General features: G+C 71.3%; 111 protein-coding genes, 3 tRNA genes, 2 pseudogenes and 1 riboswitch. Of the genes and pseudogenes, 67 read left to right on the forward strand and 49 right to left on the reverse strand.

Features of this window, described 5'->3' with window-relative positions; genetic code table 11:
• Positions 1–8: 8 nt before the first annotated feature.
• The 5 genes from HHX33_RS01870 (at position 9) to HHX33_RS01890 (ending at position 7730) form a co-directional block, all read left to right on the forward strand.
• Positions 9–1154: an ROK family transcriptional regulator gene (locus HHX33_RS01870; RefSeq protein ID WP_244301667.1), complete on the forward strand. Its 1146-nt coding sequence runs from the start codon at positions 9–11 to the stop codon at positions 1152–1154.
• 39 nt (positions 1155–1193) lie between these two features.
• A complete protein-coding gene (locus HHX33_RS01875; RefSeq protein WP_111700334.1) occupies positions 1194–1697 on the forward strand; it encodes a VOC family protein in 504 nt (167 codons plus the stop codon).
• A gap of 176 nt (positions 1698–1873) precedes the next feature.
• Complete coding sequence (locus tag HHX33_RS01880) at positions 1874–2713, forward strand: SAM-dependent methyltransferase (RefSeq protein WP_182873014.1); 840 nt, start codon at positions 1874–1876, stop codon at positions 2711–2713.
• A gap of 199 nt (positions 2714–2912) precedes the next feature.
• Complete coding sequence (locus HHX33_RS01885) at positions 2913–3260, forward strand: STAS domain-containing protein (protein ID WP_182873015.1); 348 nt, start codon at positions 2913–2915, stop codon at positions 3258–3260.
• Positions 3261–3398: 138 nt separating this feature from the next.
• On the forward strand, positions 3399–7730 hold the full coding sequence (locus tag HHX33_RS01890; protein WP_182873016.1) for a cation-translocating P-type ATPase: 4332 nt from the start codon (positions 3399–3401) through the stop codon (positions 7728–7730).
• On the opposite strand, the gene HHX33_RS01895 is transcribed toward HHX33_RS01890, so the two are convergent.
• Positions 7731–9830: an MMPL family transporter gene (locus HHX33_RS01895; protein ID WP_182873017.1), complete on the reverse strand. Its 2100-nt coding sequence runs from the start codon at positions 9828–9830 to the stop codon at positions 7731–7733. It abuts the gene before it with no gap.
• Positions 9831–9934: 104 nt separating this feature from the next.
• Here HHX33_RS01895 and HHX33_RS01900 point away from each other — a divergent pair, with 104 nt between their 5' ends.
• On the forward strand, positions 9935–10417 hold the full coding sequence (locus tag HHX33_RS01900; protein ID WP_220501374.1) for a MarR family winged helix-turn-helix transcriptional regulator: 483 nt from the start codon (positions 9935–9937) through the stop codon (positions 10415–10417).
• Positions 10418–10445: 28 nt separating this feature from the next.
• Here HHX33_RS01900 and HHX33_RS01905 read toward each other — a convergent pair whose 3' ends face one another.
• From HHX33_RS01905 to HHX33_RS01920, 4 genes are all read right to left on the reverse strand, one after another.
• Positions 10446–10988 (reverse strand): hypothetical protein, encoded by a 543-nt coding sequence (locus HHX33_RS01905; RefSeq protein ID WP_182873018.1) that lies wholly within the window; start codon positions 10986–10988, stop codon positions 10446–10448.
• A 133-nt stretch (positions 10989–11121) separates the two neighbouring features.
• Positions 11122–11808 carry a siderophore-interacting protein gene (locus HHX33_RS01910; protein ID WP_182873019.1) on the reverse strand — a complete coding sequence of 229 codons (687 nt, stop codon included), beginning with the start codon at positions 11806–11808 and terminating at the stop codon, positions 11122–11124.
• Between the two features lie 94 nt (positions 11809–11902).
• Positions 11903–13333, reverse strand: a complete 1431-nt coding sequence (locus HHX33_RS01915) for an aldehyde dehydrogenase family protein (protein ID WP_220499367.1) — start codon at positions 13331–13333, stop codon at positions 11903–11905.
• Between the two features lie 84 nt (positions 13334–13417).
• Positions 13418–14032 carry a pentapeptide repeat-containing protein gene (locus tag HHX33_RS01920; RefSeq protein ID WP_182873020.1) on the reverse strand — a complete coding sequence of 205 codons (615 nt, stop codon included), beginning with the start codon at positions 14030–14032 and terminating at the stop codon, positions 13418–13420.
• Between the two features lie 159 nt (positions 14033–14191).
• Here HHX33_RS01920 and HHX33_RS01925 point away from each other — a divergent pair, with 159 nt between their 5' ends.
• The 11 genes from HHX33_RS01925 (at position 14192) to HHX33_RS01975 (ending at position 23601) form a co-directional block, all read left to right on the forward strand.
• Complete coding sequence (locus tag HHX33_RS01925) at positions 14192–15280, forward strand: L,D-transpeptidase (RefSeq protein ID WP_182873021.1); 1089 nt, start codon at positions 14192–14194, stop codon at positions 15278–15280.
• 65 nt (positions 15281–15345) lie between these two features.
• Positions 15346–15960: a trimeric intracellular cation channel family protein gene (locus HHX33_RS37005; protein WP_138459579.1), complete on the forward strand. Its 615-nt coding sequence runs from the start codon at positions 15346–15348 to the stop codon at positions 15958–15960.
• Positions 15961–16289: 329 nt separating this feature from the next.
• On the forward strand, positions 16290–17168 hold the full coding sequence (locus HHX33_RS01935) for a CDP-alcohol phosphatidyltransferase family protein (protein WP_182873022.1): 879 nt from the start codon (positions 16290–16292) through the stop codon (positions 17166–17168).
• 75 nt (positions 17169–17243) lie between these two features.
• Entirely contained in the window at positions 17244–17702 is a 459-nt protein-coding gene (locus HHX33_RS01940; protein ID WP_117409234.1) for a hypothetical protein, read from the forward strand.
• Between the two features lie 91 nt (positions 17703–17793).
• Positions 17794–18279 carry a DUF1992 domain-containing protein gene (locus HHX33_RS01945; protein ID WP_182873023.1) on the forward strand — a complete coding sequence of 162 codons (486 nt, stop codon included), beginning with the start codon at positions 17794–17796 and terminating at the stop codon, positions 18277–18279.
• A gap of 110 nt (positions 18280–18389) precedes the next feature.
• Entirely contained in the window at positions 18390–19898 is a 1509-nt protein-coding gene (locus tag HHX33_RS01950) for a serine hydrolase domain-containing protein (protein ID WP_182873024.1), read from the forward strand.
• A 22-nt stretch (positions 19899–19920) separates the two neighbouring features.
• Positions 19921–20604, forward strand: coding sequence for a response regulator (locus tag HHX33_RS01955; RefSeq protein WP_182873302.1), 684 nt, complete (start codon positions 19921–19923; stop codon positions 20602–20604).
• Between the two features lie 3 nt (positions 20605–20607).
• Positions 20608–22155, forward strand: a complete 1548-nt coding sequence (locus HHX33_RS01960; protein ID WP_182873025.1) for a sensor histidine kinase — start codon at positions 20608–20610, stop codon at positions 22153–22155.
• A gap of 78 nt (positions 22156–22233) precedes the next feature.
• Complete coding sequence (locus HHX33_RS01965; RefSeq protein WP_182873026.1) at positions 22234–22389, forward strand: hypothetical protein; 156 nt, start codon at positions 22234–22236, stop codon at positions 22387–22389.
• Complete coding sequence (locus tag HHX33_RS01970) at positions 22386–22907, forward strand: hypothetical protein (RefSeq protein WP_182873027.1); 522 nt, start codon at positions 22386–22388, stop codon at positions 22905–22907. The genes HHX33_RS01965 and HHX33_RS01970 overlap by 4 nt, the downstream gene beginning before the upstream one ends.
• Positions 22908–23031: 124 nt before the next feature.
• Positions 23032–23601, forward strand: coding sequence for a GNAT family N-acetyltransferase (locus HHX33_RS01975; RefSeq protein ID WP_182873028.1), 570 nt, complete (start codon positions 23032–23034; stop codon positions 23599–23601).
• A 28-nt stretch (positions 23602–23629) separates the two neighbouring features.
• On the opposite strand, the gene HHX33_RS01980 is transcribed toward HHX33_RS01975, so the two are convergent.
• Complete coding sequence (locus HHX33_RS01980) at positions 23630–24649, reverse strand: NADPH:quinone reductase (RefSeq protein WP_182873029.1); 1020 nt, start codon at positions 24647–24649, stop codon at positions 23630–23632.
• A 10-nt stretch (positions 24650–24659) separates the two neighbouring features.
• Positions 24660–25553, reverse strand: a complete 894-nt coding sequence (locus tag HHX33_RS01985; RefSeq protein WP_182873030.1) for an aldo/keto reductase — start codon at positions 25551–25553, stop codon at positions 24660–24662.
• Between the two features lie 137 nt (positions 25554–25690).
• Between HHX33_RS01985 and HHX33_RS01990 the strand changes: the two genes are divergently transcribed.
• Positions 25691–26278 (forward strand): TetR family transcriptional regulator, encoded by a 588-nt coding sequence (locus HHX33_RS01990; RefSeq protein WP_182873031.1) that lies wholly within the window; start codon positions 25691–25693, stop codon positions 26276–26278.
• An 11-nt stretch (positions 26279–26289) separates the two neighbouring features.
• Here the strand turns inward: HHX33_RS01990 and HHX33_RS37010 are convergent, their stop codons facing one another.
• A complete protein-coding gene (locus HHX33_RS37010; protein WP_182873032.1) occupies positions 26290–26643 on the reverse strand; it encodes a winged helix-turn-helix transcriptional regulator in 354 nt (117 codons plus the stop codon).
• Between the two features lie 91 nt (positions 26644–26734).
• Between HHX33_RS37010 and HHX33_RS02000 the strand changes: the two genes are divergently transcribed.
• Both HHX33_RS02000 and HHX33_RS02005 read left to right on the forward strand, forming a co-directional pair.
• Entirely contained in the window at positions 26735–27391 is a 657-nt protein-coding gene (locus HHX33_RS02000) for an NADPH-dependent F420 reductase (RefSeq protein WP_220501376.1), read from the forward strand.
• A gap of 61 nt (positions 27392–27452) precedes the next feature.
• On the forward strand, positions 27453–28403 hold the full coding sequence (locus HHX33_RS02005; protein ID WP_259402092.1) for an NBR1-Ig-like domain-containing protein: 951 nt from the start codon (positions 27453–27455) through the stop codon (positions 28401–28403).
• Between the two features lie 59 nt (positions 28404–28462).
• On the opposite strand, the gene HHX33_RS02010 is transcribed toward HHX33_RS02005, so the two are convergent.
• The 4 genes from HHX33_RS02010 to HHX33_RS02025 all read right to left on the reverse strand — a co-directional run bounded on the left by HHX33_RS02010 (position 28463) and on the right by HHX33_RS02025 (position 32364).
• Complete coding sequence (locus HHX33_RS02010) at positions 28463–29410, reverse strand: SpoIID/LytB domain-containing protein (RefSeq protein WP_220501377.1); 948 nt, start codon at positions 29408–29410, stop codon at positions 28463–28465.
• A gap of 53 nt (positions 29411–29463) precedes the next feature.
• Positions 29464–30360, reverse strand: coding sequence for a peptidase inhibitor family I36 protein (locus HHX33_RS02015; protein ID WP_182873035.1), 897 nt, complete (start codon positions 30358–30360; stop codon positions 29464–29466).
• Positions 30361–30402: 42 nt separating this feature from the next.
• Positions 30403–31242, reverse strand: a complete 840-nt coding sequence (locus HHX33_RS02020) for a peptidoglycan-binding protein (protein WP_182873036.1) — start codon at positions 31240–31242, stop codon at positions 30403–30405.
• Between the two features lie 303 nt (positions 31243–31545).
• The gene (locus tag HHX33_RS02025; protein ID WP_182873037.1) at positions 31546–32364 is read right to left on the reverse strand and encodes a glycoside hydrolase family 16 protein; all 819 of its coding nucleotides are present in this window, start codon (positions 32362–32364) and stop codon (positions 31546–31548) included.
• Between the two features lie 520 nt (positions 32365–32884).
• On the opposite strand from HHX33_RS02025, the gene HHX33_RS02030 reads away from it, so the two are divergent.
• Positions 32885–33313, forward strand: a complete 429-nt coding sequence (locus HHX33_RS02030; RefSeq protein ID WP_182873038.1) for a hypothetical protein — start codon at positions 32885–32887, stop codon at positions 33311–33313.
• Positions 33314–33376: 63 nt separating this feature from the next.
• Positions 33377–33685: pseudogene (locus tag HHX33_RS37620) on the forward strand (substrate-binding domain-containing protein); the annotation flags it as partial.
• Here the strand turns inward: HHX33_RS37620 and HHX33_RS02040 are convergent.
• Positions 33597–34307 carry a class I SAM-dependent methyltransferase gene (locus tag HHX33_RS02040; protein ID WP_182873040.1) on the reverse strand — a complete coding sequence of 237 codons (711 nt, stop codon included), beginning with the start codon at positions 34305–34307 and terminating at the stop codon, positions 33597–33599. The pseudogene HHX33_RS37620 and the gene HHX33_RS02040 overlap by 89 nt on opposite strands.
• A gap of 467 nt (positions 34308–34774) precedes the next feature.
• Between HHX33_RS02040 and HHX33_RS37625 the strand changes: the two genes are divergently transcribed.
• Complete coding sequence (locus tag HHX33_RS37625) at positions 34775–35089, forward strand: tyrosine-type recombinase/integrase (RefSeq protein WP_396784043.1); 315 nt, start codon at positions 34775–34777, stop codon at positions 35087–35089.
• Between the two features lie 165 nt (positions 35090–35254).
• Positions 35255–36040, forward strand: coding sequence for a hypothetical protein (locus HHX33_RS02050; RefSeq protein WP_182873041.1), 786 nt, complete (start codon positions 35255–35257; stop codon positions 36038–36040).
• 209 nt (positions 36041–36249) lie between these two features.
• Here the strand turns inward: HHX33_RS02050 and HHX33_RS02055 are convergent.
• Positions 36250–36322 (reverse strand) — tRNA-Arg (locus tag HHX33_RS02055).
• Between the two features lie 335 nt (positions 36323–36657).
• On the opposite strand from HHX33_RS02055, the gene HHX33_RS35505 reads away from it, so the two are divergent.
• A complete protein-coding gene (locus HHX33_RS35505) occupies positions 36658–36780 on the forward strand; it encodes a hypothetical protein (protein WP_259402020.1) in 123 nt (40 codons plus the stop codon).
• Positions 36781–36862: 82 nt separating this feature from the next.
• On the opposite strand, the gene HHX33_RS02060 is transcribed toward HHX33_RS35505, so the two are convergent.
• Complete coding sequence (locus tag HHX33_RS02060) at positions 36863–37378, reverse strand: DUF4142 domain-containing protein (RefSeq protein ID WP_182873042.1); 516 nt, start codon at positions 37376–37378, stop codon at positions 36863–36865.
• A 230-nt stretch (positions 37379–37608) separates the two neighbouring features.
• On the opposite strand from HHX33_RS02060, the gene HHX33_RS02065 reads away from it, so the two are divergent.
• From HHX33_RS02065 to HHX33_RS02075, 3 genes are read left to right on the forward strand one after another with little or no spacing between them, the layout of a single operon-like run.
• Positions 37609–38022 carry a ribonuclease domain-containing protein gene (locus tag HHX33_RS02065; RefSeq protein ID WP_220501378.1) on the forward strand — a complete coding sequence of 138 codons (414 nt, stop codon included), beginning with the start codon at positions 37609–37611 and terminating at the stop codon, positions 38020–38022.
• A gap of 9 nt (positions 38023–38031) precedes the next feature.
• Positions 38032–38400, forward strand: a complete 369-nt coding sequence (locus HHX33_RS02070; protein ID WP_182873043.1) for a barstar family protein — start codon at positions 38032–38034, stop codon at positions 38398–38400.
• 45 nt (positions 38401–38445) lie between these two features.
• Positions 38446–38985 (forward strand): GNAT family N-acetyltransferase, encoded by a 540-nt coding sequence (locus HHX33_RS02075; protein ID WP_182873044.1) that lies wholly within the window; start codon positions 38446–38448, stop codon positions 38983–38985.
• Position 38986: 1 nt separating this feature from the next.
• On the opposite strand, the gene HHX33_RS02080 is transcribed toward HHX33_RS02075, so the two are convergent.
• Both HHX33_RS02080 and HHX33_RS02085 read right to left on the reverse strand, forming a co-directional pair.
• Positions 38987–39760, reverse strand: a complete 774-nt coding sequence (locus HHX33_RS02080) for an SDR family NAD(P)-dependent oxidoreductase (protein WP_182873045.1) — start codon at positions 39758–39760, stop codon at positions 38987–38989.
• A 255-nt stretch (positions 39761–40015) separates the two neighbouring features.
• A complete protein-coding gene (locus HHX33_RS02085) occupies positions 40016–40378 on the reverse strand; it encodes a nuclear transport factor 2 family protein (RefSeq protein ID WP_182873046.1) in 363 nt (120 codons plus the stop codon).
• 314 nt (positions 40379–40692) lie between these two features.
• Between HHX33_RS02085 and HHX33_RS02090 the strand changes: the two genes are divergently transcribed.
• Positions 40693–41061 (forward strand): bleomycin resistance protein, encoded by a 369-nt coding sequence (locus tag HHX33_RS02090; RefSeq protein WP_182873047.1) that lies wholly within the window; start codon positions 40693–40695, stop codon positions 41059–41061.
• Between the two features lie 749 nt (positions 41062–41810).
• Positions 41811–42053: a hypothetical protein gene (locus HHX33_RS02095; protein ID WP_182873048.1), complete on the forward strand. Its 243-nt coding sequence runs from the start codon at positions 41811–41813 to the stop codon at positions 42051–42053.
• Between the two features lie 293 nt (positions 42054–42346).
• On the opposite strand, the gene HHX33_RS02100 is transcribed toward HHX33_RS02095, so the two are convergent.
• The gene (locus tag HHX33_RS02100) at positions 42347–42673 is read right to left on the reverse strand and encodes a hypothetical protein (RefSeq protein ID WP_182873049.1); all 327 of its coding nucleotides are present in this window, start codon (positions 42671–42673) and stop codon (positions 42347–42349) included.
• Positions 42674–42694: 21 nt separating this feature from the next.
• Between HHX33_RS02100 and HHX33_RS02105 the strand changes: the two genes are divergently transcribed.
• Complete coding sequence (locus tag HHX33_RS02105) at positions 42695–44611, forward strand: hypothetical protein (protein ID WP_182873050.1); 1917 nt, start codon at positions 42695–42697, stop codon at positions 44609–44611.
• Between the two features lie 7 nt (positions 44612–44618).
• Positions 44619–45044: a tyrosine-type recombinase/integrase gene (locus HHX33_RS02110; RefSeq protein WP_310741169.1), complete on the forward strand. Its 426-nt coding sequence runs from the start codon at positions 44619–44621 to the stop codon at positions 45042–45044.
• 82 nt (positions 45045–45126) lie between these two features.
• On the opposite strand, the gene HHX33_RS02115 is transcribed toward HHX33_RS02110, so the two are convergent.
• Positions 45127–45216: transfer RNA gene (locus tag HHX33_RS02115), tRNA-Ser, on the reverse strand.
• 311 nt (positions 45217–45527) lie between these two features.
• Positions 45528–46091 carry a YceI family protein gene (locus HHX33_RS02120; protein ID WP_182873052.1) on the reverse strand — a complete coding sequence of 188 codons (564 nt, stop codon included), beginning with the start codon at positions 46089–46091 and terminating at the stop codon, positions 45528–45530.
• 97 nt (positions 46092–46188) lie between these two features.
• Between HHX33_RS02120 and HHX33_RS02125 the strand changes: the two genes are divergently transcribed.
• Positions 46189–46686 (forward strand): MarR family winged helix-turn-helix transcriptional regulator, encoded by a 498-nt coding sequence (locus HHX33_RS02125; RefSeq protein ID WP_117408899.1) that lies wholly within the window; start codon positions 46189–46191, stop codon positions 46684–46686.
• A 135-nt stretch (positions 46687–46821) separates the two neighbouring features.
• The gene (locus HHX33_RS34845; protein WP_220501379.1) at positions 46822–47823 is read left to right on the forward strand and encodes a thermonuclease family protein; all 1002 of its coding nucleotides are present in this window, start codon (positions 46822–46824) and stop codon (positions 47821–47823) included.
• Positions 47824–47865: 42 nt separating this feature from the next.
• Here the strand turns inward: HHX33_RS34845 and HHX33_RS02135 are convergent, their stop codons facing one another.
• The gene (locus HHX33_RS02135) at positions 47866–48405 is read right to left on the reverse strand and encodes a SigE family RNA polymerase sigma factor (protein WP_310741194.1); all 540 of its coding nucleotides are present in this window, start codon (positions 48403–48405) and stop codon (positions 47866–47868) included.
• A 234-nt stretch (positions 48406–48639) separates the two neighbouring features.
• Here HHX33_RS02135 and HHX33_RS02140 point away from each other — a divergent pair, with 234 nt between their 5' ends.
• Positions 48640–49590, forward strand: coding sequence for a hypothetical protein (locus tag HHX33_RS02140; protein WP_310740242.1), 951 nt, complete (start codon positions 48640–48642; stop codon positions 49588–49590).
• Positions 49591–49593: 3 nt separating this feature from the next.
• Positions 49594–50448, forward strand: a complete 855-nt coding sequence (locus tag HHX33_RS02145; RefSeq protein WP_182873053.1) for a MauE/DoxX family redox-associated membrane protein — start codon at positions 49594–49596, stop codon at positions 50446–50448.
• A 105-nt stretch (positions 50449–50553) separates the two neighbouring features.
• On the opposite strand, the gene HHX33_RS02150 is transcribed toward HHX33_RS02145, so the two are convergent.
• Both HHX33_RS02150 and HHX33_RS02155 read right to left on the reverse strand, forming a co-directional pair.
• Positions 50554–51735, reverse strand: a complete 1182-nt coding sequence (locus HHX33_RS02150; RefSeq protein WP_117408895.1) for an ATP-binding protein — start codon at positions 51733–51735, stop codon at positions 50554–50556.
• Between the two features lie 384 nt (positions 51736–52119).
• A complete protein-coding gene (locus HHX33_RS02155) occupies positions 52120–52995 on the reverse strand; it encodes an aldo/keto reductase (RefSeq protein WP_220501380.1) in 876 nt (291 codons plus the stop codon).
• Positions 52996–53087: 92 nt separating this feature from the next.
• Between HHX33_RS02155 and HHX33_RS02160 the strand changes: the two genes are divergently transcribed.
• Positions 53088–53753: a DNA-binding response regulator gene (locus tag HHX33_RS02160; RefSeq protein ID WP_182873054.1), complete on the forward strand. Its 666-nt coding sequence runs from the start codon at positions 53088–53090 to the stop codon at positions 53751–53753.
• Positions 53754–53783: 30 nt separating this feature from the next.
• Here HHX33_RS02160 and HHX33_RS35510 read toward each other — a convergent pair whose 3' ends face one another.
• The 4 genes from HHX33_RS35510 to HHX33_RS02180 are packed head-to-tail and all read right to left on the reverse strand — an operon-like array spanning position 53784 to position 57238.
• A complete protein-coding gene (locus tag HHX33_RS35510) occupies positions 53784–54170 on the reverse strand; it encodes a hypothetical protein (protein ID WP_259402022.1) in 387 nt (128 codons plus the stop codon).
• 22 nt (positions 54171–54192) lie between these two features.
• Positions 54193–55755, reverse strand: a complete 1563-nt coding sequence (locus tag HHX33_RS02170) for a radical SAM protein (RefSeq protein ID WP_259402023.1) — start codon at positions 55753–55755, stop codon at positions 54193–54195.
• Positions 55756–55757: 2 nt separating this feature from the next.
• Positions 55758–56414 carry a hypothetical protein gene (locus tag HHX33_RS37020; RefSeq protein ID WP_182873055.1) on the reverse strand — a complete coding sequence of 219 codons (657 nt, stop codon included), beginning with the start codon at positions 56412–56414 and terminating at the stop codon, positions 55758–55760.
• Positions 56411–57238, reverse strand: coding sequence for a prolipoprotein diacylglyceryl transferase (locus HHX33_RS02180; RefSeq protein ID WP_182873311.1), 828 nt, complete (start codon positions 57236–57238; stop codon positions 56411–56413). The genes HHX33_RS37020 and HHX33_RS02180 overlap by 4 nt, the downstream gene beginning before the upstream one ends.
• Before the next feature lie 239 nt (positions 57239–57477).
• Here HHX33_RS02180 and HHX33_RS02185 point away from each other — a divergent pair, with 239 nt between their 5' ends.
• From HHX33_RS02185 to HHX33_RS02205, 5 genes are all read left to right on the forward strand, one after another.
• On the forward strand, positions 57478–58266 hold the full coding sequence (locus HHX33_RS02185) for a M15 family metallopeptidase (protein WP_259402024.1): 789 nt from the start codon (positions 57478–57480) through the stop codon (positions 58264–58266).
• A 377-nt stretch (positions 58267–58643) separates the two neighbouring features.
• A complete protein-coding gene (locus tag HHX33_RS02190; protein WP_117410251.1) occupies positions 58644–58868 on the forward strand; it encodes a hypothetical protein in 225 nt (74 codons plus the stop codon).
• Between the two features lie 70 nt (positions 58869–58938).
• Entirely contained in the window at positions 58939–59814 is an 876-nt protein-coding gene (locus HHX33_RS02195) for an NUDIX hydrolase (RefSeq protein WP_138459607.1), read from the forward strand.
• Positions 59815–59975: 161 nt separating this feature from the next.
• A complete protein-coding gene (locus HHX33_RS02200; RefSeq protein WP_182873057.1) occupies positions 59976–61109 on the forward strand; it encodes a calcium:proton antiporter in 1134 nt (377 codons plus the stop codon).
• A 154-nt stretch (positions 61110–61263) separates the two neighbouring features.
• Positions 61264–62343, forward strand: a complete 1080-nt coding sequence (locus HHX33_RS02205; RefSeq protein WP_182873058.1) for an MFS transporter — start codon at positions 61264–61266, stop codon at positions 62341–62343.
• 10 nt (positions 62344–62353) lie between these two features.
• On the opposite strand, the gene HHX33_RS02210 is transcribed toward HHX33_RS02205, so the two are convergent.
• Positions 62354–63223: an MBL fold metallo-hydrolase gene (locus HHX33_RS02210; protein ID WP_182873059.1), complete on the reverse strand. Its 870-nt coding sequence runs from the start codon at positions 63221–63223 to the stop codon at positions 62354–62356.
• Between the two features lie 328 nt (positions 63224–63551).
• Here HHX33_RS02210 and HHX33_RS02215 point away from each other — a divergent pair, with 328 nt between their 5' ends.
• The 4 genes from HHX33_RS02215 (at position 63552) to HHX33_RS02230 (ending at position 69567) form a co-directional block, all read left to right on the forward strand.
• Complete coding sequence (locus HHX33_RS02215) at positions 63552–64793, forward strand: MFS transporter (RefSeq protein WP_220501381.1); 1242 nt, start codon at positions 63552–63554, stop codon at positions 64791–64793.
• 40 nt (positions 64794–64833) lie between these two features.
• On the forward strand, positions 64834–65649 hold the full coding sequence (locus HHX33_RS02220) for a PIG-L family deacetylase (protein WP_182873060.1): 816 nt from the start codon (positions 64834–64836) through the stop codon (positions 65647–65649).
• Between the two features lie 155 nt (positions 65650–65804).
• Entirely contained in the window at positions 65805–68981 is a 3177-nt protein-coding gene (locus tag HHX33_RS02225) for an amidohydrolase family protein (RefSeq protein ID WP_182873313.1), read from the forward strand.
• Between the two features lie 340 nt (positions 68982–69321).
• Positions 69322–69567: a hypothetical protein gene (locus HHX33_RS02230; protein ID WP_182873061.1), complete on the forward strand. Its 246-nt coding sequence runs from the start codon at positions 69322–69324 to the stop codon at positions 69565–69567.
• Positions 69568–69692: 125 nt separating this feature from the next.
• Here the strand turns inward: HHX33_RS02230 and HHX33_RS02235 are convergent, their stop codons facing one another.
• Together HHX33_RS02235 and HHX33_RS02240 are read right to left on the reverse strand one after the other, a co-directional pair.
• A complete protein-coding gene (locus HHX33_RS02235; RefSeq protein WP_182873062.1) occupies positions 69693–71573 on the reverse strand; it encodes an adenylyl cyclase in 1881 nt (626 codons plus the stop codon).
• A 385-nt stretch (positions 71574–71958) separates the two neighbouring features.
• Positions 71959–72864, reverse strand: coding sequence for a helix-turn-helix domain-containing protein (locus tag HHX33_RS02240; protein WP_182873063.1), 906 nt, complete (start codon positions 72862–72864; stop codon positions 71959–71961).
• Between the two features lie 835 nt (positions 72865–73699).
• Here HHX33_RS02240 and HHX33_RS02245 point away from each other — a divergent pair.
• Positions 73700–73915 carry a hypothetical protein gene (locus tag HHX33_RS02245; protein ID WP_182873064.1) on the forward strand — a complete coding sequence of 72 codons (216 nt, stop codon included), beginning with the start codon at positions 73700–73702 and terminating at the stop codon, positions 73913–73915.
• Between the two features lie 128 nt (positions 73916–74043).
• On the opposite strand, the gene HHX33_RS02250 is transcribed toward HHX33_RS02245, so the two are convergent.
• On the reverse strand, positions 74044–74361 hold the full coding sequence (locus HHX33_RS02250; RefSeq protein ID WP_182873065.1) for a hypothetical protein: 318 nt from the start codon (positions 74359–74361) through the stop codon (positions 74044–74046).
• Between the two features lie 166 nt (positions 74362–74527).
• Complete coding sequence (locus HHX33_RS02255; protein WP_182873066.1) at positions 74528–74926, reverse strand: VOC family protein; 399 nt, start codon at positions 74924–74926, stop codon at positions 74528–74530.
• 92 nt (positions 74927–75018) lie between these two features.
• On the opposite strand from HHX33_RS02255, the gene HHX33_RS02260 reads away from it, so the two are divergent.
• Positions 75019–76014, forward strand: coding sequence for a helix-turn-helix transcriptional regulator (locus HHX33_RS02260; protein ID WP_182873067.1), 996 nt, complete (start codon positions 75019–75021; stop codon positions 76012–76014).
• Between the two features lie 65 nt (positions 76015–76079).
• Here HHX33_RS02260 and HHX33_RS02265 read toward each other — a convergent pair whose 3' ends face one another.
• Positions 76080–77504: an MDR family MFS transporter gene (locus HHX33_RS02265; RefSeq protein WP_310738209.1), complete on the reverse strand. Its 1425-nt coding sequence runs from the start codon at positions 77502–77504 to the stop codon at positions 76080–76082.
• 193 nt (positions 77505–77697) lie between these two features.
• On the opposite strand from HHX33_RS02265, the gene HHX33_RS02270 reads away from it, so the two are divergent.
• From HHX33_RS02270 to HHX33_RS02285, 4 genes are all read left to right on the forward strand, one after another.
• A complete protein-coding gene (locus HHX33_RS02270) occupies positions 77698–78114 on the forward strand; it encodes a lamin tail domain-containing protein (RefSeq protein WP_396783937.1) in 417 nt (138 codons plus the stop codon).
• Positions 78115–78877: 763 nt separating this feature from the next.
• Positions 78878–80047: an endo-1,4-beta-xylanase gene (locus HHX33_RS02275; RefSeq protein WP_182873070.1), complete on the forward strand. Its 1170-nt coding sequence runs from the start codon at positions 78878–78880 to the stop codon at positions 80045–80047.
• Between the two features lie 94 nt (positions 80048–80141).
• On the forward strand, positions 80142–80477 hold the full coding sequence (locus HHX33_RS02280; protein ID WP_182873071.1) for a PadR family transcriptional regulator: 336 nt from the start codon (positions 80142–80144) through the stop codon (positions 80475–80477).
• The gene (locus HHX33_RS02285; protein ID WP_182873072.1) at positions 80474–81643 is read left to right on the forward strand and encodes a hypothetical protein; all 1170 of its coding nucleotides are present in this window, start codon (positions 80474–80476) and stop codon (positions 81641–81643) included. Before HHX33_RS02280 ends, HHX33_RS02285 begins: the two co-directional genes overlap by 4 nt.
• Positions 81644–81709: 66 nt before the next feature.
• On the opposite strand, the gene cphA is transcribed toward HHX33_RS02285, so the two are convergent.
• Complete coding sequence (cphA, locus tag HHX33_RS02290; RefSeq protein WP_182873073.1) at positions 81710–84475, reverse strand: cyanophycin synthetase; 2766 nt, start codon at positions 84473–84475, stop codon at positions 81710–81712.
• Positions 84476–84518: 43 nt separating this feature from the next.
• Positions 84519–85346: a cyanophycinase gene (locus tag HHX33_RS02295; RefSeq protein ID WP_220501383.1), complete on the reverse strand. Its 828-nt coding sequence runs from the start codon at positions 85344–85346 to the stop codon at positions 84519–84521.
• A gap of 679 nt (positions 85347–86025) precedes the next feature.
• Here HHX33_RS02295 and HHX33_RS02300 point away from each other — a divergent pair.
• Both HHX33_RS02300 and HHX33_RS02305 read left to right on the forward strand, forming a co-directional pair.
• A complete protein-coding gene (locus HHX33_RS02300; protein WP_220501384.1) occupies positions 86026–86751 on the forward strand; it encodes an SDR family NAD(P)-dependent oxidoreductase in 726 nt (241 codons plus the stop codon).
• A gap of 154 nt (positions 86752–86905) precedes the next feature.
• A complete protein-coding gene (locus HHX33_RS02305; RefSeq protein WP_182873075.1) occupies positions 86906–87784 on the forward strand; it encodes an ABC transporter substrate-binding protein in 879 nt (292 codons plus the stop codon).
• Positions 87785–88197: 413 nt separating this feature from the next.
• On the opposite strand, the gene HHX33_RS02310 is transcribed toward HHX33_RS02305, so the two are convergent.
• Positions 88198–88286 (reverse strand) — tRNA-Ser (locus HHX33_RS02310).
• A 93-nt stretch (positions 88287–88379) separates the two neighbouring features.
• A complete protein-coding gene (locus HHX33_RS02315; protein WP_310741170.1) occupies positions 88380–90809 on the reverse strand; it encodes an AAA family ATPase in 2430 nt (809 codons plus the stop codon).
• A 115-nt stretch (positions 90810–90924) separates the two neighbouring features.
• Between HHX33_RS02315 and HHX33_RS02320 the strand changes: the two genes are divergently transcribed.
• Both HHX33_RS02320 and HHX33_RS02325 read left to right on the forward strand, forming a co-directional pair.
• Positions 90925–91887, forward strand: a complete 963-nt coding sequence (locus HHX33_RS02320; RefSeq protein WP_182873076.1) for an NAD(P)H-quinone oxidoreductase — start codon at positions 90925–90927, stop codon at positions 91885–91887.
• Positions 91888–91952: 65 nt separating this feature from the next.
• On the forward strand, positions 91953–92477 hold the full coding sequence (locus HHX33_RS02325; protein WP_117409853.1) for a bacterial proteasome activator family protein: 525 nt from the start codon (positions 91953–91955) through the stop codon (positions 92475–92477).
• On the opposite strand, the gene HHX33_RS02330 is transcribed toward HHX33_RS02325, so the two are convergent.
• On the reverse strand, positions 92468–93283 hold the full coding sequence (locus HHX33_RS02330; RefSeq protein WP_182873077.1) for an HAD family hydrolase: 816 nt from the start codon (positions 93281–93283) through the stop codon (positions 92468–92470). The two genes, HHX33_RS02325 and HHX33_RS02330, sit on opposite strands and share 10 nt — an antisense overlap.
• Before the next feature lie 239 nt (positions 93284–93522).
• Between HHX33_RS02330 and HHX33_RS02335 the strand changes: the two genes are divergently transcribed.
• Positions 93523–93726 carry a cold-shock protein gene (locus tag HHX33_RS02335; RefSeq protein WP_041952879.1) on the forward strand — a complete coding sequence of 68 codons (204 nt, stop codon included), beginning with the start codon at positions 93523–93525 and terminating at the stop codon, positions 93724–93726.
• A gap of 261 nt (positions 93727–93987) precedes the next feature.
• Here the strand turns inward: HHX33_RS02335 and serS are convergent, their stop codons facing one another.
• The 3 genes from serS to HHX33_RS02350 all read right to left on the reverse strand — a co-directional run bounded on the left by serS (position 93988) and on the right by HHX33_RS02350 (position 97682).
• On the reverse strand, positions 93988–95253 hold the full coding sequence (gene serS / locus HHX33_RS02340) for a serine--tRNA ligase (protein WP_182873078.1): 1266 nt from the start codon (positions 95251–95253) through the stop codon (positions 93988–93990).
• A gap of 38 nt (positions 95254–95291) precedes the next feature.
• Positions 95292–96212, reverse strand: coding sequence for a prephenate dehydratase (gene pheA, locus HHX33_RS02345; protein WP_117409856.1), 921 nt, complete (start codon positions 96210–96212; stop codon positions 95292–95294).
• 135 nt (positions 96213–96347) lie between these two features.
• A complete protein-coding gene (locus HHX33_RS02350) occupies positions 96348–97682 on the reverse strand; it encodes a glycosyltransferase 87 family protein (RefSeq protein ID WP_310741171.1) in 1335 nt (444 codons plus the stop codon).
• A gap of 161 nt (positions 97683–97843) precedes the next feature.
• Between HHX33_RS02350 and HHX33_RS37630 the strand changes: the two genes are divergently transcribed.
• Entirely contained in the window at positions 97844–100216 is a 2373-nt protein-coding gene (locus tag HHX33_RS37630) for a hypothetical protein (RefSeq protein WP_396783945.1), read from the forward strand.
• Positions 100217–100784: 568 nt separating this feature from the next.
• On the opposite strand, the pseudogene mptB reads toward HHX33_RS37630, so the two are convergent.
• The 3 genes and pseudogenes from mptB to HHX33_RS02365 all read right to left on the reverse strand — a co-directional run.
• A pseudogene (gene mptB / locus HHX33_RS37635) lies at positions 100785–101468 on the reverse strand (polyprenol phosphomannose-dependent alpha 1,6 mannosyltransferase MptB); the annotation flags it as partial.
• A 146-nt stretch (positions 101469–101614) separates the two neighbouring features.
• The gene (locus HHX33_RS02360) at positions 101615–102352 is read right to left on the reverse strand and encodes a glycosyltransferase family 2 protein (protein ID WP_182873080.1); all 738 of its coding nucleotides are present in this window, start codon (positions 102350–102352) and stop codon (positions 101615–101617) included.
• Positions 102353–102365: 13 nt separating this feature from the next.
• Positions 102366–102716 (reverse strand): STAS domain-containing protein, encoded by a 351-nt coding sequence (locus HHX33_RS02365; protein ID WP_117409882.1) that lies wholly within the window; start codon positions 102714–102716, stop codon positions 102366–102368.
• A gap of 277 nt (positions 102717–102993) precedes the next feature.
• Between HHX33_RS02365 and HHX33_RS02370 the strand changes: the two genes are divergently transcribed.
• The 4 genes from HHX33_RS02370 (at position 102994) to HHX33_RS02385 (ending at position 104703) form a co-directional block, all read left to right on the forward strand.
• Positions 102994–103440 carry a hypothetical protein gene (locus HHX33_RS02370; protein WP_259402026.1) on the forward strand — a complete coding sequence of 149 codons (447 nt, stop codon included), beginning with the start codon at positions 102994–102996 and terminating at the stop codon, positions 103438–103440.
• A 129-nt stretch (positions 103441–103569) separates the two neighbouring features.
• Positions 103570–104061, forward strand: coding sequence for a DUF2975 domain-containing protein (locus HHX33_RS02375; protein WP_182873081.1), 492 nt, complete (start codon positions 103570–103572; stop codon positions 104059–104061).
• Complete coding sequence (locus HHX33_RS02380) at positions 104061–104285, forward strand: helix-turn-helix domain-containing protein (protein WP_138459643.1); 225 nt, start codon at positions 104061–104063, stop codon at positions 104283–104285. The genes HHX33_RS02375 and HHX33_RS02380 overlap by 1 nt, the downstream gene beginning before the upstream one ends.
• 259 nt (positions 104286–104544) lie before the next feature.
• Positions 104545–104703: a hypothetical protein gene (locus HHX33_RS02385; RefSeq protein ID WP_165900884.1), complete on the forward strand. Its 159-nt coding sequence runs from the start codon at positions 104545–104547 to the stop codon at positions 104701–104703.
• 129 nt (positions 104704–104832) lie between these two features.
• Here the strand turns inward: HHX33_RS02385 and HHX33_RS02390 are convergent, their stop codons facing one another.
• Positions 104833–105954 carry a sensor histidine kinase gene (locus HHX33_RS02390; protein WP_310740238.1) on the reverse strand — a complete coding sequence of 374 codons (1122 nt, stop codon included), beginning with the start codon at positions 105952–105954 and terminating at the stop codon, positions 104833–104835.
• Positions 105951–106652, reverse strand: a complete 702-nt coding sequence (locus HHX33_RS02395; protein WP_138459644.1) for a response regulator transcription factor — start codon at positions 106650–106652, stop codon at positions 105951–105953. The genes HHX33_RS02390 and HHX33_RS02395 overlap by 4 nt, the downstream gene beginning before the upstream one ends.
• A gap of 248 nt (positions 106653–106900) precedes the next feature.
• On the opposite strand from HHX33_RS02395, the gene HHX33_RS02400 reads away from it, so the two are divergent.
• From HHX33_RS02400 to HHX33_RS02415, 4 genes are read left to right on the forward strand one after another with little or no spacing between them, the layout of a single operon-like run.
• Complete coding sequence (locus tag HHX33_RS02400) at positions 106901–107068, forward strand: hypothetical protein (protein ID WP_182873082.1); 168 nt, start codon at positions 106901–106903, stop codon at positions 107066–107068.
• Position 107069: 1 nt separating this feature from the next.
• Positions 107070–107363, forward strand: a complete 294-nt coding sequence (locus HHX33_RS37025; protein WP_182873083.1) for a DUF6412 domain-containing protein — start codon at positions 107070–107072, stop codon at positions 107361–107363.
• Between the two features lie 59 nt (positions 107364–107422).
• Positions 107423–108085, forward strand: coding sequence for a YidC/Oxa1 family membrane protein insertase (locus tag HHX33_RS02410; protein ID WP_182873084.1), 663 nt, complete (start codon positions 107423–107425; stop codon positions 108083–108085).
• Positions 108086–108138: 53 nt separating this feature from the next.
• Positions 108139–108654 (forward strand): GNAT family N-acetyltransferase, encoded by a 516-nt coding sequence (locus HHX33_RS02415; protein WP_310741173.1) that lies wholly within the window; start codon positions 108139–108141, stop codon positions 108652–108654.
• Between the two features lie 43 nt (positions 108655–108697).
• On the opposite strand, the gene HHX33_RS02420 is transcribed toward HHX33_RS02415, so the two are convergent.
• A complete protein-coding gene (locus tag HHX33_RS02420) occupies positions 108698–109150 on the reverse strand; it encodes an ATP-binding protein (RefSeq protein WP_310741174.1) in 453 nt (150 codons plus the stop codon).
• Between the two features lie 300 nt (positions 109151–109450).
• On the opposite strand from HHX33_RS02420, the gene HHX33_RS02425 reads away from it, so the two are divergent.
• Positions 109451–110014 (forward strand): methylated-DNA--[protein]-cysteine S-methyltransferase, encoded by a 564-nt coding sequence (locus tag HHX33_RS02425; RefSeq protein WP_117409866.1) that lies wholly within the window; start codon positions 109451–109453, stop codon positions 110012–110014.
• 45 nt (positions 110015–110059) lie between these two features.
• On the opposite strand, the gene HHX33_RS02430 is transcribed toward HHX33_RS02425, so the two are convergent.
• Together HHX33_RS02430 and HHX33_RS02435 are read right to left on the reverse strand one after the other, a co-directional pair.
• On the reverse strand, positions 110060–111397 hold the full coding sequence (locus tag HHX33_RS02430; RefSeq protein ID WP_182873085.1) for a purine-cytosine permease family protein: 1338 nt from the start codon (positions 111395–111397) through the stop codon (positions 110060–110062).
• A riboswitch (TPP riboswitch) is annotated at positions 111388–111498 on the reverse strand. It overlaps the preceding gene by 10 nt.
• A 259-nt stretch (positions 111499–111757) precedes the next feature.
• On the reverse strand, positions 111758–112003 hold the full coding sequence (locus HHX33_RS02435; RefSeq protein WP_182873086.1) for a hypothetical protein: 246 nt from the start codon (positions 112001–112003) through the stop codon (positions 111758–111760).
• Positions 112004–112087: the final 84 nt, after the last annotated feature.

Raw genomic sequence — 112087 nt, forward strand, 5'->3', positions numbered from 1 at the left:
ACGACGCGATGCGCGCCCGGAATCTGGCGCTCGTACTGGGTGAGGTCGGCGCACGCGGCGCGGTGACGCGCGCCGCTCTCGCCGAGATAACGGGCCTCACCAAGACGACCGTCTCCAAGCTGGTCGGAGACCTCATCGAGGGCGGGCTGGTGGTGGAGACCGGCGCCGTCCGGGACGGCGAGCGGGGCAGGCCCGGCGTCGAGATCCGGATCAGCGGGCGCCACGTGGCCGCCCTCGGCCTGGAGGTCAACGTCGACTACCTGGCCGTGTGCGTGGTCGACCTCGCCCGGACCGTGCGGCTGCGCCGTACACAGGCTGTGGACAACCGCGCCGCACTCCCTGTGGACAGCATCGCGCGACTTGGGGATCTGGCCGCGAACGTTGTGGACGAGGCTGTGGAGAAGGGCCTCCGGGTGGTCGGCGGGGTGCTGGCCGTGCCCGGCCCTGTGGACAGGGCCACCGGCGACGTCCGGAACGCTCCCAACCTGGGCTGGCGCGACGTCCCGCTGGCGTCGCTCCTCCAGCACTTCCCCTTCCCCGTACGCGTCGAGAACGAGGCGAACCTGGCCGCGCTCGGTGAACTGTGGTTCGGATCGGGACTGCCCGATTTCCTGCACGTTTCAGGGGAGATCGGCATCGGCGCCGGACTCGTCGTCCGCGGCCGGCTCTTCCGGGGGGCGCACGGCTTCGCCGGCGAGCTCGGGCATGTCGTGGTCGCGCCCGACGGGCCGCAGTGCCGCTGTGGCGGCCGGGGATGCCTCGAACAGTACGCCGGGCAGGACGCGCTGCTGGCCGCCGCCGGGGGCGTCCGCGGCCAGCTGGGCGTCGCGCAGGTGGCCCAGCGCCTGCGGGAGGGCGACGAGAGGGCGCGGGCGGCCTGCGAGCGGGCGGCGTGGGCGCTCGGGGTGGCCCTGTCGTCGGCGATCAACCTCGTGGACCCCGGCGCCATCGTCCTCGGCGGGATCTACGCGCCGCTCTTCCGCTGGATCGGCGACGTGGTCGGGGACACGCTGCGGGCCCGCCTCGGCCAGATGCGCGGCACCGTGCCACCGGTGATCGTGTCGCGGCTCGGCGCGGAGGCGGCCGCCCTCGGCGCGGCCGGCCAGGTGATCGAGCAGGTCATGGCCGACCCCGCCGCTCTTTTACACACCTGAGCTAGACTTACTTGAGAGCTCAAGTAACGGGAGGGCGTCATGCCGGTCCAGCGACTCAACCACGCGGTTCTCTATGTGCGGGACGTCGACCGCAGTGTGGCCTTCTACCGGGAGGCTCTGGGCTTCCGCGTCGTCAACGCGCTTCCCGGGGCGGCGTTCCTGCAGGCCGAGGGGTCGTCGAACGACCACGACCTCGGGCTCTTCCAGATCGGCGCGCAGGCGGGGCCGTCGTCGGCGGGCCGGGCGACGGTGGGGCTCTACCACCTCGCGTGGGAGGTCGACACGCTCGCCGAACTCGACCGCGTCGCGACCCGGCTGGCGGCGATGGACGCCCTGGTCGGCGCGTCCGACCACGCCACCACCAAGGCCCTCTACGCGAAGGACCCCGACGGACTGGAGTTCGAGGTCTCCTGGCTCGTGCCCGCCGACCTGATCACCGACGAACTCCTGGCCGGACGCACCACGATCAGGCCGCTCGACCTGGCCGCGGAGCTGGAGCGATACGGTGCGCACACGCGCGGCGGGGTCGGCGTCAGCGTCTGACCCGGAACCTGACCGAAACGCCTACATTCGGCAGGCCAAAAGGGCTAAATGTAACGGGTTTGTCTTCATTGACCGACCTATCCATACCACTTATCGCGAATCCCCTCCCTCACCCCCTCGTCCGGCTCTAGCATGATCGCGGTCTGCACCGGTACGGCGAGGGGACAGGACGAGTCGTGGACGACGAGGCCCAGCGCGAGGCCGCCGCGAGAGCGGCCCGAATCGACACGAGCAAGCCGAGCATCGCCCGTGTCTACGACTTCTTCCTCGGCGGCAAGGACAACTTCGCCATCGACCGCCAGATCGGGGAGGCGACCCTGAAGATCGCGCCGGACGCCCCCGCGGCCGGCCGGTCGAACCGGGCCTTCCTCCGGCGCGTCGTCCACCATCTGGCTGCCGAGGCGGGCATCCGGCAGTTCCTCGACATCGGCTCCGGCCTGCCCACCCAGGGCAACGTGCACCAGGTCGCCCAGGCGGCCGCTCCCGAGTCGCGGGTCGTCTACGTCGACAACGACCCCATCGTGCTCGTCCACGGCCGGGCGCTGCTCGCCACGAACGGGAGCACCACGGTCATCGAGGCCGACATCCGCGACCCGGAGTCGATCCTGAACCACCCCGGGGTGCGCGACCTCATCGACTTCACGCAGCCGGTGGCCCTGCTGCTGTTCGCGATCCTGCACCACCTCAACGACGACGAGGACCCCCACGCGATCGCCGCCCGCTTCCGGGACGTCCTGCCGTCCGGCAGCTATATGGCGCTGTCCCACTTCCACAACCCGGGCCCGTCCATGCCCGAGGTCTCGGCCCAGGCGACCACCGCCGAGAAGCTGTTCAACGAGAACCTCGGCACCGGCCGGTGGCGCACGCACGACGAGATCGTCGCGTACTTCGGCGACATGGAACTCCTGGAGCCCGGCGTGGTCCCGCTCGCGGAGTGGCGGCCGGACCCCGGCGAGCCGGTGGACCGCGGAATCACCTATCACACGTTCGTCGGTGGCCTGGCCCGCAAGCACTGAGATCGTCCCGGCCGAATAAACGTGAGTTAGGTCACTGTCCCCGCGCCGGGCCGTACGGGTATCAGTGCAGGCGGCGTCACGTCCGGCGACGGACGGGCGGCCGCCCTGGTCCCCGTACGGCCGGCGGCTCGGTTGACACCGGTCGGTGGGGACGGTGATGCTCGGAGGTGGCTGCCCCTCTACAGGAAGGCGGCACCGCATGATGACCGTCAATGGGTCGTTCGAATCCACTCGCAACAAGAATCTGCTCTACACGGACTCGCAAATCAGCATCCGCACCTCCGTGGACGGGTCCGTCCGCCTGATCGGCCAGATCGATCTCACCAACGGCGACGCCATCGCCGGCGCTCTCAACAAGGCCTGGACGAAGTCCGACGCGCAGGGCGTGGACGTCGCCGAACTGAGGTTCATCGACCTCTACGGCCTGCGCGCCCTGGCCGTGCTGTCCGACTCGCCGGTCGGCCACCCCATCCAGCTCAACAACGTGCGGCCCGCGCTGCGCAAGCTGCTGCTCATGCTGGACTGGCCCGCCTTCACGATGGCCTGAGCCGGTCGGCCCCTGCCCCTCTGCGCGTTTCCGCCTGCGCGTTTCCGCCGTCGCCGATGGAGGAAAGTAACGGAGGACGGTCGTCCGGCCGTTTTGCCGTCATTCGTGAGTTGCCCCCGACTCTCGCGAGGAGGGGTGATGATCCTCACTCAGGGGCTCACGACATCGGTGGCCCTCTTGCGGAGCGTGCTGCCCGAACCACTCCGCGAACTGCTGCCGTGCACCCGTGAGGTGCGCCTCTGCCCGGGAGGGCTGCGCATCGGCCTGCACGGCATCGGCCGGCCGGGCTCCGAGGAGGCCGCCACGCGGCTGGAGACGCGGCTGGGCGAGGTCGCGGGCGTGGAACGGGCGGAGGTCAACGGCCGCATCTCCTGCGTCTTCGTCGCCTGCGACCCCGAGCTGACCGACCGGGACGAGCTCCTGAGGCTCACCGCCGAACTCGACTCGCTGGAGGAGCACGCCCGCGAGACCCCCGTCCACCTCGCCCACGAGCACCTGCGGGCGACCGTACGGCTGGGCGCGGGCCTGGCCGGGATCGGGTGGGTCTTCCTCGCCAGGGCGGTGCGGGTGCCCCGGCTCCCCGCCGCCGTGCCCTCGCTGGTGCAGCTCGTCAACGCGACGCCCGCGCTCCGCGAGGAGCTCGACCGGCGCCTCGGCCGGCGTCCCGCCGATGTCCTGTTCACGACGGCCAACCTGGTCACCCAGACGCTCACGCTCCGCCCGGCGGGACTGCTGGTGCACGCGGCGGCCTCGTTCGGCCGCTACGTGGAGACCAAGGCGGGCCGGTACGCCTGGAAGGACCTGGAGGAACGGCTGGCCGAGCGGCCGGGCGCCTACCACCACGTCAGGGCGGGGTCGCGGCCCCGGCCCTGCCCTCTCCCGCACGGCCCGATCGAGCGGTACGCCGACGTGGTCGGCCCGATCAGCGCCGCGGGCTACACGGCGGCCCGGTTCCTCACGCGGGGCGAGCGGGCGGTGTCCGTGCTCGTCTCGGCCACCCCGCGGGCCGCCGACCTCGGCCGGGAGGCGTTCTCCGGCGCCGTCCTCCGCGCGCTCGGCAAACACGACACCGTCGTCTTCGACGCCGACTCCCTGCGCAGGATGGACCGCGTCGACACCGTGATCCTCGACGCCGCCGCCCTCACGACCGGCTCGTGGACGATCGACCGGGTCGAGCCTCTGGTGGACGGACTCGACACCGACGAGCTGTACTCCCGGCTCTACTCCCTCATCGACTTCGCCGACCCCGGGCACATACGGAACGGGGACGGGTGGTCCGCGCGGCCGCTGCCGGACCCCGCGGGGCTCGTTCCCGGCGGCGACGGCTGGCGGAGCCGGGGACTGCGGGCCGTGGAGGTGGCCAGGGACGGCGCCCGGGTCGCCGTCGCCGGTCTCGCCCCGGAGATCGACGCCCTGGCCGTGCCTGTCGTCAGCGCGGCCAAGGGGGCCGGCACCGTCTTCCTCGCGGGCGGCGACGAGGGCCTGGCACGGCGTCTCGCCATCTCCCGGATGCTGCCCGGCGGCGCCGAGCTCGCCGGGCGCGTCTACGAGCTTCAGGCGGAGGGCCACTGCGTGGTCGTCGTGTCCGGGGGCGCCCGGCACGCGCTGGCCCAGGCCGACGTCGGCCTCGGGGTCGTGGATCCGAAGGGGATCGTGCCGTGGGACGCCGACGTCGCCGGGGAGCTGCACGGCGTCCACCTGTTCCTGCGCTGCCTGCCCCGCGCGCGCCGCACCAGCGCGAACGCCGTACGGCTCGGGGCCGCGGGCGCGGTCGTCGGCACCCTGCTCGCCGTCGCGGGCCCGGCCGGCACGGCCCTGCGGCGGGCGCAGATCGCGGGCGCCGCCGTCTCCGGGGCCGCCATCGCGCTCGGCGAGTGGGCCGGGCGCGGCGCGGGCCGGATCCCTGTCCCGCCCCGCGCCGACACCACCCCGTGGCACGCCATGTCCGCCCGGGAGGTCCTCTCCCGGCTCGACTCCTCGCCACAGGGCATCGCCGGGCAGGAGGCGGAGCAGCGGCGCGCGCAGGCCGCGCCCGAGGAGGAGGAACGGCCGCACTCGCTGACCCGGGCCACCGTGGAGGAGCTCGCCAACCCGCTCACGCCCGCCCTCGCCACCGGTGCGGGCATCTCCGCCATGGTCGGCTCGATGCTGGACGCCGTGCTGATCGGCGGTGTCATGATCGTGAACGCGTTCCTCGGCGGGGTGCAGCGGTTCAAGGCCGACCAGGCGCTGCACCGCCTGACCGAGTCGACCGAGGTCCTCGTACGGCTGCGCCGGCCCGAAGGGGTGGTCGAGGCCTCCAAGGACGACCTCGCCCCCGGCGACGTCATCGAGCTGCGCGCGGGCGACGCCGTGCCCGCCGACGCCCGCGTCATCAAGGCGGTCGGGCTGGAGCTCGACGAGTCCAGCCTCACCGGGGAGTCCCAGCTGGTCGCCAAGACCGCCGCGCCGACCATGGCGGCGGCCGTCGCCGACCGCGTCTCGATGGTCTACCAGGGGACGACGGTCGCGGCCGGCAGCGGCCGGGCGGTGATCGTCGCGACCGGCGACCTGACGGAGGCCGGGCGCAGCGCCCGCCTCGCCGGCGAGCCCGGCCCGCCGACCGGTGTCGAGCTGCGCCTGCGGGAGCTGAGCCGGCGGATCCTCCCGCTCTCGATCGCCTCGGGGCTGGTGCTGCTCGTGACCGACCTCCTGCGCGGCCGGTCCCTCGCCCAGGCGCTGACCCCCGCCGTCAGCCTGACGGTCGCCGCCGTGCCCGAAGGGCTGCCGTTCGTGGCGACCGTGGCGGAGCTGGCCGCCGCCCGGCGGCTGTCCAGGCGGGCCGCCCTGGTGCGCAACCCGTCCACGATCGAGGCCCTGGGCCGGGTCGGCGTGCTGTGCTTCGACAAGACGGGCACGCTGACCGAGGGCCGGATCAGCCTGCGTCACATCTCCGACGGACGCGCGGGCCGCCCGGTCGAGGCGGCGGACGCGGACGTCGCGTTGCGGCGCGTCCTCGCCGCGGCCGTGCGGGCGAGCCCCCGGTCCGGCGCCGGGCGGGTGATCGCCCACCCGACCGACCGCGCCGTGCTGGAGGGCGCCCACCGGCTGGAGGTCATCCCCGAGGAGGGGTTCGAACGCTGGGAACGCGTGGACGAGATGCCGTTCGAGCCCGGCCGGGGATACCACGCCGTGCTCGGCCGCACCGAGCACGGCCATCTGCTCAGCGTGAAGGGCGCCCCCGAGGTCGTGCTCACCCACTGCACCACGGTCCACCGCGAGACCGGTGCGGTGCCCTGCGACGAGTCCGTACGGCTGGAGCTGGAGCAGGAGGTGGAGCGGCTGGCCCGGCAGGGTTACCGGGTGCTCGCCGTCGCGCAGCGGCCCGCGTCCGACCGGAGCGACCTGGACGAGTCGCGCATCGAGGAGCTGTGCTTCCTCGGCTTCCTGGGCCTGGCCGACCCGGTCAGACCCACGGCCGCGCAGAGCGTCGGCCGCCTCATGCGGGCCGGGGTCAGGGTCGTCATGGTTACCGGCGACCACCCCAGCACCGCCGAGGCGATCGCGGTCGAGCTGAACGCGCTGAACGGCGGGCGGGTGATGACCGGCCCGGCCCTGGACGAGCTCGACGACGAGACGCTGACCAAGGTGCTGCCCGAGGTGTCGGTCTTCGCCCGGGCCACCCCCGCCCACAAGGCCAGGATCGTCACCTGCCTGCGCCGGGCCGGAGAGGTCGTCGCCGTCACCGGCGACGGCGCGAACGACGCGCCCGCCATCCGCACCGCCGACGTCGGCATCGCTCTGGGCTCGCGGGCCACCCCCGCCGCCCGGGCCGCCGCCGACCTCGTCGTGACCGACGACCGCATCGAGACGATCGTGGACGCCATCGTCGAGGGCCGGGCGATGTGGAGCTCGGTGCGCGACTCGCTGAGCATCCTCCTCGGCGGCAACATCGGCGAGATCGCCTACACCGTGGGGTCCTCCCTGCTCGCCGGTGGCAGCGCGCTCAACGCCCGGCAGCTCCTGCTGGTCAACCTCCTCACGGACATGGTGCCGGCCATGGTGGTCGCCGTACGGCCGCCGGCCTCGACCGACCCGGAGAGACTGCTCGCCGAGGGCCCCGAGGCGTCGCTGGGCGCGTCGCTGACCCGCGACATCTACCTGCGGGCCGCGGTGACGGCGGGCGCGGCCACGGTCGCGTGGCTCGCCGGCCGCCTCAGCGGCACCCGCACGCGGGCGAACACGATCGGTCTCGTCGCGCTCGTGTCGGCCCAGCTCATGCAGACGATGGTGGAGGGCGGGTCGGACCGGGTGATCGCGCTGGCCGCCCTGTCGTCGCTCGCCGTCCTGGGGTTCATCGTCACGGTGCCGGGGGTCAGCACCGTCTTCGGGTGCCGACCCCTCGGACCGGTGGGCTGGGTCATCGGCCTCAGCAGCGCCGCGGCCGCCACCTTCGTGGGCGTGCTCGCAGGGCGACCGGCCGTACGGTGATCAGGGGCGGGCCGCCTCCGCCTGCCGTACGGACGTGCGCGTGGGCGTCGCCCCGGCGGCGGGGTCGCCGGGCCACCAGAAACGGTCGCCCAGAAGCGTGACCAGCGCGGGGACGAGCACGCTGCGCACGAGAACCGTGTCGAGCAGCACGCCGAAGCCGACGATCACCCCGATCTGGGTGAGCGTGATCAGCGGCAGCACGCCGAGCACGGAGAACACCGCCGCGAGCAGGACCCCGGCGCTCGTGATGACCCCGCCGGTCACCGCGAGGGCGGTGACCACCCCCTCGCGGGTGCCCTGCTCCGCCGCCTCCTCCCTGGCCCGGGTGGCGAGGAAGATGTTGTAGTCGATCCCCAGCGCCACGAGGAACAGGAAACTCAGCAGCGGGACGTCGAGGTCGAGCGCCGGGAAGCCGAACAGGTGCCTGAAGGCGAACCAGCCCGCCCCGAAGCTCGCCCCGAAGCTCGCGATCACGGTCAGCACCAGCGTCACCGCCGCGACCACCGAGCGGAGCAGGGCGAGCAGGACGAGCAGCACCACTGCCAGCACGAGCGGCATGATCAGCTTCTGGTCGCGCGCGGCCGCGTCGCGTTCGTCCAGGTCGACGGCCGGCTGCCCGCCGACGACGGCCTGCGCGTCGGGCACGGCGTGCACCGCGGCGCGCAGCGCGCGGACCGCCGAGAAGGCGGCCTCCGTGCCCGGTTCCGCCCGTAGCACCACGTCGGCCCGGGCGTACTCGGCGGTCCGGTCGCCCGGCGTGACCCGCACTACCCCGGGCACCCGCGAGGCGGCGGCCTCGACCTCTTCGGCCGCGGAGGCGCGGGAGATCAGCACGAGCGGCTGCGCGCTCCCGGCCGGGAAGGCGCGGCCGAGCGTCTCCTGCCCCGCGATGGCCTCCACCTTCTCCCGGAACTGCTCCGTCTGCGACAGGCCGACCTTCAGCCCGGCGACGCCCAGGCCCAGCACGGCCAGCACGGCCACGCTCACCGCGGTCATCAGGGCGGGCCGCCGCGACACCGCGCCGCCCACGCGCGCCCAGACCCCGTCGCGGGCCGGGTCCGGCTGCCCCGTCTTCGGGGCGAACGGCCAGAACAGCCCCCGGCCGAACAGCACGAGCGCGGCGGGCAGGACCAGCAGGGCGTAGCAGACGGCGGTCACGATGCCGATCGCCCCGGCCAGCCCGATGCCGCGTACGGCCGGCGAGTCCGCGAGGACCAGCGTCACCAGGGCGAGCGTGACCGTCGCCGAGCTGGCCAGGACGGCCGGGGCCGCCGAGCGGACGGCCCGCGCCATGGCCAGGTGCCGGTCGTCGTGGACGCGAAGCTGCTCCCGGTAGCGGGCGATGAGCAGCAACGCGTAGTTGGTGCCCGCGCCGAACACCAGCACGGAGGTGATGCCCAGGGTCGAGTCGTCCACGGTCAGCCCGGCCGTGCGGGTGAGCACGGCGACGATCTTGGCCGCGACCTGGTCGGCGACGCCGATGACACTGAGGGGGACCAGCCACAGCCACGGGCTGCGATAGGTGATCAGCAGCAGGAGCGCGACGACCGACGCGGTGACCGCCAGCAGGGTGAGGTTCGCGCCGTCGAACACCGCCGCGAGGTCGACCTTGAACCCGGCCGGGCCGGTGACCTGCGCCCGCGCCCCTGCGGGCAGGCCTGCCGCGGCCTCCTCTCTGACCTTCCGTACGGCGTCGGTGAGATCCGCGAGCGGCAGTGCGCCGCGCAGCGGCACGCTCAGCAGCGCCACGTCGCCCTTGTCCGAGTAGACGGGCGGCGGCACCCGCCCGCCCGCCGCCAGCGCGGTGAGCCGCCGCGCGTCCGCGTCGATCGACGCCCGGTCCTGCGGAGACAGCCCGCCGTCACGGCTGTAGACGACCAGGGCCGGCGCGAGCTGGCCGCTCGGCAGCCGCTGCTGCAGCCGGGCCACCGTGGCCGACTCCGCGCCCCTGGGCAGCGCGGCGGCCGGGTCGGTGTTCACCTTCGACGCGCCGCCGAGCGCCAGGGCCAGACCGGAGACGACGACCGCCAGGACGACCGCGAGCCACTTGCCCCGGGGACCCCAGAGCGCCGCCCATCCACTAGTATCTGCTCGCCTCATCCGCCATCTCTTTCCATGGTGAAATATTTTAGACGGTGGAATATTTCTACCGTGGAAAGATTAGGTGGAGCCGGGGGTGGTTGGCAACGCGGGAGGTGGTGCGTGTGGCCGAGGAGACCATCGATCCCTTCGAGCTGATGAACCTGATGCGACGTCTCAACGTCGAGGTGGACCGGTTCGCCGAGCAGTTCGCCGTCGACCACGGACTGCACCGCACGGACCTCGACGCGCTCACCGTGATCATGGACGCCTCACGTGAGGGGCGGCCGCTGACCCCCGGGGCACTGGGCGCGGCGCTCAACCTGAGCGCGCCCGCCACCAGCGCCCTGATCAACCGGCTTGAGCAGGCCGGCCATCTCACGCGGCATCGGAGCACCGGCGACCGGCGCAAGGTGGAACTCGCCATGCACGAGCAGGCGGCGGCCCTCGCGGGCCGGTTCTTCGCACCGCTCGGACGGCGGATGTCGGCGGCGCTCGAAGAGTTCACCCCCGAGGAGCGCCGGGTCATCGGACGCTTCCTCGGCCGGAGCATCGAGGCCACCGTCGCGGCCCGGCAGGAGACGGGGGCGCCCGAGAAGGGCGCGTGAGAGGGCGCCTCTCGCGCTGGAGCGTACGTCAGCGGCGGCGGTGCGCCCTGCCGCCGTGGTGATGCTTCCTACCCTGGTGCCGCCGCGCCGCGTGGGCGCGCGGCCGGTGGGTGCGCGGCTTGTCCGTCACCTTGAACTTCTGGAAGCCGAAGTCGGGCAGCGCGATCGGCTTGGAGGGGTCGTCCGAGATCGGGACGACCACCACGTCGTGCCGCACGCCGTCCTTGCCCTTCAGGTGGTAGACGGCCTGCTCGGGCTGGCCGGCCTGGCTGGACTGTCCGGTGAAGGAAGCGGGCGCGACGACCGGCACGGTGGCCGGCCCGGTGGCCGGTGCGTACGCCGGGCTGTAACCGGTGCCGTCCCCGGTGTTGTCGTCCGGGCCTGAGGGGCCGTATCCGGGGTCGCCGACCACCGTGTCGGGCTGTTGCGCCGGCGCCTCCCCGCCCGTCCTGTCAGCGGTGGTGCCGCCGTTGGCGCCGGAGAGGGCCGCGGACGGCCCGGGGTCGGCCGACGTGGCCGGTCCGGCGATCAGCGTCGCGGCGAGAGCGGCGGCGGCCGAGAACATGATCATGAGTCTCCCCCGAGGTCACGGATCCCTACGAGGAAGACGGTAGGCAGCGCGTCCGCGCCGATCACGCCGCCCACGCCCAATGTCGGGTCAAGCCTGGCGAGCCCGCCAGTCCGTGCCCGTCAATCCATATCCGTCAGTCCATGCCCCGCCGTCCGGGAGCCCAGAAGGGCTTCATCACGATGTCTCCGCGCGACCAGCCGCGTTCCCGGACGAGATGGTCGCGCACCGCCTGGCAGTCACGGACCTGCCCGGCCAGGTAGGCGACGCCCGGCGTGGCGGGGAGGTCCAGCGAGCGGATCGCGCCGACGAGATCGGCCGGCCGGTAGGACCAGCCGAGGCGGTCGGCCCGCTCCAGGGGAAGACGGTCCCCGGGGCTCTCCGCGGAGATCGCGCCGTACACGGTCGCGGCCGGAGGCAGGGCGCGCAGCATCGCCCCGAACGCGCCGGCCGCGGTCTCGTCTCCGGCGAAGAGGTGGTACGGCGCGTCCGCGCGCACGACGAACCTGCCCTGCGGGGCGAGGAACGCGACCGGATCGGCGACGCGCACCTCCCTCGACCACAGCGCTCCCGGCCCCGCCGAGGGGTGGTCGAGGACGCACAGGTCGAGATGCCCGTCGGGCGAGTACTGCCAGATCGAGTAGGTGCGCAGCAGCCCACGCAGCCACGAGCGCGGCGAGCGCGGGTCGCCCACCCATACCCGGATGTGGTTGCCCGGTTTCCAGGTGAGGCCGCGCAGGCCGGGCCCGGCGATGCGAACGCGGCGCATGCGCTCGGCGACCTGCTCGATCTCCGCGACGGTGCCGTGCAGGAAGAGGCTCATGGCGCGGCCTCCCGACTTGAGTTCATGGGGTCAACAGTGCCGGTTGAGGTGCACCTGAAGTCAAGCGGGCAGGCGTCGCCGGCCCACCGGCAGCTCAGGCCAGTGGGCTGAGATGGACGACCTTGGTGTGGGTCATCTCGTCGAGCAGCTCGGGGCCGTAGCCGAAACCGTGCCCGCTGCCGCGCAGCGGCTGCGCGGCGCCGCCCGGCGCCCCGCCGAACACGGCGTTGATCTTCACGGTGCCCACCGGCAGCTCCCGCCAGGCCCGCTGGGCGTTGGCCATCGACGGCGTCAGGACCGTGGCGGCGAGGCCGTACCGCGACTCGCGGGCCAGCTCCAGCGCCTCGTCGAACGACCCGGCCACCCGCACCGCCGCGACCGGGCCGAACGTCTCCTCCCACATGACGTCCATGTTCTCGGTGCAGTCGGCCAGGACGGTCGGCGGATAGAAGGCCCCGGGACCCTCGGGGACGTACCCGCCGGTCAGCAGCCGCGCACCGGCCTCGATCGCGCCGCGCACGTGCCGGTCCACGATGTCGCGCTGCGCCCGGTCGACCAGCGGCCCGAGGGTGGTCTCCTCGTTCAGGCCGGGGCCCATGCGCAGCTCCTCGGCCCGCTGCACGAGTGCCGCGAGGAACTCCTCGGCGACGTCCCGGTGGACGTAGACGCGCTCGGCCGAGGTGCAGATCTGCCCGGCGTTGGCGAAGCAGCCGGTCGCGGCCTGTCCCGCCGCCCACTTCGCGTCCACTCCGGCGTCCACGATCAGCGGGTCCTTGCCGCCGTTCTCCAGCAGGGTCTTCGCGCCGGTGCGCGCGGCGACCGCGGCGATGGCGCGGCCCGCGGCGGTCGAGCCGACGTGCGCGACGAGGTCGATCCCCGGATGCGCGGCCAGCGCCTCCCCCGCGTGCCGGTCGCCCGGCACCATGGTCAGCACGCCCGGCGGCAGCTCCTCCGCCATCAGCCCGGCGAGCAGCGCCCCCGTGTGGGGCGTGCGCTCGGACGGCTTGTGGACGACGGTGTTGCCGGTCACGACGGCCGCCCCGACGAGCCCGCAGGCGATGGCCACCGGGTCGTTCCACGGCGTGATCACCGCCACGACGCCGCGCGGCTCGTGCACCATGAGGTCGGTGGCGTCCCAGCCGCCCTGCAGGCTGCGCCCCCGGTGCAGCGGCCCCAGCTCGGCGTACTGCCTGAGCGTGCCGGCGCCGGCCGCCACGCCGCCGCGGCTGTCGCCGATCGGCTTGCCCATCTCCCTGGTCACCAGTTCGGCGAGCTCGTCCGCGCGGGCCTCGATCCGGTCGGCGATCCGGTGCAGGCACGCCGCCCGTTCGGCGGGCGCCGTACGGGCCCAGGCCGCCTGGGCGCGGCGGGCCGAGTCGACGGCGCGCTCCACGTCCTCGGCGCAGCCTGCGGGGAAGTCGCCCAGCGGCTCCCCGGTCGCGGGGTCGGCGACCGTGCGGTCACGTTCGCTCGCGCTCGCCGTCCACTCCCCGTCGGTCAGCACCCAGCGATCCCTGTCCCGCACCCCGGTCTCCTCCCGTGACTCGTGCGACGTGGTCGCTCTACCCCCCGGTGCGTACGGTTATCACCACGGTTCCCGGACTTCCCGTCAGCGCACCTCCAGGCCGAGCGACGTGGCGACGACGATCGCCTGATGCGGGTCGACGATGGCGCCCGCGATCTCGGCCGTGCGCGGATCGAGCGCGGACAGGTCGCTGCCGCGCAGGTCGCAGCGGGAGAAGTCGGCCCGGTGCAGCCACGCGCCGGACAGGTCCACCCCGCGGATCGTCGCCCCGGCGCAGTTGGCTCCGGTCAGGTCGGCCTCGCGCATCCGCACGCCGGTCAGGGACGCGCGGCGCAGGTCCGCGCCCGGCAGGGCGGTCAGCGACCAGTCGCCGCCCTCCACCTTCATGAGGTCGTGGCCGCAGCGCTCGAAGACGCTGCCGACGAGCTTGCACCCCGTGAAGGTGGCGTCGAAGAACGAGCACCGGACGAACGTGCAGCTCACGAATGCCGAGTCGGTGTGCGTGGACACGTTGAACCGCACGTCCCGGAAGACGCACTCGAAGAACTCAGCGCCCCGGCTCGACGCCTCGGTCATGTCGACGTCGGTGAACTCCACCCTGCGGTGGCTCTCCCCCGACAGGTCCCGGCTGTCCCAGTCCTCGGACTCGACCGTGCTCTCCGTGGGCGGAGCCTGTCTGCCGTACGCGCGCTCAACCACTGCGGCCCCCACTGCGGCCCCTCTGACAACACATGCGCCGACCGTATCGCCCGGTCCCGACAGTTACTTGATCGTTATGGTCTCGGACGCACAAACCCGGCTTTTCATACGTTCCAAGAGAGTGCAAATCGCAGTGAAACCCTCTTTGAGGAGTAGACCGTGAACATCCTCCGGCGGGCGGCCCACGTCACACTGACCGTCGCCGCCATCGCCGTCGCAACGGCCTGCTCGGCGGAAGGCACAGCCCCACAGACCGAAGCAGCACAGACCGCGGCCACACAGACCGCGGCCACACGGACTCCGGCCGCGCAGGCCACCGAAGCCACCGGAACCGCCGCCGGGCTCGCGCCGCACGCGGCGTCCAGGACGGCGCGCAGGGCGGGCAAGCCGAAGCTGGGCATCGCCGACATCACGCCGATGGGCGAGAAGGTCGAGCGGGTCGGCGTCGGGTTCCCGATCATCGTCACCTTCGACCGGGCCGTACGCGACCGGGCGGCCGCGGAGTCCGTGCTGCTGGTCCAGGCCGAGAAGCCGGTCGAGGGCGCGTGGCGCTGGGTCTCCGACCGCAAGGTCGTCTACCGGACCAAGACGTACTGGAAGCCGCACCAGAAGGTGCTCTTCAAGGCCCTGCTGAGCCGGATCCCCGGCAACGAGGCCGCCAAGGACGTCTCGCGCCGCTTCGCGGTCGGCACCGCCAACATCGCGGTCGTCGACACGAAGAAGCACGTGATGAAGGTCCGCCGCGACGGCAAGCTCGCCAAGACGATCCCGATCAGCGCGGGCCGCGGCGGCCTGGTCAAGAACGGCGTGGACGTCTACCTGACGACCAGCGGCGTCCACCTGGCCATGGGCAAGAAGCGGGTCGAGACGATGACCTCGTCCTGGCTCGGCGTCACCGACCCGAAGGACCCGCTCTACTACAAGCTGGAGATCCCCTGGGCGGTCCGGATCTCCGACAGCGGCGAGTACGTCCACCAGAGCGCGGGCGACTACCAGTTCCTCGGCAAGTCGAACCAGAGCCACGGCTGCGTGCGGGCCACCCCCGCCGGGGCCAAGTGGTTCTACGGCATCAGCCAGCGCGGCGACGTCGTCCAGGTCACCGGCACCAAGCGCAAGCTCGACTGGCGCAACGGCTGGAGCTACTGGCAGCTGAACTGGACCCAGTGGAAGCGCGGCAGCGCCCTGCCGGCCGGTTCCCCGGCCCCCTCCGCGTCCCCCTCCCCGACCTCGGGCGGCCTGGAGGGGTGACGCACCCCAGGTGGCCTGTCGGCCACTGAGAGCCGCGTGAGAGCCGTGTGGGAGACTCCACACCTGTGACTCCCGCCCTCGACCTCGCCGGAATCTTCGTCTTCGCCCTTTCCGGCGCGCTGCAGGGCGTACGCAAACGGCTCGACGTGGTCGGCATGGCGGTGCTGGCGTTCTTCACCGCCGTCGGCGGCGGGATCACGCGTGACCTGTTCATCGGCGTGCAGCCCGCCGCCTTCCGGGACACCGGATATCTCCTCGTGCCGATCGCGGCCACCGCCATCGCCTTCTTCTGGCATCCGCAGGTCGAGCGGGCGATGCCCGGCGTGCTGGTCTTCGACGCGGCGGGCCTCGGCCTGTTCTGCGCGGTCGGCACCGCCAAGGCGCTGGCGTACGGCCTCTCGCCGCTGCACGCCGTGCTGCTCGGCGTCTGCACCGCGGTCGGCGGCGGTGTCATCCGCGACGTCCTGTCCGGCGAGATGCCGACCCTGCTCTACGACCGCCAGCTCTACGCCGTGCCTGCGATGCTCGGCTCGACGGCGATGGCCGTCCTGTACGCGCTGGACATCCGCGGATTCGCCGCCACCCTCTCCTCGGCCGTGCTCGCCTTCGCGCTCCGCATCCTCGCCATGCGGTACGGCTGGCGCGCTCCCCTCGCCCGGGGCGTCGGCGGACCGGTCTGAGCCGCCCTGACGCCGGCCTCACGCGCCCGGCCGCTTAAATCCAGATTTATCACTATTAAGTGATTTCGCATGCCCGGGCACCCCGGGAAAAAGTCGCGGAAGGCGGCCGACGGGTGCTTTGATGAGTCGCGGGAAAAAGAACACCGAAGGAATTCCGAAGAAATGCCGACCTGAGGGCATGGACATGCTCAGGACTCTTCTCCTGCCGACGGCCGCCCTGCTCGGCGCCGGCGACCCGCGTCCGGGCGACGACTCGCACGCGCTCGGCCTGGACGACGATTGCTGACATTTCTCCCGCGACTTGCCGGACAACCAGAAAGCCCCCCGAAATGACGTTCACATTCCAAGACGTACGCTCGCAGACGTACAAGGCGCGAGACGCCTGGTGGACCGTGTTCCTGGTGGATCCCCTGGCCGGCCGGCTGGTCGTCGGAACCGCCAACCGCACGTCCGTCACCCCCAACCAGATCACCTGGGGCGCGTTCGCCCTCGGCCTCGGGTCGGCCTGGTGCTTCCTGCGGGCGGAGTGGCCGTGGCTGGTCGCGGGGGCCGTGCTCTACCACCTGAGCTTCGTCCTCGACTGCATGGACGGGAAGATCGCCCGGCTCAAGGGGACGGGCACCGTCCTCGGCGGCTGGCTCGACTACGTCTTCGACCGCATCAGGGTGCTGACCTGCACCGTCGCGCTGGTGTGGGGGCAGTACCGCGTGACCGGCGAGGACGTCTACCCGCTGCTGGGCATCACGGTGGTGTTCCTCGACATGCTCCGCTACGTCGACGCCCTGCAGATCGCGAAGGTCCGCCGGGAGATGCGGCGCAGAGTGCGGAGGGCCTACTGCGAGTCGTCCGGCGGCCCCGCGCCCCTTCCGCGGGCGCTGCTGCGCGAGGACCCCGAGGACGACCCGGACGAGATCAGGGTCCGCCTGGCCGCGGCCGTGGACCTGCAGGAGGAGTTCCGCACCCGTTTCTCCTGGTATCCGCGGCTGCGTGAGTGGCTTCGCGCGCACCGGGTCCGTACCCATCTGATGAGCGGCATCGAGTTCCAGATGGCGGTGTTCATCGTCGGGCCCATGACGGGCGCGATCGTACCGGTGACCATCGGCGCGGCGGCCCTGCTGCTGCTGTTCGAGGCCGCGATCATGTACAAGCTCCTGCTGTCGTCACGCGACCTGTCCCGCGTGCTCGCCGTGATCCGCGCCTCCGGATGACGCCGCGTCGTGACCGGCAGAGACGCCGATAGAGACGCCGGTAGAGAGGCGGGCGCGGCGGGTAGCGGTGGGGACATGACCGAACGCGACGAATCCCGTGAGGACCTCCCTGCCCGGCCCGATCCGGGCCACCGCCGGCCACCCGGTCTCGACGACGTCACCGTCGACGCGCTGGGCAGGCTCAGCAAGGCGCTGGAGACGATCCACCGCGCCAGGGGCCACCTGTACGCCTTCCACCAGCTCACCGGCACGGCGGACTTCGAGCTGGACGACGCCGTACGGCTGCTGCGCCAGGCCGGGCACGACAAGTGGGCCGACCGGATCGAACGCGAGCTCATCGGCCGCAACGTCCTCCAGGGGCGCTGGACCTTCCAGATCGTGGAGGAGTACGACGACGGCTACTACACGCTCTTCCAGGAGCTGGAGCGGCAGGCGCGTGACGAGCTGGCCGGCGGCCGCCGCCATCTCTTCGAGGCGGAGCTCAAACAGCAGCGCCGCACCCCCGGGCAGCCCGGCCACGAGACGATGCCGTGAGGCGAACGGCGGCGCGGGCGACCGGCGGAGCGCCGGTTATCCTGCGGGGAGGATGCCGACCGTACCGTGCGAGACCGTGCGAGGTGAGGCCGTGACGGACCGCAGACCCCTCGGGACGAGCTTCGAGTCGTGGATCGACCGGCAGATCCGCGAGGCCGCCGAGCGCGGGGAGTTCGACAACCTGCCCGGCGCCGGCAAGCCCATCCCCGGCGCGGGCGAGCCGTACGACGAGATGTGGTGGATCAAGCAGAAGATGCGGGCGGAGAACCTGTCGTTCCCGCTGCCGGAGACGCTGGCGCTGCGCAAGGAGGCCGAGGAGGCCAGGGCGGCGGCGCTGGGCGCGCGGACCGAGACCGAGGCGCGCCGGATCGCCGGGGAGATGAACGACAGGATCCGCCAGAGCTACCGCAGGCCCCTGTCGGGCCCACCGGTCGTGCAGCCGCTCATCGACGTGGACGAGGTCGCCGCCGAATGGCGGGCCGCCCGCCCGGTCGCCGATCGGGCCGCCGAGACGGAACCCGCTCCCCCGCCCGCCCCGGCCAGGCGCTCCTTCCTCCGCCGCCTGTGGCGCCATTGAACACCTGACGAAAGTCGGGTGAGAGACCTTCCGATCGTCCGCTGTGCCGCCCCCTTGAGGGCTCCTACCGTACGTGACCTGCGTACACGTGAGATATCGGGGAGAAGACGGTGCGGACACGGAGAATCGTCGCGGTCGCCGGCCTGCTGGCGACACTGACGGCGGGGACGGCGCTGGGGACAGCGGCGGCGGCGAGCACCGCGGCGGGAGCCGTCGCCGAGCGGCCGGGCGAGGTGACACCGGCGGCGATCGACCGGTACGTGCGGTCGTACATGCGGCGGACCGGCCTGCCCGGCGCGATGGTGACGGTCGTCCGCGGCGATCGGGTGCTGTACGCCGCCGGGCACGGGCACGGGCACGGGCACACGGCGGGCGGCGAGGCGATCACCGCGGACACGCCGATGCCGCTCGCCTCGATCTCCAAGTCGTTCACCGCCCTGGCGGTGCTCCGCCTCGCCGACGAGGGCAGGATCGACCTGGACGCCCCGGTGCGGCGGTACCTGCCGGACTTCACGATGGCCGATCCCCGGGCCGGTGCGATCACCGTGCGGCAACTGCTCCAGCAGACCTCGGGCATGAGCGACCGGACCTTTCCCGAACTGACGCTCCCCGCGCCGGACGACCTTGAAAGCGCCGTCGCGATGCTCAGGAACGCCCCGCTCGCCGCGACGCCGGGCACCCGGATGATCTATCACAACCCCAACTACGCGGTCGCCGCGCGGCTGGCCGAGGTGGTGTCCGGGAAGCCGTTCGCCGACTACCTGGCCGCCGCGGTGCTCACCCCGCTCGGCATGACGTCCACCCGGACGGTGAACACGACGAAGGAGTTCCCCGGCGCGGGCGCCGGGTACGTCCGGGCGTACGGCCGGCTGATCGGGCGTACGCATCCGAAGTGGTTCGTCAACGGCTCCTACGGAGTCGTCAGCACCGCCAACGACATGGCCAGATGGCTGATCACGCAGGACGGCGCGGGTCACGTCCTCCCGCCGGGCACCGTCAGGACGGCCCAGGCCCCCTCGGGCGTGGGCGGCAGCACGTACGGCATGGGCTGGTCGGCCGGCCGGACCGGCGGGGGAGCCCCGATGCTGCGGCACACCGGCTGGCTGCTGACGCACAACTCGGCGCAGACGATCCTGCCCGCGAGCGGGTACGGCATCGCCGTCGTCACGAACACCGGCATGGTCTCCGGGGACGACGCGTTGATCATCAGCGACGGCGTCACCGGGATGATCGAGGGCAGGCCGGACACGGACACGGCGCCCTTCACGATGTCGGCGGACTACTGGCTGGCCGCCCTGTCGCTGCTCAACCTCGCGCTCGGTGTGGCGGGGGTGCTGCGCTCCGGCGGCTGGGCGCGTCGCCGTACGGGCGGGCCCGCATGGCGGCCGGCCGCGCGGCTGGTCCCGTACGCGCTGCCTCTCGCGCTCTATCTCGGGCTCGCGGACCTGGCCGGGCTGTTGCTGAACCGGGTGGGCACGCTGGACCAGCTGACGTATGTCTGGCCCGCGCTGTACGTCTGGGCCGCCACCGGGGCGCTGGCCGCCGTCGCCGTCGTGGCCGCCCGCGTCACCCGCACCGTGCTCACCCGCACCGTGCTCGCCCGCCGCGCGCTTCGGTAGCGTCCCCGACATGAGGTCAGACATGATCCGGGTCCTGCTGGCGGACGACGAGGCGCTGATCCGGGCCGGCATCAGGAGCATCCTCGGCACGGCCGGCGACATCGACGTGACCGCCGAGGCGGCCGACGGGCGCGAGGCCGTGGACCTCGCCCTGCGGCACCGCCCGGACATCTGCCTTCTCGACGTGCGGATGCCGCGGCTCGACGGGCTCGGAGCGGCCGCCGAGCTGCGGCGTGTCCTCCCCGAGATCGCGGTCGTGATGCTCACGACGTTCAACGAGGACGAGTACGTGACGAGCGCGCTCGGCTCCGGGGCCTCCGGTTTCCTGCTCAAGTCGGGCGATCCCCGGGAACTCATCGCGGGGGTCCGTGCCGTGGCCGCCGGCGGCGCGTACCTCTCCCCTGCCGTCACCCGCCAGGTGATCGCCCGCCTCCGTACGCGCCCCCACGGCGCGCCGGGGACCGCCCGCGACCGCCTGGACGAGCTGACCGAGCGGGAGCGCGAGGTGCTCGCGCTGGTCGGGGCCGCGCTGTCCAACGCCGAGATCGCCCGGCGGCTGCACCTCGTCGAGGGGACGGTCAAGGGATACGTCAGCCAGATCCTCACCCGCCTCGGCCTGAGGAACCGGGTCCAGGCCGCGATCCTGGCGTACGAGGCGGGTCTCGTGCCCGCCGCACCCGGCGCGCCGGCCGATCGGAGGCCCTGAGCCGTGCGGACGCCCCGACTCCAGGACCTCGCGCTGTGGGCGGCGGTGTGCGTGCCACCGGCCGCGGCGGCGCTGGACCCCGACGGGCGGACCCTGACACCGCTGATCGCGGGTGTCCCGTCGTTCGCCGTCGCGACCGCGCTGGGACGCGCCCGGCCGCTGACCGCGCTCGCCGTACCGGTGGCGCTGACGCTGGCGCTGGACGCGCGGATGCTGACTCCTCTGTACTGGACGTGGGCGGCGCTGGCGCTGTTCGGTTACCTGGCCGGGCGCCGGGCCGAGAGCGGGCGCGCGGCCCTGTGGTTCTTCGCCGCCGTCGCCCTCTCCGGGCTGCCGTTGTCCGCCTTCGTCCTGCGTGACCTGTGGGGCTGGCCCACCCAGCTCCTCACGTTGCTGCTCGCGGTGGTGCTGCCGTGGCTGGCCGGCCGCTGGCATCGCCAGTACGCCGAACTGGTGGACACGGGCTGGCGCCTCGCCGACCGGATGGAGCGTGAACAGCGGGCCGTCGCGGACCGCGCCCGGACCCGGGAGAGAGCCCGCATCGCCGGAGACATGCACGACTCCCTCGGGCACGACCTGACGCTCCTCGCGGTGCGCGCCGGGGTCCTCGAACTGGATCCCGCGCTCGACGCGCGGCAGCGCGACGCCGTACGGGAGCTGCGGGAGGCCGCGGCGGAGGCCACCCACCGGCTCCGGGAGATCATCGGCGTGCTGCGGGAGGACGACTCCCTCGTGCCACCCCGGGAGGAGAGCGTGGAGGGCCTCGTCGAGCGCGCCCGCGACTCGGGCATCCCGGTCGTCGTCGAGCAGACGAGCGACACCGACGGCCTGCCCCCGATGGCGGCGCTCGCCGTCCGCCGCGTGCTCCAGGAAGCCCTGACGAACGCCGCCAGGCACGCCCCTGGCGCGACGGTGCGCGTCCGGCTCGTACGGGACGAGACCGCGTTCGGGGTGCGCGTGGTGAACGACGCCGCCCCGGCGGTGAGCGCGCCCGGACGGGTGCCGCCCGGGGCCGGGCCGGGAGGGTCCGGGCTGGTGGGGCTCGACGAGCGGGTCCGGTTCGCGGGCGGGACCCTGCGCAGCGGTCCGACCCCGGCGGGCGGTTTCGAGGTCCGCGCCGAAGTTCCGATCGCCGGACGTGACGGGAACCCCCTGGTTCCGGAGTCCGAGGAGGGGCGTGCGGGCACCCACGCCGCCGCCGGGGAGCTGGCCCTCGCCCGGCGGCGGGTGCGGCGGCGGCTGGTGGAGGCGGCCGGGGTGCCCGTGGCGGTGCTCGCCGTGATCGCCCTGATCATGATCCCTCTCGGCTTCGTCGGCTCGTCCCTCTCGGTCCTCGACCGGGAGACGTACGAAGGGCTGCGCCTGGGTGCGCCGCGTGACGACGTGCGGTCCGGGCTTCCCGTGTTCACCAGGGACGGGCCGCCGGACGGAGCGCCGGTCCCGCCCGAGGGACAGGACTGCCTGTACTACACGGTGAAGAACGCCGACCGGCTCGCCTACCGGCTGTGCTTCCGCGAAGACCGGCTGGTCTCGAAGGCCGTGGTGCCCTGAGCCGGAAAAAGCCTGAAACGCGTCCGGGTGAGCCGGACATGTGCGGGGCCGACGACCTCCCACAGGAAGGACGGCCGCATGGGCCCCCCGGAACGCAGAAGGCTTTTCGAGGAGATCTACGAGGCGCACTACTCCGACCTCCTGACCTACGTGTGGCGGCGCACCGGCTCGCCCGACGACGCGACATCGACCATCTGCTCGCGGGAACCGCCCCCGCGCCGGGCCCGGGGATGACCAGGGGCGCCCGGGAACTGTTCGAGGAGATCACGTCACACGCGGTGGAGGAGCCCGAGACCGCCGGGGCCGAGCCGGGGCCCGGGCACCCGCGCCGGTGGAGGCGCTGGGGCCTGTCCGTCGTGGCCGCTCTCGTCGCCGCGCTCGGCCTGGCCGGGCCGGGGTTACTCGGCCTGGGCGCGGGCCCGGCCGCCGCCGCGCTCGACATCAGGCAGGAGAACGGCTTCTACGTCGTCATGGTGAGGGACCTCTACGCCGATCCCGAGGTGTACCAGGAACAGCTTCGCGGCCTCGGGCTGAACGTCTCGCTGCGCCTGGTCCCCGCGTCGCCGAGTCTGGTCGGCCGCATCTGGGAGGGCACGGTGCGTACCGGCGGCGAGCGGACCGCGGAGGGGGGACGCCGTAAGGACGCGATCGAGACCATCGACGGCTGCCTCACAGCGGACTTTCCCTGTGCGATCGGCAGCACAGTCGTCCCGACGTACCCGGTCCCCGCATGCGGGGCGACGACTGCGTGAAGGACTCCTCCTGATCGTCCGGATGCCCCGGTCGTCCGTCGTGAGGGAATGCGATGATCACCGTATCGTTCTCGGAGGAGATTCACATGGACGACCGGTTCGACGACGTCGCCGACCTCAACGCATGACCGTCGTACTCCACAGTCCTCCGGACGAAGAGGGCTCCTCTCTGCTGCTCCGGCTCTGGACGGAAGAGGACATCCCTGAACTGATCGACGCCTACCGTGACCCCGTCATGCGCCGCTGGACCAGGTTCCACGTCGACGACGAGCAGGACGCCCGGCGGTGGATCGAGCTCCAATGGAAAGGCTGGCATGACGGTGACCGGCTGAGCTTCGCCGTCGTGGAGCCGGAGCCTGGGCGTGGCCGCTCTCGTCTCGTGGGCAACGTGGTGGTGAAAGGTATCGTCGCTGGTGGAGACTCCGCCGAGGTCGGTTATTGGACCACCCGCGAAGCACGCGGCCGGGGCATCGCCGGCCGGGCTCTCCAGTCGCTCACCACCTGGGCTTTCGACAGGTTCGCCAGGCAGGGCCTGGACTTCCTCAGACTGCTCCACCTGGTGGACAACCACGCGTCGTGCCGCGTGGCGCAGAAGTGCGGCTACGTCCTGGAAGAGGTCGTCCCGGCTCGCCCGCCGTTCCCCAGCGGGGGACACGTGCACGTCAGGCGCGCTCCTCAGGATTCTTCTCAGTGAGATTGACGGGCACCGTCCCGCGTGTGGTTCATCGGGTGACGTCGACCAGGACCTTGCCGACCACGCCGTGCTCCACCGCCCGGTGCGCGTCGGCGGTGCGGTCGAGCGGGAAGCGGACCAGCGGCAGGCCGTGTTCCTCGCCGACCGGCAGGGCGCCGTCGCGGACCGCGGCGGCGACGTCCTCGGCGGCCGCGGCGCGCGCCGCGGCACCGGCCGTGTAGAGCACCAGGAACTGCAGGCGTGTGTTCAGCACCATGTTCTGCGGCACGTTCAGTTCGACCGGTCTGCCACCTTCGTTGGCGTACGTCGAGATCGTGCCTCGCGCGCGCAGCACGGCGAGGTCCAGCGCGAGGTTCGCGCCGAGCGCCACCTCGGCGACGATGTCGACGCCGTCCGGGGCGATCGTACGGATCTCGGCGGCCGGGTCGCCCCCACGGTAGTCGACCACGTGGTGGGCGCCGGCCGCGGTGGCCAGCCGGGCCTTCTCCGGGCCGCTGATCGTGCTGATCACGGTGGCGCCGGCCCATCGGGCGAGCTGGATCACCGCGTGCCCGACCGCTCCGGCCCCGCCCGCGGCGAGCACCACCCTGCCGTCGAGCGCACCCGGCCGCAGGCGGCGCGGTCCGTCCTCGGCGACGGTGAGCGCGCGGTGAGCGGTGAGCGCGGGGACGCCGAGCGCGGCGCCGACGTCGAAACCGGCCTCGTCGGGCAGCGGGACGGCCTGGCCGGCGGGCACGACGGTGAACTCGGCGGCGGTGCCGGTGGGCCGCCCCGCGGCGGCCATGAACAGCCAGACCCGCTGACCGATCCGGCTCCGGTCGACCTCCTCTCCGACGGCGTCGATCACGCCGGCGCCGTCCAGGTGCGGAGTGACCTCCGGGAAGCGCTTGGGGCCGGTGACGCCGGAGCGGGCCTGCAGGTCGGCCGGGTTGACCCCGGACACGGCGACCCGGACGCGAACCTCGCCGCGGCCGGGCGCGGGCAGGTCACGCTCGACGAGCCGGAGTACGCCGGGGCCGCCGTTGTCGCGGTAGACGATCGCCTTCATGATCCCTCCCCTAGCCGAGCGAAAGTTCGCTGGAGCGGGACTCGACCGCGTCGAGGACGGCAAGGGCGGCGGCGTCGAAGGCGATCTCGCCGGCCGCCATGTTGGCCTCCAGGTGGCCGCGGTCGGCGGTGCCGGGGATGAGCAGCACGTTCGGGGCGTGGTGCAGCAGCCAGGCGAGGCCGACCTGGGCGGGCGTGACCCCCAGCGACTCGGCCACGGTGTGGACGACCGGTTCCTCGGCGACCTTGGGCAGACCCGGAAAGGCCCCGCCGAGCGGGAAGAACGGCACCCATGCGATGCCCTCGGCCGCGCACAGCCGCAGCATGTCCTCGTCGTCCCGGGAGACGAGGCTGTAAGCGTTCTGCACGCAGACGATGCCGACCGGCAGCGCGCGGCGCAGGCCGTCGAGGGTCACGCTGCCCAGGCCGATCGCCCCGATCTTGCCCTCGTCGCGCAGGGTGATCATGGCGGCGAGCTGGTCGTCGAGGTCGACCACCTGGTCGCCCTCGGGACGCAGCCCCGGGCCGGAGTCGAGGCGGCGGAGATTGACCACGGGGAGCCGGTCGACGCCGAGGCTCCGCAGGTTGTCCTCGACGCTGGCCCGCAGTTGTTCGGGCCGCTGCGCCATCCGCAACGGCAGGCGCCCGCCCGGGTTGGGGTCGGCGCCGACCTTGGTGACGACGACAACGTCGTCTTCGGGGCGTACGGCTTCGCGGATCACCGCGTTGGCGAAGCCGAAGCCGTAGAACTCGGCGGTGTCGACGTGGTTCACGCCCAGCTCGACCGCCCGGCGCACCAGCGCGACGGCCTCGGCGCGGTGGTCTCCCAACCGGCCGAGCTGGGCCGCGCCGTAGCCCACCCGGGCCACGGTACGGCCGGCGAAGGAAGCAGTAGGAGTGCTCATGAGCACACCGTACAAACAGCAAATGACAGATTTCAATAGTTGTCATCTGTCGAACATGGTTTGACGGCCGTCAGTCCGCTGACGTACGTTCCGCTGCGGGGCCCGGAGGCCTCGTACCAGCTCGACAGGGAGATCCGATGCGCGGAGAGCCACTCGACGCGGAGACGATCGTGTCGGCGACCGAGGAGGTGCTGCGCCGCCACGGTCCGGAGAAGACCACGGTGCTCGACGTCGCGCGGCTGCTGGGGGTGAGCCACGGCAGCGTCTACCGGCACTTCCCGTCCAAGGCGGCGCTGCGCGAGGCCGTGATCCGGCGCTGGCTCGACCGGGTGCGAGACGATCTCGTCGCGGCGGTTCAGGACGCCGGACTGACCCCGCCCAACCGGCTACGCGGCCTGCTCACCGCCATGTTCGCCGTCAAATGGGCGAAGGCGAGGGAGGACCCGGAACTGTTCGCCACCTTCCGGGTGCTGGCGGCGGAGCACAGCGCCGGGTCCCGGTCCCATCTCGCGTTCCTGCTCGACCAGATCCGCGCCGTCGTCGCCGACGGGGTGGCCGGCGGCGACTTCGCGCCCTGCGATCCGGAGGCGACCGCGCGAGCCGTCTTCAACGCGAGCACCCGGTTTCTCGATCCGAGGCACGCCGCGGAGTGGCAGTCCCCCGAGATCGAGGCGGAGGCCGCGAGTGTCGTCTCGCTCATCCTCGACGGCATCCGGGCACGGTGACGGCCGTCAGGTCAGGACGTCGCCGACGAGGCGATGAGGTCGTCCTGGTTGTCGGCGGCCCACTGCGCCAGTTGTGCGAGGGGGCCGTTCGCGAACGACTCACCCAGCGGGGAGAGCCGGTAGACCGCGCCTGCCTGGCCGGCGCCACCGCTTCTCACGATGAGTCCGCGCGCCCGCAGACGTCGCAGGGCCTGGGTCAGGACCTTGTCGCTGACTCCCGCGATACGCGTGAGCAGTTCCTTCCGTCGCGTCGGCCCGAGGCGTAGGGCTGAGAGCACGACGGGATCCCAGGCGTGGCTGATGAGCTCGGCCGCGGCGCGTACCTGGCAGTCGGAGACGAACGTCTGACAGGACCCCTCGATCACTGATCCAGTCTCGCATCGGTCGCCTACCAGATGGTAGGAGCCTCGTTCGTAGCGTTCCCCGGGAAGCCCCTTCGAGACAGAGGAGATCGCTGTGAATCTGGGGATCTTGGGCACCGGGAACCTCGCCGTGACGCTCGGCCGAGCCTGGGCCGCGGCCGGGCATTCGCTGCTGGTGGCAGGGCGCGACCCGGCGCACGCCCGCAGGGCGGCCGACCGGATCGGCCCCGCGGCGGAGGCCGCCGACCCCGCCGGCCTCGCGGCCCGGGTCGATGCGCTCGTGATCGCGATCGCCTGGGAAGGGCTGGAGGCCGCGGTGTCCCTCGTCGGCGGCCCCAAAGGGGCGTTGACCGGCATGACCGTGATCGACTGCACCAACCCGGTCGACTACGCGACCGGTGAACTGAAGCCGGCGTCCGGCTCGGCGGCGGCACTCGTGGCTCGGGCGGCTCCCGGTGCGCTCGTGGTGAAGGCGCTCCACCTGTTCGCCGGAGCTTCGTGGCCGTACGTGGGTCCGCGGGAGTCGGCGCCGGTCGTGGCGATCTGCGGCGACGAGCCGGAAGCCCTCGACCGCGCCGGGGCACTGATCGGAGATCTCGGCGGACGGGCCGCGGTGGTCGGCGGGCTGGGCAGCGCCCGGCAGTTGGAGGAGGCCGCCGGATTCCTGATGAGGGTCGTCGCAGCGGGCCACAACCCGAGGCTCGCCGTTCCCGACGTGGACCCGGCGCTCCTCCGAGCCTCTGGGTCGTGATCGCGACTCCCTGAGCTTGAGCGAATACTGTGAGCGCTGTTAGCTTCACCCGGTGGACGACATGCCTGCACGGGCGAAGGCGATCGAGGACTTCGCGGCGGCACTGCGAGAACTCCGCAAATCGGTCGGCAACCCACCTTTCCGAGAAATGTCCGGCCGGTCGGGGGCGATCTCACACACGACGTTGCACGAGGCGACGAAGGGCAACCGGCTCCCCAGTTGGGAGACCACCGTCGAGTTCGTCAAGGCGTGCGGCGCGGACCCGGCCGCGTACCGCGAACGCTGGGAGAGGGCGAACCTGGCGGTCAGATCGGCGGGCGCCGGACTCGAAGCCTCCGCCGCGGACGTCGCGGAAGGCCATAGCGCGCCCAGCGCTCCCGAGTCGCGAACCTCACGGCCGGGCGGTGAGATCGCGGGCGACGTCCGGCCGGTCCCCTCCGCGCCAGAGGACCGAGGACGGCCCCGGCGGATCCGCCCGGCCGCGCTCGCGGTAGCGGCTGTCGGTGTGGTGACAGCGGTCCTCATCGCGGTCGCCGTCAGTCGTGGCTCCGGGGCCGACGGGCACAGCTCGAACCCGTCCGGGAGCCCGTCGAACTCCGGGTTGTCGGCGGCCGACTGCCCGATACACGCCACCAGCCCGCCGTGGAGCCCGCCCGCGCACGAGGGTGATTCGGCGAAGTTCATCGGGGACATCACGCTCACCGACTGCACGCGCGTCGGCCCCCGCCAGACCGTGACCAAGGTGTGGCGGCTCAAGAACGCCGGGACGGTGCCGTGGAAGGGATATTCGTTGCATCGCCTCGACCTCCCGCAGCGACCTGATCAATGCCAGACCGTCTCCGACGTACCGATCAAGGACACACGACCCGGAGAGACGGTCGACATCCGGACCGAGATCACCACGCCGAGCAAGCCGGGCCTGTGCTACGTGCGGTTCAAGATGATGGAGGGTTCGGGACGGGTCGCGTTCCCCGGAGGCCGGCCGCTCAACTTCCAGGTCATCGTCGGCTGACGCCTGTTCCCCGCCGTACGCGGCACGGCGGGGAACAGGGGCGGACGGTCTCCGGGGGTTCAGCTGAGAACGATCCCCTTGTAGTAGTACCTGAGGATCCTGGCGTAGCTCCAGCCCGCCTCGGCCTTGTCGCGGGAGCCGTTCTGCGACATCCAGTCGCCGGTGACCCAATGGCCGCACGCCGTCGTCGTGGAGCAGTACTGGGCCTTGAAGATCTTCCCGTCGCGCGTCATCCGGATGCCCCACGTGGCGTCCACCGCGGCGTTCGTCGCCGCCGTCGCGGAGCCGGGCTTGTACATCTGGCTGGACGTGTGGTCGGTGACGTCGTAGCACTGGCCGCTCGGCGTCCTGCTCGCCGACCTCAGCGCCCAGTACCAGCCGAAGTTCTTGACGGCGATCGCCCCGGCCTTGAGGGACTCCTTCGGCCAGTGCGACCGCCACTCGTTGGGCAGGACGTTCTTGATGTAGGTCTTGAACTCCACCCGGTCCACGCGGTCGAGGGATTTCCGGTAGACGAGGATCGTCGTCGGCAGCCGGCTGTGCGTGCCGTCGGTCTTGCACCCGGTCGGCGGTGCGGAGCTCAGGAACCGGTGGGAGGCGTTCTGGTTCTTCAGGCCGGGCTTGAGGTTGCCCTTGGCGCCGGGAGCGAAGTCCTGGTAGACGCTGCCACCGTAGCTGCTGTTGAAGTAGACGCGGACGGTCTTGCCGCTGCGGTTCCAGACCGACGCGGCGGCGTTCTTGACGCACTTGCCCTTACCTGCGCCGGGTCCCTTGAAGTCGAAGCAGGAGGGCTGCCGGGTGCCGTAGTCGGCGACGGACCCGGTGAAGTCCGACAGCGACCCCTTGGTGCCGCTGTTGAAGTAGTAACAGAACTCGCCGGTCTCGCACACCCCGTTGCGGGTGGCCGCCGAGGCGGGCGAGGCGGTGGCCAGCACCGCCCCGCCGAGCACCGCCGCGGCGGCCGTCGCGGCCAGGGGCGAGATCAGCCGTGCATTTCGTGGAGACACAGTTGCCTTCCTCCTCATCAGAGGTCCCGGTGCTTCATCAGGGGTGCGGCGCGCTAGCGGACGTTGTAGCCCTGGGAGACCCAGAACGAGTTCGGGTTCGGGTTGCTCAGAGTCGAGTCGCCGACGCTCTTGGCGGCCCGCGTCTGCCGTCCGGGGCGCATCTCGACGTGGGTGTGCGCTTTGTTCTTGGACGACACCCCGTGCCACGCCTCTTCCGCGATGACCTGGCCGCGGGAGATCTGCTGGCCCACCCGCAGCGAGGACAGCGGAGCGGAGTGCAGGTAGATGATCGTCTTGTTCAGCGAGGCGTTGTAGACGGCGATCGTGGAGAGCCCCGAGCCGCCGTTGCGCCCGTGCACGACGTTGATGATCTGACCACTCGTCAGCGCGTGGACAGCCGAACCGACCCTGCGGGTGATGTCGATGCCCTCGTGCCGGCCGGAGGTGTGGACGTAACCGTCGAAGCCGCAGCTGATATAGCCGCCGCCGGCCTTGTACAGCGCGTACGACATGTTGACGCGCACCGATGACGACGGGCCGAACTGGTGGGAGGCGTTCTGGTTCTTCAGGCCGGGCTTGAGGTTGCCCTTGGCGCCGGGCGCGAAGTCCTGGTAGACGCTGCCGCCGTAGCTGCTGTTGAAGTAGACGCGGACGGTCTTGCCGCTGCGGTTCCAGACCGACGCGGCGGCGTTCTTGACGCACTTGCCCTTACCTGCGCCGGGTCCCTTGAAGTCGAAGCAGGAGGGCTGCCGGGTGCCGTAGTCAGGGACGGACCCGGTGAAGTCCGACAGCGACCCCTTGGTGCCGCTGTTGAAGTAGTAACAGAACTCGCCGGTCTCGCACACCCCGTTGCGGGTGGCCGCTGAGGCGGGCGAGGCGGTGGCCAGCACCGCCCCGCCGAGCACCGTCGCGGCGGCCGCCGTGGTGAGGATCCTGTTGAGCGTTCCCATGGTGTTCTCCTTCGTTGTCCGTGCAGCCTGGGTTTCGGATGGTCAGCGGCGCCGGTACTCCTCCCAGGTGCGGATGGTCACCTTCGGGCCGTCGTCCGGGCCACGGCCGGCGAGCCCGTTCAGGCCGAGGTAGTAGTCACCGATCTGGTGCTGGGCCTGGCTGGAGAGGTCGGTGTCGTTGATGGCGGCGGCGTGGATGTGCCACGGCCAGTCAGCTTGATCGGGGTTACGCACCCAGGCGGCGAAGCCGACACGTCGCAACGCGCGGACGACGGCGGTGCGGGTGGCGGAACCCATCCCCTCGACCGAGATGTCGACGACGCCGCCGCCGTCGTGGGTGCCCGCGGACGTGGGGTCGCCGCCGCGGTTGTACGACCCCTGCAACAGCACGAGGTCGCGGCCGAGCAGCCGCTCCGCCTCGGCCAGCATGCGCCGCGTGCGGGCGTCGACGACGACGCCGACGGACACCCGAGCGCCCGGCCCGATGGTGCGGGTGACCGTGAAACGACCGGCTCCGAGCCTGGTGAGCGACGCCTTTCCCGGAAGTCCGTTGGCGGCGAGACCAGTGAGGCCGAGCGACCTCTGGAACTTCGTGAAGGCGACGACCGTCGTTGCGCCGAAGTAACCGTCCACCCACTTCGCGTCGAGCAGGTGCCGGTCGCGCAGCGCCCGCTCGACAAGGAGCACGCCGGCCTTGGCGCCCGGGGTCGGCCTGTCGTCGGACCGCCGCGGGTCGATCTGGGCCGCCTTGACCGTGGCCTCCATGTCCACCCTCGGAAGGGCCCTGACGTCGGCCGCCTGTGCCGCCGGCATCCCGGACGCTCCGGTCAGGCAAGCGAGCAGGGGGGCCGCGAGGGCGGCGGCGCATGGCGGCAGCTTCATCGTTTCTCCTGGTGGCGAGCGCCGGCAGGTGAGTCCTGCGGCGGGATCCACGGTTCCGGATCGCTCGCGCTGTCCACAACGAGATCGTGTTGTCAGCCTGTTCGACAGGCTCGCCGTACAGGCGTCCGCGCCGCCTGACAGGTGATTACGTGACGAGCGAGACGCCCGGGCGCCTCGAAGCGAGCGGCGACGGACGCCATTTCGAGCCCGGAGAACACTGAGGCCCGTTTCCAGGTGATCCTGGTAACGGGCCTTCTGTGATGTGCGCGGCCGAGAGGACTCGAACCCCTGACCTTCTGATCATTAGGGCTCAACGGGCCGGTAGCCCCGCACATAGTCGACCACGAACTCCTTGGGGTACGGCCCTACCCGTTCGGGCCCCTCCGCGTCGGGGAACTCGTAGATCCCGAGCATGAGCTGCATCGGATAGTCCGGGGACTGCCGGACGGTCTTGACGTGCCGGCCGTCCACGAAGAACGTCACCCGCTCCGGAGTCCACTCGGCCGCGTACACGTGGAACTCGCGTACGTCGATGGGGAGGACCTCGGCCGCGAACTCGTCGGTGATCGCGGGGTCGCCGAACGGGTGGACGCCCATACCGACGGCCGCTGCCTCCGGTCGTACGTCACGCCCGAAGATCTCGCAGACGCAGATCTCCGCGGACCGCTCGGGCGCGTCCTCGAAGCCGATCATCCACAGTGCGACCATGGCACGCGGGTCGTCGGCGGCCCTGGCGCGCATCTCGATCAGCCCGTAGTGCGGGGTGTAGAGCCGCACCTCGTCCTGCGCCTCCCGCACGACGGCCCGGCCCCGCCCATGCTGGCCGACGCCGCTGCCCACAGGTCCGGAGAACACGCCCGTCTGCAGCGAGGACACGCGCATCCGGCCCTCCGTCTCGGGCGACCACGGCGGCTGATCCTCCTCGATCAGCAGGCGCAGGCACCCGTCGCCCATCCGATGCCGGGCGGCCGAGGCGGCACGCGTCGTCCACTGGGGCAGGTAACGCGGGATCCAGCGATGCTCGTCGAGCGTGTCTCCGTCGAAGGTGTCCTCGAACTCCAGCACATAGCCGACCTTCGTCACCGGGTCCGGCGCGTGCGTTCTGTCCACGGCTTCGCTCATACGGCAATCCTGGCGCGACCAGGACACCTGAGCGAATTCGTCGTTCTACGTCCGATCAGCGAGCGTCCAACGCCGTTCCCCACGGACGGGATACTCGCCAGGACGAAGAAGACGACATGCGGAAGATCTTGTCTACGGCGATGGCCTACTGAGCCCTCGCCCTGGCCGCTTTTCGAGCAGCTGTAATCCGTTGTTACGCGGCGATCAGGCACTGGGTCGCCCGCGCACCCCAAGAGGTCCTCCAACACCTCGGGGCCCGGCGAGATCCACGGACCGGTGAATTCCGCCCCGGCCGGCCGCATGCCGAGGAGGCGCGCCCCGGGCCCGGCGAGCTGGTGCGAGGCCGCCTGGGCTCTCGCCGCGATATGGGGCACCGGCCTTTCGGCCAGGCCTTTCCCAGTGCCCATTGCCGGGAAGTAAGGGGATAAGTCAAGATCGATGGGTGATCCGCTGTGGCATGCGCCCCGGTCCACCATCGGAGGGTAGACAAGTGATTAGGTCTGTTACGAAGGTCGTCGCCGTGACGGCCTTGGCCGTCGGCGTTCTCGCGGCCAACCCGGCATACACGGCGTACGCGGCCTCCGCCCCCTACACCCCCGAGGGCGTCTGCGGGGCGGGGTTCGCCCGGGTGAAGGACGGCTCCCGTCCCCTCAAGTCCGGACGTGACACCTTCGGCTATGTCTACCTCATGTACAACCGCAGGACCGGTTACAACTGCGTGGTCAGCATCAAGACCGCCTTCTACCGGACCGCCACCTACACCACCGCCACCCTGACGGTGAAGGGCAGCAAGCCGAAGACCGACGCGGGCAAATTCAAGTACTACGCCGGGCCGGTCAAGGTGAAGGCGCGCGGCAAGTGCGTCTCGTATTGGGGCAGCACCCGAGACACCCGGCTGGACTTCGCCGAGGCGACCGGTGGCCGCAAGACCTTTGGCAACTGCGGGTAGCGAAGCCCCAAGCACCGAGGCCACCCAGTCCAGCACGGAGAAGGCCGAGCTGCTCGCGGCCAAGCGGATGCCGGCATGGGCATCCTCGCCGCCGCTCGCGCCCTCGGGCTCGACTTCATTCCGGTGGCTCAGGAGCCCTACGACCTGGTACTCCGCGCCAACGAGATCTCCGAGGAACCACTGGCTCCACTGTGGTCACTCCTGGAGCCACGTGATGGGCGCTCGGTGATCCGGGGCGACAGGTGCTGCACCTGCTCTATCGAGTTCGCCCGTACCTGGACACCTAAGTTCTGCGTGCGAGAACAAGCCGACAGCGCGGGCTGCCATCTTCGCGTCGGCCAAGGGCCGTCAAAGGGACTGTCGTCACGGTGAATCCGGCTGCTGTCAGGTCATTGCGGACCGCGTGCAGCGGGCAGGTGCCGTAGTACATGACGAAGGGGGGACGCCACACGGCATTGCGCACCTGCATGGCCAGGTCGAATCCGAGCAGCGCCCAGTACCAGCCCGACGTGATGGGGGGCGGCGCGACGATCGGGAAGGCGAAGAGCCCGCCAGGCCGTAACGCGCGGTACACCCCGGCGAACAGCGAGGGCCGTTCGGCGGGCAGGAAGTGTCCGAGCGCTCCGAAGCTGACCGCGAGGTCGAACGCCCCGGCGAAGGGCAGGGCTCGAACGTCGGCCTGTACCCACTCAGCGTCCGGGTGCGCCCGGCGCGCCTGGGCGAGCATGCCGGTGCTGAAGTCGACGCCCGTGATCCGTCCCTGGCACAGGGGGTTGAGGATCCGCATGCCCGCACCGGTGCCGCAACACACGTCCAGTCCCTTCCCGAACGGCCCGAGCGGACGCAGAGCGTCGGCGGTTGCGTCAAGAACGCTATCGGGGGTGCGAAAAGGCGTGTGTTCGAACTTCGGGGCGAGCAGGTCGTAGCCGCGCTCCACCGAGGACAGCGCCTGGACCACCAGTTCACGCAGCGACGGGCCTTGAGGCGAGAACACCAGCCAAGGGTACTTCCTCGGATGCGGGGCGGGCCGGCCGCGGGAAGTCCCGGCCGCGGTAGTCGCCGACCGGTGGGGGGTGATCGCCAAGGCGCCGGTGCGTACGGACTGCTGGACACGCACTCCGCTCCACCTCCACCGACTGTTGTCACCTGGTTCGCCTCTCGGAGCACCGCGCCGCCGTCCTTCTTCAGCCGGCGGCAGATGGACACCGACATGGCCCGTGGCAAGAAGGTTTGTACGCGCCGGAGGCGTGGGCACGTCGGGTGATCGCTTAATGCTCCCAGGTGGCACGGTCGGAGGATCTTCGGACCTTCACTGTGCGGGCGACCCTTGCGGCAGCGTCTTGAGGGTCTTCGTGTTCCCAGACGCGCATCGCGAGCCAACCCGCCGCGGCGAGCAACCTGTCGTTTCCGCCGACATACGTCGCCTATGAGCCGCTGGTCCGGCTCTACATCATCCCTGGCCTGGGCAAGTGGCGGGACTCCGACCTCGTCTTCACCACACGGAACGGCACGCCGGTCGAGCCGCGTAACTTCAACCGGGCCTTTACGGCGCACTGCCGGAGAGCGGGCGTGCCCGTCATCCGCGTCCACGACACCCGACACACCTGCGCCTCGCTCCTGGCCGCGCTCGACGTTCACCCTCGCGTCGCCATGCGCATCCTGAGGCACTCGCAGATCTCAATGACCATGGACGTCTACACGCAGATTCCGACCCCGGAGACCCGTGCTGCCCTTGGCCGGCTCAACCGGAGTCTCGATAACCCGAGCGAATCATAAGCTCATCACCTTTTCCGATAAGGCCCTTTAGTTCGGAACGCTAACCCGAGAGACACACCCACCTAGCGACCACGAGAACTCTTCTGTCCTTTTTTCTGTGATTTAAAGGAATAGGTTCGCCGACAATCCGGAGTTCGCCTCAACGCTGGACGCCATGGAGGGTGAATGACGCATCCGCGGAGCTGTGAGCGCGCACAGCGGCATCAGTGCCGATGTTCCGCTTGCGGTGGGGTTCAGCACGGCTGGCCCTACGCTCTCGACCTGGCGGGTGACTCGTCTGCCGCCGAACGCCAGGCAGAGCGAGACCGCATTGAAGCCGAGTGGATAGCCACTCGGCCTCCGCAGGGACGACGGGCCGCGTCCAAGCGTAGACAGGCAGCCGCTACGGACAGTGCGACAGTCGATCTCATCGACTGGCTGTCCGAGAACCCGAGGGCCATCGAACGCATCCAGGAAGTCGGCAACATCCTCACTGGCTCTGTGGTCGGTGAGCTGGACAGCAAGTTCGGCGGTAGCGAACCGAGAGAAGTCCGAAGGACACTCACCGATCACTTCTGGTGCGATCTTCTCGTCGCCATAGCCGATGGCATAAAGAAATTCTCGGACGCCCTCGACCGAATACCTGAATATGCGACTGACGCTATCCTCATGTCTCGCAAGGCCGAGCGTCGCGTCCCTCTTCTCGACGCGCTGGTATCTCTTGCCGTGCGAATGGCGTGGAAGCCCATCAGGAAGATGGTCGACACCTCGGGGATCGAGGAGTTGCAGCGGACGTGCTGGATTCTCGCCGTCCTGATATGCCCGGCTCCTGAAGACCATGCTGCCGTACGGGACGGCGCGCTCTTCCCGCTGGCGAAGGAGGGGCTTCTGGAGACCAGCAAGGAGCGGCTTGAACAGGTCTTCCCTGCCGACTGGGTTCGCCGCCTGCGGGAGGATCTCGGCGGCGTCTGAGCGAAGTCGCCGACCTATGGCGTGGGGCGACTCGACCCCGGCCGGCAGGGGCATCCTCCGCGGTACCGGTGCGGACATCTCCGCCCGGGGCCGGCTCTGTGGATCCGCAGCAGTTGCGAGAACATCTGTGTGGGGCGGTTGCTGTACTCCACTGCTGTATGGAGATCAAAAAGGCCCTCCGGATAAATCCGAAGGGCCTCTGATCTGGGCGCGGCCGAGAGGACTCGAACCCCTAACCTTCTGATCCGTAGTCAGATGCTCTATCCATTGAGCTACGGCCGCCTGGCTGCCTGTTCACTTGCTGTGCTCGGCAACGCGTGTAACTCTACCAGACCCCTCACCCCTGCTTGCGCCAATAATCCGCCCTGCGCACGGTCAAGCCGACCCGTACGCGGGGACCGTTCGCGCACGGCAGGAGCCGGTCGGCGAACGGGCTGGCCGGAATCGGCCGCATGGCTACCTTGGCGCGCCCCCGATGCGCACACTGGTCCTCGGGGGACCCTTGCCACACCATCACTCTGTGTGACGGATATTACTTCGTGGCGACAGGAGAGGCGTGCCCGGGGTATATGAGCAGGGCACGCAGGCGGACACCGGGCCGCCCCGCGGGAGGGAACGTGAACGAGCCACCAGGCCCGCCCGGCAGGCGGTACCGCCTTCGCGGGCTCGTCGCGGCCGTGGTCGCGGGTCTGGTCTTCTGGGCGCTGGTCATCTGGCTGGTCGTGGCCTTGTTCCGGTGAGAGCCGTCCCCGCGGAAGCCGGATCGCTCAGAGGGGCCGGGGACGTGCCGGCCAGGAGACCCGCCCCGGCCGGCACCGGCCCTCACCCGCCACGCTGGATGCTCTCCATGAGGTCGAGGTGCTCCTGCACCACCGGCTTGGTGTCCCGGGCGAGCTGCCGCACCTTCTCGGAGGAACCGGTCGACGCCTCCTTGTCCAGCGCCACCAGGGTCATACGGTGATCCTCGACCTGCGCCGGGACCCACGCGCGGTCGAACGCGGCGCCGCTCTTGGCGGCGAACTTCCGCAGTTCGGCCTGCTGCTTCTCCGTCGGCTCGCCCGGCAGGTCCACCCCGTACTTCGCGGCGACCTTCGTGACCTGCTCGTCGAGGGCGGTGTGGTCCTTGACCAACCGGCTTCCGGCGTCCTTGACGGCCTGGCTTCCTGCCTGCTTCTCGGCGGTCTGCCCGCCCTCGATCTCCGTAAGGTTGTCCTGATGCGCGCCGACCAGGAACGCCTTGTCCCGGTCGCTGGCATCCGGCGGCGCGGCGTGTGCGGCGGTGACCCCTGACAGCGGCGCGATCACGGTCGCGACCGTGACGATGAGCGATCTCAGCATCGGATCCCCCGATCCTCGCCCGACGGCGAGCACCGGCTGATCGGTACTCGACCATCCGGGCATACTCGTTGTCAGGTGTCATACCCACCGGCCCGTTCGCGGGGAACCGAGCGTGTACGGCGGCGCGGCCGGGAGTTCACCATACCTTTGGCGATCTTTACCTTGGTTCGGCCCGGATTCGGGGTGATGCTGGCGATTGTCCATCCCCCTCGCCTCTGCAAGGAGGTCTCGTGCGGACTCCGCGACGCTTCCGGTCGTCCTGGCCGGCCCGGTTCATCGCCCTGATCGCCGCCGTCGTGTCCCTGACCACGGTGACCGGCACCGTTCCCGCCCAGGCGGCGGTCTACGGTTCCTGCACCATCTCGCGCTGCGCCGACGCGCGCTCGGCCAACGCGATCTGGGCCGGGAAGGGATACCCGACCAGCGCCGGCTGGTACTCCTGGCCGGACGGCAGGTACAACTACACCGGCGGCCGTTTCTACAACAGAGAGGGCCAGCTGCCCAGCGGCGCCACCTACTACGAGTACGACGTGTACTCCCGGGCCCGCGGCGCCGCGCGGGACGCCTACCGGATCGTCGTCAACCGGAGCACCGGCGTGACCTGGTTCTCGCCGAACCACTACACCGACTTCTACCGGCTCTAGGGATCTCTCATGGCCTCCGCCCCGCGTCCGCTGCCCGCATGGCTCACGATCACCACCGGCCGGGCCCCGGCGGTCGTCGACGGGCGGGCCTGCCGTACCCGTGCCGCCTTCTTCGCGGAGGTGGCACGGGTGCTGCGCCTCCCCGGCTACTTCGGCCACAACTGGGACGCGCTGACCGACTCGCTGCGCGACATCGGGAACGTCCATCTGGTCGTCGAGCACGCCGGGGACCTGCTCGCCGCCGAGTCCGCCGAGCAGTTCGCCACCCTGCTGGCCGTACTGGCCGGGGCGGCGGAGGACGGGCTGACCCTGACGCTGTGCACCGACTCCGCCCACGAGGCGCCACTCCGCCGGCGTACGGCCGAGGGCCTCGCCTGACCCTTCCGCGGCCCGCACCGGGCTGCCCGCTGCGAGAATCGGCGAATGCTCCTGGAGACGCCACGACTGTTCCTGCGTCGGTTCCGGCCCGAGGACGCGCCGGCGTTCGCCGCCTACCGCTCCGACCCGGTGGTCGCGCGTTACCAGAGCTGGACCGCCCCCGTTCCGGTGGAGTCGGCCCTCTCGCTCGTCACCGCGTTCTCCTCGCGGGACCCGGAGGAGCCCGGGTGGTTCCAGTACGCCTTGGCGCTTCGGGCCGAGGAGTGCCTGATCGGCGACGTGGGGGTGAACCTGCACGAGAACCGGATGCAGGCGGAGCTGGGCTTCACTCTCGCCGTCCGATGGCAGGGCCGGGGGTACGCCACCGAGGCGGTGCGGGCCGTACTGCGCGACCTGTTCGAGCGGCGCGGCCTGCGGCGCGTCTCCGCCGAGTGCGACGCCCGCAACACGAGCTCGGCACGGCTCCTTGGGCGAGTGGGCTTCCGGCGGGAGGGGTTGCGCCTTCAGCACACCTGGTTCAAGGGCGAATGGACCGATGATCTCCTCTACGGTCTGCTCGCCGACGACTGGAAGAACCGCGCGTGACTCATGCCTCTTCGGGGTCGCGTCCGAGCACCGACCGTCCGCCGTCGACGGGAACGGTCGCGCCGTTGACGAAGCTCGCGTCGGCGGAGAGCAGGTAGGCGACGGCGGCGGCCACCTCGTCCGGACGGCCCACCCTGCCGAGCGGATGCAGCAGACCCATCTCGTTCTCGATCCGCGTGGCCGCCGCGGGCTCCTGGCGGCGGAGGAACGCCTCGTACCGTTCGGTGCTGATCGAGCCGAGGGCGACGGCGTTGACCCGGATGCCCCGCGGGCCGTAGTCGACGGCGAGCGCCCGGGTGAGCCCCTCGGTCGCGGCCTTCGCCGTCGCGTACGTCAGGGAGCCGCGCACCGGCCGCTGTGCCTGGTGGGACGAGACGTTGACGATCGCCCCGGCCGTACCGGCGTCGAGGAAGCGGCGGATCGCCGTCACGCAACCGGCGACCACGGGGTTGAAGTTGGCCCCGATGAGAGCCAGGAGCTCACTCGCCGACGGGGAGTCGAGCGAGGCGGCGCGGAAGACGGCGGCGTTGTTGACCCAACCGGCGAGCGGGCCCGCCGCCTGCGCCAGGTCGGCGGCCCGTTCCGTGACGGTCTCGTCGGCGGCGTCACCGGCCACCGCGATCAGCCGGGAACCGGCGGGGTGAGTACGGATCCACTCGAGCGCCGCCGGGTCGAGTTCGATCACGGCCACGGTGCTCGCGTCGCCGAGTAGTCGCTCGACGATCGCCCGGCCGATGCCCCGCCCACCCCCGGTGACAACGTATGAAGAGCCCACAACGCCCCCTCCATCACAGTCACCCCGGGCGGAGGTGTGTACCTGTGATCATTCGACCATGGCACATGCAGAACTCGTCGCGCACCACCAGCGCCTGCCTGATGTCGCCCCAGTTCCTTGAAGTCGGGTTGTCCTGGACGGTCGTTCAGCCGCTCGTCGAGCCGATCGGCATCGATGACGTAGCCGCGTCAGTGGTCTTCCCGGAAGAGGGCCAGGAAGCGCCGCTCCAGCTCCTCCTCACCTGTGGCCGAATCGCTAGACCGCGTAGATGGGGGCAAGATCGACGAATATGCGGTAGTCGGAGATCAGGCCGTCGTCGCGGGTGCGCCAGATCGATACGGCTACGGCGCTCGCGTCCTTGCCGTCGAGCCTCCGGTAGGTCACCTCGGTCTCGGCGATGATGTCGGCGTCCACCTGCCAGGTACGGACGACCCGGTGCCGCAGGCCGCCGATGGTGGAGTAGAACTCCCGGATGCCCGCGACGATGGCCTCACGGCCCGCCAACGGCTCGGCGTTGCCGAACACCAGCGTGGCGTCCTCGGCCAGCAGCCGCCCGAACTCGTCAGGATCGAACGAATCGACTGATCGGAAAACGCGTCGCACCGCATCGTCAGACATGCCGGTCCTTCTCACGCAGACGGGATCACTGATCCGGACGATACGGGGCGAAGGAGCGCGTACAACTAGCGCAATAGTGTGGATCTTGTCGCCGCGCCCGGGTCGGCGGGGAGCTGTCAGGTCCCAGGCCCCGGCGGTAGGCCACTGCAAACTAGAGCGGGCCCGTGACCTGCACGGCCGCGCACACCTCCGCCTCTCCGGTTCGACGCATCCTGGAGCCGGAGGCGCCAAGAAATATCTCAGCCACCCGTGAAACTGTCAGAGCCACCGCATAGCCTCGCATCGCTCCCATGCCGACAGCCGTAGGAGAGGCTATGGACAGCAAGGTTGTCTTCGAGGCCGTGGCGCCCGTGATCCCCGTGCGTGATCTGGCCGCCGCGCTTGAGCGTTACCGTCGCCTGGGGTTTTCGGCGCGGCAGTCCGAAGAGGACCCCGGATATGGGTTCGTCGCCCGGGGGTCGGTTTCGCTCCATCTCACCGAGTGGAACGAGCACGATCCCGCCCGCACTGCTGCCGCCGTGTACATCTATGTCTCAAACGTCGATGCCCTGTACGCCGAATGGGTCGCAGCGGATGTCAGCGGCCGCCTCGGCGAGCCTCACGACACTCCATACGGACTCCGGGAGTTCGGCTACGTCGACCCTGACGGAACCCTGCATCGCGTCGGCTCGCCCATGTCGTGATCTGAGCACTTAACCGGCTCTCCCGATTTGCCGGACGACCACCCCGATGGTGCCGCGCGCACGAACGCCGCTGGCGACCAACGACTCCATCGCCAGTCCAGGTGAAGGACGCCAGCGAGCGCATCGGAGCCGCCCTGTGGGGCGAGGACTGAGGGTGACTGCAACTAGAACTGAGGAGTTGGTCTGCTGGGCTCTGCCCAGGTCGATGGCAGGAGGAAAGCGCGGCTCCTACCTCAACCACCTGCGGCTCGCGCTCTTCAGCTCGACGCCATGCCGGAGCCGGAGCGCCCCCGCGTGCGCCACGAGGCGCTGTTTGTCCGAACGGAGGTGAGAGACCGTCCGTCTCCTCGTCGTCGTAGCGGCGGGGTGAAGCTGGAGGCAGCCTGAGCCGGGGGTCGCCGGGGAGGGTGGGAGCAGCCTCGACAAAGCCGTGTCGGCTGAGCACTGCCGGATGGGTCGGGCGCGGCAAGCGAGACGGGAAGGTATACGCGAGGAACCGGTGTCGTTACGCCTCTTGACGCTCCACCAGCTCTAACCCGGTGGATGTGGGCCGGTTTGCGGTGCGCCCCCCGCCGTAGTACTCCGAGCGCGGGAGAGCCGCGTACATGGGGAAGGGCGGCAGCGTGGGTGATGCCCCACAGCAGGTCATCGCCCAGGCTGTAGCAGCCGTGGAAGTAGCGGATGCCGTGGGTGCGCCGGTAGGTGGCCGGCAGCCGGTCGGGCCTGCACCGCTTGGCCCAGGTGGTGCCGTGGCAGGGCCGGATCGACAACGGTCCGAAGTGGTCGAAGGCGAAACACCGGTTCGGGAAGCGGATGCGGACCAGGCGATCGCGGCGGCGATGACGGTGACGACGGCGCCCTGGCCCGACGCGACGGAGATCGACACCGAAGCGCCCCCGGAACAGACGCTGGAGCGGGCGATGACGGCGATCCACGCCCGCCGGGCCGGCCTGCCACGGCGGTTCCGGCGTCCCGGGATGGAACCGGGCTGACCACGACCGCGCCGGCTGCCGGGGATCCGGGGATGCCGGCCTCGTCACGTGGCGAGTGGCGAGCATCTTCACACGGGGGAGGTGCTGGTGGATCTTGACAGCACCTGTCAGGCGGCTCACGATGCGCTGGAACCGCTCTTCCCCCCGTCGCCCCGCATCGCGGGTGTGCCTCCCGAAGGGAGATCCATGCGCTCTTCCTGCACGTCGCCGGGTGAGACCTCGGTGACGTACAGCTCGGCCGCATGAGCGGGCCGAAACAGCAGCCGCCGCCGTGCGATCCGGTGGACGCCGGCTCAGAGGTTGACGATCACGAGGTCTCCGATCTCGGAGATGTGCGCGTCGCACTGCGCGGCCGACACGCCGCTGCCGTAGATGATCGATCCTCTGACGTAGTAGGGCGGCCTGCCGCTGAAGCGGTCGCAGGTGAGCTGGAGATACCATCCCGATCCGGTGCTGTTCCAGCAGTCGGCGGCCACGCGTCCGATGGACAGGTTGTAGCTGAACCGGCAGTTGGCCGGGTTGACGGCGGCCTGGGCGGGCTGGGCGGTCATAGCGAGGACGCTCATCGCACCGATGGCGACGGCGGCGGCTCCGGCGCGTGCGCGGATGACACTGAACATGATCACCTCTCCGTTCTCGACGTGATCCGAACGTATCCGCGCTCGTCGCAGGCGAAGTCCCAACAGGGTCTCAACCTCCGCCCCTCCGCCCAGGGCGGCTCGCACGCGGTGCCGGTCGCCTTCGAGGAGGCCGCCCGTGGTGTCGTCACGGCGTTGGGCGAGGTGGGCGCCGAGCACGCGTCGGCGATCGTCAACGTCGTCGGCCCGCTCGGGGTCGGCAAGAGCCGTCTGCTCGCGACGCTGTCATCCGGATTCGTGGACCTTTCCCGTACGCCGGACGAGGTCCACCTGAGCGGCGGCGCACCGCTCGCCGTCGACGGAGTCGACACCGACCGCCGTGCGGACGCGGTGTCGCGTTTCCTGGACCGAGCCGGTCACGGCCGGTTTCTTATCGCCAGCCGGCTGCCCCTGGCCGCGCGGCCCGGATGGGCGCACAGGCCGATCGTCACGGTCGAGCTCCGGCCGTGGTCGCCCGCGGGCATCCGCGGGCTGGCCCGCGCGCTCGGGGTGCCGGACCCGGCGCACGGCGACCTGGTCGTACGGCTCAGCGGTGGGATCCCGCTCATCGCGGATTCGCTGTGCCGGGCGATCCTGAGAGGCGGCGAACCGGGCCCGGAGGGTGCGCTGGCCGATGCGGCGGCCACCGAGGTGCTGCGTCGCCTGAGCGCGGAGTCCCGGGGGCTTCCTCCCGGGGCGCTGCCGATCGTGGCCGCCGTCGACGGTGCGGACGAGGATCTCCTCACCGCCCTGGTGCGGCTGCCATCCCGGGCCTTCTCGCGGCTGAGACGGCTGAGCGTGATCCGCCCGGACCGTCACGGGCTGACCGTCGCCGAGCCGTACCGGACGCTCTTCGACCTCGCCTACCGCTGGCGTCACCCGGTCCTCCGCGACGAGATGGCCGCGCGCGCCGCCGAGCATCGTCACCGTCAGCTGGCTCACGCAGCCGACCCGCCGCTGCGGGCCCGGATCGCGGACCAGGTCATCTATCTGTCCGGAAGGCGGCATGCGCGCCGCGACCTGTACGCCGACGAGCGCGGCGAGTTCTCGGTGCGGCGCGCCGCAGACGGCGACGACGAGGCGATCGGCCGGCTGCTCCGGTTGTGGGGCGAGGCCGAGGGCCTGGCGGAACGCCAGGTGGACCGGATGCGCGATCTGTGGCTGTCTGGCGCCGACCATGGTTTCCACCTCGCGGTGGACAGCGACGACCACGCGGTGGGAATGACCAACCTCACGCCGCTGGATCCCGACGCCGCACCGGCACTGGAGCCGTTGCTCCAGCAGTACGCGGACACGGTGCTGAACCTCGGGCGGTGCGGATCGGTCGTCGGCATGCTGGCGGTCGAGCCGCGGTTCGCCCGGGCGCAGCCCGCACTCGTCCGTCACATTCTCACCACGGGGATGGCCGGCGGCGGGCTCGTGGTGTCCACGCCGTGGATCCCCTACCAGGAGATGGCGGCGCGCTTCGGCCTGCGCCGCATCGGCGACACGCGGCACGACGTCTACCGGTGCGGCCGGCCGAGCGCCCTCTACGCCCGCACGTTCACCGAACAGAACATGTCCGCGTGGCTGCGGCGGATGCGGGACCCTCGTTCTGAAGGCCCCGGCCAGACGGCCGAGCTCGTCCGCACCGCGTTGCGGGGGATCCGCACGCAGGCCCGGACCTCCGCCGCGGGCCCGCGGCCGGAGCCCGCGCTCGCCGACCTCATGCGGCAGGCCGTGGAGGCCCTGGCGTCGTCGGCGTCCGCCGTGGACGCCGAAGCCGGGGAGATCCTGCGCCTGTACTACCTCACCCGTGCCGGAGGCCACGACCTCCTCGCGCATCGCCTCCACCTGTCCAGGGCCACGTACTTCCGCCGTCTGGAATACGGCATCGGCAAGGTCGCGGAAGCGGTGAGCCGGGCTCTCACTGCGCCAGAGCCCCTGCCGGAGCATCGGTGACCTGGCCGTGTGGGCGGTAAGGCCGGCTGTACCAGTTCAGGCCGCACCAGGCGCGGAAGCAGCGCTCGCACGGGCCTTCTTCCATACCTTGACGCCCACCGTCTGCCCCCGCTGCGACACAGCTGGCGAGCTCTGGGAGGATCACGACCTGCGCTTCCCGACGAGACGTGGCCGGCCGATGGAGCGCAGCGAGGACTACAAGATGTGGAAGGCGCTCCTGCGCCAGGCCGGGGTCAGGGAAGCCCGCCTCCACGACGCCCGCCACACGGCCCGGACGCTCCTCGTCGAGCAGGGCGTCCACATCCGGGTCGTACAGGAGATCCTCGGTCATGCGAGGGTGCCGACCACTGAGCGTTACACCCACATCGCCAGTCCTCAGGTGAAGGACGCGAGCGAGCGCATGGGCGCTGCTCTCTGGGGAGACGACGACTAATTGCAACCCAAACTGCAACCCTCGCGGGTCTGGAGATCAAAAAGCCCCTCTCGCCGAGACCGGCGAGAGGGGCTCTGAACTGCGGAGGCTCGGGGATTTGAACCCCGGATGGGCTTAAGACCCAAACCGCATTAGCAGTGCGGCGCCATAGACCTGACTAGGCGAAGCCTCCTGGGAGCGCTGCTCAGCACAGCGTACCGGCGATCGCGCAACGCGGCAAAGCGGATTGCCGGGTGGGGCGTGGCACCGTCTCGACCACCCGCGTCGCGGCACCGGAGCGGGCCCGCTCCGGGCGGCCTTCGGCGGGGCTGGGGGGTTGCCGCGCGGGTCGGCGAGCGGCGCACAGACTCGCGCCGTTGCGTACGGCAGGATGTCCTCGGCCGCCGGGTGAGCTGGCGTTATACAAGGACACAGCCGTCTTCCACAGGCTGTGGATGACGGCTGTGCACAAGGTGTGGATTTCCGCCGGTGCAGTCCACAGGCTCAGGCCTGACGGACGGCCTCGCCCTCGATCTCGATCTTGACCTTCTTGCCGACGAGGACGCCACCGGCCTCCAGCGCCTGGTTCCAGGTCAGGCCGAAGTCCTCGCGGTCGATCTCGGTCTCGGCGGAGTAACCGAAGATCTCCTGGCCCCACGGGTTGTTGGCCGCCCCGTTGAACTCGACCTTGAGCTCGACCTCCTTGGTGACGTCACGCACCGTCAGGTCGCCGACGAGCGTGAACTCGTTGCCGGACAGGCCGGTCACGCGCTTGCTGCGGAAGGTGATCTCGGGGAACTTGTCGGCGCCCAGGAAGTCGTCGCTGCGCAGGTGACCGTCACGGTCGGCCGCGCCGGTCTCGATCGTGCCCGTCTTGATGACGACGTCGACGGAGGACTCAAGCGGGTTCTCGGCGATGGCGATCTTGCCCTCGAAGTCGGCGAAGTGCCCGCGAACCTTGCTGACCATCATGTGCTTGACGACGAAACCGACGCGCGTGTGCGCCTTGTCGAGCGCGAACTCGCCGGCCGTCGGGACCTTCAGGCCCTCCCACTCACGGATGCTCATGGCTACTCCCCAGATCGTTGCGGTGCTGATGTCTCACTGAGCAAATTTCTACCCGAGGATATTCCTCGCGTCAACTATTCTGACGTAGACTTGGACCATGGATCCATTCGACGACCCGCGGCTCACGGCGATGGGCCTGTTCGCGGAGGTCTTCGCCGGGCTGGCCGCCAAGACCACCCCCACCCTGGTCACCGCCGGGTTGTCCGAGGTCGACTTCGAGACTCTGATCCGGCTGGCCCGCTCGCCCGAGCGGCGGCTGCGGATGAGCGACCTCGCGGCCCAGACCTCGCTGTCCACCAGCGGGATCACCCGTGTCGTCGACCGCCTGGAGCGCGAGGGACTCGTCGAGAGGCACGCGTGCGCGAGCGACCGCCGCGCGTCGTACGCGGTGCTGAGCGAGGCGGGGGCGGAGCGGTTGCGCACGGTGCTCCCCGAGCACATCAAGGACATCGAGACCTGGTTCACCGGCCTGCTGACCGACGAGCGGCTCGCCGAGTTCCTGGAGACCCTGCGGGTGATCCGCGACGTCGTACGGCCCTGCGCGACCGCGGGAGCGGACGGAGCCGGCAGGCCGTCGCGGACGAGGACGGGCTGAGCCGCACAGGATCGTGATTCGAGGGAACCGACCGGACGGACTGGCGCATACGATCGTTTTCTGGTGGACTCCGTAATCCAGGAAACGGCTCCACGAAGCCGACGTGTCCCCCGTACCCAAGCCAATGGAGCACTCGTGCGTTTCCCCTCACACGCACTCGCCATCCTCGCCACCGCGGTCCTCGCGGTTCCTGTGGCCGCGTCCACCAGCGCCTTCGCCGCGGCCGCGAGCCCGAGCCCCAGTCCGAGCGCCAGTCCGAGCCCGACGCCGACCCCGTCCCAGACTCCGGCCGCGACCCCCAGCCCGAGCGCGAGCGCGACGCCGAGCCCCAGCGCCACCCCGAGCACGACCGCCAAGGCCACGAAGACCCCCCGGCCGAAGACCGTGCCCAAGGACGCGGTCGAGGTGACGGTGAAGAAGATCGTGGACGGTGACGCCCTGGACGTGGTGACCGCCAGCGGCCGGACCGTACGGATCGGTCTCCTGGAGGCGGACGCGCCGGAGAAGGGCGACTGCTGGTACGAAGGCGCGGTCGCGCGGCTCAAGGCGCTGCTTCCCGCCGGCAAGCCGGCCTACGTGCGGGCCTCCGAGCAGGTGACCGAGAACGACCGCGTCCTCGTCTACACGTGGTCGCCCAAGGGCCTGTACGTCAACGGCGACATGGTCAGGAGCGGGTTCGCCCAGGCCGTGCCCTACCTGCCCGACCACAGCTACACCGACTGGCAGTTCGCCGAGCAGATGCGCGCGCAGGCCGATGGCCGGGGCATGTGGTCGGGTCCCTGCTGGGCGGCCGACACCTACGACAAGCGTGGCTCGATCCAGGTTCCGCCCGGATCGTCCGGAGACCTCGCGGTGGAGCCCGCCGACGGCGCCTCTCCCGCGCCCGGCGCGTCCGCGAGCCCGGACCCCGACGGGCTGACCGGCGGCACGACCACCCCCACGCCCACCCCGACGCCCACTGCGACGCCGACCCCCACTCCGACCGCGACGGGTGACGACGACGGCTCGACGGATCCCCGCTTCGGCACCTGCGAGGAGGCCAACAGGGCCGGCTACGGGCCGTACGTCCGGGGCATCGACGTCGAGTACGACTGGTACGTCGACAGCGACAGCGACGGCGTGGTCTGCGAGACCTGAGAAACGCGGGACCTAAAGCGCGGGAGGTGAGGCGCGCGGCGGTCAGTTCACCCGTTCCCGGGGTTCGGGGACGACCAGATCGCCGCGTAGCTTCGCCATGCCCCGCGAGACCGTGCTCTTGACCGTGCCCACGCTGATCCCCAGCGTCCTGGCGATCTCGGGCTCGGTCATGTCCTCGTAGTAGCGCAGCACGATCGCCGTGCGCTGCCGGGTGGGGAGCCGGTCGAGCGCCTGCTCCAACTCCTCGTACCGGTGCCGCGCGTCCTGCTGCGCCGGTACGTCGGGAAGGGACTCCGAGGGGTACTCCTCCAGCCTGCGCCGCCGCCACCAGGAGATGTTGATGTTCACCATCGCGCGTCGCACGTAACCGTCGAGCGACGAGCGGTCGCGGATGCGGTCCCAGGCGAGGTAGGTGCGGGTGAGGGCGGTCTGCAGCAGATCCTCGGCATCGCTGGGGTTGCCGGTCAGCTGGTTGGCGACCCGGAGCAGCGCCGCCCCGCGGGACTGGACGTACGTGTGGAACTCCTCGTGGTTCACGCTCAGGATCACCAACCCGGCCAGAGAGGCATCTCGTGCCAGAATCGCAGCCACGCGATCGGATCCGACTGAGCCGGAATTCAGGTTTCGCCCCGGCCTGCGTAAACACCGGACAAGCCGGTAGCGGCGGGCCGGACGGGCCGTAATCCCACCCGGGCGGTGGTTTGCCCTCGGCGGGTGGCAACCCCTTGCACCGGGAGGAGGAATATTGATCCCGGACGCCACCATCGCCCGGAAAACGGCATCTCCATCCCGCCCTGGCATGTGAGGCTGGAGGACGTGGAAGGGTCATTACCGCACCGGGCCGGAGCGCGACGGCGCATGCTGGCCGCGGCGGCGCTCGGGCGCGATCCCGGGCCCGCGCCGCGGTCGCCGGAGGAGGAGGCGCCGTTCGACGTGGTCGACGGCGAGGTGATCGACGTCAGCCCGCATCTGATCATCGTGGAGGCCGACGACGGCCGCCAGCGGCGCCTGGTGATCGCGCCGTGGGCGACCGCCTGGCGCGGCGGCGCCGTCGCGCCCGCCGACCTGCCCATCGGGTCGCGGGTGGTCATCAGGGCGCTGCGGTCCGGCACGGTGGCCGAGCGCATCTGGGCCGACGTCACGCGGATCACCGGCGTCATCCGTGACGTCCGGGGAACCCGGGACCTCACCGTGGACCTCGACTGCGGCCCGCATCGCCGGGAACGCTCCATTGTGATCCCCTACCGCTCCTCGGGGCGGATCCGGGTGCGGCACCCGAAGCTGGAGCCGGGGTATCTGTTCGACGCCATCGGCCTGCTCGACCAGGGCACGTCACTGGCGCAGCTCCCCGCGACCTCGCAGCCGCCGTACCACGCCTCGGCGTCGCCCCCGGCTCCCCCGGCGTACGGAGGGGTCCAGGCGAGCGTCGCGGGCACGGCCGTGTGGGCGGACCTTCCGGAGGACGGCGCGGCCTATCCCGTGCTCGAATCCGAGGACACCGGCTGCGACGACGCGGGCGTCTCCTGCGCGGGCCTGCCGTACCTCGCGCTGGGCTCGCTGCTGCGCGTGCGGAACGTGTGCGACGGACGGGCGGACACGCTGCCGATCGTGGCGTGCGGGTGCCTCGCCGGGCGGTTCTGCGACCGCTGCCTGGAATGCGGCACCTCCCCGCGCGGGAGGCTCGTGGAACTGTCGGCGTCGTCCTACGTGGCGCTCGGGGGAGACTTGACCAAGGGCTGCTTCAACGCCCGCGTCGGATTGGGGTGACCGGTGCTTACGATCATCGCGACGGCCGCGTTGCCGGTCCTCGCCCTCACGCTGACGCTGGGCGGCGTCGCCAAGCTGGCCACGGCCGGCCGTGAGGCGTCGCCGGGCGCGCTGACCCGGCTGGGCCCGGTCGCGCTCGCGCCGGAGCGGTTCGCCAGGCCCGCGATGATCGCCTGCGCGCTGACCGAGTTCGCCCTGGCCGGCGGATCGCTGGTGCTGGACCACCCCGTCACGCGCTGGTCCCCGGTGGTGTTCTTCGCGATCGCGACGTACGTCCTGTGGGACCTGCGCAGACGGCGGCCCGACGTCGGGTGCGGCTGTTTCGGGGAGGTCAGCGCGGCGCCGGTCGGGCTGCGGTCGATCGGACGGGCCGCCGCGCTGACGGCGATGGCGGTTCTCGTCGCGGCCGGGAACGTCCCGGGCCTGCCCGGAGTCATGGCCCGGCCCGTCCTGCCGCGGGGGACCGCGGCCTGGATCGCCGGCGGCCTCGTCCTGCTGCTGCTCGTCCTCTCGCCGGAGATCGACGAGGTCGCCGCCCGCGTACGGCACCGGGCGCCGTGCGAGCAGCGGGCGCTGCCTTCCGGACGGGCGCTGTCCCGCCTGCGCGGCAGTGCGGCGTGGCGGGCGCACGCGGGGTCGCTGGTGACGGGCGAGCCGTCCGACATGTGGCGCGAGCTGTGCTGGCGCTTCTTCGTGTTTCCCGCCCGGGACGGCACCGAGGTGGTCTTCGCGGTGTACCTGAGCGGACGCCGTCCCGCCGTCCGCGTCGCCGTGGTCGGAGCGGACGGCCGCGTCGCTGCCGTCGCCGGTGACCGTACGGACGCCTCTCTGCGGGAATCTACCCCTGTATCGGCCTGACGCTATACAGGGGTAGATTCCCGCATCGAGGACTTCACTTCAACTCTCTACGGCTCTCTAGCTTCCCCTCTAGAAAGCCGTAGAGAGGTCGATGGGCGTGCCGCCTCAGACCGGCTGGGCACGCAGGAACCTCCCGAAATGGGGCACGGTGAACCCGATCACGCCGCGCTCGGCGCTGTAGATCAGGCCCTTCTTGATCAGGCTGTCGCGGGCCGGGGACAGGCTCGACGGCTTGCGGCCGAGCGCCTCGGCCACCTCGGCCGTCGGCACCGGGTCGTCGCCGAGCTGGGCCATCGCGTGCATGTAGTCGCGCTCCGCGGGAGTGGCCCGTTCGTACCGGCTGCCGAAGAAGCCGACGGCCAGCTCCTCCTCCGCCTCCGGCGCGGACACCTTGATGTCCTCGGCGGTGATGGGGCTGCGGGGCGCGAGGTCCCAGGCGACCTTGCCGTAGGCCTGGACGAAGTAGGGGTAGCCGTCGGCCGCCTCGTACAGCGCGTCGAGCGCGTCGGGCGTGAACTCCACGTCCTCGCGGCCGGCCGGGACGATCAGCGCCAGGTCGGCGGCGTCACGGTCGAGCCGGTCGATGCGGGCGTACCGGAACAGCCGCTCGGAGTAGCTCTTGCTCGCCGACAGCACGCTCGGCAGGTGCGGCAGGCCGGCACCCACGACGATCAGCGGGCCACCGCTCTGCGACAGCTCGTGGCAGGCCGCGCAGAGAGCCGAGACGTCCGGCGCCTGCACGTCCTGCATCTCGTCGATGAACAGCGCGATGCCGACGCCGAGGTCGGTCGCCACACCCGCCGCGTCGACGAACAGCTCGGTCAGGTCGATCTCCAGGTCGCCGGAGTCGGCCCGGCCGCGGGCGGCGGGGACGTCGATGCCGGGCGACCAGTGGGAGGTGCCCTTCGCGGCGGCGGGATCGCGCATGGCGAACGCCTTGAGCACGCCGAGGAACTCCTCGATCCGCTCGGGGGCGCGGTGCCGGGGCGCGAGCTCCCTGATGGCCATGTGCATCGCGGCGGCCACCGGGCGCCGGATCGACTGGTCGGGCCTGGCCTCGATCTTCCCGGTGCCCCACAGCCGCTGCATGGCCATGGACTTGAAGGTGTTGAGCAGGACCGTCTTGCCCACACCGCGCAGACCGGTGAGGACCATGCTCCGCTCCGGGCGGCCCCGGGCCACCCGCTCCAGCACGACCTCGAACTGCTGGAGCTCGCGATCGCGTCCGGCGAGCTCCGGGGGGCGCTGTCCGGCGCCTGGGGCGTAGGGGTTGCGCACGGGGTCCACGCTCTCGGACTTTATGACGGGATATAGCGGCCGTCGTAGATTTCCGTAGAAAGCGCTACGGCGTGTCGCCCGGCGCGGCCCGGGCACGCACCGCACGGCGGCGGGCGGAGCCTGGGCCGGCACGACCGGGACGACGACGGGCGGAGCCGGGGAGGGTACGCCGCGGTCGAACGCAGCCGGGCCGGCGAGGCCGGGGGCGGAAGTGGGAGCGAGGGCGGCGGACACCGTCGGCACAGCCATCGCACACTCCTCACCTGCCGGGGCTCGACCGAACCCGTGTTCGATCCGGTGCCCATGACTGTAGCGCCTCATCGAACATGTGCGCGAGCGTTCGGTGAAAAAGCTCCGCCAAACGCCGTCGTTCGGCTCCGGTCAGGAGGGCCTTCAGTCCTCGAGGGCGGCGAGGTCCTCCGGCGTCAGGTGGATCCGTCCCGCCGCCATGTTCTCCTCCAGATGATCGAGGACCCCCGTACCGGGGATCGCGAGCAGCGCGGGCGAGATCGCCAGCAGCCACGCGAGCGCGATCTGCGGGGCGGTCGCCCCGTGACGCTCCACGACCGCCGCCAGACGCGTCTGGTCGATGGGCCGCCACCCGCCGCCGAGCGGGAAGAAGGGCACGAAGGCGATGCCGTCCTTCTCGCACCGGGCCAGCAGCTCGGCGTCGCCCCGGTCCTGCACGTGGAAGCTGTTCTGCACGGCGGCCACCGGGGCGATGGACAGGGCCTCGTCGAGCTGGGCGGCGTCGACGTTGCTGACGCCGAGGTGCCGGATCAGCCCCTCCTCGCGGAGCTCGGCCAGGGCCGCGAACCGGTCCGAGACGGAGGCGCCGCCTGGGGCGCCCATGCCGCCGACCCGCAGGTACACGAGGTCGAGCCGTTCCACGCCGAGGGTGCGCAGGTTGTCCTCCACCAGCCCGCGCAGCTCGCCCGGACCGGCCTCGCCGGTCGGCATCCCGGTGTCGTCGAGCAGCGGGCCGACCTTGGTCGCGATCACCAGGCCGTCCGCGTACGGCGCGAGCGCCCGGCGGATCAGGTCGTTGGCGGCGACGCCCCCGCGCCGGTAGAACCATGCCGTGTCGATGTGGTCCACGCCGAGCTCGACGGCGCGGCGGAGCACGGCGACGCCCGTCTCGGGGTCGCGGACGGCGCCGTCGAAGGTGCCGACGGGCAGCCGCATCGCCCCGAAGCCGAGCCGGTGAACGGGCAGGTCGCCGCCGAGGAGGAACTCGCCGCCGAGCGCGGCGTTCATGTCAGTCGTCATGCCGTCAGCCTCGCGCGGCGGGAGGCGGCGGCCAACGCGGTGGCAGCAAGCTGCCAGCCTGCCGCCAGGTCATGGAGGGTCATAATGGGCGGATGACAGCCGAACAGGTCATCACCGTCCGTGGCGACGCGGAGCTCGTGGCCCGGGCCGGTCATCTGTTCACCGGCGTACGGCACGAGTTCGTGTGCGCGGCCCGCGACCTCGCCACCTGGTCGCAGCCCGGGGCCCGGCACTCGGTGGCCGGGCGGATGCCCGGCCCCGGCGCCTCCGGCCTGGCCTTCAGGAAGCTCTACACCCCCGTCGCCCTCGCCGACGAGTCCTCGCGGACGCACCTGCGCGAGGTCGTGGCCAGGGGCGTCGAGGTGCGGATCAGCTCCACCCCGCTGCCGCACGAGACGATCGTCATCGACCGGCGCGTGGTGATCCTCGCTGGACGGGACCGGCCCGGCCCCCGCGAGTTCACCGTCACCACCTCGCCCACCCTGGTGAGCGGCGTGTACGCCCTCTTCACGGCCGCCTGGGACGCGGCCACCGAGCTGACCGCCTACCTGCGCGGCGACGCGCCGCACCTCGACGAGGACAGCCGGGCCGTCCTGCGCGCGCTCGGCGCGGGTCACACCGACGAGACCGCGGCGCGGCACCTCGGCCTGTCGGTGCGAACGTACCGCAGGCGCGTCGCCGAGCTCATGGAGGCGCTGGACGCCGGTTCGCGCTTCCAGGCCGGGCTGCGCGCGGGCGAGCTCGGGCTCACGGGATAGACGGACACCGGTCGGACACAGGTCGCCGGTTCAGCGGGGCAGGTGCGGGAGCACGAGGGCCGCGGCGGCGGCCAGGGCGACCAGCCCCAGGTAGGCGAGGACGAGCCGGGTGTCGCGGAGATAGCACTTGCTCCTCGTGAGCCCCGCGCGGCGGGCCCGCCAGTATCCGGCGACGCCCAGGGCGGCGAAGGCGAGCACCGCCCACGCGCCGAACACCCAGGCGAGCAGCGCCACCGTGGCGTAGACGCACAACTTCAGCGGATCGTACGGCTGCGCCTGACCGTCCGCCGGGGCCTTCCCGTCCGCCGGGGCCTGGCCGGGCGTACGGCCCTGGGCGGCGAGGGCCTGCTCGTAGGCGACGCCGGTGGGGTGGTCGTCCGGCCGGTCACCCGCTCGCGGCCCGGTGCCGGGGTTCACGCGGGCTCCGCGACGCGGCGGCTCACGTGATCTCCACGAGCGGCAGCCGTACACCGGCGTCGGCGGAGGCCACGGCCGACAGGCGCTGACGCGCGAGCGCCGGCCAGGCCTGGACCGCGCAGAACGGCGCGCACTGGTCCTGGTCGGAGCGGGTGCCGACGTGTACGCAGCACTGGGTCAGGCGCTCCTCCAGCATCGTGGACATGTCCATGAACGGCTTGACCGTGATCCGGACGACCCGTTCGCCGAGCAGCTTCCGCAGGCGCCGCTGCCGGCCGGGCAGCACCGACGACGCGAGCGTCAGCAGGGTCGTCAACCCGAGATCGCAGTTCTCGCAGATGTCACGCCAGACCTTCCCGATCTCGGGGTGGGACAGCGACGACTGCTCCGACAACAGGCCGAGCAGCGACTCCTGCACGGCCATGCGAAGCTGGCGGGGGATCTCCGAGTCGGCGATCCGGTTCGAGACCAGGCCGAGGTTCTCCTTGAGACGGTCGTGGCCTATCAGGGCCGTCAGCGAGCGCCACCGGTCGGCGTCGTCCCTGACCATGTAGCCCACCGAGCAGCAGTGGGGGTGCGAGCAGGGCAGTGCCGTGAGGTCCCGCCAGGTGACCAGGCCGTCCGTCTGGGGACCGAGGCGCTTCAGCACGCCGGTGTGGGTGAGCCGGTCCATGGGGTCGATCACGCCGGACCGTCCCGAGCCGAACTGCGGCTGGATCGACACGCCGCCGACGTAGGGCGTGTCGAGGGCCAGGCGCACCACGTCGCCGATCTCGCCGTCGTTGACACCGAGGGCGGCCGTCATCACCAGGGTCGTGAAGATCTCCCGCTCCGACAGCCGGCGCAGCGCCTCCGCCTTCTGCCGCCGCAGGTCGCCGCCCCGGTGGTGCCGGGACGCCTCGGCGGACAGGCCGTCGTACTGCAGGTAGACCTCGACGCGCTCGCGGTGCTCGGTGAGCAGGTCGAGCAGGGCGTCGTCCCTGGCCACCAGGAGGCCGTTCGTGTTGACGAGGATGCGGGTGACCGGCCGCGCCACCAGTCCGGCGAGCAACTCGGGCAGGTCGGGATGCAGCGTCGGCTCGCCGCCGCTGAGCATGAGCACGTCGAGCCGGTCGTTCTCCCGGGCCAGCCGCTGGTCGACGTTGGCGAGCACCTCCCGGACCGGCACGACTCCCCGCAGGTCGGGCGAGGACTCGGTGAAGCAGGTCGGGCAGCGCAGGTTGCACGCCTCCGCCACGTCCTCCAGCAGGATGCACGTGTGCTGCGTCTGCATCTCCGGCAGACCCCGCAGGTACGCCTCGGGGATCGGGTCGAAGTTGCCCGCGACGTCGGGCAGGTGGGCCTTGGTGGGAGCGGTCCACTCCTCCAGGTAGGCGAGGATCTCCGGGTCCTCGTCATACAGGGTCCTTACCATGCCGTGGACCCGGCAGCCGCGCTCCAGGAAGACGCGGCCGTCACGGGCGGCCAGCCAGCCGGACAGCCGCGGCACCTCCGCCAGCGGGCGGTCCGGCCGCTCCTCGTGGCAGCGGGGGCAGAACGCGTTGACGTAGCGGAGGATCCGGTCTCCCCGCAGCGGCATTCCCATGGTCACAGTCCGCCGTCCGTGTAGAGCGAGGTGTTGACGCCGGTGCAGAAACCGGCGGTGACGATCGTCACGAGCGCCCACCCGATCATCAGGCCGAGACCGAGCCCCCGTGACCATGGCTGCCGGTGGCGGATCAGCAGCGTCCCGCCGCCGAAGACGATCGCGGCCAGGATCAGGGCCCCGCCCACGACCGCTACCTCCTTGTGATCGCCGAGGCCGTCGGCGGCCGCCAGGGTGGCCACGGCGAGGATCGCGTTGACGATCACCTCGAGCACGATCCCCGCGAACGTCAACGCGACGACCACGCCGGTGGTGTTCTCCTGCCGCGCCGGTGGTGGCGGCCACGCGTAGGGCGCCCCGCCACCCGGACCGTACGGCCCGCCGGGACCGTACGGCCCGCCAGGGCCGGAACCGGCGCCCGGACCGTACGGACCGCCGGGACCGGGCGGACCGGGCGCGCCACCCTGCGCTTCACCGGGGTACGGAGGCCGGCCCGGGGGTGGGGGCTGGCCGGGAGGCGGGGGCTGTTCCGGTGGTGGGGGCCGGTCGCCGGGCCGGAGGTCCTGGGGCTGCGGATCCTGGGGCTGCGGATCCTGGGGCTGCGGATCCTGGGGCTGGGGGTCCTGGGGCCGCTCGGGCGGCTCGGGGGGTGTGCTCATCTGTCCTCCTCGCCGGCGGGCGAAAGCCGTACGCCCGTCAATAACGGCCGCTCGCCCCGGCCGGGGAGCAGTCTGTCGTAGAACCCCTTGCGACAGCCATACGTCAGCCGGACGGCGAGGAGCGCCAGACCCGGCATCAGGAACCACTGCGGGCGGGTCAGGTCGAGCCAGACCGTCTCGTTCGCCCTGGTGAACTCGATCAGGAACCGGAACACGGCGTAGGCGCCCAGATAGAGGGTGAACAGCTCGCCCGGCCGGTCGACGCGGCCGCGTGCCCACAGGAGCGCGCCGAAGGCGGCGAGCTGGAAGACGACCTCGTAGAGGAAGGAGGGGTGCATGGCCTGCCCGGCCAGGCACCCGGGGCACTCGGGAACGGTCGCGGGCGCGTGGACGCCCCAGGGAAGAGTGGTGGGGCGACCGGGGGCCTCGGTGAGGAAACAGCCGATGCGCCCGACGGCCATGCCGATCGCGACGGCGGGGGCGAACAGGTCACCGGTCCTCTCCCGGTAGCCGATCAGCCGTTTCGCCACCAGCACGCCGACGTACGCGCCGGTCAGCCCGCCGAGGATGCTCCGGGCGCCGAACATCCACGCCTCGACGAGCCCGGGGTTCAGCGCGGGGTCGAGGTGCTCGGCCCAGCCGGACAGCCGCATGCCCACCGCTCCGCCGACGAGCGCGCCGGTGACCGCCACCAGCGACTCCTCACGCAGCGCTCCCCTGCGGCGCGCCTCCAGGACGAAGACCACACTGGCGAGGACCACGCCGAGGCCCACGAAGAAAGCGTGGGCCGGCACGCTCACCCCGCCGAAGCGCAGTTCCTCCATCACGGACGCCACCCTAGCGGCGGCTTCCGACGTTTCCGATCCTCGATTTCCGGGCCGGCCGAGCCGGGTTCACCTGACCGGGCGGTTCCGGGCGACGGCCCGTACGGCGAGGCCGGCGCGAATCGGCCACGTGCTTTCGGGGGCTGGTTATCCACAGGTTGTGCACAACCGTCGGCGCATCCTGCGGCCGCGGGTACTCTGCGCCTATGGGCTTATTGAAGAACCGCAGGTCAGCGGTGATGATAGCGACGCTGGTGGGCGTGACCGGCTGTGGTGGCGGGGCAGGCCCCGAGGCCGGAGGCGCCGCCTCCGCACCCGCCCGGACGTCGGTGCCCGTCGCCGTCACGTCACCGGCGGCGTCCCTCTCAACGGCAACCGCCACGCCCGCGCCCGCGACGCCCTCGGCGACGCCCGCCCCGTCCGCTCCGGAGGACGGCGGCACACCCAGCCCGAGCGGCCCGCCCGCCTTCTCCTCGAAGATCGAGAAGGTGTCCCGGGACGAGTTGCGGCACTCCTGGCGCCCCGGCTGCCCGGTGGCGCCGAGCGGCCTGCGGAAGATCACGATGACCTACTGGGGCTTCGACGACAAGGCGCACACCGGCACGCTGGTGGTGAACAGGTCGGTGGCCGAGGACGTCGCGTCGGTCTTCGGGAAGCTGTACGAGATGCGTTATCCCATCCGGCGGATGGAGCCCGTCGACGTCTACAAGGGCAGCGACTTCGACTCCATCGAGGTGGACAACACCTCGGCCTTCAACTGCCGCAACGCCACGGGATCGGGCAGCTGGTCCAACCACGCGTACGGGCTGGCGGTGGACCTCAACCCGCGCGAGAACCCGTACGTGGAGGCGGACGGGAGCAACGCGCACCGCAACGCGGACGCGTTCGTGGACAGACCGCTGAAGAAGCCCGGCGTGATCAACAGAGGCGACCGCGTGGTGCGCGCCTTCGCGAGCATCGGCTGGGGCTGGGGCGGCACCTGGTCGGGTGCCCGGGACTACCAGCACTTCTCGGTCAACGGGCGCTGACGGCAGCGGCCGCGCAGACGGCACGGCCCGGAAACCTCGGGACGGGCACACGGAGAGGACCGCGCGGAAGGCGGGTCGGACGGTGGGTCGGGACGGTGGGGCGAGGGGTGGAGGACAACGCCCGCTTCTCCGGCCGCAGAAGCGGGCGTCTCTCCAGATATGACATCTCCTGATTCTCCGGATAAAGGGGAATCACGAGTGAGGGCTCAAACGCTAACGGGCTACGGACTCCGGCTTGGGAAGGATCGCTTACCACTTAATAACGATCGGCCTACGACGCCGTCACGCTGTGGCGATCACGCGCGCCCGACCGGTCAACTGCTTGTTCTCAACGGCGAGACAGGAGAGACATGTCCGCTTGGCAGCAATCTGCTCCATTGCCCCCTCTATGGCCCCCCGACCGGTTCGAAGTCCGTTCTGTCCGGCCCGCTCCGGGTGGCCGCGCGGCCGACCGCTACCACTTCCCGCGCAGGGCGCACGAGGCCGCCATCCGCCTTCGCGGTCTCCGCTTCGCGACGCAGATCCAGGTGATCCGCCTCGCCGACGGCGCGACCCTCTTCGACCTGTCCGCCGGGGTGGAGGTGCCCGTCGACCACTGGTGACGCCGGGAGCGGCGAGCCCGGCTCCGCACCACATGACCGGGGCTTTCCCTGGCTGCGCCAAAATGGGGACATGGCGGCGATGGACGGCGACGGCTGGGCCCTGTGCTCGCTGGGACACCAGCACTGGGGACTGCACGGCGCCGCCGGTCTGCTCGCCGTCCACCACACGCTGGACGGCATGCCGTACGTGCTGCTGCAGAAGCGGGCCTGGTGGAGCCATCACGGCGGCACCTGGGGCCTGCCCGGCGGGGCCCGCGACAGCCACGAGGACGCTGTCACCGGCGCGCTGCGCGAGGCGCGGGAGGAGGCGGCGCTGAGCGCCGATCTCGTCCGGGTACGCGGACTCTACGTCGACGACCACGGCGGCTGGTCGTTCCAGACCGTCATCGCGGAGGCGGACGGGCTGCTCGACGCCGCGCCCGCGAACGGCGAGAGCCTGGACATGCGGTGGGTGGCCGCGGACGAGGTCGCCGCCAAGCGGTTGCATCCGGGCTTCGCCGGCTCCTGGCCGCTGATCCGGGCAGCGCTGAGCCCGGTCGTGGTCGTCCTCGACGTGGCCAACATCATCGGGGCGCGGGCCGAGCACGGCTGGTGGAAGGACCGGGCGGGCGCCGCGAACCGCCTGCTCAACGAGCTGATCGCGCTGACGGCGCGGGGCGTGGGCGACATGCCGGAGGGCGTGCCGGCGCTGACGCGGTGGTTCCCCCGGATGCTCGCGGTGCTGGAGGGCGCCGCGGCCAGGGCCGCCGACCCCGGGCCGGTGAACGGGGACATGTCGGTCGTACTGGCCGGGGGCAGCGGGGACGACGCGATCGTGGAGACGGTGCGCGACGTGCGGCCATGGGAGACGGCGCTCGTCGTCACCGCCGACCGCGGGCTGCGCGAGCGGGTGACGGCCCTCGGCGCCCTCGTCACCGGACCACGCTGGCTGCTCGGCCAGCTCTGACATCACGCGGCTCTGACCCGCGCCGCCGTACGCCGCGCGGGCCGGCAACGACCGTGAGCCCGGGCCGGCTCGGCCCCCGCCCGCACCGGCGGCGGACCGGTCTTCAGCTCCGCATCAGACATAAGTGGACGAATCATCGTAAATCGCCTCACGTGGGCAGGATGAAGAGCGTGAATCTGTTCTTCCGCCGACTGGCCACCACCTGGACGACGACCGCTCCGATCCTCGCCGTGATCGTGCTCGCCCTGGCATGGGGCCGGACGATCCCTCCCCTCGTCGTCGCGATCGCGGCGATCTTCCTGGCGGCCGCGGTGCTCGCGGCCGTGCATCACGCGGAGGTCATCGCGCATCGGGTCGGAGAACCGTTCGGGTCGCTGGTCCTCGCGGTGGCGGTGACGGTGATCGAGGTGGCGCTGATCATCAGCCTCACCGTGTCCGGCGGCCCGGCCGCGTCGTCGCTCGCCCGCGACACGGTGTTCGCCGCCGTGATGATCACCTGCAACGGCATCGTCGGCCTGTCGCTGCTGATGGCGGCGCTGCGGCGGCGGGTGGCGGTCTTCAACGCGGAGGGGACCGGCGGAGCCCTGGCCACCGTCGCCACGCTCGCGACGCTGAGCCTCGTGCTGCCCGCCTTCACCACGACCGTGCCGGGTCCCGCCTTCGCCCCGGCCCAGCTCGCGTTCGCCGCGGTCGCCTCGATCACGTTGTACGGCCTGTTCGTCCTCACCCAGACGATCAGGCACCGCGAATACTTCCTGCCCGTCGAGACCACCGGCGAGCGCGGCGGCAGGCAGGGGGGCAGGCACGGGGGCGAGGCGGAGCACGCGGATCTCTCCTCCAACCGCGCGGCCATGGTCAGCCTGGCGCTGCTGCTGGCGGCGCTCATCGCGGTCGTCGGGCTGGCGAAGATCGAGGCGCCCGCCATCGAGACGGTCGTGCGTACGGCACGGCTTCCGCAGGCCGCCGTGGGCGTGGTGATCGCGCTGCTGGTGCTGCTCCCGGAGACCCTCGCCGCCGTACGCGCGGCGCGGCGGGCCCGGGTCCAGGTCAGCCTGAATCTGGCGTTCGGCTCGGCCATGGCGAGCATCGGCCTGACCATCCCGACGATCGCCGCGGCGTCACTGTGGCTGGAGGGGCCCCTGCTGCTCGGTCTCGGCCCGACGCACATCGTGCTGCTCGGCCTCACGGTCGTCGTGGCCACGCTGACCGTGGTGCCCGGCCGGGCCACCCTGCTGCAGGCCGGAGTGCACCTCACGTTGTTCGCCGCGTTCCTGCTCCTGGCCGTCAGCCCGTGAGCGGGTCCGCGCCGGAAAAACCCGGTGCGGAGCGGATCGGCGTGACCTTAGAGTGCCGGGCATGACCTGGCGACATTGACGCTCACCCGAACGGGCCCTCGCGGCCCGCCTGTACGCCTACGCGTTCTTCGAAGACTTCATCGTCCTCTATCCGGTGTACGCCCTGCTGTTCGCCGAGACCGGGCTGTCGCCCGCCCAGATCTCCTCGCTGTTCGTGATCTGGTCCGTCACCGGCTTCGTCCTGGAGATCCCGTCCGGAGTGTGGGCCGACCTCGTCTCGCGCCGGGCACTGCTCACCGCCGCACCCCTCCTCACGGGCACGGGCTACGCCCTGTGGACGTTCGTCCCCTCCTACTGGTCGTTCGCGCTGGGCTTCGTGCTGTGGGGCACCGGGAGCTCGCTGCGCTCGGGCACCCTCCAGGCCCTCGTGTACGAGGAACTCGGGCGGCACGGCGGGACGGACCGCTACCCGGTGCTCGTCGGCCGGTCGGCCGCGGTCGGCACGACGGCGATCACGGCGGCCACCGCGCTCGCGGCGCCGGTGCTCGCCGCGGGCGGCCTCCGCGCGGCGGGTCTGGCCAGTGTGCTCGTGACACTGCTCTGTGCCGTCGTGGCACTGACGTTCCCCGAGACACGCCGCCGCCAGCAGAGCCCTCGTCCGGCGAACCCCGTGGCCGTCCTGCGGGAGGGCCTCGCCCAGGTGCGCGAAGGGCCGGCGATCCGCCGCGCGATCACGGTCCTGTCGGTGATGTCGGTCATCGGGGCGATGGAGGAGTACCTGCCCCTGCTCGCCCAGGCCACCGGGGTGTCCGCCGGGGCGGTGCCGCTGCTCGTGCTTCTGGTGAGCATCGGCGGCATGGCCGGCGGGTGGTTCGCCGGGCGCGGACAGGGCGCGCTCGCACCGGCCCTGGTGCTCGCCGCCGTCTGCCTGGCGGCCGGGGCGGCGGGGGCCGCGGCGCGCCACCCCGCGGCGGTCACGCTGGTGGCCGTCGCCTTCGGCCTGGTCCAGTGGGCCTCTGCGACGCTGGACGCGAGACTCCAGGACGAGATCTCGGACGGCGCCCGGGCCACCGTCACCTCGATGGCCGGAGTCGGCGTCGAGATCGTCTGCCTGACGGTCTACGGCGGTTACGCCGCCGGATCGATGTGGGCGGGCCCCGGGCCGCTCTTCGCCGTCGCGGCCGTGCCCTACCTCGTGATCGCCTTCGCCGTACGCCGTCCCGAGCGCAGGTGACGCCGCGCGCTCAGCCGTACGGCGGGCCGGCGCCCCGGCCGGGGCCGGTCACCGGGCGGTGCGGGCGCAGTCCGGCCTGCCGTACGGGCAGGCGGTAGGTCTCGCCGCGCATGAGGTAGTGCACGAGGTGGGACAGCCCCGCCCGCCGGACGTACTGCTGGAAGTCCTTGAGCGGCGAGGCGAACGCCTCGTAGTCGTCGTAGTGCACGGGCAGGGCCGACTCCGGCTGCATCAGCCGCAGCCACTCCGCGCCCTGGAGGCCGTCCATCGTCACCGTGACGCCGAGGATCCGGGTGCCGCCGAGGTGCACGACGCCCACGTCGATGTCCGGGAAGCGGCGCGGTATCTCGGCCAGGCACGGGTCCATGATCGTGTCGCCGCTGATGTGCATGCGCAGGTCCACCTCCCCGGCGTGGGCGAAGTCGAGCACGCTGCCCATGACCGGCGGCATCAGCCTGTCGACGGGGCCCGGGGCGTGCCGGGCGGGTGTGGCGGTGACCGTCAGCGTGGCGTCGTGGCGGCGCACGAAGTGGTACTCCCAGGGGTCGAGGGCGATGGCCCGATGGAACCCCTGGCGCCTCAGCCGGTGCGCGGCGTGGCGGGTGGTGACGATCGGCAGGTCCTTGTCGAGGCCGTCGCGGGCGATGGCGTCCCAGTGGTCGCCGTGCATGTGTGACAGGACGACCAGGTCCACGGGCGGCAGTTGCGTGACCTGCATCGCGGGCTCGGTACGCCGGCGGGTGCGCAGGCCGTAGCCGAGACGGGCCCACTGTCCCCGGTGCAGGAAGTTCGGATCCGTCAGCAGGGTGAACCCATGTGATCGGATGATCATGGTGGCGTTACCTACGAAGAACACGGTCGCGTCCGCTGGATCGGGCATGGCGACTCCCCTCTCCCAGGACTTCAGGCTACGTAAACCACCACAAATCACCCGAAAGTGGGGGGTGCTTGGCGGGCTGGGCCACGCGAGGCAAGACGGGCCCGAGCGACGGCCCTCGCCAGGCCGGCCGCCGAGGGTCCACTCTCATCGCGCTGCCGCGACCCGCTGACACCGGTTTCAGCTTTCACCACGTAACCGCCCATAACCCCTTTAAAGCCGACGGGTGTGGCAAGTAGCATGTCGCCGCAACGGGATCATCGGTGATCACGGACCGATGCTCCCGCGCCGCGGGTGGTCGGCAGGCTGCTCGTCAATCGCGGGAGGTCGGGTGTCCGCACTGCGGCGTGACTCATGGGTGCCGGTCGCCCTCGCCTACGCCACCTTCGTCCTGGTCGGCCTGAGCGCGGGCGTCGGCGGGGTGCTGCTGCCCGCGCAGATCGACGACTACGGCCTCGACAAGGCCACCGTCGGCACCCAGTTCTTCACCTTCTCGGCCGGGTTCATGCTGGCGGGTTCGACCGCCGGCTGGCTGATCCACCGGTTCGGCGTGCGCACCTCGCTCGTCGTCGGCGGCGGCGTCTTCGCCCTGGCCGGCCTCTACACCGCCGTACGCCCGCCGTTCGCGGCCTTCGTGGCGGTCCAGATCCTGGCCGGGTACGGCACGGGCATCCTCGAATCGGTGCTCAACGCCTACCTCACCGAACGGCCCGGGGCGACGACGCTGCTCAACCGCCTGCACGCGTTCTTCGGCGTCGGCGCGCTGCTCGGGCCGCTGCTGGCCACCTGGATCCTGAGCTTCCTGCCGTGGACGGCCGTGTGGCTGGTCCTCGCCCTGGTGAGCCTGCCGCTGCTGGCCGGGTTCTGGCTGACCCTGCCCGCCCGCGAGATCCCTTCGCCCGCCGCGGACGGGGAACCGGCGGAGCGTCCCGGCCTGCTGACCGCCGTCTCACGGCAGCCCGCCGTCCTGCTGGGCGCCGTGTTCCTGGCCGTGTACGTCGGCCTGGAGATCAGCGTGGGCAACTGGGGGTTCAGCTTCCTGGTGGAGGAGCACGGGCAGGGCGACCTGATCGCCGGATACACCGTCTCCGGCTACTGGCTCGGGCTCGCCCTCGGCCGCTTCCTCATCAGCCCGGCCGCCACCAGGCTCGGCATGACCGCGACCGGGATGACCTACGTGTGCCTGGCCGGCATCACCGTGAGCGCGCTGCTGGCCTGGATCGCGCCGGGCGCCGCCGTGGCCAGCGTGAGCTTCGTGCTGCTCGGCTTCTGGCTCGGGCCCGTGTTCCCCACGACGATGGCCGTGGCGCCCCGGCTCACCGTGCCCCGGCTGGTGCCCACGGCGATCGGGCTGCTGAACGGCGTGTCGGTGGTCGGCGGGGCCGTGTTCCCCTGGCTAGCCGGGGCGATCGCGCAGGGCGTCGGCGTGTGGACCCTGCCGCCCTTCGCCGTGGTCCTGGCCCTGGCGCTGCTCCTCGTCTGGTGGCTCGTGGCGGGCCGCATGACCCCGGCGCCCCACCCGGCCGCCGATGAGCCGGTTCCCTCCCGCTCTGAGGATCAAGCCGAGATATAGGGTCGTCCAGGTGACGGTAAACGACACCACGGGGGATGTAATGGATTCGAGACTCACCCTGATGGCCGTGCACGCCCACCCCGACGACGAGGTGATGGGCACCGGCGGCGTCCTGGCGAAGTACACCCAGGAAGGCATCCGTACGGTCCTGGTGACCTGCACCAACGGCGAGCAGGGCGACGGCCCCGGCGGGGTGAAGCCGGGCGAGCCCGGGCACGACGACGCGGCGGTGGCCGAGCAGCGGCTGAGCGAACTGCGCGAGTCGGTCGCCCACCTCGGCATCGACCATCTCGAACTGCTCGGCTACCGCGACTCCGGCATGGTCGGATGGGAGGGCAACAGGCACGCCGACGCGTTCGCCAACGTCCCGGTCGAGACGGCCGCCGCCCGGCTCGCCGCGCTCATGGAGCGCTACCGGCCCCAGGTGATCGTCACCTACGACGAGAACGGCAACTACGGGCACCCCGACCACATCCAGGCCCACCGCATCGCGGTCGCCGCGGCGGAGCTGACCGGCATCCCGGACAAGCTGTACTACATCGCCGTGCCGCGTGAGCGGATCCAGCGGATGTTCGAGTTCCTCCAGGAGAGCGGCATGGCCCCGGAGGACTTCGAGATCCCCGAGGACTTCGGCACCCCCGAGGAGCTGATCACCTCCGTCGTCGAGGTCTCGCCGTACGTGGAGCGCAAGATGAAGGCCCTGCGGGCCCACGCGAGCCAGGGCGAGAACATCCCCATGCTGCAGATGTCCCCCGAGGCCCAGCACCAGGCCTTCTCGCACGAGTTCTTCATCAGGAAGACGTCCCGGGTGGCCACCCCCGACCAGGAGGACGACCTCTTCGCCGGCCTCCGCTGACTTCGGCTGAGCGGGCGCGAGAACCCCATATCGTCCTTCGCCCGCTCATAGCACCGAATTTCTCTGACTCCTATGAAAGATCCGCGTCAAAGGTCATGATTCGAGGATCGCACCAAGATGATCGACGACGCGAAATGTAGGAGGAAAAGTTGTCGGTGCCCCCCACCCCGGCATCCCCCGACGCACCTCTCTCCACTGAATCGCCCTTCCGCCCGTCCCGCCGGGCCGTCCTGGCCGGTGCGGGAGCCGCCCTCGCCGCCTCGCTGATCCCCGCCACAGCCGGCCGCGCCCGAGCGGACGAGGCCCGGAACGGCGGCGGCACCTCCGTCGCCTCCGGCACCGACTTCGCCGTCGCCCCCTCACCCGACGGCCGTCTGCTCGCCATCGACATGCTCGGCGTCCTGTGGGTCTGCTCCGCCTCCGGCGGCACCGCCCGCCGTCTCACCAGCGATCTGTACGACATCGCCCAGCCCGACTGGTCTCCGGACGGTTCCACCATCGTGTTCCAGTCGTACCGGGACGGTGTCTTCAACCTGTGGAAGATCCGGTCCGACGGATCCGCGATCACCCAGTTGACCACCGGCCCGTACGACCACCGCGAGCCCCGGTACAGCCCCGACGGACGCACCATCGCCTACTCCTCCGATGCCGGCGGCAGCTACGGGATCCACCTGCTCGACGTCGCCACCGGCGCCACCCGCGCGCTGGCGGACACGTCCGCCGAGGAGTACGAGCCGGTCTGGTCACCCGACGGGACCAAAGTCGCGTTCGTCGTCTCGGACACCAGGATCGACGTCGTCGACGTCGCCACCGGCGCCCGCAGCACCGCGGTCACCGTACCCACCGGTCAGGTCGTCCACCAGCCGTCGTGGATGCCGAACGGCACCGACATCGCCTACCACCTCTTCAACGCCGGCGTGAACTCCCTGGCCAGCACCGCGGGCCCGCTCGTCACCGGCGAGGAGGTCTTCCCGTTCCGGGCGCGGTTCGCCGCGGACGGGCGCTACTTCTACACCTCCGGCGGCACCATCCGGACCCGCCGCCTCGGCTCCACGTCCGCCGGCTCGGTGGGCTTCACCGCCGCGCTGACCGTGACCACCCCGAAGTACAAGAAGAACGTCCGCGTGTTCGACGCGCCCGGGTCGTTCCCGGTCGTCGGCATCGGCAGCCCGGCCGTGTCCCCGGATGGGTCCACCATCGCGTTCCGCGCCCTCAACGACATCTACACGATGCGGATCGGAGGCAGGCCGGTCCCGCTGTTCCGCGACCGGTGGTGGAAGGCCGACCCGGACTTCTCCCCGGACGGGCGGCGGCTGGCGTTCGTCACCGACCGCACCGGCACCCTCAACATCTGGGTCCGCGATCTGGCCGCCGGCACCGACCGGCAGCTGACCCGCCTGACCGACTCCGCCGCCCTGTCGGTCCGGTGGTCACCCGACGGGAAGGAGATCGCCTACCTGGACCAGGACGGCGCACTGTGGGTCCTGGACGTCGGCACCGGCGACATCCAGAAGGTCTTCGGCGCCACCTTCGAACCGGGCCGGCCGACCTGGTCACCCGACGGGAAGACCATCGCCCTGGCCGCGGTCGTGCCGTACTCGCGACGTTACCGCGAGGGGCTGTCCAAGATCCTCCTCGTCGACCGGGCCACCGGCGCGGGCACGTACGTCGACCCCGCCCCGCACCGGTCGCTGCAGACCCGCGGCGACGACGGCCCCGTCTGGTCGCCGGACGGCACCATGCTCGCGTTCGCCATGGAATCGCTCTTATGGGTCATGCCGGTCGACAAGACCGGACGGCCCACCGGCCCCGCCCGCCAGGTCACCCAAGAGCTGTCCGACGCCCCGGCATGGGCCGGCGACTCCACCTCCCTGCTCTACCTGAACGGCGGGCGGCTGAAGACCGTCCGCATCGACGGCAGGCCCGGACGATCCATTCCGGTACCGCTGACCTGGCGCAACGACCCCGGTCCCGCCGACCAGGTCGTCGTCCACGCCGGCCGCATGTGGGACGGCGTCTCCGCGGGCGTCGCCCGCGACGTCGACGTCATCATGCGCGGCCAGCGCATCGTCGCGGTCGAGCCGCACCGCGACGGACGGCCCGGCACGCTGATCGACGCGAGCGACAGGTTCGTCATGCCCGGCCTGATCGACATCCACCACCACCGCGAGATGCAGGGCTACGCGTACGGATCCCGCCAGGGGCCGCTGTGGCTCGCCCTCGGCATCACGACGACCCGCTCACCCGGCTCGCCCGCGTACCACATGGTCGAAGAACGCGAGTCGGTCCAGTCCGGCGCCCGGCTCGCACCGCGCTACCTGGCCACCGGCGAGGCCATCGACGGGCCGCGCATCTACTACAACTTCATGCGCCCGACGTTCTCCCACCAGCAACTGCGGCTGGAGCTCGAACGGGCCGCCAGCCTCGACTACGACCTCATGAAGGCGTACGTGCGGCTGCCGGTCGTGTGGCACAAGGAAATCATCGAATGGGCTCACCGCAAGGGCAAACCGGTCACGTCCCACTACCACTATCCGGCGATCGCGATGGGCGGCGACCAGACCGAGCACTACGGCGCCACCAACCGGTTCGGCTACTCGCGGACCGTCACCAACGTCGGCTCCGCCTACTCCGACGTCATCTCCATGTTCAACGCGTCCAAGATGGCCAGAACCCCGACCCTGTTCAACTGCAGCACCCTCTACAAGGAGGACACCTCGCTGGTCACCGACGAACGGGTCCGCCGGCTCTACCCGAACTGGCGGATGGCGGCGCTCCAGGCGTCCGTCACGTCGGCGCAGACCACCGATCAGACGGTGCTCCGGGCGGCCCTGGCCAATCACGTCGCGCAGTTCGCCGCGATGATCCGCGGCGGCGGCGTCGTCACCGCCGGCACCGACTCACCGATCGATCACCTCGCGGTCAGCCTGCACATGAACCTGCGGGCCATGGTCAAGTACGGCCTGACCCCGCTGGAGACGCTGCGTACCGCGACCAGCACGTCCGGGACGTTCCTCGGCCAGCCGCTCGGCAGGATCGGCAGGGGCATGTACGCCGACCTGGCCGTCGTCGACGGCGATCCCCTGTCCCGCATCGAGGACGCCGCGAACGTCACCGCCGTCGTCGTCGGCGGGAGGCACCACACGGTCGAGCAATTACTCGCCCCGTACCCGTCCTCGACGACGACCGACCAGGCCGTCGCACCCGGTGCGTCGGCGCCCCGGGGCAAGGTCAGGGCCCGCGTGCCCGCCCATCCGAGCACCGCGGCCTTCTGGTGGAACGACGCCGACGAGCTGGAGAAGGCCCGCCTCTCCTGCGGCCACGACCACTAGGCGTGCCCGGCTGACCTCCCCACCGGCCGTGTGCGGCCGTACGTCCGCACACGGCCGGAACGATCGGCGGCGTCCGGCCGGTGCGAGCCGCCGGCCGGACGCCGCCTCGGCCTTGCCGTCCGTCCCGGGAAAGCTCTCCCGCTGCTCGGCGGGGTCATGACGGGTACTGAAGTATCGCTGGTCCGGCAGCGGCCCGAGCCCTTACGCTGGCCGTACAGCAGGGGGGAGTATCCCTTCGCGACGGTCCCGTCATTACGGTGTCGGCACCCGGGGCCGCCGGTCCGGCCGCACGGCGGGCGGGAGAGACCTCTGGCGAGCTTCGCGCTGCCAGGAGGGCTCCGTGACCGAGTTCTTCAAGACCGTGGGAATGGGTGCCTCAATCGTGCCTGTCGCCATGGCCGTCGTCGTCGTGGCCGCCGGTCTGACCGCCCTCTGGGCGCCGTCCGCCAAGCGCCAGACGCGCGCCGTTCAGGTGCTCAAGATCGTGCTGCGCGTTCCTCCCCCCTCCCGGCAGCGCCGGGGCGAGCTACCGCCGGAGGCCGCCGACCTGGGTGAGCTGCCGCCCTTCCCGGGCCGGGAGAAGTAGGTTCCGTGCGATTACGTTCGATCCACATGGGCGTACGTGCCGGCTCGAAGCGGTCTCCGGCCGGCCGTCCCCGAAAAAGGTGCGGACCGCGTACGGCCCGCACCTTTCCGGGGTTCCTTTTCCTGTTACTGGGCCGGGTAGTCGGAGATGTACACCGGCGCGCCGACCTTGGTCGTGTCGGCCGCGTCGCCGACACCGTTGACGACGTGGTCGATCGTGCCCGCGCTGAGGTTGACCGTCATGATGTGGTGCAACCGCACGCCCGGGGTCTGGGGCGCCTCGAAGCCGTTTTCCGTGTGGATCGCCGGGTTGTTCTGGTTGAAGACGTAGACACCGCCGCCGTACAGGCGATGCGTCCGCACCCGGTCGCCGACCTTGTAACCGGCATAGCCCTCGACCTTGCCGTTCATCCAGTCGGCCTGGGTCGGCGGGTCGTACGGCAGCTCGTTCTGGTAGAGGATCGTCGTGCCGTCGTCGCCGTTCCAGACCGTGTTGTAGCGCTGGAAGTGCTCGACGAACAGGCCGGTCGCCGTCACGTGGTCGCCGTTGACGACGGCGCCGTAACGGCCGATGTTGGTCTGCCAGCGCTGCGTGTCGGTGAAGCCCTCGACGCCGTGGTCGGCGCGCCACACCCACGTGTGGTCGATGAGCACGTCGTCGCTGTCGACCTGGAGCGCGACGTCGGTCTTGCCGACGTGCGGCCCGCCGACGCGGAAGTACACGTCGGACAGGGTCGTCGGGTCGTTCGCCGAGGTCCGGTGCCCGCCGTGCCCCCTGCCGACCCGCAGCAGGACCGGAGACCTCTCCGTTCCCGCGTCGATGGTCACGCCCGCGACGACGACGCCGGGGACGTCCGCGACGTAGATCGGGGTCGAGCCGTGGACGGCGGTGAGCGTGGCGTGCCCGAGGCCGAGGACCACCGTGCCGGGACGCTTGACCTCGATGCTCCGCGCGATGTCGTACACGCCCGGCGTGAGCAGCAGGTGCCGGCCCCGGGCGAGCTGGCTGTTGATGGTCTGCACGGAGTCCGACGGCCTGGCGACGAAGAAGTCGCCGATCGGCAGCGTACGGCCCGGGGTCATGCCGTTCGCCCAGGAGACGCCTCGCGTGTTCTTCCGTGCGGCGGGCACCCGCACGTTGTACCTGCCCTGCGCGTCCACGAACAGGTACGGCTTCTCCCGGCTGACCGGCGTCGTGTCGAGCGTCGTGTACGGCGGGTTGGGGAAACCGCTCTCGTCCGGCGCTCCGACGACCCCGGAGAAGACCTGGTTCCACACGCCGTTGGACCAGCCGGCGATCTCGGTGTTGCGGGTCAGCCACTGCTGCTGTGAGCCGTTCGTGACGGACGGCAGCCTGGAGTCGGCGATGAAACCGCCACTTGCGTACTGCGGGCCGGCGGTGCAGTAGTCCATCAAGGACAACGTGCCGCCGGTGACGTTGAGACGGCGCATCGAGACGGCCTGGGAGACGGCCCAGAAGTTCGCCCCCTTGCGGCAGTCGTCCTGCCCGGCTCCGTTGACGTTGATCGACAGGTTGGACAGCGTGCGCCAGAAGTTGACGAGCGCGAGGCAGTTGCCGGTGCCGTTGTTCTCCAGGCAGCGGTTGTAGACCTCGACCTTGCCGTTGATGACGACGTCCCCGGGGGAGGCGCCGAGGCCGGCGATCTCGGTGTAGTAACCGACCTTGATCTGGAGCGGATGCTCCGCCGTGCCGTACGTGCCGGGCCTGAAGAGATAGGCGTGCCGAGTGGTGCCCATCTCGTTGTCGACCTGGGCGGCGTTGGCCGCGTCGAGGGTCGCCTGGATGTCGGCGACCGGCATGCTCGGGTCGAAGACGGTGACGTTCGGGCCCAGGTTCGCGGCGCCCTGGTTGTGCGGGGCGGCGCCCGAATTGTGCGGGGTGGCCACGGCGGCCGGGGCAACGGCGGACATCGCGGCGGCCGTCATCAGGAGGCCGGCGACGAACACGAGGCCGGCCCGGCGGCGGCCGGAAGGCTGGGGCGTCATGCGGCCCGCCCTTCCCGCTCCATGCCGAATGCGGAGGACGTGGGGATGGACGGCGGGTATGCGGGCGCCGCGTGCGGGGTCCCTCGACGGGCTCGGTGGCCCGTTCGCGTGCCGGGGTGGCTCACGATCGTCATCGACCTGCCTACTCAGGGGGTGGACGGCCCGACACCGCCGCCTCCCTGCGGCGCCCGTGAGAGCGCTCTCTCAGGTAGGCGGGCTTGTATCAAGCCGCGAAGAATGTGTTGGGTCGTTTGTACCTCGCCAACCCCTCCCGGCGCTATGTCCACGGCCGCCCCTCTTGCCGGAGCGAGGCACGCGGCCCGTTGCCGTCCCGGGCCGTCGCGCGCCCCCGTCGGCGGCGACGGCCCCGCGGCGCGAGGAGGCGTCACAAGAGGTCGTGCAGCTCCCGCAACAGCTCAGCCGTTGCCCAAGGGGGCAGGGCCTGCGCGCACAGAATCTCCATCACGTTTGTGTAGAGGTCGACGTCCTCGCGCTTGTCGATGTAGAGCGCGCTGTTGAGCTGTTCGAGGTAGACCAGATCGGGAAGGTCCGGCTCACCGAACCGCAGGATGGTGAACGAGTGACCGACCAGAGCATGGGCGTCGGCACCGTACGGAAGAACCTGGACGGTCACGGTGGAGCGTTGCCCCATCTCCATGAGGTGCCGCAACTGCCCCCGCATCGTCTCGCGTCCCACTGTGGGGCGCCGGAGAGCGCTCTCGTCGATCACCGTCCATACTCTCGGGCCTTCGGTTTCCGACAGAATCCGCTGACGCTCTCGCTGCAGGTCGACCCGGCGGTCGATCTCCAACGGATGCGCGCCTGGATTGGCAAGCGTCAGGTACGCCTTGGCGTACTCCGCCGTCTGCAGGAGAGGGGGGACGGCGTGCTCCTCGTAGCCCCGGATCACCGCGGCTCCCTCTTCCAGCCCCAGATAGGCGTTGAGCCAGGGCGGCAGGACGTCGCTGTACTTGTGCCACCAGCCCGGGTTGTTGGCCTGCTTCACCAGGTCGAGGAGTGCCGCGCGCTCATCGGCGTCCGTCACGCCGTAGAACGTCAGGAGATCGGCGACGTCCCGCTCCTTGAAGGGACTCCGGCCCAGCTCCAGACGGCTGATCTTGGATTCGCTGCCTCGGATGAGATGTCCCGCCGCGGCGCGGGAGATGCCTTTCGCCTCACGCAGCCGACGTAGCTGGGCGCCCAGTGTGATGCGCAGGACAGTCGGTCCGCTTCCCGAATGACCGCGATCCCCGTCGGCCGGCCATCCGCTTCCTGCGAGTACCGCCGCCATCAACTCTCTCCCGCGCAGATGACCTGACCTGGGAAACCACGCCTCTATGAGGGTCCGCGCACGTCAAACCGCCCCGGGCTCGACAGTACGCCATCGAATTGTCCGGCGCCCATGGTAACCGAGTCTGCCGCGCCAACCGCCGTGCACGTGCATATAGCCGCTCATAAGCAGGTGCAAACCCCTGATAGGCCCGACCGCGCCCGTCGGCCGAGCGCGATGCCAGGAGAAGCGCAAGGTGAAAGGAAGGGTGAGGCCGAGCGGATCGACGAACGGCCTGTCCGTGTTCGGCACAGAGGGGCAGCGGATCGCATGACCCGACCGCGGCATCCGCCATCGCCCCGCACACGCTCTTCCTCACTGATTCGGTATGAGCTGGGAATCCGCGTGGCGACAGAGTCCTGCCCAAGGCCGATCAGGCTCAGGCCGGCAATCCGGAAAGCCCTCCGGCCCGATAGAGAAGGTTATGCACGTGCATCTGGTCGGTCATACTCACGTGCAGATGGCGCTTGCACGGAGGTGATCGCTGGTGGAGGATAAGCGCCATCGAGCGTGGCACCGTGTCGAAGCCATGCAAAAACGAACGGCCCCCCGTGGTCAGACAGAGGGCCGTTCCCGCTCAGTCCCCGCGCTTCCACCGCACGAAAGGACATGAACCGATGTTGAAGATACCCCCTGCGCCTGGCGGTCGGCGCGTCCCACCGGCCATATCGCCGAGATCACGGGCCGGGAGTTCGGCCAGGGTCTCGGCCACGGCCTCGGGCGCGGCCTCGTGAGTCGCCGGCACAGGACACCGCCGGGAACGACGGACCATCCCGGCGGGAGGACCGATGAGTCCATGGGCCAGCGGAGATGCCGGGTGGTGCGCAGGCGCGTGGAGGGCAGCGGGCCTTACGAGGGACGTCCCCCGGCACTGCTCTCTTCCCGCGCTCTCCTCCTCGTGTTCGTCTCCGTGCAGACCGGGGCGACCGTGGCGGTCAGCCCGGCGCTCGCGCTCCCCATCGGCGTCGCCCTCACCACGCTGGCGCTCCTGCACAGGCTGACAGGCTCCTGAGGGCACTCGACCCCCGAGCATCGGCCAAGAGGGTACTGCTGGTGCTGATTCACCGCCGGTAGCGGTCGACGGCGTCCGGCTGACCGGCCAGACGCCGTCCCGACCTGAAAAATCGCCGGAAGTCGCGGTCAGTCCCGGGTGTGAATCATCGAAAGGGCTTTCTCGGTCACCGCCATCCACATCGCGAAGGCGGCGCAGCCGCCCTCGAATGCGACGAGCCGCGAATACCATTTCTGGTCTGTCCCTTCGGCTTGCACCACCGTACGGAGCAGTAACAAGCCACCGGTGAGATTGGCGAGCCCCCAAACAAGGTTGACCATCGGACCGGAATTCCTGCCGAACGGTGTCAGGTGCCGGCGTCCCGTCACCGCCGTCCCCAGATGAGGTGCGCTGTTACTCACCAGCAGTCCGGCGGTGAACGCCCGGGCGTTGGGAGACAATCCCATCAGTCCTCCGTCCCGGCCGCATTCACCCGGCCGGTCCATCCGTCGTGGGAAATCACGTTCGTACGGAGTCATCCGCCTGAACAGGATGCAGGACCGAGCCGTTTCCGGGAGCGTTATCGGTGCGATTCGCCCTGCAGCGGCCTGCCGGGCGGTCGTTTCTCCGACGTCAGCGAGCGAATTTCGCGATGGCGGCCGGCGTGACGGGGGTGAAGAAATTGACGAGGTTGCCGTCAGGGTCGCGCACCAGGAGCGACCGGTTGCCCCACGGCATCGTGGTGGGTTCCTTCACAAGCTCCGCGACGGACCCGGCCAGGTTCCGGTGGACGCCGTCCACATCGTCGACGAGGAATTCGATGATCACCGAGTGGTTGCCGGCCGGACGGGCCGCTCCGGGCGCGAACAACGGAACGGTGCGGGTGCTACCGATCGCGAGGGTGGCGGACCCGGTCCTGATCTCTGCGAAGTCCTCGCCGGACGAGTCGGCCCGTACACCCGTGGCCCGCTCGTAGAAGCCGACGAGGCGCGCGAGGTCGTCTGTGATGACGCGGATCGAGACGAAATCCATGAGAGATCTCCTTGGTCTGCGGGGCCTACGCAGGAGAAGTTACGTCGAATACCGGACAGAATCGGCCCACTATCGGCACTAAGTTGTGGTGTATGGCCCGGCCCACTCAGCGCGTGCTCACCCTGCTCGAACTCCTGCAGTCGGGCGGCATCCGGACGCTGGCCGAACTCTCCGATCGGCTCGGCGTGGATGAACGCACCGTGCGCCGGTATGTGGACCACCTCATCGACCTCGACGTGCCCGTCGAGTCGGTGCGCGGCCGATACGGCGGATATCGGCTCGCCATCGGATACCGGATGCCTCCACTCATGCTGAGCGACGACGAGGCCCTCGCCGTGCTGCTCGGCCTGGTCGCCGCCCGCCGGACGGGGTTGGCGACGACGACGGGCGCGGCGAGCGAGACGGCGGCTGCGAAGATCCGGCGGGTACTGCCCGAGCGGCTCGCCCGTAAGGTCGACGCCGTGCTCGAATCCCTCGCCTTCACGGCTCCGCCCGGCGAGTTCCCCGCCCCGCAGACCACGGTCCTGCTCGCCGTGGCCGATGCGGTGCGCCACCGTCGGCCGATCTCGATCCGGTACACCACCGCCGACGGCCGGCGCAGCGAACGCACGCTGCACCCGTACGGGCTCGTCGCCCACTCGGGCCGGTGGTACGTGACGGGTGCGGATCCCGGGGCCGGCGAGGACCGGACCTTCCGGCTGGATCGCATCGCGGACGCCAGAACCCTGCCCGGCTCGTTCGAGCCGCCGACCGCCGGGATCGATCCGGCGCAGCGCGTCCTGTCAGGGCTCGCAAAGGCCCCTTACCGGCACGAGGTGATCCTCAGAATCCAGGGGACGGTCGAGCAGATCCGCACCAGGTTTCCCGCCAGTGTCGCGATCGTGGAGGAGCCGCCACTGACAGGGGGCGTGGCTTCGGAGACCGAGGGCTGGCTCCGCGTCGAGGTGCGGGCGGAACGGCTCGACTGGCTGCCTCCGCTGCTGGCGTCACTCGACCGGCGGTTCGTCATCGAGCGACCGGATGAGCTGCGCACCCTCGTCATCGCCCTCGCCGACCGGCTCGCGGCCTCCGCCGGCCGGCGGACCTGATCCGCTGATTGCCGGGCAGGCACGACCCACCCGGCAGATTCGCTCCCCCCGTCGTCAGGCCTGTCTCAGTGGCCGTGTCCCTGGAACTCGGCTCCGGCGTCCGCTCGGGCCGGCAGGAGCACGGCGGTGATCACCACGGCCAGGGACAGCACCGCGCCGATGACGAAGGCCAGCCGCATGCCGCCCAGGTTGGCGAGCACCTCCGTCGTTCCCGCGGACCTCAGGGCGTCGGCCCGCGCGCTCATCACGGTGATCACGAGCGCGGTGCCAAAGGCCGCGGCGACCTGCTGCAACGTGCTCAGGATCGAGCTGCCGTGGGAGTAGAGGTGCGGGGGAACCGCGCCGAGCCCGAGGGTGAACACGGGGGTGAAGGTCGCGGCGAGGCTCACCATCAGCAGCGCGTGCAGGCCCAGCAGCTGCCAGTACGGCATGGTCATCGTGACCTGGGTGAAGCCGGCGAGCGCGAACATGATCCCGACCGCGCCGGGAACGACCAGAACCCGGCCGCCGAACCGGTCGAAGAGGCGGCCGACGGTCGGGCCGAGAAGCCCCATCGCGAGGCCGCCCGGCATCACGAGGAGGCCGGTCTCCAGGGGGCTCAACTGCCGGACGTTCTGCAGGTACAGCGGCAGCAGGATCATCGCACCCAGCATCGCCATGAAGGAGACCGACATGAGGATCAGCGCGATCGTGTAGGTGCGGTGCCGCAGGGTGCGCAGGTCCATCAGCGGCACGCCGCGCTTCTGCAGCGACAGCTGGCGGACGACGAAGACGGCGATGGCGATCAGGCCCGCCGCCACGATCGAGGCGGCCACGCGGACGTCGCCGCCCTCGAACTGGCTGAGCCCGTAGACCAGGCCGCCGAAACCGGCGGCGGCGGTCACCACGCTCAGCCAGTCGATGGCACTGGCCTGGGTCTCCCCGACGTTCCTGAGCTGCCGCAGACCGCTCCACGCGATCAACGCGGCGATGGGGAGCACCACCGCGAACAGCAGCCGCCAGGACCCGAGCTGGAGGATCACTCCCGAGACCGCCGGGCCCATGGCGGGCGCGACCGAGATGGCCAGCGTGACGTTGCCCATCACACGGCCGCGGTCCGACTCAGGCACAACCTGCATCAACGTGGTCATCAACAGCGGCATCATCACGGCCGTCCCGGACGCCTGGATGATGCGGGCGCCCAGCAGCATCTCGAACGACGGCGCGACGGCGGCCAGCGCCGTGCCGAGCAGGAACAGTCCCATCGCGGTGGCGTACGCACCACGGGTGGACACCCGTTGCAGGAACCACCCGGTGATCGGGATGACGGCCGCCATGGTCAGCATGAAGGCGGTCGACAACCACTGCGCCGTCTGTTCCGTGATGTGCAGTGCGCCCATCAGCCGCGGAATCGCGTTGATCAGGAGCGTCTCGTTGAGGATCACCACGAACGTGGCGAGCACCAGCAGCCGGATCACGGGCGGGGTGCGCCCCGGAGCCGCGGCGGTCACAGGCTCGGCGGGTGAATCAGTCTGAGCGATTGACACGGTACCTCGATCAGGGTCGTCGGAACATGACGCGGGCATGGCTGGAGCCCCAGCCTTGGGCTCCGCAAGAAGTTGCGTTCATGGAAAGCCTGACGGACACCACCGACAAAACTCATCGCCCAAGCACAGAGTTACGGCACCTGCCATGAAATGTCACATGGTTTTCACCTGGCGGCGGGCACCGGCACCCCGGAAGCGACGCCTTCGGCGCCGCGGCACCGCCCGCGCCGAGCCAGGCCGCTCACGCCGTACGCGCGTCCCATATATGCAGATCAGGAACATCACCCGGAAGGCCGTCAGCCTGGAGGGATGGACGATGCGCGACAAGACGAAGCAGGCGGGCCACGTCTACACGTTCGGCGCGGTCACCCTCAAGGCCGGAAAGACGATCGTCCTCCGCACCGGCAGGGGCAAGGACACCTCCACCACCCTCTACTGGGGACGTAGTGGCGGCGGGACCTTCGCCTACATCTGGAACCAGGACAAGGACACCGCCTACCTGCGCAACCCCAGCGGCAAGCTCATCGACTCCTGCTCGTACAACAACAGCCGGGCGGCCTTCGTCAACTGCTGAGCGCGCGGGGCGCGCGGTTGCCCAGCCACGCGTCTCGCGATCCCGTACGATCCGGTCGATCGCCCCGCGGGCAGCAAGTCGGTGACGACATCTCCGGGCACGCGGGCGGCGGCGGCCGTGAAATTTACACCTGCAGTGGTGCATCGCCATCGGACCCCATGTCCTCCTGAGGGCCGCCGATCCCGCCTGCGCTCGCCGAGCTCCCGGGGTTTCCGAGTTCCTGCCCAGGACGCCGCAGCGGCCCTGGCGGCAGGCCACCCCGCTGATCGCCGCCTTTCCCAGCAGGGCTGGAAACCTCGAAAAGTTTCGAAAAACCTGCCGTCGGCATAGCCGCAGGCGGAGGGCCGACTATCGCACTCCTATCTCCCCCAGGGCGCACCGGGAGCGAAACCACTGGTGGTTGGAGCTCTTGACGTACAACAAGCCACTTCCTATGGTCTGCATTACTTTCGTAACAACCTCGAAACTTTCGGTCATCCTCCGTACGAAGATGGAGTCGTCGTGGTCAACCGAAGCCGGCGTCCACGCGGGCCACATCTTCTCGCAGCTCCACCGGCCGCGATGGTTCTCCCGCCGGCCGGCCGCGCCTGCTCGCCGTACCGCGCGAGCGCCGCGTGAGCGCAGTCATGTGCCCGTCGGGCGATCGGGCGCGGCTCTGTTGGAGACGAGCGTCGCCATCCGCGCACCTCCCGACACCGGTCCGGCGGGGCTGACCTGATCCACAACAGCCATCAGATCCCTGTTTCCAACCCGAGGAGTTCCTGTGGTTCGTTCCGCACTGTCCATCGGCGTCCTGAGCGCCACGGTCCTGCTGGGCGGGGTGGCTCTCACCAGCTCGGCCTCCGCCGAACCGGGCGCCGCCGCTGCCGCCCCGTCCAAGGCCGTCCGCTACCCGGCGGACTCGCTGCGCGCCCTCGGCGACCGGATCGGTCTGCGCATCGGCACCGCCGTGAACATGGACGAACTCGGCAGCAACACCGACTACACCAAGATCACGGCTGAGCAGTTCTCCAGCGTCACCCCGGAGAACGTGATGAAGTGGCAGCTGGTGGAGCCCACCCGCGGCACCTACGACTGGGCGCCGGCCGACCGGCTGGTCGCCTTCGCGAAGACGAACAAGCAGCTGGTCCGCGGCCACACGCTGGTGTGGCACAGCCAGCTGCCCACCTGGCTCTCCTCGGACGGCTACACCACCACGCTGTCCAACAACGAGCTGAAGGCCCTGCTCAAGAAGCACGTCCAGGACCAGGTGAAGCACTTCAAGGGCGACATCTGGCAGTGGGACGTGGTCAACGAGGCGTTCGACGACGACGGGAAGCCCCGCGAGACCGTCTGGTTCAAGGCGTGGGGCGGCCTCGGCTACATCGCCGACGCCTTCCGCTGGGCGCACGAGGCCGACCCGAAGGCCCTGCTGTTCTACAACGACTACAACCTCGAGTTCACCGGGCCGAAGAGCAACGCCGTGTACGACTTCGTCAAGACGCTGAAGGCCCAGCGTGTGCCCATCGACGGCGTCGGCTTCCAGGGCCACCTCGACACCCAGTACGGCTTCCCGGACCTGCAGAACAACCTGCAGCGCTTCGCGGACCTCGGCCTGAAGGTGGCCGAGACCGAGGTGGACGTCCGCACGTTCACGCAGGCCGCGCCGAATGTGAACACCCCGACCGACCCGCTGGCCCCGTACGCCCAGGAGAGCTACTGGTCCCGCGCCCTGAAGGCCTGCCTGGCGGTGCGCGAGTGCATCTCGTTCACCCCGTGGGGCTTCGGCGACACGTACTCCTGGATCCCCGGCTGGTTCGACAACCCGCAGGAGGGTGCCGCCCTGCTGTACGACGCGGACCTGAAGCCCAAGTCGCAGTACTACGTGATCCAGCAGGACCTGGCACTGGCCGCGGGCGCGCCGCGCCGGAACGGCCCGGGCGCCGGCCACTGACCGTACCGACAGGAATGGGGCCACACTCCACGAGTGCGGCCCCATTCGCCGTACCTGGTTCATCCGATAACTCTATATAGGTAGAGTATCGGAGGTGACCCGGACACGGCGTTTCTCTCCCCAGGCGGAAGCGGTGCTGCGCGCGCTGGCGGCGGACCCTTCCGAGTGGCGTTACGGCTACGAGCTCGGGCGGGAGGTGGACCTCAAGGCCGGCTCCCTGTATCCGATCCTGATGCGGCTGGCCGACCGCGGGCTGCTGGAGTCGTCCTGGGAGGAGGCCCCGGTGGCGGGCCGCCCTCCCCGGCACCTCTACCGCCTCACCGGCGCGGGGCTGGCGGTCGCCGCCGAGGTGGCGGCGAAGGCCGCGGCGCGCTCGGCCGCCGAACAGGACAGGCCCGGCACACAGGGTTCCCTGCGCGGTGCCTGGTGAGCCGCCCCAGAGGCGACGCGGCGGGGCGGCTCCTCGCCTTCGCGCTGTGGCTCCTGCCTGCCGCCCGGTACGACTGGGGACTGGCCATGCGGGCCGAGCTCGCGCATCTGGAACAGCCCGCGGCACGCCTGCGCTTCGCGCTCGGCTGCGTCCGAGCGGCGGCGGTGCAACCGGTGGCACTGCGCCGCCTGGCCCTTTCCGCCGTCGTGGCCGGCGCGTTGGCGCTCCTGCTGGCGGGAGGCGTCACGTACCCAGCCGCCCGTCTCGAGCTGACCGGCCTGTTGTCGGTCGTGGTGCTGCTGGCCTGGCGGGGAGCCAGGCCCGGGCTGCTGGGTCCGGTGCGGCCTTCGAGGACCGCCCGGGTGGTGCGGACGACGGGGTTCGCGGTCGCGTCCGCGTACCTGGTGATCGCCTTTCTGGACCATCGCGGTCCCCAACCGCTGGGACCCGGCGACGGCCTCCTGCCGGCCATGATCACGCTCGTCCTGTACCTCGTGGTCACGCTGGCGCTGACCGCGCGTGCGTCCACGGCGAGTTCTGTGACCCTTGTGTCCGGCATCGTCGCCGGTCTGGTCGCGGGACCGGCGTGTTTCACGCTCCTGCCCTTCGAGCGTGCTCTGCCGCCGCTCGCGGAGCACCTGCCGGGCCACGGGATGTGGCTGTTCGCGGCGGTCGTGGCGGCGCCTGCGGCGGCGATGATCGTGGTCGCCCGGTGCACCCGGGACGCCCTCCAGAGCGTCGTCGCCCTGATGTGTGCGGGAGCCGTCTGCGCCGGAGTGGTCGCCGTACTGGGTTACGGCGCCTTCCTGCTCTTCCCCGACCAGATGCCGAACCTGGTTCCGCTCAACGCGGGGCCTCCCGACGTCCGCAGGGCGTTGTCCAGGCTGGAAGCAGGCGACGAGTACGTGGCCGCCCTGATCTGGGGCTGCCTGCTCGTGGGGGTGCTCAGCTCGTTGATCCGCCCTGCCGTCCGGCGGTGGACCCGCGTCCTGCGCATGGTGACGCTCACCGGCGCGTGCCTGGTCCTCATGGCCGCGCCGACCGGACACGTGGACGCGGCCGTCGCCGCCGTCCTCGCCGCCACGACGACAGGGATGCTCACCCTGGTCAGCACGAGGCACGATCTCCGTCGCAGCGGTACCACGGCCCGCATCACATCCGGGTGACCGATTACTGAGTTCCCGGCACACAGAGAAGCCGGCATCTCTGCACGGACGGATTGACGAGGCAGCTCACCCCTTCGCCTTCATCCACCGGAGGGGGCTTCCAGTCATCCGTGATTGCGGCGGCTCGACAGAAGGAGCAGGCGGGACCAGGTCGGCGGGTGCGGGCGGGACCGCGGCGGCGGGCCAGGGCCGGGCGTTCAGGGCCTCAAGAGCCTGGCGGGCCATGGCCAGCTTCTCGTAGACGAACAGGACTGGATGGCCGGCGGCCATCGTGACCGCGATGCGCAGGGCGGCCTGCGGTCCTTCGGCGGTGGCGAGGCCGATGCCGGGCCGGGCCCGGCGCATGGCCGCGGTGATCAGGCCGGTCATCTCACCGGGCCGGCGGCCGCGCTTGTCGGCGTCCTCGTAGACGACGACCCGGCCGAACCACGCGGCGACGGCCTCGGCAGAGCGGGCCACCAGGTCGTCGCGGCGGTCGCCGGGCAGCGTGATCGCGGCCACGGGCTCGCCGCCCCAGACGTCGTTGATCATGCGGCCGGTCGCGTCGAGCGCGGCGGCGTTGTGGCCGTAGTCCACGATCACCGGGCCGCCGCCGGCCAGGTGGACGTGGCCGCGCCCCGGGTTCGACTCGCCCGGCGTGAACGTGCCCAACGCGCGCCGGATGTCCTTGGCGCTGACCCCGAGCCCGCGGCAGGCCGCCACCGCGGCCAGCGCGTTCGCGATCACGTGCGGGGCGAGCCCGCCGAACGCGCCGGGCAGCTCGGCCACGCTGAGCAGCGCCAGCTCCCGGTCCGCATCGAACTCGACCAGCTCGCCGTCGCGAAGCTCGTAGGCCAGCCCGCCCGCCCGCCGGTGCCGTTCGGTGACCGGGTTGCCGTTCACCAGGCTGAAATACCTGATCACGGACGCGTGCCTGCGCACCCGCGTCCGGTCGGCGAGCGCGGCGACCAGCGGGTCGTCGGCGTTCAGCACCACGGTCCCGCCCTCGCGAACCTCCTCGGCGACCAGCGCCTTCACCTCGACCAGCTCGTCGAGATCTTCCACGCCGTCCGCGCCCAGGTGGTCGGCGGTGATGTTGGTGACCACGGCCACGTCGGCCTGGTCGTAGCCGAGCCCACTGCGGATGATCCCGCCACGCGCCGTCTCCAGCACCGCGGCATCGATGCTGGTGTCGTCGAGCACCATGTCCGCGGACCGCGGGCCCGAGGCGTCGGCGTCGTAGACCAGCCGGCCGCCGGAGTAGACCCCGTCCGTGGTGGACATCCCCACCCGCATCCCGGCCTTGCTCAGGATGTGGCCGATCATGCGGACCGTCGTGGTCTTCCCGTTGGTCCCGGTGACCGCGACGACCGGGACCCGAGATGGGGCGCCGGGCGGGTACAGGCTGTCGATCACCGCGCCGGCCACGTCCCGCGGCGCCCCCTCGGCCGGGGACAGGTGCATCCGCAGCCCCGGGCACGCGTTGACCTCGATCACGGCCCCGGGCTCGGCCCCGCCGTGACCGGCCGCGCCGCACCGCATCGGTGCCGCGATGTCGGCCAGCCGCACGTCGATGCCGCAGACGTCCAGGCCGACCACGGCCGCGGCCCGGCGGCACATGTCGGCCACATCCTCGTGCACGAGGTCGGTCACGTCGCGGCTGGTTCCGCCGGTGGACAGGTTCGCGTTCCGGCGCAGGGTCACGAGCCGGCCGCGGGCCGGGACCGACGCCGGGCCCAGGCCCTGGGCCTCCAGGTTCGCGAGCGCGCAATCGTCCAGTTCGATCTTGGTCAGCTCTCGGGAGTGGCCCTCGCCCCGGCGCGGATCGGCATTCACCACATCGACGAGCCGGGTGATGTCGGAGGCACCATCGCCGGTCACCGAGGCCGGCCGCAGCTCGGCCGCGGCCACCACCTGGCCGTCGACCACCAGCACCCGGTAGTCGGTGCCGGGCACGAACTTCTCCACGATCGCGCCCTCGCCGTCGGCCGCCGCCTGGGCGTAGGCCACCGCCGCGGCCGCGGCGGTGGTCACGCCGACGGTCACGTTGGCACCGTGGCTGCCGTGGAGCGGCTTGATCACGACCGGCCCGCCGAGCCGGCCCACCGCCCCGGCGGCGTCGGCCGCGCTCCAGGCCACCACCCCATCGGGCACCGGGATGCCCGCCTCGGTCATCAGCTGCTTGGCCAGCATCTTGTCGGCCGCGATGTCCACACCGATCACCGACGTCCGCTCGGTCAGCGCGGCGTACACCAGTCGGCGATAGCGCCCGTAGCCGAGCCGCAGCATGCTCAGCCGGCCGACCCGGCGCACCGGTATCCCCCGGCGGCGGGCCGCGCCCGCGAGCGCGGCCGTGCTCACGCCGAGGCGCTCCCGCTCCACGACCCGAGCGATCCTGGCCAGTTCGAGCGGCAGGTCGGGGATGCGTTCGCGAAGAATGTGCTTGACCGTGGTGATGGCCAGTTCCAGCAGCTCGGCCGGCACCGAGGACTGCGCGGGCTCGTCCTGCGGGCACTCGGTCATCACGTCGTAGCGGCCGTCGGCGCCGGCCCACAAGGTCCGGCCCAGGTGCACATCGCGGCCCACCAGGCTGGACAGCTCCAGCGTCACGTGCTCGGTGACGTGGCCGAAGTAGGTGCCCCGGCCCATCGCCTCCAGGAACCCGCCCGGACGCCCGGCCGCACAGTGGTGCTCGGCCAGCCCGGGCAGGGCCGCGGTCAGCCGTCCGGCGAAGCCCGGGTACTCGGTGGTGTTCCGGCCGGTCAGCTCCTCGAGCTCGAGCCGCGCGACGGTGACCGGCCGGGTGCTGAACGAGTTGGGTCCGCTCAGGTGACGCAGGTCGTCGAGACGCACGTGACACTCCCCAAGGGTTGAGCAGATGAAGGGCTGGCGGTGATCAGTACCGGTCGTGCGCGGGCCCGATGGTGACCTCGCGGGTCGCGATGTCGAAGACGCACCCGGCGGGCAGCAGGTGCAGCCGGACGCCGAACAGGGTGATCGGGTCTTCGTCCCCGGCGGCGTGGATGACCGTGGCGTTCCGTCCGTCAGCCACCGTGGCCACGCCGGCGCCGAGCACCTCGAAGCGGGTGCCGTCGACCAGGATCCCGGTGTTCTCGCCGATGCCGACGCCCAGGTACTCCAGGTCCAGCGCCATAGCGCTGAGTAGCCGGGGGAGCCGGCCCCGCTCGCTGAAGTGCATGTCGATGATGAGCTCCTTCGGGAGCAGGCCGAGCCCCGGGCCGGTGCGGACCGTGGCGGCGGACACGCCGGGGCCCTCGCCGCCGAGGATCATCGTGCGGCCCATGGCGGTGGCGCCGGCGCTGGTCCCGGCGATGACCGCGCCACCCGCGCGCAGCCGGTCGCGCAGGATCTCGTTGGCCCGCGAGCCGACCAGGGCGCGCAGCCGCGACTGGTCGCCGCCGGAGAAGAACACGCCCGTGGCGTCGCCGAGGAGCTTGGCCGCGTTGTCGCCGTCCGCGTCGGAGCGCCCGCGCAGCCGCAGTTCCCTGGTGTGGTCCACGCCGAGCTTGCGCAACACCCGCTCGTAGTCGGCGTGCACCTCCTCGGGCGCCCCGGTGGCCGTAGTGACCAGCACGATCCGGGCCGCCTCGCCGCCAGACAGCTCCACGAACCGTTCGAGCAGCCCGGAACCGTGGCACTCGGCGCCCCCGATGACAAGCAGGCGGCCCGGATCGCCAGGTTCATCCCCTTCGTCCGTGTCCATGCTGCCTCCTCGACCAGTTGTTACCCTGAGGCGTCGGATATCATCCGAGAGCAACCAGTTCGGCCCGCATGGACCGATTTGGGAGCGCAGGTGCTCGCGTTACTCGGACGCGGGGCGCCGCAAACGTGCCGGCCGTGCCCTATCGTTCCTCCTTGATCTGGGCGTGCCTCCGCACGTGGTCCGCGAGATCGTTCGGGCCCGTACCGCGGTCAGCGGTGCTCGGCCGGTGACGACCGCCGTTCGCGGTGGAAGTGCACCAAGGCACTGGATCGACCGAGGCAGCTGGTCCGGTGTCGGCCACCATGAGCGCACAGTCGGCATCCGAGCAGGTTCCCCGCCACCGACCGCGCCGTGGTCGGCGAAAACCGTCATCGGGTGGAACCCAAAGGTCTGTCGCCCGAGTCGCGTGTGTGGGTGTGCGGAATCGAACTCGCGCAAGCCGCCGTCATCGGATCCGGTGTTCGACAAGCAGGTCCAGCCCGGGGGGCCGGTCGTCGCGGAGGGTGGGCGAACACCGTCCGGGTAAGCAACCGAGCTACGGCGATTCGACGCACCCCGGGTGCGCCGGGCCGGGTCGCCCCGGCATCGACGATGAACGACTCCGGGCGGTCATACCGACGGCCCACGATGATGAGCAGGAGGTGAACCCGTGAGTGGGGCAACCGGCAGGGTGGCATTGGTGACAGGGGCCAGCAGCGGAATCGGTGCGGCCACCGCGCGTCTTCTGGCCGCGCGAGGAATGCGGGTGGTGGTCAACTACCTCCGCAGCGGCATGGCAGCCGAGGAGGTCCTGGTCGGCATCGAGGCCGCAGGAGGCCAGGCCATGACCGTGCAGGCCGACGTGCGGGAGGCAGCGGCGGTCCAAAGCATGATCGAGCAGGTCCAGGCGGCATGGGGCGGCATCGACGTGCTCGTGCACAACGCGCTCACCCCGTATGTGATCAAACCGTTCCAGGACATGACGTGGGAAGAACTCGGCGGCAAGCTCGACGGCGAGATGCGTGCGGCGTTCGCGGTCACCAAAGCCGTCCTGCCCGCCATGACCGAACAGGGCTGGGGACGCATCATCTATCTCGGTGCTGGCCTCAGCCGCCGGCCCCGGGAGGGCATGCTCGCACTGGGTACGGCCAAGGCCGCGCTGGCGCAGTTTGCCCGGTACCTCGCCCAGGAACTGGGCCCGCGGGGCATCACGGTCAACATCGTCGAGCCCGGCCCGGTGGAAGGCACCCGCATGGCGGATGCGTTGGACGAGGACGACAAGCAGCGGCAGGTGGCCGCTACCCCCCTGGGCCGCCTGGCACACCCTGGCGACGTCGCCCAAGCGGTCGCCTTCTACGCCAGCGAGGACAACGCCTTCATGACCGGCACCACGGCTGCGGTCAACGGCGGGATGTCCATGTACTGACGCCCCGCTGTCCTGCGCCCACGGGGCCGTACCGTCCCGGTCCGGCCGACGGCCGGACCCCATCCGCACACCGTCACCTCGGCACCACGGGTCGCAGTGGCCGGCCCGCGGCACGTGCGGGCGCATGGCGGTGACACGATCAAGGAAAACGGTCATGTACACGATCGATCTCGCCTACGTCGGGCGGGGCCTGCACGAGGAACTGGTCGCCTACATCGCCGACCAGCAGGGCTACTACGTCGACGAGGGCGTCCACGTCGCGCTGCACGACGGATGCTCCTGGGACGAGGAGCGGCTGCGCCACGGCGCCACCATCGGGCTCGGCCGGGCTCTGCTGTCCCGACTGGCCGCCGGCATCCCGTGGGTCGCACTCAATGTCAATACCCACCGCCCGCTGTTCTGGTTCCTCGCCCGGCCCGGCCTGACCTCCCTGACCGACCTGGCTGGCCGAAGGCTGGCGGTACACGCCCCCCACACCGCACCGGGGTGCTTCTCCCGGATCGTGCTGCGCCAGGCCGGCCTCGACCCGGACCGCGACATCCACACCATCGTTCGCCCGCCCGGCGACTACGGCATGGACCTGCGCTGGCTGCACGACGGCAGGATCGACGCCGCCCTGGTCGGCAGCACCATGGCACCGGAGGCGATAGCCGCCGAGCACGGCTGGCAGGTGCCGGCCTGGGTCGGCGACCACTTCCAGATCCCCACCGTGGGCGTGGCCGTCGACCCCACCTACATCCACCCGGACGACCCTGCGGTCCAGGCCGTCGTACGAGCCCACCGGCGCGCCCTGCAGGTGATCCACAACGACCCCGACACCACGGTGCGGCACATCCAGACGTTCCTTGGCCGACACACCGCAGACGAAGCCCGAGCCCACCACGAGACGTTCATCGCACCGTATTTCACCGCCGACGGCCAAGCCGATCTCACTGTCGGCGCCACCGCGATCACCGCGGTCGCCGCCGAACTCGGCGTTCCCGCCACCGTCACCGCAGCCGACTTCTACCGCACCGCGACCATCACACCCTGAGCCCGGCGACGCCGGCGCTGCCGAGGCGCAGGCAGTACCTCAAGACCGCCCACGCGGAGACGCCGTGCCCTGCAAGCACTCACCGACCAAGCGTTCGACCACCTCGCCGCGTCCTCTCCGTCCACTCTGGGTGCCGGCAAGCTACTTGTGTGACCTGCAGTGATGCGGATCTGTTCACCGAGGATGGGCGTCTGCCCACAGTGCCGCATGATGGGCGCATATGCCTGCGCGCGGTTTCCTCTGCTGGCAGTCGCACGTCCGGGCCTACCAGGGGACATACCTCGAGATCCATTCCGCGTATATTCCACGGCCGAGGGCTGCTCTTGATGGCTTACGGCTGCACATGACGGAAACGATCAACGGCGTCTGAACCGAGCGAGTTCGCTGGTCAGACGCCGTTTTAAGAGGCTGAGCGGAGAGCGTGGGATTCGAACCCACGAGACCGGTCACCCGGCCTAGCGGTTTTCAAGACCGCCGCCATCGTCCACTAGGCGAGCTCTCCCTGGCGGCGCCTCATTCGAGGCGCCACGCCGCAGACTAGTCTCTCACCGCCCCGGACGTGACCGCGACCGGTGAAAAAGATCAGTCGACGGTCCTACAGGTGGTCCGGGATCTCGGAGAACTTGCGCTCCACCAGTGCCTGCGGGCCGGCGAAGCCGTCCCCGACGGAGGCGGCCAGGCGGAGGTAGGCGTCCCTGGTGGCCTGCTGGAGCCGGTCCAGGTCGATCTCCGCTCCCTCCTCCAGGTGCGGGTCGTACGGCACGCGGACGACCGTACGGCAGCGGGCGGCGAAGTGGGCCTCCAGCTTGTCGAGGTCGACCGTCGACTTCGACCGTGGCCGTACGCTGCAGAGCACCACAGTGGCGGACCGGACGAGGTCGCCGTAGTGGTGCGCCTCCAGCCAGTCCAGCGTGGCCGAGGCCGCGCGGGCGCCGTCCACCGAGGGCGAGCTGACCAGCACGATCTGGTCGGCCATGCCCAGCACGCCCGACATGGCCGAGTGCAGGAGCCCCGTGCCGCAGTCGGTGATGCAGATGGAGTAGAAGTTCTCCAGCACCTGCGCCACCGAGTGGTAGTCCTTGGCGCTGAACGCCTCCGACACCGACGGGTCGCGGTCGGACGCCAGGATCTCCAGCCGCGAGGGCGTCTGCGAGGTGAAGGCCCGGATGTCCACGTACCGCTTGATCTGGGCGCGTTCGTTCAGCAGGTCGCGTACGGTCGCCGACGTCTCCAGCTCCACCTTGTCGGAGAGCGTTCCACGGTCCGGGTTGGCGTCGACGGCGATGACGCGGTCACCGCGCACCTGCGCGAGCGTGGCGCCCAGGCCGACGGTCGTCGTGGTCTTGCCCACCCCGCCCTTGAGGCTGAGCACCGCGACCCGGTGATGCCCCGTGGCGACCGGCGTACGGGCGCGCTGGACGAGTTCGCGGCGGCGCCGCACCTCTGGGGCCTCGCCCGGCTTGATCAGCCCGGCGGAGGCCTTGTAGACCAGGCGCCGCCAGCCCGTCGCGGGAGCGTTCCTGCGGCCGCGCAGGAGGACGACCGGGTCGAGACTGTCGGCGTTCGGCTTGGACCCCGCCGTCTTGGGACCTGTGGCGCGCGCCGGTGAGTTGAAGGCGGAGACGGGCGGAGCGGGCCGCCGCGGCGACTGGTACGCCTCCCGCTCCGCGAATGCGTCCCGCTCCGGGACAGCCGGTGCATCCGGGATGACCGGGGCGGCCTCGGCGGTGGAGCGAGGCGGGGCGGCGGAACGAGCGGGGGCGGTGGGGTAGACGGAGGCGGCGGGGCGTTCCGGAGCCGGTTCGGGAGCCACAACGGGCTCCGGCGCCACGGCCTGCTCGGGCGCGGGGGGCGCCACCGGGCCCGGCTCGTACGGCTTGCGCTCCTCGACCGCCAGGTCGTCCCGCAGCGAGCCGGTGAAGCGATCGTCCGCACGCTCGGACCGCAGCGAGCCGGTGAAGCGATCGTCGGTGTGCTCGGGCCTCGGGGGCGCGAACGACGACGAGGCCTCCGAGGGGGCCGGAGGCTCCTCCGGCTCGGCGTCGGTGGCGTCCTCCTGCCGGACGGCCTCCACCGGCACCGCCGGCTCCAGCCAACCCCGCAACGGCTCCTTCGACGCGGACGGCGGGTCCGGCGTGTGACGCTTACGCGTCTCGGTGTCCGAGAACGCCCCGATGTTGTAGGAGTCGGTGTCCACGGGCGACGAGAACGCGCCACGCCCGAAGGCCCCTCCAGGCGAGGGGGTGGAGTGGTCGTCCTCCTCCTCCTCGTCCCGGCTCGCGGCCGGAGACTCCGGTGCCGGCGCGTCCGCCGCATCGCCGAGCTGCGGAGCGCTGACGGGCCCGGTCGACGTCCCCAGAGGCATGCCGAAGGACGCGGTCGGCGTCCCGAAGGAACTGTACGATTCCCCGCTCTCCGGCTCTGTCTCCATACTTCTGAACGAGGAGAACCGCACGGGACCGGTGGAGGACTCCACCGACCGGCCCTCTTCCCGCTCCTCACTTACGGTTGAGGATTCGTCGGAGCGTTCCGGCCTGACGGGTTCCGGCGGGGTGACGAAGGCCGTTTCGCCATATCCCGTGTCGTTCCCGTATCCCGAGTCGGTTCCATATCCCGAATCGGTGCCGTATCCGTAGTCGTACGCCGAGGTCGCGGCGCTGTCGCCGCCCTGATCACCCGAGCCGTACGCGGCGGAACCGCCGAAACCGGACTCGCGGATCGGGCCGGTGGACGACGCCTCCCGGGCCTCGGCGTCCTCCTGGACCGGTGCGCCGTACGCGGACTCGGTCGTGGCGCGGAACAGCCCGCCGGACGCGGGCTCGGCCGGGACGAGGCTCCAGGGGTCGGCGGGGTACGGCGAGGCGGCCTCGGGCTCGGCGGCGGGCGAGGGCGGTGGAGAGGCGAGGGTCGCGGACGTGACCGCGCTCACCGCTATCTCGACCTCGTCGGGCATCTCCTTGATCGCGTCCAGCCACGCGAGCTGGTCCTCCAGAGAATGGGGATCCTCACGATCATGTCTCGCCACCGAGTACCCCCTCGGGATGGGCTTATGGGGTAGCAATCACATTGAAGATTAGCGCCACGTAATCCGGTGAATGCGGGCAACCGCCCTAGTTCTCCGTCACGCTACTTTAGGTCACATGCGCGCGATGGTGATTTCCGAACCCGGCGGACCCGAGGTTCTGGACTGGCGGGAAGTGCCCGATCCACGTCCCGCCCCAGGTGAGGTGGTCATCGACGTCGCCGCCTCGGCCGTCAACCGGGCCGACCTCCTCCAGCGGCGCGGCCTCTACCCGCCGCCGCCCGGCGCCTCGGAGATCCCCGGTCTCGAGTGCTCCGGGGTGGTCGCGGAGGTCGGCGGGAACGTTCCGGGTATCGCCCCCGGCGACCGGGTCTGCGCCCTGCTCGCGGGCGGCGGGTACGCAGAGCGGGTGGCCGTGCCGTGGCAGCAGGTCATGCCGGTGCCCGAAGGGCTCCCGCTCGACGAGGCGGCCGCGCTGCCCGAGGTCGCCTGCACGGTCTGGTCGAACGTCTTCATGACCGCCCGCCTGCGGAAGGGCGAGACGCTTCTCGTCCACGGCGGCGCGAGCGGCATCGGCACGATGGCGATCCAGCTCGCCAAGGCGTACGGCTCCCGGGTGCTGGTGACGGCGGGCTCGGCCGAGAAGATCGAACGCTGCCGGGCCCTCGGCGCGGACGAGGCGGTGAACTACCACGAGGAGGACTTCGCCGAGCGGTTCGAGGGCCGGGCCGACGTCATCCTCGACATCATCGGCGCGAAGTACCTGGCCGGGAACCTCCGGGCCCTCGCCACCGGCGGCAGGCTGGTGGTCATCGGCATGCAGGGCGGCGCCAAGGGCGAGCTCGACCTCGCGGCGCTGCTCGCCAAGCGGGCGGCGATCCACGCGACCGGGCTGCGCCACCGCCCGGTGGACGACAAGGGCGTGATCTGCCGGGGCGTCGTGGAGAGCGTCTGGCCTCTGGTCACCGCCGGGGCCGTACGGCCCGTGGTGCACGAGCGGATTCCGCTCGACCAGGCCGGACGGGCGCACCGCATGCTCGAGGAGGGGGCCCACGTCGGAAAGCTGCTGCTGGTCAGGTGAGCTAGGTTGGGTCGGGTGAGCACCGGTGTGCCCCAGCGGAGTGAGTCAGGAGTTGTAAGCGATCGATGAACGCAGACGAGAGCACGCCGCAGATCGTGGTCGTGGGCCCGCAGGGCCTGTCGGTCTCCGGCGACGGTAAGGGCGGCGAGCACGAGGAGCGATCCGTCGCCGACCTGGTGGAGCAGCCCGCCAAGGTGATGCGGATCGGCAGCATGATCCGCCAGCTTCTGGAGGAGGTGCGCGCCGCTCCCCTCGACGACGCCAGCCGCAAGCGGCTCAAGGACATCCACCAGAGCTCGATCAAGGAGCTGGAGGAGGGTCTGGCCCCCGAGCTCGTGGAGGAGCTGGAACGGCTGTCGCTGCCGTTCAGCGACGAGAGCCCCACCCCGCCCAGCGACGCCGAGCTGAGGGTCGCGCACGCCCAGCTCGTCGGCTGGCTGGAGGGCCTGTTCCACGGCATCCAGACCACGTTGTTCGCCCAGCAGATGGCCGCGCGAGCCCAGCTCGAACAGATGCGCCGCGCCCTCCCCGGCGGCCTGAGCCAGGCCGCGGACGAGCAGGGCCACCGCGCCGGCGGCCCCTACCTGTAAGGGCCGCGAGGCAAGAGGTTCTCCAGCACCATCGCGACACCGTCGTCGTTGTTGGCCGCCGTCACGTGATCGACGGCGGCCAGCACGTCCGGGTGGGCGTTCGCCACCGCGTACGACGTGCCGGCCCAGGTCAGCATCGGCAGGTCGTTCGGCATGTCGCCGAAGGCGACCACCTCCGCCGGCTTGATCCCCCGCTCCTCCGCCAGTGTGGCCAGCGCCGTCGCCTTCGTCACCCCGTACGCGCTCATCTCCAGCAGCGCCCGGCCGCTGGAGTGCGTCGGGGTCACGATGTCGCCCACGATCTCCAGGGCCACGCGGACCAGTTCGTCGGGGTCCATCGCGGGATGCTGGGCGAGCAGCTTGGCGCATGGCAGGGAGGTCAGCGCGGCGGTCCCCACCTCGCGTCCGCACGACACCTCCCGGGAGTCCCAGCCGCCGAGGGCGTACGCCGCCTCGTGGGCGAAGTCACCCTCGTACTCGACCGAGAACGTCAGGCCCGGCACGTCCCGCCGGAGGCGGGCGACGCACTCCTCCAGGATGTCCGGGGCGATCAGATGCGACTCGACGATCCGCTCGGTGTGCAGGTCGTACACGAGTGCGCCGTTCGCGCAGATCGCGAGCCCGCAGTGCCCCACGGTTCCGGCGACGCTGTGCATCCACCGGGGTGGACGCCCGGTGACGAAGACGAGGGTGCCGCCGGACTTCTCCACCCGGGCGAAGGCGGCGGCCGTACGCGATGAGATCGTTCCGTCGGTACGCAGCGCGGTGCCGTCGAGATCCGTGGCGATGAGGCGGGGGCAGGTCATAGCAGGTTCCAGTCTGCACCGTGACCCGGCACGACCACCCCTCGACCACCCCTGGTGCGAGAAATCTGCCCCAGACGTGGAACACCAACGGGCTACATAGTGTTAGATGTGAAGGCGTTGTATTAGCTGTTCCCGTAGCGAAAACCAGTTTGACTGTATGAGCCACCCGGGGAGCTGTGCGACACACCGGGGGCCACGAGGTGTGGTCCCCAAGATTCACTTCCTTAGGGAGAGCAGTAATGGCTCAGGGAACCGTCAAGTGGTTCAACGCTGAGAAGGGCTTCGGCTTCATCGCACCGGACGGCGGCGAGCCCGACGTGTTCGTGCACTTCTCCGCGATCACTGGCAGCGGCTACCGCAACCTCGAGGACGGCCAGCGGGTCGAGTTCGAGGTCATCGCCGGTCCGAAGGGTCCGCAGGCGTCGAACGTCCGTGGTCTCTGACCTGACGTGACGAAGGCGGGGCTCGCGCCTGCGAGCCCCGCCTTTCGTATATCCGGGCTCAATCGCCGGCCCGGCCGCCAGGTCTGGTACCGCTCACATGAGGAGGCCTCCGTGCGTGAAAGTTTCACGCACGGAGGCCTCTTTCGGGTCCGATCGCCGATCCGGCGAAGAGATTTACATCACTCCTGACGCCCGCCCTCACTCGGCCAATCACCCGGCCCCTTCACCAGGCGCCGAAGAGGGCGGCCCGGCGGCGCGTCCCTAACGCGACACCGGCTCCAGAACGTCGAGTCCGACGTACGGCCGCAGCGCCTTGGGCACCACGACCGAGCCGTCCGCCTGCTGGTGGTTCTCCAGGATCGCCACGATCCACCGGGTGGTGGCGAGCGTGCCGTTGAGCGTGGCCACGTGCTGCGGCCTGCCGTCCTCGTCGCGGTAGCGCACCTTGAGGCGGCGGGCCTGGAAGTCGGTGCAGTTCGAGGTCGAGGTCAGCTCGCGGTAGCGGCCCTGGGTGGGCACCCAGCCCTCGCAGTCGTACTTGCGGGCCGCCGACGAGCCGAGGTCGCCGCCCGCCACGTCGATCACGCGGTAGGGGATCTCGACCTTCTCCAGCATCTCCTTCTCCCACGCGAGGAGCCGCAGGTGCTCCTCGTGCGCGTCCTCGGGACGGCAGTAGGAGAACATCTCCACCTTGTCGAACTGGTGGACGCGGATGATCCCCCGGGTGTCCTTGCCGTACGACCCCGCCTCGCGCCGGAAGCAGGACGACCACCCGGCGTACCGCATCGGCAGCGCCGCCCGGTCGAGGATCTCGTCGGAGTGGTACGCCGCCAGCGGCACCTCGCTGGTGCCGACCAGGTAGAGGTCGTCGGCCTCCAGCCGGTAGACCTCGCTCGCGTGGGCGCCGAGGAAGCCGGTGCCCTGCATCGACTCCGGCTTCACGAGCACAGGGGTGATCATCGGCGTGAAGCCCGCCTCGACCGCCTGCTGGATCGCCATGTTCAGCAGCCCGAGCTGGAGCCGCGCGCCGGCGCCCTTCAGGAAGAAGAACCGCGCGCCGGACACCTTGGCCCCGCGCTCGGTGTCGATCGCGCCGAGCAGCTCGCCCAGCTCGACGTGGTCACGCGGCTCGAAGTCGAAGACCGGCTTCTCGCCGACCTCCTCGATGACCACGTAGTCGTCCTCGCCGCCGGGGGGCGCGCCCTCCTCGACGATGTTCGGGACGGTCATGAGCAGCTCGTCGAGCTCGCCCGCCAGCGCGGCGGCCTCGGCCTCGGCCGTCTTCACCTGCGCGGCCAGCTCCTTCGCGCGGTCGAGCAGCGCCTGGCGCTCGTCTCCGGACGCGCGGGACACCGACTTGCCGATGCTCTTCTGCTCGGCGCGCAGCGACTCGAAGTTGTTGAGCGCGGCACGGCGGCGCTCGTCGAGCGACAGCAGGATCTCCACGACCGAGTCGTCCTCGCCGCGGACGCGCTGCGACGCCCGGAGCCGGTCCGGGTCCTCACGAAGGGTTCGCAGGTCAATCACGGCTCACAGGCTACCGGAGCCGGTGCGGCTCCCGTGTGTCAAGCGAGACCGGCGCGGATCTTTCCGAGCCACTGCGCGGCCTCGTCGAAGTCGCCGTCCGCCGTACCCGGCTTGACCTGCGTGGCGACCCGGTCGGCCCGGGGATAGCTGCCGAGGAAGCGCAGGTCGCCGCAGAGCCGGTGGAGCCCGGAGACGGCCTCGCCGACCCTGGCGTCCGCGATGTGACCCTCCAGGTCGAAGTGGAAGAAGTAACGCCCGATGCCGTCGCCGGTGGGGCGCGACTCGATCCGGGTCAGGTTCACCCCGCGCACGGCGAACTCGCTCAGCATCTCCAGCAGGGCACCCGGGTGGTCGTCGCGCAGGAAGGCGACGAGCGAGGTGCGGTCGGCGCCGGTCGGCTCGGGCAGCGGCCCCGGCCGGCTCACCTGGATGAACCGCGTCACGGTGTCGGAGCGGTCGCCGATGTCCGAGGCGACGGCGTCGAGCCCGTAGTACTCCCCGGCGATGGCCGGGCTGATGGCCGCGTCGTACGGCGAGCCGGGGAGGGAGACCTCCTGCGCGGCGGCGGCCGTGGAGGATCCGGCGATCACCACGGCACCGGGCAGCTCGCGCTCGATGAACCCCCGGCACTGCGTGTGCGCGGCGGGATGCGTGATGATCCGCTTGATCTGGGCCAGCTCGGTGCCGGGCCGGACCAGCAGGGCGAACTCGACCGGGAGCAGCACCTCGCCGGTGATGTGCAGCGACCTGCCCTTGGCCAGCTCGTCGAGGGTCTGGGTGATCGCCCCCTCCACCGAGTTCTCCAGCGGGACGACCGCGCCGTCGGCCGCGCCGTCGCGGGCGGCGTCGAGCGCGGCTCCGACGTTGGCGCAGGGCAGGCGCTCGGCGTCGGGCGCCAGGAGTCGCAGTGCCGCTTCACAGAAGGTGCCCTGCGGCCCCAGGTACGCGAGCTTCGACATGCCGTCCAGAGTATCCGCAGGTATCGGCTGTGAGCGCGCCGAATCACCTTCTGTGGAAAACCTGAGGCGATCGCACTGCCCACCCGGCTGCCGCGCACACCCTCCACCCGGCCCGTCGGGCGCGCGTTCCCGGAGTCAGGCCTTCGCGGCGGGGACCGCGGCAGCTGTGGTGACGGCGGCCCGCCGTCGCGGCAGCCAGGACCCGAGCAGCCAGACCAGGCCGATCGCCCCGAGCCCGAAGGCGTTCTGCACGACCTTCCCGGCGACCGGGCTGAGGATCGGGATCTCCAGCGCCTTGATCGACACTCCCCACCAGGGGATGGGCAGCACGTAGTACAGCCACACGCCGGCCGCGACCAGCAGCCGGACCGGGTCGCGCCCGGACCCGGCCACGGCCGCGATCACCACCACGATCCAGGCGATGTGATGGATCCACGCCACCGGCGACAGCAGCACCGCCATCAGCCCGGTGAGCGCGACCGCCGTCATCGCGTCGCCGTCCAGGTGCGCCCGCCGGGCCTGGCGGAAGCCGTACCAGCCGACGGCCGCGACGGCGGCGAGCCAGACGGCCGAGGTCAGCGTGTCGGGCAGGTAGAGCCTCAGCAGCATGCCCCGCAGCGACTGGTTGGTGGTGGCGGCGTTGGCGCCCAGCCGCTCGGAGTCGAGCAGCGCCCCGAACCAGAAGTCCCGCGCGTCGTCGGTGATCACCAGGAACGGCAGCAGCGTGAGCACCGCCGCCGTGAACACCGCCATGAACAGAGCCCGCCGCTGCGCCGCGTCCCCGCGCTGCGCGATGTCCCCGTGGCGCTGCCTCGGGCCGCTGGGGGCGGTGCCGCTGCGGCCTGGGTCGGCGTCGCGAGGGGCGAACGCGGTGACGGCCAGGTAGACGAGGAACACGCCGGGGGTCAGCTTCACCGCCGTCGCCAGCCCGATGAGCATCCCGCGCGGCCACCACGGGCGGCGCACCACGCAGTCGAGCAGGCACAGCGAGAGGAGGAACAGATCCACCTGGCCGAACCTGACCTGGTCCCTGATCGGCATGAGGTACATGCACGCGGCGCACAGGACGGCGAACAGCGCGGGCGCGGCCAGGGCGCCGCGCACGCCGTCCAGGCAGGCCCGGAACGCGTGCCGGACCGTCACCGCGAGAACGGCGACGATCGCGATCGTCCACACCCACTGCGCGACCGGCCAGGACATCGCGGCGAGCGGCACCGCCAGCATCGCGGCGACCGGCGGGTACGTGAAGGGCAGCAACTGGGGCGCCGGCGTGATCACGTCGTAGACGGGCAGGCCCCGCAGGAGTGCCCAGCCGCCCGTACGGTAGACGTCGAGGTCGACGAGGCGCTGGTCGTCCGGATTGGTGAGCCAGTAGGCGATCAGCGGGGACGCGGCGGCGGCCACCGCCACCAGGGCCAGCGCCCATGCCCAGGCGGGCCGGCGGGCCCCGGCGATGCGGCCAGTCGTCACAACCAGGCAGGTTACCGTGGACCGTGGCCGCGCCATCGCCGATCATGAGGGAGCCTGGAACAGTGCCATCCGCACCAGCACCGGCGCCGGGCCGGGGACCTTCCGCCGCCCCGCCGGGCCGCGGCAGCGTGCCCGTGAGCCCAGGCCCCCGCTCTGTGCCGATGCTCACCCCTGGCGGCCCCAGCCCTCGCACGGCGCGGGTGCTCCTCGCGGCTCTCCTCACGCTCCTCGTCGCGGCCCTCATCGTGCCCGCCTCTTCCGGCCCGGCCTCCGCCGGAACCGCGCCGGCGGGGGGAACCCTGCCGGTGGCTGGAGCCGTGCCGGTGGGGCGGGTGGTGGTGATCGGGGTGCCCGGGCTTCGCTGGGCGGACCTCGATCCGGAGCGGACGCCCACCTTGTGGGCTCTGGCCGACCGGGGCTCCACCGCGTCGCTGTCCACGCGGGCGGTGCCCCCGGAAGGCCTGCCCGTCACCTGCCCGGCCGCCGGATGGCTGACCGTCTCGGCGGGCCAGCGGGCGGCCTCCCCCGGCCCAGGTTGCGGCGCGATCCCCGCACCCGTGGCCGCCGGCGACGGTGGTACGGCGTCGGTGCCCGGCTGGCCCGCGCTGGTCGCCGCGCAGCAGTCCAGTCCGTTCAAGGCACGGCTCGGGCTCCTCGCCGACGCCGTCACCGCCGCCGGAGGGAAGGTCGCGGCGATCGGCCCGGGAGCCGCCCTCGCCGCCGCCGACGGATCCGGCCGGGTCGCGGCGTACGCCGCCACGCCCGCCGCGCTGCCCGACCTCGCGCCGTACGCACTGGTCGTCGCCGAGGCCGGGGAGATCACCCGAGCCTGGACCGGCGACGGACAGGTGAGCCCCCCGGCCACGCAATCCACACCGTCCACAACCCAGGCCACACCGCCGGCCGCGCCGTCCACAACCCAGCCCGCGCGGTCCACGGCATCGGCACCGGAATCAACAGCGTTCCCAGTCCGGGCCGCGCCGTCCACAACCACGGCCGGGGCCGAACGGGAGCCGGCCGACCTGGACGGGGAGGCACGGCGGGAGGCCGTGAGCGCGGCCGACCGGACCGTGGGCGAGGTGCTGTCGAAGGTCCCCCAGGGCGCCACCGTCCTGGTGGCCGGGATCTCCGACTCCGGCTCCGTCGCTCATCTCCACGTGGCGATCGCCTCGGGCGGGCCGTACGGGCGTGGATGGCTGACCGCCGCCTCGACCCGGCAGCGGGCACTGGTCACGATCACCGACATCACGGCCACGGTCACCCACCTGCTCGGCATCCCCACGCCCGAGGGCGTGGTCGGCAGGGCGTGGTCGGGGGGCGGCGCGGCTCCGCCCGCGGCCGAGGCGGCCCGCGGGCCGGCCGACGCCGACCTGGCGAGCCAGGTGCTCAGAGAGGTCAGGGAGCCGTTCTTCATCGCGCTGGTCAGCGCGCAACTGCTGTTCTACGCCCTCGCCGCGATCGTGGTCAGGCGTCACCGGCGCATGCTCACCGCCACCCGCGTGGTCGCCACGGTCAGCGCCGCGCTCCCGGTGTCGATCTTCCTGGCCCAGCTCGTGCCGTGGTGGAGCCTCCGGCACCCGATGCCCGCCCTGCTCGGCACGATCGTGGCCTTCGCCGCCCTCGTGGCGGGGCTCGCGTACGCGGGGCCGTGGCGCGGCCGGGTGCTCGGGCCGCCCGCCGTGGTCGCCGGGGTCAGTTCGCTCGCGCTCCTCGCCGACGTGGTCACCGGCTCGCGGCTGCAGGTGAACGCCGTGGCCGGGTACGAGCCCGTGACCGGCGGCCGGTTCTACGGCTTCGGCAACATGGCCTTCGCCGTCTACTCGACCGGCACCATCCTGCTGCTGGCCGCCGTCGCCCACGCGCTGCGCCGTCGGCCGAGGCTCGCCGTGGCCGTGTGCGTGGCGTACGGCCTGCTCGCGATCGCCGGGGACGGCTGGCCGACCTGGGGCGCGGACTTCGGCGGCGTGCCGTCGTTCGTCCTCGGCGTGGCGGTGTGCGTGCTGATGACCGCGGGCAGGCGGGTGTCGGTCCTCCGGCTCGGCGTGATCGGGCTGGCGGGCGCGGCGCTCATCTCGCTGATCGCGGTGGCCGACTGGCTGCGCCCGGCCGATCAGCGCACCCATCTCGGGGCGTTCGTCCAGCAGATCATCGGCGGCGACGGCGGCTCGGTCGTCGGCCGCAAGCTGGGGGCGATGCTCCACACCCTGGGCAACCTGCCGCTGACGCTGCTGTCGGTGGTCGCGCTGGCGTTCCTGTTCCTCGTGCTGGCCAGGCCCTCGCGGTGGGGCGCGGCGGCGCTCAGCCTGGCCTACGCCCAGGCCCCCGAACTGCGGGCGGGGCTGATCGGCGCGCTGACCGCGGCCTTCGCCGGGTTCCTGATCAACGACTCGGGGATCGCGATTCCGGCGATGGCCCTGACGGTCGCGGTGCCGCTGGCGCTGGCGGCGTCCGTACACGCCCTCCAGCTCGCGCCGCCCACCACAGCAGCACGATCGTCAGCGCCAGCAGAAGCGACGGCGCCACCCACTGCCTGACCACGTCGACGCGCCACGACAGGTCGTCCGGCTGGTGCGCCTGGCGCGCGGGGAGATAGGCCAGCGAGAGCACGGTGAGCCGGGCGACCAGGAACGCTTCCAGGCCCGGCCAGGCGACCAGGGCGAGCAGCGCGAAGCCCAGCCCGTCGTACCACGGCAGCGCGTACGGCGTGGCGAACAGCCAGGCCACCGCGACGGCGAGGGCGACGACCGGCCCCTCGCGCTCCGCCACCGGGCGGCCGCGCAGCATCAGGACGGCGAGCGCGGCCAGCAGGAGCAGCGACCCCGTCTGGATCCACGCGTGGTACGCCCCGGACCCGAACACCGCCTGCAGGGCCTTCTTCCCGAGCGCCCACGGGGTGGCGAGCGAGACCGACCTGCTGGCGTTCAGCAGCTGGTCGAGCGAGTGGGGCCCGGCGAGCAGGTACGCCACGACGACGGTGAGCGTGGCGAGCCCGGCGACCAGGGCGAGCCGCCGCGGGTTGCCGCGCAGCTCCCACGCCGTGCCCAGCGCGACCACGCCCACGGTGGCCTTGACCGCGACGCCCAGGCCGAGCGGCACGCCCCGGCGGGCGACGAGCCCGGCCACGACGAGCGCGACCGCGAGGGTGTCGAGGTGCATCCCGGCCACGAGCTGGTAGACGACCAGCGGGTTCGCCGTCCAGAGCAGGGCCGCGCGGCGCTGCCGTACGGAGTCGCCGGCCGTGACACCCCCGGTGCCACGAGCAGCAGCACGAGCAGCAACACGGTGCAGCAGCAGGCCGGTGGCGGCGAACGCGGCGGCGTTGACCAGGGCCATCACGAAGACCGTCAGGCGGACCGAGTCGCCGCCCACGTGGCTCGCCAGAGCCTGTACGGCCGTCGCGACCGGGCCGTACACGCTGGGGGTCCTCGTCCACTCCTCCACGTGGCCGATCACCGGATCGCCGGGCAGGTCGGCGGGCACGGTCAGATAGGGGTCGTACCCGAGGGCCGCCATCCGGCCGTACGCCGCGTAGTTGAGATGGTCGGCCGACCCGGAGGGCGGCAGGAACGCGAGCACCCCGGCGGCAGCGCATCCCGCGAGGACGAGCGTGCGCGCCTTCGGCAGCCGGTCGACGCACGACAGCCCGGCGGCCAGGCCGATCGCCCCGAGCACGACGGCCGCGGCGGCCATGGCGACGACGAGACGCCCGTCGGGGGCGAGGCCCAGGGACCAGGGGGGCTGCCACGACTCGGCCTGCCCGGGTGGCCCGGGCAGCGCGGGCACCATCGCGGACGGCCCGAGGACGCCGATCGCGATCGTGAGCAGGATCGACAGGCCGCCCGCCGCCACGGCCACGGCCGGCCCGGCGACGGTCCGCGCTTCCACCCGAGAATTCCACCACACGGCCGGGCCGGTCACGCCCGTGCGGGCGGCTACCCGCGCGGCGACCTGATCGTGGACAGGGTCTGCCGCACCACGGGCTCGCGGGCGGCGAGGGCCAGGCCGACGTCGCGAAGCTGCCGCGCCCGGTGCACCTGGGAACGCCAGTCGGTGCCGGTGGCCCGGTGCGACATCTCGACCTCGACCTCGACCACCCGGAAGCCCTTCCTGAGGAGGTCGACGGTCATCCCGGTCTCGACGCCGAAGCCGTGCGCGAGCGGGCGGGCCGCCTCGAAGGCGTCCCGGGTGAGGCACCGCTGCCCGTTGAGCGGCTGGGTCGCCTCCCAGCCGGTCAGCCGTTTGATCCCGTCGCGCGCCACCCGTACGACGATGCCGTGGCCGCCGAGCTTGACCCTGGTCGCGAACGTCGCGATGGTCATGTCGGCCTCGCCCGCCCGCACGGGCGCGATCAGCGGGACGGCCGCCGCCGCCGTCTCACCCAGATCGGCGTCGAGGAACAGCAGGTGACGTGCGTGGTCCGCGTCCAGGAGGCCCGCGGCCTCCGCCCCGCTCTCCATCGCCGCGGCCTTGCCCCTGTTGCGGCTGTGCCGTACGACCCGGGCGCCGGCCGCCCTGGCCACCCGGCCGGTCTCGTCGGACGAGCCGTCGTCGACCACGACCACGAGATCCACGCCGGGCAGCTTCAGGGCGGCGCTCACGGTGGCGCCGATCCGTTCGGCCTCGTCCTTCGCCGGGATCACCACCGCGGTGTCCGGCTCGGGCACTGCCATGTCCCTCATACGCCTAGCCCTGGTGTTCGGCGGTGAGGAGATCGGCGGGCACCGCGTCGTACACGGTGAACACCGAGTCCAGGCCGGTGACCTGGAGAATCTTCCGTACCGCCGGTCTCGGCGCGGCCACCTCCAGCGTGCCGCCGCGCTCCCGCAGCCGCTTGAGCGCGGAGAGCAGCACGTTCATGCCCGTGGAGTCGCAGAACTCCACTCCGGACATGTCGATGACCACCCGGTCCGGCCCGGTGTCCAGCAGGCGGGTGAACTCCGTCTGCAACCGAGGCGCGGTATAGAGGTCGATTTCGCCGAATACGGCCATGACGGCCTGACCGGCGTGGGATTGCGTCGCGACTTTCAGCTCCACGACGCGCACACTAGCGTCGTCCCGGCCCCGGGTCACGTTCCACGGGTTGCGTCGAAGAGTCGTCCGCCCTTTGTCCCCGATTCCGGCCGCATGTAAACGCGGAGTGCGCGAAGCTTGACGCTGAGCGACACCGGCGTCGCCGGATGGAGGGCCCCGGAACCTCCGCGTCGTGGTCGTCACTTCGCGGAAGGAGGGCGGGCGCCTGGGAATGCCACGTGGATCTTCACCACTTGGGAGATCCACGGCCATAACCCGGAACAGTGGGCCCGACAGCATCATGAACAGTGACATTCCCGAAGATTTCCAGCGGCGCGTACTGCGGGAGCATCTGGAGACGATCCAGGCGCACACCGAGAAGGCCTCGTCGTGGCGCGCCTCCGCCGAGCCGCTGCGCGGCCTGCTGAACCGCGAGGGGTACGTCCGGGTCAGCGCCCGCCTGGTCGGCGAGGACCTCGACTTCCTCGCCGAGGCCCGCGAGGAGCTGCTGTGCTTCTCCGAGCTCGGCATCCGGCTGCTCGACCTGCACCAGCCCAGGGACGCGGGCGGCATCTCCAGCGACCCGGCGAACCCGATCCTGCGATGCAGGAGCTGCATGTGGCGCTGGCCCTGCCCCACGTTCCGCGCGATGGCGGAGGCGTTCACGCCGCGCCGCCGGGAGGCCGCACCGGGCCTGCCCTCCTGGCGGGGACGGCTCGAACCGCAGAGAGCCCCCGACCTCGGCTAGCGCATCGCCGCGGAAGGGGGCGGCAGTGTCCCGCGATGGTGCGGAACCGCCGCCCATTCTCCGTCCCAGCTTTGATTCATCTATTGCTTTTCGATAGATTTCCATCGTTTCTCGATGGAAGGGTGAGCCATGGGAAAGCTGACGGTGCTTGCGCTGCGCGCCGTGCTCGTGGTGGTGCTCGCCGGCACCGCGTTCGTACAGGCATTGATGGTGTGGGCATTGGTCAGCGGGAGCGACCCGGAGGACGGGTCGCTCCCGCTGACCCCGCTGCGCGTGATCACGATCCTGGGCATGGTGTCGGTCCAGGTCGCCCTGGTCTGCGTATGGCGGCTGCTGACGATGGTGCGACGCGGAACCGTGTTCTCCCACGCCGCCTTCCGGTACGTGGACGGCGTGATCGGCGCGATCGTGGCGGCCGCCCTCGTGTGGTTCGCGGTCACGGTTCTCAACGCGCCGGGCCAGCGGGACGACCCGGGCGTCACCGTCATCATGGGCGGGGTCGGCGTGGCCATCCTGGGGGTCGCGCTCATCGTGCTCGTGCTGCGGATGCTGCTCGCCCAGGCCGTCGCGCGCGACGTCGAAGCGGCGCAGATGCAGGCCGAGTTGGACGAGGTGATCTGATGCCGATCGCCGTCGACATCGACGTGATGCTGGCCAGGCGGAAGATGTCCGTGGGCGAACTCGCGGACCGCGTCGGGATCACGCCCGCCAACCTGGCGGTACTCAAGAACGGCCGCGCCAAGGCGGTGCGCTTCACGACGCTCGCCGCCCTCTGCGAGGTGCTCCAGTGCCAGCCGGGCGACCTGCTGCGCTGGGAGGCCGACGAGGACGCCGCGGGCGCATGACGCCCCGGGCCTGGCGTGAAAACGCCTGGATGGTCACGCCGCCGTTCGGGCGTGCCCGCTCAGGGCGTGAACTTTTCACCGCGGCCGCTTTCTTGCGCGCCGGATCCCGGTCGTGGCCGGGGGCGGTCCGCAGGTCACCGCCGTGGTTCCCGGGCGGCGGGGCGACCGGGCGGCATCGCCGCGTCCCATCGGTTGACCTGCGCCGTCGCGATGAGAACGTGAGGGTGATCGCGCGCAATCAACCGAGGGAAGGAGCCCGATGTTCCACACGATCCAGTCCCTGGGCGACCGCCTGCTCGCCCGCCTGGTACCGCGGGTCGAGGCGTCGGCCACCGTGCCGTGCTGGTGCATGCAGCAGCGGTGGTGCTGCTACGGCGGGAACTACGGCTACTACTGCGGCGAGGTCGGGACCTGCTGAGACCCGCCGTGGCGGACCGCGTGCGGACGACACCCGCACGCGGCGCCGCTCCTCCGGCGGCCGGGAGCGGCCGGCCTGGATCGCCCGTCGCGAGCACCGCCCGGGTCACGCGAAGCCGGGCCTGATCCGTCAGGCACGACCCAGCGGCAGCGTGATCGTGAAACGGCAGCCGGGGCCCTCGTTGACCACGCCGATCTCCCCGTCGTGGGCCTCGACGATGCCGCGGGCGATCGCGAGGCCGAGCCCGGCGCCGCCGTCGGGGCCGGGCGTGCGTGCCGCCTCGCCGCGGAACGCGACGTCGAAGACCCGGGGGAGATCCTCCTCCGGGATGCCGCCGCAGCCGTCGAGCACCGACAGCCGGGCGGCCGTTCCGTCCGCCGCCGCGCGCACGAGGACCGTCCCCCCGGCGGGCGTGTGCCGGATCGCGTTCACGACCAGGTTGCGTACGGCCCGGCCGAGATGCCCGGCGTCGGCGTAGACGGGGACGTGCGGGTCGGCCTCGCCGGACAGGCGTACCCGTTCGGCGCGGGCCAGCGGCTCGACGGCGGCCAGCGTGTCCGCCACGAGGTCGCCGAGCCCGGTGCGGGCGAGCGACAGCCGCAGCGAACCCGCGTGGATCCGCGACAGCTCGAACAGGTCCTCCACCATCCCGGCGAGCCGGTCGACCTCCACCCTGATCTGGACGTGGTAGCGCTTGACCGTCTCGGGGTCGTCGGCCACCCCGTCCTCCAGCGCCTCGACCATCGCCCGCATCCCGGCGAGGGGCGTACGCAGGTCGTGGCTGACCCAGGCGACGAGTTCGCGCCGCGCGCTCTCCAGCGCCCGCTCCCGCTCGCGGCCCAGCCGGAGCCGCTCGTACGCCTGCTCCAGGGCGGCGCCGATGGTCCGCAGCTCGGCCGGAAGCGGGGTGGGCGGCGGCGTGAAACGGCCCGAAGGCGGCACGTTCTCCACCGCGGTCACCAGGCTCCTGCTGGCGCGCACCACCGTACGCGCGTTCACCAGCGCCACGCCGAGTCCGACGAGGCCGCCGATGGCCACGACGGTGAGCACGATGTTCTTCGGCCGCCCTTCGATGATCATGGCGAGCGTGATGGCGACCACCCCGGCCAGCGTCGCGGAGACCGTGACGGCCGCCACCACCGCGAGCATCACGCCGATCGACCGCCGGCGCAGCACCCGCAGCAGCGCCAGGCCCAGGGCCGCGATGACGAGGCCGAGCCCGGCGGCGACCGCGACGATCTGGACGATCACGACAGCGGCTCGTAGCGGTAGCCGACACCCCAGACGGTGACGATCCGCCGCGGGTCGGTCGGGTCCGGCTCGATCTTCTCCCGGAGCCTGCGCACGTGGACCGTCACGGTCGAGGAGTCGCCGAAGGACCAGCCCCACACCTGGTCGAGCAGCGCCGCCCGGCTGAACGCCTGACGCGGGTTGCGCAGCAGGTAGACGAGCAGGTCGAACTCGCGGGCGGTCAGGGTGATCTCCTGCCCGCCGAGGCGCACCTCGTGGGCGCCGACGTCCACCACCAGGTCGCCGTCCCGCAGGACGCCGGTTCCCGTCGGCACCAGGGCGCCCCGGGCCCGCCGCAGCACGGACTGGACGCGCAGGGCGAGTTCGCGTGGGCTGAACGGCTTGGTCACGTAGTCGTCCGCGCCGGTCTCCAGGCCGACCACCCGGTCCATCTCCTCGCCCAGGGCGGTCAGCATGATCACGGGAACCGGCCAGCGCTCCCGCAGCTTCCGGCAGACCTGGAGACCGTCGAGCTTGGGCAGCATGAGGTCGAGCACGAGCAGGTCGGGCGGGTCGGCCAGGGCCCGCCGCAACGCCTCGGCGCCGTCGCCCACGCACTCGACCTCGTGACCGTCCCGCTCCAGGTAGCGGGCGACCACCTCGGCGACGGTCGGGTCGTCGTCGACCACCAGGACACGGGCGGCGGGGTTCGCGGACATCGGACTCCTCGGGGAGGGCACGCCTCAACGGTAAAGCCGCGGGACGACCGCGCCGAGCCCCGTCACCGCCCCGTAAGAACGACCCGCGGGACCAGCGCCACCGCAGGGCCCGGGATCTTCCAGCGCACGCGAGTCGGTGGAAAACAGCGCCGATCACGATGATTCACGTGAAACCTCGGCGGCAGCGGGTAGTAGGACTCGTTTGGATCAAGCTCGCGCTTGTCGGACCTACCGCGTAGCGTGTGCCTATGGCCCGTACCGTACTGACCGTTCTGGGGATCCTGCTGGCCCTGTGGCTGGTGTTCGCATTCGTCATCCCCGCACTGTTCGCGACGCTGAAGTTCCTGCTGATCATCGGGATCGTCGCCGCCGTCGCCGTGCTCGCGGTCACCGTCGTGGGGAAGATGTCCCGCTGACGTGAACGCTCTCCAGGCCGCCGTCACGTCACTCGTCCGGCTGCTCGCCGAACTGGTCACCGGATTGGCCGGCGGCTCCGCCGTGCCCTCCGTGATGGCCTTCGCCGGCGTGGCCGGGGTGGCCGTGCTGGTGTTCGCCTGGATGCTCTCCCGGCTGACCGGGGTCCCCGCCGTCGTGCGGGGCCCGGGCAGACGTTCGTACGACGGTGAGACGGCGATGGTGAGGCTGCGCGATCCCGGCGCGCCCGGCCGCCCCCGTCCCCGCGCACCATCAGGAAGCCTCGCGCTCGCCTGACCACCGATCCGGTCGCGAGCGCCTTCGTCATGCCCTGAATTCAGACGAAAGGCTTCCCCATGTTCGACTTCGTGCTCGACCCCGCCTACCGGCTCATCGACGCGCTCAGCCACGCCACCGGCGCCGGGCTCGCGATCGTCCTCGTCACCCTCGCCGTACGGCTGGCGCTCCTGCCGCTGAGCATCCGCGTCGCCCGTGCTCAGCGCGTCCGGGTCCGGCTCGCTCCCCAGGTGGAGAAGCTCCGCAAGCGGTGGCAGAAGGACCCGGAGCGGCTCATGCGGGAGGTGAACGCGCTGTACGCGGCGGAGGGCACCAGCCAGTTCGCCGGATTCCTCCCGGGCTTCGCGCAGATGCCGTTCTTCATGGTCACCTACCGGCTGTTCACCACCGTGACGATCGCGGGGCATCCGAACCTGCTGCTCGCGCAGGGCGTGCTGGGAGTGCCGCTGGGAGAGCACCTGGGGGCGGCGGTCGCCGGCGCGGGCCTGTTGAGCCCGCCCGTGGTGGTCTTCGCCGCGCTGCTGGCGCTGCTCACCGTCGTGGCCGTGTTCGCCGCCCGCCGGGTGGAGCCCGCGGCTCCGATGCGGCGCCTGCAGGTCCTGCTCCCGTTCTGGACCGTGCTCGCGGCGGCCTTCCTGCCCCTCGCGGCGGGCGTCTACCTGCTCGTGAGCACCGCCTGGGCGACCGCCGAGCGCGCGGTGCTCTACCCCCGGGCCGCCTAGGCCGCCGGGGCCGGCGCCCGGGCGATCAGGGGTGAGATGGAATCCTGCTCCCTGTGACCGATGCGTACTCGATCAGCACGTGGGCGGGCGGGGACGGCCGGGAGGGGCTGCGCGCGCTCCTCGCGGCCTATCACCTGCGCACCGAGGAGGAGAAGGGCGTCCCGGTGCCCGGCGTGGCCGAGCTGCCCGAGCGATACCGGGCGGAGGTCGAGGACCCCGGAGCGGCCTTCGCGCGGGACGTCGTGCTGGTCGCGCGCCGCGCCGGGACCGCGATCGGCTGCGCGGTGCTGATCGGTTGCGTGGTGCTGACGGAGCCGGTCGGCGGGCGAGCGGAGATCAAGCGGCTCTGGGTGGACCCGGACGAACGCGGCAGGGGCGTGGCCGGGGCGCTCGTCCGGGCCGCGCTGACCCGGGCGCGGGAGGCCGGCCTGCGCTCCGTACGGCTGTCGGTCTGGAGGTGGCGGGCGACGGCGATCGCGCTCTACGAGCGGCTCGGCTTCGCGGTCGTCCCGTCGTGGGACGCGCGCGACGACCTGCTCTGCCTGGAGCACCCTCTCGGCCGACCGTGACTCCTGACCACCGGCTGACCGACCACCAGCCGACGGGGGGCGCTCAGCCGACCTCGCGCAGAATGCGGGTTTCGGACGGACCCTGATGTCCGTTACGGTCCGGGGTCGCGACCAGGACGACGGCCCACACGGTGGTGATCTCCGCCTCGTGCCGGACCCCCCAGCGCTCGGCGAGATACTCCACGATGCCCAGCCCCCGGCCGCCCAGTGACGACAGCGTCGGACGGCCCGCCCGCGGCTCGGTGTAGGCGCCGCCGTCGCTCACGGCCACCTCGACCTGGCTGTCCGAGCAGTACCAGGCCACCCTGAGCTGTCCGGACGGGAGAGGGTGGGCGTGCCGCAGGGCGTTGCTGAGCAGTTCACTCAAGATGAGCACCACGTCGTCGACGGCGGTCGCGAGCAGCCCCGCCCCCTGTAGTTCGGCGCTGAGGCGCTGACGTGCGACGGCGACGCTCGACGGTGCGTACGGCAGCATCACGACGCTCGACGCACTCACCTCCCCGATTCCCCCGACTCCCCTTGCACAACGTTTCCCCTTGCACAACCCAGTACGACCGAAATGCCCCGTCGTATCAGCCGGGAAACCGTGCCCCGGATCACAGCTTGTGCACATTGGACAATAGATCAGTCGCCAAATCGCGACGCCACGCTCCGGACCGTGCCGCCGGAGTGGAGATCCTCCGCATCGCCCGCCCTGGTCAGCCCGGTGAACCCGGCCGGCCCGGCGGCGTTCTCGAGCCCCTCACGAACGCTCCGATACGCTGCCTCCACGCGATGAACAGAAAGTTGGGCGCCCATGTCCACCGAGGACCTCGAAGCCCTGCTCCGCGTGACCACGCCGGGCTACGTCGGCCTGGCCCCGCCCGAGGTGGCGTTCGGCACCACGGACACGCCGGTCGGCCGCCTGGTCCTCGCGGTGACCGCGCGCGGCGTGCTCGCCTGCACCTACGAGGACGAGCACGCGGTCTTCGCCCGGGTGACCCGCGCCGTCGGCTCGTTCATCGGGCCCGACCCGCGCCGCCTCGATCCCCTGCGCCGTGAGCTCGACGCGTACTTCACCGGCAGGCTGCGCACCTTCTCGCTCTCCGTGGACCCGCGCCTGGTCACCGGCTTCTCCCGCACCGTGATCCAGCTGATGCAGGGCGTGCCGTACGGGAGCGTGACCACCTACCAGGAGATGGCCGAGCGGATCGGGCGGCCCCAGGCGCCGCGCGCGGTGGCCGGCGCCCTGTCCGGCAACCCGCTCTGCCTGCTCATGCCCTGCCATCGCGCCGTGGAGGGCCCGGGTTCGCTCGGCGGGTACGCGGGCGGCAAGGCGGCCAAGGAGCACCTGCTCCGCCTGGAGGGCGCGCTGCCCTGATCAGCCGTACGGGCTCAGGCGCCCGTGCGATCAGACCCTGTGCGATCAGGCCCGGCGCCGGGCGAGCCGGCCGGGCACGGACAGCGCCGCCGTCGCCAGCGCGGCGACCAGGAACGCGGCGAGCGCGGCGTTCATCCACGGCTGGTGGACGAACCCCACCGCGTCGCGGACGTCGGCCCAGAGGCCGTCCCACCAGGCCACGGTCGGGGTGACCGTCACGATCCAGTACGCCGCGAACCCGAGGACCCACGGCACGACCATCGGCCAGCGCGAAGGGGCGTCCTCGGCCGTGTTCCACCGGGCGGCCCCGCCGAGCAGGAAGTAGTCGACCACGAGGACCGCGAACATCGGCACGAAGACCGCCCCGATCACGGTGAGGAACGCGCCGTAGGAGTTCACGTCGGCGAGCAGCGCGATCAGCGTGGTGAGCACGCCGATCACGACCGAGATCACCCGGCGGTCCCAGCGCGGCGCGAGGTTCTGGATCGACACGGTCGTCGAGTAGACGTTCGCGAACGACTGGTCGGCCTCGCGCAGCACCAGGACGCCGAAGAACAGGAGCCCGAGCGGGGCGGCCACGAACGGGTCCCACACCTTGTCGGGGTCGTTGCCCACCAGCGCCAGCGCGGCGATGCCGAGGGCCAGGCAGGCGACCTGGGCGATCGTGTACCCGGCCACCACCCCGGTGAACGCCGCGCCGCTCGACCGCGAGTGCCGCGCGTAGTCGGCGGCCATCGGCACCCACGACACCGACAGCGCGATCACGTAGTCGACGGCCGGGGCGAAGGCGTCCCAGGAGCCGCCGCCCACGGAGGGTCCCCGGGTGAAGAGGGCGACCGACAGCCAGATCATCGCGACCACGACGCCAGCGGTGACGTAGCGGCGCAGCAGGCGCAGCGCGCCGAGCGGCCGGATCGTCAGTGCGATCGTCAGCGCGCCCGCCGCGACCGCCCACACCGCGTACGGCACCGCCGTCCCCGACAGCGCCTGCGCGCCCTGCGCGATGACCCACAGCTCGAACGCGCCCCAGCCGAGCATCTGCACGATGTTCAGCACGGTCGGGACGTACGACAGGCGGGCCCCGAACAGGCCGCGCAGCAGCACCATGGCGGGCCGGCCGGTCCGGGCGCCGGGGATCGCCGCGAGGCCGACCATCGCCGTGCCCACGAGGCTGCCGACCACGGCGGCCAGCACCGCGGCGGTGAACGTCAGGGGCCTGCCGCCCAGGGGATCGAGCAGGAACAGCGCCCCCGAGAAGCCGAGGAGGCTGACGCCCAGGTTGGCCCAGAACGCCCCCTGGTCGAGCAGGCCGAGGGTCTTCGGGACCTCCTCGTCCAGGGTGAGCGGAACCTCCGCATGCGCGTCGTCGACGACGGCGGTCATCACACGCTCCCTACGCCGGCATTATCCGGACAGGTTCAGGCGGTCGGCAGCGGCTTAGCTGCCCTCTCAGCCCGGTGCCCCGAGCTCCCGCGACTTCCTATGCAGTTGGCGCCCTCATCCTGCCTCATCAGAGGCACTCTGACCACAGTGAGACACATCACGTCCGTCTCACTACTACCGTCCGTCGTCGTCCGCCGGAGTACAGCTGAGTGCATAGAGGTAGCTGTACTTTGCAGCTGTACGAAACCGCCCGCGACCTGCTGCTAGACCCTGGTATGGAGGGGCCGGCGGATCCTCAGGGCTGGGTGTACTTTCCGTACGTTTTCAAGGCGGCCCGAAGCCGGGCCGCGCGCGCCCCCGTCACGGCAACGCCGCCGCCTCCCGCTGGCGCTCCCGGCGGCCGGCTAAAAGCACGCCGGACGGCTGGCGCGGACGAGTCGAGGCGGGCCGCCGCGCGACAGTACAGGTCTGCTCACGGGGCAGCGGGCTGAGCTGGAACAGCCGCCACGTGCCGCGCCGCACATGGTGACGCCTCCGGCGGGGGCGCTCCGGCTCCGGGATGGCCTCGAACAAGTGCGGGTTGTGGGTGGCTGATGTGGGAGCCATCCCGCCCGCCATCGACCCCAGGCAAGCCGAGCAGACCGCCGCCGCTGCAAGCCCGGCTGCGACCGTCGGCATCCGATGACCCTG

Source organism: Microbispora sp. H10670, from assembly GCF_014161385.1.
Classification (GTDB): domain Bacteria; phylum Actinomycetota; class Actinomycetes; order Streptosporangiales; family Streptosporangiaceae; genus Microbispora; species Microbispora triticiradicis.

Excerpts from the sequence above, each read along its gene's own strand:
- HHX33_RS01955 (WP_182873302.1), top strand. The coding sequence starts at position 19,921 with ATGATCCGGGTCCTGCTGGCGGACGACGAGGCGCTGATCCGGGCCGGC.
- HHX33_RS02395 (WP_138459644.1), bottom strand. The coding sequence starts at position 106,652 with ATGTCCGCGAACCCCGCCGCCCGTGTCCTGGTGGTCGACGACGACCCG.
- HHX33_RS02430 (WP_182873085.1), bottom strand. The coding sequence starts at position 111,397 with ATGACCGCCGTCGTCGACGACGCGCATGCGGAGGTTCCGCTCACCCTG.
- HHX33_RS02410 (WP_182873084.1), top strand. The coding sequence starts at position 107,423 with ATGTTCGACTTCGTGCTCGACCCCGCCTACCGGCTCATCGACGCGCTC.
- HHX33_RS02295 (WP_220501383.1), bottom strand. The coding sequence starts at position 85,346 with ATGGACACGGACGAAGGGGATGAACCTGGCGATCCGGGCCGCCTGCTT.
- HHX33_RS02400 (WP_182873082.1), top strand. The coding sequence starts at position 106,901 with ATGGCCCGTACCGTACTGACCGTTCTGGGGATCCTGCTGGCCCTGTGG.
- HHX33_RS01890 (WP_182873016.1), top strand. The coding sequence starts at position 3,399 with ATGATCCTCACTCAGGGGCTCACGACATCGGTGGCCCTCTTGCGGAGC.
- HHX33_RS01870 (WP_244301667.1), top strand. The coding sequence starts at position 9 with ATGCGCGCCCGGAATCTGGCGCTCGTACTGGGTGAGGTCGGCGCACGC.
- HHX33_RS02210 (WP_182873059.1), bottom strand. The coding sequence starts at position 63,223 with ATGCCCGATCCAGCGGACGCGACCGTGTTCTTCGTAGGTAACGCCACC.
- HHX33_RS02070 (WP_182873043.1), top strand. The coding sequence starts at position 38,032 with ATGGCCTCCGCCCCGCGTCCGCTGCCCGCATGGCTCACGATCACCACC.
- HHX33_RS02235 (WP_182873062.1), bottom strand. The coding sequence starts at position 71,573 with ATGACGCCCCAGCCTTCCGGCCGCCGCCGGGCCGGCCTCGTGTTCGTC.
- HHX33_RS02435 (WP_182873086.1), bottom strand. The coding sequence starts at position 112,003 with ATGGCTCCCACATCAGCCACCCACAACCCGCACTTGTTCGAGGCCATC.
- HHX33_RS02125 (WP_117408899.1), top strand. The coding sequence starts at position 46,189 with ATGGATCCATTCGACGACCCGCGGCTCACGGCGATGGGCCTGTTCGCG.
- HHX33_RS02170 (WP_259402023.1), bottom strand. The coding sequence starts at position 55,755 with ATGGGAATGCCGCTGCGGGGAGACCGGATCCTCCGCTACGTCAACGCG.
- HHX33_RS02195 (WP_138459607.1), top strand. The coding sequence starts at position 58,939 with ATGGCGGCGATGGACGGCGACGGCTGGGCCCTGTGCTCGCTGGGACAC.
- HHX33_RS02180 (WP_182873311.1), bottom strand. The coding sequence starts at position 57,238 with ATGGAGGAACTGCGCTTCGGCGGGGTGAGCGTGCCGGCCCACGCTTTC.
- HHX33_RS02005 (WP_259402092.1), top strand. The coding sequence starts at position 27,453 with ATGCCTGCACGGGCGAAGGCGATCGAGGACTTCGCGGCGGCACTGCGA.
- pheA (WP_117409856.1), bottom strand. The coding sequence starts at position 96,212 with ATGTCGAAGCTCGCGTACCTGGGGCCGCAGGGCACCTTCTGTGAAGCG.
- HHX33_RS01985 (WP_182873030.1), bottom strand. The coding sequence starts at position 25,553 with ATGAGCACTCCTACTGCTTCCTTCGCCGGCCGTACCGTGGCCCGGGTG.
- HHX33_RS01910 (WP_182873019.1), bottom strand. The coding sequence starts at position 11,808 with ATGAGCCTCTTCCTGCACGGCACCGTCGCGGAGATCGAGCAGGTCGCC.
- HHX33_RS01895 (WP_182873017.1), bottom strand. The coding sequence starts at position 9,830 with ATGAGGCGAGCAGATACTAGTGGATGGGCGGCGCTCTGGGGTCCCCGG.
- HHX33_RS01885 (WP_182873015.1), top strand. The coding sequence starts at position 2,913 with ATGATGACCGTCAATGGGTCGTTCGAATCCACTCGCAACAAGAATCTG.
- HHX33_RS01990 (WP_182873031.1), top strand. The coding sequence starts at position 25,691 with ATGCGCGGAGAGCCACTCGACGCGGAGACGATCGTGTCGGCGACCGAG.
- HHX33_RS01970 (WP_182873027.1), top strand. The coding sequence starts at position 22,386 with ATGACCAGGGGCGCCCGGGAACTGTTCGAGGAGATCACGTCACACGCG.
- HHX33_RS02330 (WP_182873077.1), bottom strand. The coding sequence starts at position 93,283 with ATGACCTGCCCCCGCCTCATCGCCACGGATCTCGACGGCACCGCGCTG.
- HHX33_RS01965 (WP_182873026.1), top strand. The coding sequence starts at position 22,234 with ATGGGCCCCCCGGAACGCAGAAGGCTTTTCGAGGAGATCTACGAGGCG.
- HHX33_RS02020 (WP_182873036.1), bottom strand. The coding sequence starts at position 31,242 with ATGAAGCTGCCGCCATGCGCCGCCGCCCTCGCGGCCCCCCTGCTCGCT.
- HHX33_RS02250 (WP_182873065.1), bottom strand. The coding sequence starts at position 74,361 with ATGGGATTGTCTCCCAACGCCCGGGCGTTCACCGCCGGACTGCTGGTG.
- HHX33_RS02120 (WP_182873052.1), bottom strand. The coding sequence starts at position 46,091 with ATGAGCATCCGTGAGTGGGAGGGCCTGAAGGTCCCGACGGCCGGCGAG.
- HHX33_RS01980 (WP_182873029.1), bottom strand. The coding sequence starts at position 24,649 with ATGAAGGCGATCGTCTACCGCGACAACGGCGGCCCCGGCGTACTCCGG.
- HHX33_RS02425 (WP_117409866.1), top strand. The coding sequence starts at position 109,451 with ATGTCCACCGAGGACCTCGAAGCCCTGCTCCGCGTGACCACGCCGGGC.
- HHX33_RS02160 (WP_182873054.1), top strand. The coding sequence starts at position 53,088 with ATGACAGCCGAACAGGTCATCACCGTCCGTGGCGACGCGGAGCTCGTG.
- HHX33_RS02015 (WP_182873035.1), bottom strand. The coding sequence starts at position 30,360 with ATGGGAACGCTCAACAGGATCCTCACCACGGCGGCCGCCGCGACGGTG.
- HHX33_RS02260 (WP_182873067.1), top strand. The coding sequence starts at position 75,019 with ATGGCCCGGCCCACTCAGCGCGTGCTCACCCTGCTCGAACTCCTGCAG.
- HHX33_RS02325 (WP_117409853.1), top strand. The coding sequence starts at position 91,953 with ATGAACGCAGACGAGAGCACGCCGCAGATCGTGGTCGTGGGCCCGCAG.
- HHX33_RS02075 (WP_182873044.1), top strand. The coding sequence starts at position 38,446 with ATGCTCCTGGAGACGCCACGACTGTTCCTGCGTCGGTTCCGGCCCGAG.
- HHX33_RS01905 (WP_182873018.1), bottom strand. The coding sequence starts at position 10,988 with ATGATCATGTTCTCGGCCGCCGCCGCTCTCGCCGCGACGCTGATCGCC.
- HHX33_RS02220 (WP_182873060.1), top strand. The coding sequence starts at position 64,834 with ATGGATTCGAGACTCACCCTGATGGCCGTGCACGCCCACCCCGACGAC.
- HHX33_RS01935 (WP_182873022.1), top strand. The coding sequence starts at position 16,290 with ATGACGTTCACATTCCAAGACGTACGCTCGCAGACGTACAAGGCGCGA.
- HHX33_RS02100 (WP_182873049.1), bottom strand. The coding sequence starts at position 42,673 with ATGTTCAGTGTCATCCGCGCACGCGCCGGAGCCGCCGCCGTCGCCATC.
- HHX33_RS02245 (WP_182873064.1), top strand. The coding sequence starts at position 73,700 with ATGGGCCAGCGGAGATGCCGGGTGGTGCGCAGGCGCGTGGAGGGCAGC.
- HHX33_RS02060 (WP_182873042.1), bottom strand. The coding sequence starts at position 37,378 with ATGCTGAGATCGCTCATCGTCACGGTCGCGACCGTGATCGCGCCGCTG.
- HHX33_RS02320 (WP_182873076.1), top strand. The coding sequence starts at position 90,925 with ATGCGCGCGATGGTGATTTCCGAACCCGGCGGACCCGAGGTTCTGGAC.
- HHX33_RS37020 (WP_182873055.1), bottom strand. The coding sequence starts at position 56,414 with ATGAGCACACCCCCCGAGCCGCCCGAGCGGCCCCAGGACCCCCAGCCC.
- HHX33_RS02200 (WP_182873057.1), top strand. The coding sequence starts at position 59,976 with ATGAAGAGCGTGAATCTGTTCTTCCGCCGACTGGCCACCACCTGGACG.
- HHX33_RS37630 (WP_396783945.1), top strand. The coding sequence starts at position 97,844 with ATGCTCACCCCTGGCGGCCCCAGCCCTCGCACGGCGCGGGTGCTCCTC.
- HHX33_RS02085 (WP_182873046.1), bottom strand. The coding sequence starts at position 40,378 with ATGTCTGACGATGCGGTGCGACGCGTTTTCCGATCAGTCGATTCGTTC.
- HHX33_RS02305 (WP_182873075.1), top strand. The coding sequence starts at position 86,906 with ATGTACACGATCGATCTCGCCTACGTCGGGCGGGGCCTGCACGAGGAA.
- HHX33_RS02255 (WP_182873066.1), bottom strand. The coding sequence starts at position 74,926 with ATGGATTTCGTCTCGATCCGCGTCATCACAGACGACCTCGCGCGCCTC.
- HHX33_RS02155 (WP_220501380.1), bottom strand. The coding sequence starts at position 52,995 with ATGACGACTGACATGAACGCCGCGCTCGGCGGCGAGTTCCTCCTCGGC.
- HHX33_RS02385 (WP_165900884.1), top strand. The coding sequence starts at position 104,545 with ATGTTCCACACGATCCAGTCCCTGGGCGACCGCCTGCTCGCCCGCCTG.
- HHX33_RS01975 (WP_182873028.1), top strand. The coding sequence starts at position 23,032 with ATGACCGTCGTACTCCACAGTCCTCCGGACGAAGAGGGCTCCTCTCTG.
- HHX33_RS02050 (WP_182873041.1), top strand. The coding sequence starts at position 35,255 with ATGACGCATCCGCGGAGCTGTGAGCGCGCACAGCGGCATCAGTGCCGA.
- HHX33_RS02370 (WP_259402026.1), top strand. The coding sequence starts at position 102,994 with ATGAACAGTGACATTCCCGAAGATTTCCAGCGGCGCGTACTGCGGGAG.
- HHX33_RS01875 (WP_111700334.1), top strand. The coding sequence starts at position 1,194 with ATGCCGGTCCAGCGACTCAACCACGCGGTTCTCTATGTGCGGGACGTC.
- HHX33_RS02240 (WP_182873063.1), bottom strand. The coding sequence starts at position 72,864 with ATGGCGGCGGTACTCGCAGGAAGCGGATGGCCGGCCGACGGGGATCGC.
- HHX33_RS02380 (WP_138459643.1), top strand. The coding sequence starts at position 104,061 with ATGCCGATCGCCGTCGACATCGACGTGATGCTGGCCAGGCGGAAGATG.
- HHX33_RS02090 (WP_182873047.1), top strand. The coding sequence starts at position 40,693 with ATGGACAGCAAGGTTGTCTTCGAGGCCGTGGCGCCCGTGATCCCCGTG.
- HHX33_RS02335 (WP_041952879.1), top strand. The coding sequence starts at position 93,523 with ATGGCTCAGGGAACCGTCAAGTGGTTCAACGCTGAGAAGGGCTTCGGC.
- HHX33_RS02360 (WP_182873080.1), bottom strand. The coding sequence starts at position 102,352 with ATGGCAGTGCCCGAGCCGGACACCGCGGTGGTGATCCCGGCGAAGGAC.
- HHX33_RS02375 (WP_182873081.1), top strand. The coding sequence starts at position 103,570 with ATGGGAAAGCTGACGGTGCTTGCGCTGCGCGCCGTGCTCGTGGTGGTG.
- HHX33_RS02025 (WP_182873037.1), bottom strand. The coding sequence starts at position 32,364 with ATGAGCGAAGCCGTGGACAGAACGCACGCGCCGGACCCGGTGACGAAG.
- HHX33_RS01940 (WP_117409234.1), top strand. The coding sequence starts at position 17,244 with ATGACCGAACGCGACGAATCCCGTGAGGACCTCCCTGCCCGGCCCGAT.
- HHX33_RS02185 (WP_259402024.1), top strand. The coding sequence starts at position 57,478 with ATGATAGCGACGCTGGTGGGCGTGACCGGCTGTGGTGGCGGGGCAGGC.
- HHX33_RS02270 (WP_396783937.1), top strand. The coding sequence starts at position 77,698 with ATGGTTTTCACCTGGCGGCGGGCACCGGCACCCCGGAAGCGACGCCTT.